103 protein-coding genes, 1 tRNA gene and 2 pseudogenes (1 of these 106 running past the window's edge) are annotated in these 81,827 nt (G+C 68.2%); 41 read left to right on the forward strand and 65 right to left on the reverse strand.

Going from position 1 to position 81,827, the window contains the following annotated elements:
• Together glmS and glmU are read right to left on the reverse strand one after the other, a co-directional pair.
• Positions 1–1,428: the 5' portion of a glutamine--fructose-6-phosphate transaminase (isomerizing) gene (gene glmS / locus ABLE43_RS08285; protein WP_348978018.1), read on the reverse strand. The gene continues 396 nt to the left of window position 1, outside the view; 1,428 of the gene's 1,824 nt are visible here — the first part of the coding sequence; the start codon lies at positions 1,426–1,428; its stop codon lies beyond the left edge, outside the window.
• Positions 1,429–1,457: 29 nt separating this feature from the next.
• Positions 1,458–2,819 (reverse strand): bifunctional UDP-N-acetylglucosamine diphosphorylase/glucosamine-1-phosphate N-acetyltransferase GlmU, encoded by a 1,362-nt coding sequence (glmU, locus tag ABLE43_RS08290; protein WP_348978019.1) that lies wholly within the window; start codon positions 2,817–2,819, stop codon positions 1,458–1,460.
• Between the two features lie 62 nt (positions 2,820–2,881).
• Here glmU and ABLE43_RS08295 point away from each other — a divergent pair, with 62 nt between their 5' ends.
• The 4 genes from ABLE43_RS08295 (at position 2,882) to wecC (ending at position 6,987) form a co-directional block, all read left to right on the forward strand.
• Entirely contained in the window at positions 2,882–3,556 is a 675-nt protein-coding gene (locus tag ABLE43_RS08295; RefSeq protein WP_348978020.1) for an HAD-IA family hydrolase, read from the forward strand.
• A gap of 62 nt (positions 3,557–3,618) precedes the next feature.
• On the forward strand, positions 3,619–4,404 hold the full coding sequence (locus tag ABLE43_RS08300) for an SDR family NAD(P)-dependent oxidoreductase (RefSeq protein ID WP_348978021.1): 786 nt from the start codon (positions 3,619–3,621) through the stop codon (positions 4,402–4,404).
• 227 nt (positions 4,405–4,631) lie between these two features.
• Positions 4,632–5,756: a non-hydrolyzing UDP-N-acetylglucosamine 2-epimerase gene (gene wecB / locus ABLE43_RS08305; RefSeq protein WP_348978022.1), complete on the forward strand. Its 1,125-nt coding sequence runs from the start codon at positions 4,632–4,634 to the stop codon at positions 5,754–5,756.
• On the forward strand, positions 5,749–6,987 hold the full coding sequence (gene wecC / locus ABLE43_RS08310; RefSeq protein ID WP_348978023.1) for a UDP-N-acetyl-D-mannosamine dehydrogenase: 1,239 nt from the start codon (positions 5,749–5,751) through the stop codon (positions 6,985–6,987). The genes wecB and wecC overlap by 8 nt, the downstream gene beginning before the upstream one ends.
• Before the next feature lie 135 nt (positions 6,988–7,122).
• Here wecC and ABLE43_RS08315 read toward each other — a convergent pair whose 3' ends face one another.
• From ABLE43_RS08315 to ABLE43_RS08330, 4 genes are read right to left on the reverse strand one after another with little or no spacing between them, the layout of a single operon-like run.
• Entirely contained in the window at positions 7,123–8,127 is a 1,005-nt protein-coding gene (locus ABLE43_RS08315) for a nucleotidyltransferase domain-containing protein (protein WP_348978024.1), read from the reverse strand.
• Entirely contained in the window at positions 8,124–8,987 is an 864-nt protein-coding gene (locus ABLE43_RS08320; RefSeq protein ID WP_348978025.1) for an HprK-related kinase A, read from the reverse strand. The genes ABLE43_RS08315 and ABLE43_RS08320 overlap by 4 nt, the downstream gene beginning before the upstream one ends.
• Complete coding sequence (locus ABLE43_RS08325) at positions 8,984–9,250, reverse strand: HPr-rel-A system PqqD family peptide chaperone (RefSeq protein WP_348978026.1); 267 nt, start codon at positions 9,248–9,250, stop codon at positions 8,984–8,986. The genes ABLE43_RS08320 and ABLE43_RS08325 overlap by 4 nt, the downstream gene beginning before the upstream one ends.
• A 53-nt stretch (positions 9,251–9,303) precedes the next feature.
• A complete protein-coding gene (locus tag ABLE43_RS08330; RefSeq protein WP_348978027.1) occupies positions 9,304–9,726 on the reverse strand; it encodes a hypothetical protein in 423 nt (140 codons plus the stop codon).
• A gap of 125 nt (positions 9,727–9,851) precedes the next feature.
• Between ABLE43_RS08330 and ABLE43_RS08335 the strand changes: the two genes are divergently transcribed.
• From ABLE43_RS08335 to ABLE43_RS08375, 9 genes are all read left to right on the forward strand, one after another.
• Complete coding sequence (locus tag ABLE43_RS08335) at positions 9,852–11,054, forward strand: ATP-binding protein (protein WP_348978028.1); 1,203 nt, start codon at positions 9,852–9,854, stop codon at positions 11,052–11,054.
• Positions 11,055–11,118: 64 nt separating this feature from the next.
• Positions 11,119–12,150 (forward strand): substrate-binding domain-containing protein, encoded by a 1,032-nt coding sequence (locus tag ABLE43_RS08340; RefSeq protein ID WP_348978029.1) that lies wholly within the window; start codon positions 11,119–11,121, stop codon positions 12,148–12,150.
• On the forward strand, positions 12,150–13,532 hold the full coding sequence (gene pstC, locus ABLE43_RS08345) for a phosphate ABC transporter permease subunit PstC (protein WP_348978030.1): 1,383 nt from the start codon (positions 12,150–12,152) through the stop codon (positions 13,530–13,532). Before ABLE43_RS08340 ends, pstC begins: the two co-directional genes overlap by 1 nt.
• An 82-nt stretch (positions 13,533–13,614) precedes the next feature.
• Positions 13,615–14,826 (forward strand): phosphate ABC transporter permease PstA, encoded by a 1,212-nt coding sequence (gene pstA, locus ABLE43_RS08350; RefSeq protein ID WP_348978124.1) that lies wholly within the window; start codon positions 13,615–13,617, stop codon positions 14,824–14,826.
• Positions 14,826–15,608 (forward strand): phosphate ABC transporter ATP-binding protein PstB, encoded by a 783-nt coding sequence (gene pstB / locus ABLE43_RS08355; RefSeq protein WP_348978031.1) that lies wholly within the window; start codon positions 14,826–14,828, stop codon positions 15,606–15,608. The genes pstA and pstB overlap by 1 nt, the downstream gene beginning before the upstream one ends.
• Before the next feature lie 10 nt (positions 15,609–15,618).
• Positions 15,619–16,320, forward strand: coding sequence for a phosphate signaling complex protein PhoU (gene phoU / locus ABLE43_RS08360; RefSeq protein WP_348978032.1), 702 nt, complete (start codon positions 15,619–15,621; stop codon positions 16,318–16,320).
• A gap of 2 nt (positions 16,321–16,322) precedes the next feature.
• Positions 16,323–17,015 carry a phosphate regulon transcriptional regulator PhoB gene (gene phoB / locus ABLE43_RS08365; protein ID WP_348978033.1) on the forward strand — a complete coding sequence of 231 codons (693 nt, stop codon included), beginning with the start codon at positions 16,323–16,325 and terminating at the stop codon, positions 17,013–17,015.
• An 80-nt stretch (positions 17,016–17,095) separates the two neighbouring features.
• Positions 17,096–17,455 (forward strand): hypothetical protein, encoded by a 360-nt coding sequence (locus ABLE43_RS08370; protein WP_348978034.1) that lies wholly within the window; start codon positions 17,096–17,098, stop codon positions 17,453–17,455.
• 329 nt (positions 17,456–17,784) lie between these two features.
• Complete coding sequence (locus ABLE43_RS08375) at positions 17,785–18,810, forward strand: hypothetical protein (protein ID WP_348978035.1); 1,026 nt, start codon at positions 17,785–17,787, stop codon at positions 18,808–18,810.
• A 57-nt stretch (positions 18,811–18,867) separates the two neighbouring features.
• Here the strand turns inward: ABLE43_RS08375 and ABLE43_RS08380 are convergent, their stop codons facing one another.
• The gene (locus ABLE43_RS08380) at positions 18,868–19,209 is read right to left on the reverse strand and encodes a DUF2794 domain-containing protein (protein WP_348978036.1); all 342 of its coding nucleotides are present in this window, start codon (positions 19,207–19,209) and stop codon (positions 18,868–18,870) included.
• The gene (gene cysE / locus ABLE43_RS08385; protein ID WP_348978037.1) at positions 19,209–19,892 is read right to left on the reverse strand and encodes a serine O-acetyltransferase; all 684 of its coding nucleotides are present in this window, start codon (positions 19,890–19,892) and stop codon (positions 19,209–19,211) included. The genes ABLE43_RS08380 and cysE overlap by 1 nt, the downstream gene beginning before the upstream one ends.
• Before the next feature lie 153 nt (positions 19,893–20,045).
• On the opposite strand from cysE, the gene ABLE43_RS08390 reads away from it, so the two are divergent.
• On the forward strand, positions 20,046–20,807 hold the full coding sequence (locus ABLE43_RS08390) for a sulfite exporter TauE/SafE family protein (RefSeq protein WP_348978038.1): 762 nt from the start codon (positions 20,046–20,048) through the stop codon (positions 20,805–20,807).
• Positions 20,808–20,972: 165 nt separating this feature from the next.
• Here the strand turns inward: ABLE43_RS08390 and ahpD are convergent, their stop codons facing one another.
• Positions 20,973–21,494 carry an alkylhydroperoxidase, AhpD family gene (gene ahpD / locus ABLE43_RS08395; protein ID WP_348978039.1) on the reverse strand — a complete coding sequence of 174 codons (522 nt, stop codon included), beginning with the start codon at positions 21,492–21,494 and terminating at the stop codon, positions 20,973–20,975.
• 120 nt (positions 21,495–21,614) lie between these two features.
• Positions 21,615–22,157, reverse strand: a complete 543-nt coding sequence (locus tag ABLE43_RS08400; protein ID WP_348978040.1) for a peroxiredoxin — start codon at positions 22,155–22,157, stop codon at positions 21,615–21,617.
• Between the two features lie 128 nt (positions 22,158–22,285).
• Between ABLE43_RS08400 and ABLE43_RS08405 the strand changes: the two genes are divergently transcribed.
• Both ABLE43_RS08405 and ABLE43_RS08410 read left to right on the forward strand, forming a co-directional pair.
• Entirely contained in the window at positions 22,286–23,188 is a 903-nt protein-coding gene (locus ABLE43_RS08405) for a hydrogen peroxide-inducible genes activator (protein ID WP_348978041.1), read from the forward strand.
• A gap of 98 nt (positions 23,189–23,286) precedes the next feature.
• Positions 23,287–23,973: a fasciclin domain-containing protein gene (locus tag ABLE43_RS08410; protein ID WP_348978042.1), complete on the forward strand. Its 687-nt coding sequence runs from the start codon at positions 23,287–23,289 to the stop codon at positions 23,971–23,973.
• A 181-nt stretch (positions 23,974–24,154) separates the two neighbouring features.
• On the opposite strand, the gene ABLE43_RS08415 is transcribed toward ABLE43_RS08410, so the two are convergent.
• Genes ABLE43_RS08415 through pgsA form a run of 3 tightly spaced genes read right to left on the reverse strand, consistent with a single transcriptional unit; the run spans position 24,155 to position 25,412 of the window.
• Positions 24,155–24,592 carry a molybdenum cofactor biosynthesis protein MoaE gene (locus ABLE43_RS08415; protein ID WP_348978043.1) on the reverse strand — a complete coding sequence of 146 codons (438 nt, stop codon included), beginning with the start codon at positions 24,590–24,592 and terminating at the stop codon, positions 24,155–24,157.
• The gene (gene moaD, locus ABLE43_RS08420; protein ID WP_348978044.1) at positions 24,589–24,846 is read right to left on the reverse strand and encodes a molybdopterin converting factor subunit 1; all 258 of its coding nucleotides are present in this window, start codon (positions 24,844–24,846) and stop codon (positions 24,589–24,591) included. The genes ABLE43_RS08415 and moaD overlap by 4 nt, the downstream gene beginning before the upstream one ends.
• Positions 24,846–25,412 carry a CDP-diacylglycerol--glycerol-3-phosphate 3-phosphatidyltransferase gene (pgsA, locus tag ABLE43_RS08425; RefSeq protein ID WP_348978045.1) on the reverse strand — a complete coding sequence of 189 codons (567 nt, stop codon included), beginning with the start codon at positions 25,410–25,412 and terminating at the stop codon, positions 24,846–24,848. Before pgsA ends, moaD begins: the two co-directional genes overlap by 1 nt.
• Before the next feature lie 124 nt (positions 25,413–25,536).
• On the opposite strand from pgsA, the gene ABLE43_RS08430 reads away from it, so the two are divergent.
• On the forward strand, positions 25,537–26,841 hold the full coding sequence (locus ABLE43_RS08430) for an MFS transporter (protein ID WP_348978046.1): 1,305 nt from the start codon (positions 25,537–25,539) through the stop codon (positions 26,839–26,841).
• Between the two features lie 7 nt (positions 26,842–26,848).
• Here ABLE43_RS08430 and ABLE43_RS08435 read toward each other — a convergent pair whose 3' ends face one another.
• Complete coding sequence (locus ABLE43_RS08435; RefSeq protein WP_348978047.1) at positions 26,849–27,001, reverse strand: hypothetical protein; 153 nt, start codon at positions 26,999–27,001, stop codon at positions 26,849–26,851.
• 74 nt (positions 27,002–27,075) lie between these two features.
• Positions 27,076–27,795 (reverse strand): Crp/Fnr family transcriptional regulator, encoded by a 720-nt coding sequence (locus tag ABLE43_RS08440; RefSeq protein ID WP_348978048.1) that lies wholly within the window; start codon positions 27,793–27,795, stop codon positions 27,076–27,078.
• Positions 27,796–28,153: 358 nt separating this feature from the next.
• Here ABLE43_RS08440 and ABLE43_RS08445 point away from each other — a divergent pair, with 358 nt between their 5' ends.
• Positions 28,154–28,321 (forward strand): hypothetical protein, encoded by a 168-nt coding sequence (locus tag ABLE43_RS08445; protein ID WP_348978049.1) that lies wholly within the window; start codon positions 28,154–28,156, stop codon positions 28,319–28,321.
• A gap of 320 nt (positions 28,322–28,641) precedes the next feature.
• A complete protein-coding gene (locus ABLE43_RS08450; protein ID WP_348978050.1) occupies positions 28,642–29,391 on the forward strand; it encodes a hypothetical protein in 750 nt (249 codons plus the stop codon).
• 192 nt (positions 29,392–29,583) lie between these two features.
• Here ABLE43_RS08450 and ABLE43_RS08455 read toward each other — a convergent pair whose 3' ends face one another.
• From ABLE43_RS08455 to ABLE43_RS08640, 38 genes and pseudogenes are all read right to left on the reverse strand, one after another.
• Positions 29,584–30,837 carry a tyrosine-type recombinase/integrase gene (locus ABLE43_RS08455; protein WP_348978051.1) on the reverse strand — a complete coding sequence of 418 codons (1,254 nt, stop codon included), beginning with the start codon at positions 30,835–30,837 and terminating at the stop codon, positions 29,584–29,586.
• A gap of 239 nt (positions 30,838–31,076) precedes the next feature.
• Positions 31,077–31,430, reverse strand: a complete 354-nt coding sequence (locus ABLE43_RS08460) for a hypothetical protein (protein ID WP_348978052.1) — start codon at positions 31,428–31,430, stop codon at positions 31,077–31,079.
• 124 nt (positions 31,431–31,554) lie between these two features.
• Positions 31,555–32,022: pseudogene (locus tag ABLE43_RS23170) on the reverse strand (DNA cytosine methyltransferase); the annotation flags it as partial.
• Positions 32,023–32,152: 130 nt separating this feature from the next.
• Positions 32,153–32,947, reverse strand: a complete 795-nt coding sequence (locus ABLE43_RS08470; RefSeq protein ID WP_348978054.1) for a DNA adenine methylase — start codon at positions 32,945–32,947, stop codon at positions 32,153–32,155.
• Between the two features lie 332 nt (positions 32,948–33,279).
• Positions 33,280–33,594 (reverse strand): hypothetical protein, encoded by a 315-nt coding sequence (locus ABLE43_RS08475; protein WP_348978055.1) that lies wholly within the window; start codon positions 33,592–33,594, stop codon positions 33,280–33,282.
• A gap of 2 nt (positions 33,595–33,596) precedes the next feature.
• Positions 33,597–34,166 carry a lysozyme gene (locus ABLE43_RS08480; RefSeq protein WP_348978056.1) on the reverse strand — a complete coding sequence of 190 codons (570 nt, stop codon included), beginning with the start codon at positions 34,164–34,166 and terminating at the stop codon, positions 33,597–33,599.
• The gene (locus tag ABLE43_RS08485) at positions 34,156–34,407 is read right to left on the reverse strand and encodes a DUF7940 domain-containing protein (protein WP_348978057.1); all 252 of its coding nucleotides are present in this window, start codon (positions 34,405–34,407) and stop codon (positions 34,156–34,158) included. Before ABLE43_RS08485 ends, ABLE43_RS08480 begins: the two co-directional genes overlap by 11 nt.
• Before the next feature lie 42 nt (positions 34,408–34,449).
• Positions 34,450–34,650 (reverse strand): hypothetical protein, encoded by a 201-nt coding sequence (locus tag ABLE43_RS08490; protein ID WP_348978058.1) that lies wholly within the window; start codon positions 34,648–34,650, stop codon positions 34,450–34,452.
• A complete protein-coding gene (locus ABLE43_RS08495; protein WP_348978059.1) occupies positions 34,647–34,922 on the reverse strand; it encodes a hypothetical protein in 276 nt (91 codons plus the stop codon). The genes ABLE43_RS08490 and ABLE43_RS08495 overlap by 4 nt, the downstream gene beginning before the upstream one ends.
• Positions 34,919–36,247 carry a hypothetical protein gene (locus ABLE43_RS08500; RefSeq protein ID WP_348978060.1) on the reverse strand — a complete coding sequence of 443 codons (1,329 nt, stop codon included), beginning with the start codon at positions 36,245–36,247 and terminating at the stop codon, positions 34,919–34,921. The genes ABLE43_RS08495 and ABLE43_RS08500 overlap by 4 nt, the downstream gene beginning before the upstream one ends.
• The gene (locus ABLE43_RS08505) at positions 36,247–36,882 is read right to left on the reverse strand and encodes a hypothetical protein (RefSeq protein WP_348978061.1); all 636 of its coding nucleotides are present in this window, start codon (positions 36,880–36,882) and stop codon (positions 36,247–36,249) included. The genes ABLE43_RS08500 and ABLE43_RS08505 overlap by 1 nt, the downstream gene beginning before the upstream one ends.
• A gap of 19 nt (positions 36,883–36,901) precedes the next feature.
• Positions 36,902–39,889, reverse strand: coding sequence for a glycoside hydrolase family protein (locus tag ABLE43_RS08510; RefSeq protein WP_348978062.1), 2,988 nt, complete (start codon positions 39,887–39,889; stop codon positions 36,902–36,904).
• A gap of 27 nt (positions 39,890–39,916) precedes the next feature.
• Positions 39,917–41,620, reverse strand: coding sequence for a phage tail protein (locus ABLE43_RS08515; protein ID WP_348978063.1), 1,704 nt, complete (start codon positions 41,618–41,620; stop codon positions 39,917–39,919).
• Positions 41,617–42,069 (reverse strand): DUF6950 family protein, encoded by a 453-nt coding sequence (locus ABLE43_RS08520; RefSeq protein WP_348978064.1) that lies wholly within the window; start codon positions 42,067–42,069, stop codon positions 41,617–41,619. The genes ABLE43_RS08515 and ABLE43_RS08520 overlap by 4 nt, the downstream gene beginning before the upstream one ends.
• A complete protein-coding gene (locus ABLE43_RS08525) occupies positions 42,027–42,587 on the reverse strand; it encodes a hypothetical protein (protein ID WP_348978065.1) in 561 nt (186 codons plus the stop codon). The genes ABLE43_RS08520 and ABLE43_RS08525 overlap by 43 nt, the downstream gene beginning before the upstream one ends.
• Positions 42,587–43,180 carry a hypothetical protein gene (locus ABLE43_RS08530; protein WP_348978066.1) on the reverse strand — a complete coding sequence of 198 codons (594 nt, stop codon included), beginning with the start codon at positions 43,178–43,180 and terminating at the stop codon, positions 42,587–42,589. The genes ABLE43_RS08525 and ABLE43_RS08530 overlap by 1 nt, the downstream gene beginning before the upstream one ends.
• Entirely contained in the window at positions 43,177–46,635 is a 3,459-nt protein-coding gene (locus ABLE43_RS08535) for a phage tail tape measure protein (protein WP_348978067.1), read from the reverse strand. Before ABLE43_RS08535 ends, ABLE43_RS08530 begins: the two co-directional genes overlap by 4 nt.
• Before the next feature lie 22 nt (positions 46,636–46,657).
• Entirely contained in the window at positions 46,658–46,810 is a 153-nt protein-coding gene (locus ABLE43_RS08540) for a hypothetical protein (protein ID WP_348978068.1), read from the reverse strand.
• A 68-nt stretch (positions 46,811–46,878) separates the two neighbouring features.
• On the reverse strand, positions 46,879–47,310 hold the full coding sequence (locus tag ABLE43_RS08545; protein ID WP_348978069.1) for a hypothetical protein: 432 nt from the start codon (positions 47,308–47,310) through the stop codon (positions 46,879–46,881).
• Between the two features lie 2 nt (positions 47,311–47,312).
• Positions 47,313–47,741: a phage tail tube protein gene (locus ABLE43_RS08550; protein ID WP_348978070.1), complete on the reverse strand. Its 429-nt coding sequence runs from the start codon at positions 47,739–47,741 to the stop codon at positions 47,313–47,315.
• Positions 47,742–47,771: 30 nt separating this feature from the next.
• Positions 47,772–48,128, reverse strand: coding sequence for a hypothetical protein (locus ABLE43_RS08555; protein WP_348978071.1), 357 nt, complete (start codon positions 48,126–48,128; stop codon positions 47,772–47,774).
• Between the two features lie 28 nt (positions 48,129–48,156).
• Positions 48,157–48,579, reverse strand: coding sequence for a tail completion protein gp17 (gp17, locus tag ABLE43_RS08560; protein WP_348978072.1), 423 nt, complete (start codon positions 48,577–48,579; stop codon positions 48,157–48,159).
• Positions 48,560–48,967 (reverse strand): HK97-gp10 family putative phage morphogenesis protein, encoded by a 408-nt coding sequence (locus ABLE43_RS08565; RefSeq protein WP_348978073.1) that lies wholly within the window; start codon positions 48,965–48,967, stop codon positions 48,560–48,562. Before ABLE43_RS08565 ends, gp17 begins: the two co-directional genes overlap by 20 nt.
• Positions 48,968–48,969: 2 nt before the next feature.
• Positions 48,970–49,314, reverse strand: coding sequence for a phage head closure protein (locus ABLE43_RS08570; protein WP_348978074.1), 345 nt, complete (start codon positions 49,312–49,314; stop codon positions 48,970–48,972).
• Positions 49,311–49,838: a head-tail connector protein gene (locus ABLE43_RS08575; protein WP_348978075.1), complete on the reverse strand. Its 528-nt coding sequence runs from the start codon at positions 49,836–49,838 to the stop codon at positions 49,311–49,313. Before ABLE43_RS08575 ends, ABLE43_RS08570 begins: the two co-directional genes overlap by 4 nt.
• 3 nt (positions 49,839–49,841) lie before the next feature.
• Positions 49,842–50,024: a hypothetical protein gene (locus ABLE43_RS08580; RefSeq protein WP_348978076.1), complete on the reverse strand. Its 183-nt coding sequence runs from the start codon at positions 50,022–50,024 to the stop codon at positions 49,842–49,844.
• 82 nt (positions 50,025–50,106) lie between these two features.
• Entirely contained in the window at positions 50,107–51,387 is a 1,281-nt protein-coding gene (locus tag ABLE43_RS08585) for a phage major capsid protein (RefSeq protein ID WP_348978077.1), read from the reverse strand.
• An 87-nt stretch (positions 51,388–51,474) separates the two neighbouring features.
• A complete protein-coding gene (locus tag ABLE43_RS08590; RefSeq protein WP_348978078.1) occupies positions 51,475–52,092 on the reverse strand; it encodes an HK97 family phage prohead protease in 618 nt (205 codons plus the stop codon).
• Positions 52,064–53,359: a phage portal protein gene (locus ABLE43_RS08595; RefSeq protein WP_348978079.1), complete on the reverse strand. Its 1,296-nt coding sequence runs from the start codon at positions 53,357–53,359 to the stop codon at positions 52,064–52,066. The genes ABLE43_RS08590 and ABLE43_RS08595 overlap by 29 nt, the downstream gene beginning before the upstream one ends.
• Positions 53,356–55,128, reverse strand: a complete 1,773-nt coding sequence (locus ABLE43_RS08600; protein ID WP_348978080.1) for a terminase large subunit — start codon at positions 55,126–55,128, stop codon at positions 53,356–53,358. The genes ABLE43_RS08595 and ABLE43_RS08600 overlap by 4 nt, the downstream gene beginning before the upstream one ends.
• 4 nt (positions 55,129–55,132) lie before the next feature.
• A complete protein-coding gene (locus ABLE43_RS08605; protein ID WP_348978081.1) occupies positions 55,133–55,543 on the reverse strand; it encodes a P27 family phage terminase small subunit in 411 nt (136 codons plus the stop codon).
• Positions 55,544–55,734: 191 nt separating this feature from the next.
• Positions 55,735–56,013 carry an HNH endonuclease signature motif containing protein gene (locus ABLE43_RS08610; RefSeq protein ID WP_348978082.1) on the reverse strand — a complete coding sequence of 93 codons (279 nt, stop codon included), beginning with the start codon at positions 56,011–56,013 and terminating at the stop codon, positions 55,735–55,737.
• Positions 56,014–56,021: 8 nt separating this feature from the next.
• Positions 56,022–56,534, reverse strand: coding sequence for a host-nuclease inhibitor Gam family protein (locus ABLE43_RS08615; protein ID WP_348978083.1), 513 nt, complete (start codon positions 56,532–56,534; stop codon positions 56,022–56,024).
• Positions 56,531–56,764, reverse strand: coding sequence for a hypothetical protein (locus tag ABLE43_RS08620; protein ID WP_348978084.1), 234 nt, complete (start codon positions 56,762–56,764; stop codon positions 56,531–56,533). Before ABLE43_RS08620 ends, ABLE43_RS08615 begins: the two co-directional genes overlap by 4 nt.
• Entirely contained in the window at positions 56,764–57,027 is a 264-nt protein-coding gene (locus tag ABLE43_RS08625) for a hypothetical protein (protein ID WP_348978085.1), read from the reverse strand. Before ABLE43_RS08625 ends, ABLE43_RS08620 begins: the two co-directional genes overlap by 1 nt.
• 146 nt (positions 57,028–57,173) lie before the next feature.
• The gene (locus tag ABLE43_RS08630) at positions 57,174–57,809 is read right to left on the reverse strand and encodes a hypothetical protein (RefSeq protein ID WP_348978086.1); all 636 of its coding nucleotides are present in this window, start codon (positions 57,807–57,809) and stop codon (positions 57,174–57,176) included.
• The gene (locus tag ABLE43_RS08635; RefSeq protein ID WP_348978087.1) at positions 57,784–58,164 is read right to left on the reverse strand and encodes a LexA family protein; all 381 of its coding nucleotides are present in this window, start codon (positions 58,162–58,164) and stop codon (positions 57,784–57,786) included. The genes ABLE43_RS08630 and ABLE43_RS08635 overlap by 26 nt, the downstream gene beginning before the upstream one ends.
• 85 nt (positions 58,165–58,249) lie before the next feature.
• On the reverse strand, positions 58,250–58,642 hold the full coding sequence (locus tag ABLE43_RS08640) for a hypothetical protein (RefSeq protein WP_348978088.1): 393 nt from the start codon (positions 58,640–58,642) through the stop codon (positions 58,250–58,252).
• A gap of 61 nt (positions 58,643–58,703) precedes the next feature.
• On the opposite strand from ABLE43_RS08640, the gene ABLE43_RS08645 reads away from it, so the two are divergent.
• The 3 genes from ABLE43_RS08645 to ABLE43_RS08655 all read left to right on the forward strand — a co-directional run bounded on the left by ABLE43_RS08645 (position 58,704) and on the right by ABLE43_RS08655 (position 59,864).
• Entirely contained in the window at positions 58,704–59,006 is a 303-nt protein-coding gene (locus ABLE43_RS08645; protein WP_348978089.1) for a type II toxin-antitoxin system RelE/ParE family toxin, read from the forward strand.
• A gap of 33 nt (positions 59,007–59,039) precedes the next feature.
• Complete coding sequence (locus ABLE43_RS08650) at positions 59,040–59,345, forward strand: addiction module antidote protein (protein WP_348978090.1); 306 nt, start codon at positions 59,040–59,042, stop codon at positions 59,343–59,345.
• Positions 59,346–59,408: 63 nt separating this feature from the next.
• Positions 59,409–59,864, forward strand: coding sequence for a DUF2513 domain-containing protein (locus tag ABLE43_RS08655; RefSeq protein WP_348978091.1), 456 nt, complete (start codon positions 59,409–59,411; stop codon positions 59,862–59,864).
• Positions 59,865–59,963: 99 nt separating this feature from the next.
• Here the strand turns inward: ABLE43_RS08655 and ABLE43_RS08660 are convergent, their stop codons facing one another.
• The 3 genes from ABLE43_RS08660 to ABLE43_RS08670 are packed head-to-tail and all read right to left on the reverse strand — an operon-like array spanning position 59,964 to position 61,388.
• Positions 59,964–60,290, reverse strand: coding sequence for a thermonuclease family protein (locus tag ABLE43_RS08660; RefSeq protein WP_348978092.1), 327 nt, complete (start codon positions 60,288–60,290; stop codon positions 59,964–59,966).
• Positions 60,287–60,973 (reverse strand): hypothetical protein, encoded by a 687-nt coding sequence (locus tag ABLE43_RS08665; RefSeq protein WP_348978093.1) that lies wholly within the window; start codon positions 60,971–60,973, stop codon positions 60,287–60,289. Before ABLE43_RS08665 ends, ABLE43_RS08660 begins: the two co-directional genes overlap by 4 nt.
• A gap of 19 nt (positions 60,974–60,992) precedes the next feature.
• Positions 60,993–61,388 (reverse strand): helix-turn-helix domain-containing protein, encoded by a 396-nt coding sequence (locus tag ABLE43_RS08670; RefSeq protein ID WP_348978094.1) that lies wholly within the window; start codon positions 61,386–61,388, stop codon positions 60,993–60,995.
• A gap of 84 nt (positions 61,389–61,472) precedes the next feature.
• On the opposite strand from ABLE43_RS08670, the gene ABLE43_RS08675 reads away from it, so the two are divergent.
• From ABLE43_RS08675 to ABLE43_RS08740, 14 genes are all read left to right on the forward strand, one after another.
• Entirely contained in the window at positions 61,473–61,742 is a 270-nt protein-coding gene (locus ABLE43_RS08675; RefSeq protein ID WP_348978095.1) for a transcriptional regulator, read from the forward strand.
• A gap of 118 nt (positions 61,743–61,860) precedes the next feature.
• Complete coding sequence (locus ABLE43_RS08680) at positions 61,861–62,358, forward strand: hypothetical protein (protein WP_348978096.1); 498 nt, start codon at positions 61,861–61,863, stop codon at positions 62,356–62,358.
• 97 nt (positions 62,359–62,455) lie between these two features.
• On the forward strand, positions 62,456–62,836 hold the full coding sequence (locus ABLE43_RS08685; protein ID WP_348978097.1) for an XRE family transcriptional regulator: 381 nt from the start codon (positions 62,456–62,458) through the stop codon (positions 62,834–62,836).
• Positions 62,833–63,021, forward strand: coding sequence for a hypothetical protein (locus ABLE43_RS08690; protein ID WP_348978098.1), 189 nt, complete (start codon positions 62,833–62,835; stop codon positions 63,019–63,021). Before ABLE43_RS08685 ends, ABLE43_RS08690 begins: the two co-directional genes overlap by 4 nt.
• The gene (locus tag ABLE43_RS08695) at positions 63,021–63,233 is read left to right on the forward strand and encodes a hypothetical protein (protein ID WP_348978099.1); all 213 of its coding nucleotides are present in this window, start codon (positions 63,021–63,023) and stop codon (positions 63,231–63,233) included. Before ABLE43_RS08690 ends, ABLE43_RS08695 begins: the two co-directional genes overlap by 1 nt.
• Positions 63,230–63,700, forward strand: a complete 471-nt coding sequence (locus ABLE43_RS08700) for a hypothetical protein (protein WP_348978100.1) — start codon at positions 63,230–63,232, stop codon at positions 63,698–63,700. The genes ABLE43_RS08695 and ABLE43_RS08700 overlap by 4 nt, the downstream gene beginning before the upstream one ends.
• Positions 63,700–63,921: a hypothetical protein gene (locus tag ABLE43_RS08705; RefSeq protein ID WP_348978101.1), complete on the forward strand. Its 222-nt coding sequence runs from the start codon at positions 63,700–63,702 to the stop codon at positions 63,919–63,921. Before ABLE43_RS08700 ends, ABLE43_RS08705 begins: the two co-directional genes overlap by 1 nt.
• A gap of 97 nt (positions 63,922–64,018) precedes the next feature.
• A complete protein-coding gene (locus ABLE43_RS08710) occupies positions 64,019–64,174 on the forward strand; it encodes a hypothetical protein (RefSeq protein ID WP_348978102.1) in 156 nt (51 codons plus the stop codon).
• Complete coding sequence (locus tag ABLE43_RS08715) at positions 64,171–64,773, forward strand: hypothetical protein (protein ID WP_348978103.1); 603 nt, start codon at positions 64,171–64,173, stop codon at positions 64,771–64,773. The genes ABLE43_RS08710 and ABLE43_RS08715 overlap by 4 nt, the downstream gene beginning before the upstream one ends.
• The gene (locus tag ABLE43_RS08720) at positions 64,773–65,144 is read left to right on the forward strand and encodes a hypothetical protein (protein ID WP_348978104.1); all 372 of its coding nucleotides are present in this window, start codon (positions 64,773–64,775) and stop codon (positions 65,142–65,144) included. The genes ABLE43_RS08715 and ABLE43_RS08720 overlap by 1 nt, the downstream gene beginning before the upstream one ends.
• Positions 65,141–66,883, forward strand: coding sequence for a ParB/RepB/Spo0J family partition protein (locus tag ABLE43_RS08725; RefSeq protein WP_348978105.1), 1,743 nt, complete (start codon positions 65,141–65,143; stop codon positions 66,881–66,883). The genes ABLE43_RS08720 and ABLE43_RS08725 overlap by 4 nt, the downstream gene beginning before the upstream one ends.
• On the forward strand, positions 66,880–67,191 hold the full coding sequence (locus ABLE43_RS08730; RefSeq protein WP_348978106.1) for a hypothetical protein: 312 nt from the start codon (positions 66,880–66,882) through the stop codon (positions 67,189–67,191). The genes ABLE43_RS08725 and ABLE43_RS08730 overlap by 4 nt, the downstream gene beginning before the upstream one ends.
• Positions 67,188–67,664 carry a hypothetical protein gene (locus ABLE43_RS08735; protein WP_348978107.1) on the forward strand — a complete coding sequence of 159 codons (477 nt, stop codon included), beginning with the start codon at positions 67,188–67,190 and terminating at the stop codon, positions 67,662–67,664. The genes ABLE43_RS08730 and ABLE43_RS08735 overlap by 4 nt, the downstream gene beginning before the upstream one ends.
• 157 nt (positions 67,665–67,821) lie before the next feature.
• Complete coding sequence (locus ABLE43_RS08740; protein ID WP_348978108.1) at positions 67,822–69,156, forward strand: site-specific integrase; 1,335 nt, start codon at positions 67,822–67,824, stop codon at positions 69,154–69,156.
• A gap of 14 nt (positions 69,157–69,170) precedes the next feature.
• Here ABLE43_RS08740 and ABLE43_RS08745 read toward each other — a convergent pair.
• Both ABLE43_RS08745 and ABLE43_RS08750 read right to left on the reverse strand, forming a co-directional pair.
• A tRNA-Ala gene (locus ABLE43_RS08745) sits at positions 69,171–69,246 on the reverse strand.
• Between the two features lie 124 nt (positions 69,247–69,370).
• Entirely contained in the window at positions 69,371–69,694 is a 324-nt protein-coding gene (locus ABLE43_RS08750) for an FYDLN acid domain-containing protein (RefSeq protein ID WP_348978109.1), read from the reverse strand.
• A 103-nt stretch (positions 69,695–69,797) separates the two neighbouring features.
• On the opposite strand from ABLE43_RS08750, the gene aroA reads away from it, so the two are divergent.
• From aroA to ABLE43_RS08775, 5 genes are all read left to right on the forward strand, one after another.
• A complete protein-coding gene (aroA, locus tag ABLE43_RS08755) occupies positions 69,798–71,129 on the forward strand; it encodes a 3-phosphoshikimate 1-carboxyvinyltransferase (protein WP_348978110.1) in 1,332 nt (443 codons plus the stop codon).
• On the forward strand, positions 71,126–71,749 hold the full coding sequence (locus ABLE43_RS08760) for a (d)CMP kinase (RefSeq protein WP_348978111.1): 624 nt from the start codon (positions 71,126–71,128) through the stop codon (positions 71,747–71,749). Before aroA ends, ABLE43_RS08760 begins: the two co-directional genes overlap by 4 nt.
• A gap of 192 nt (positions 71,750–71,941) precedes the next feature.
• Positions 71,942–72,784 (forward strand): carboxylating nicotinate-nucleotide diphosphorylase, encoded by an 843-nt coding sequence (gene nadC, locus ABLE43_RS08765; protein ID WP_348978112.1) that lies wholly within the window; start codon positions 71,942–71,944, stop codon positions 72,782–72,784.
• Between the two features lie 34 nt (positions 72,785–72,818).
• Complete coding sequence (locus ABLE43_RS08770) at positions 72,819–73,250, forward strand: hypothetical protein (protein WP_348978113.1); 432 nt, start codon at positions 72,819–72,821, stop codon at positions 73,248–73,250.
• Positions 73,247–73,966: a ribonuclease T2 family protein gene (locus ABLE43_RS08775; RefSeq protein WP_348978114.1), complete on the forward strand. Its 720-nt coding sequence runs from the start codon at positions 73,247–73,249 to the stop codon at positions 73,964–73,966. Before ABLE43_RS08770 ends, ABLE43_RS08775 begins: the two co-directional genes overlap by 4 nt.
• Positions 73,967–73,969: 3 nt before the next feature.
• On the opposite strand, the gene ABLE43_RS08780 is transcribed toward ABLE43_RS08775, so the two are convergent.
• The 7 genes and pseudogenes from ABLE43_RS08780 to ABLE43_RS08810 form a co-directional block, all read right to left on the reverse strand.
• Positions 73,970–74,395: a DUF4112 domain-containing protein gene (locus tag ABLE43_RS08780; protein ID WP_348978115.1), complete on the reverse strand. Its 426-nt coding sequence runs from the start codon at positions 74,393–74,395 to the stop codon at positions 73,970–73,972.
• Positions 74,396–74,400: 5 nt separating this feature from the next.
• A complete protein-coding gene (locus tag ABLE43_RS08785) occupies positions 74,401–75,789 on the reverse strand; it encodes an ABC transporter substrate-binding protein (protein ID WP_348978116.1) in 1,389 nt (462 codons plus the stop codon).
• Positions 75,790–75,796: 7 nt separating this feature from the next.
• Positions 75,797–76,330 (reverse strand): hypothetical protein, encoded by a 534-nt coding sequence (locus ABLE43_RS08790; protein WP_348978117.1) that lies wholly within the window; start codon positions 76,328–76,330, stop codon positions 75,797–75,799.
• Between the two features lie 160 nt (positions 76,331–76,490).
• Complete coding sequence (locus ABLE43_RS08795; RefSeq protein WP_348978118.1) at positions 76,491–76,928, reverse strand: hypothetical protein; 438 nt, start codon at positions 76,926–76,928, stop codon at positions 76,491–76,493.
• Positions 76,928–78,622 (reverse strand): polymorphic toxin type 43 domain-containing protein, encoded by a 1,695-nt coding sequence (locus tag ABLE43_RS08800; RefSeq protein ID WP_348978119.1) that lies wholly within the window; start codon positions 78,620–78,622, stop codon positions 76,928–76,930. The genes ABLE43_RS08795 and ABLE43_RS08800 overlap by 1 nt, the downstream gene beginning before the upstream one ends.
• A 309-nt stretch (positions 78,623–78,931) precedes the next feature.
• Positions 78,932–79,742, reverse strand: a pseudogene (locus ABLE43_RS08805) (IS5 family transposase).
• Between the two features lie 934 nt (positions 79,743–80,676).
• The coding region (locus ABLE43_RS08810) for a hypothetical protein (protein ID WP_348978120.1) at positions 80,677–81,827 on the reverse strand (1,151 nt) is incomplete at its 5' end.

The raw sequence follows: 81,827 nt of genomic DNA on the forward strand, positions 1-81,827 counted from the left end.
CAGCGGATAATCGGTGCCGCGTCCGAGATACAGCACGTCGCGCGCGCCCGCGATCACGCCCGCCATCTCGGCGATCGATTCGTCATACGCCAGCGCGCCGTTGATCGCCGCCGGCGCCTCCGACAGATGCCGCACCAGCGCGCGCTCCTCGCTCTCCGACAGCCGCCCCTTGGCCTTCGCCAGATTGGCCGCGAGTGCCGCCAGCACCGCCAGCTGACAGGTGAACGCCTTGGTGGAGGCGACGCCGATCTCCGGCCCGGCATGGGTGGGCAGCAGCAGGTCGGCCTCCCGCGCCATCGTGCTGGTCGGCACGTTGACGACGGCGGCGATCACCTGCCCCTCGGCACGGGCATGGCGCAGGGCGGCGAGGGTATCGGCGGTTTCGCCCGACTGGCTGATGACGATCATCAGCCCGCCGTCCTCCATCACCGGCGCGCGGTAGCGGAATTCGGAAGCGACATCCAAGTCGACCGGCACCCGCGCGAACTGCTCGAACCAGTATTTGGCGACCATCCCGGCATAGAAGCTGGTGCCGCAGGCGACGATCGTCACCCGCTTGATTCCCGACAGGTCGAAATCGGGGATCGGCAGCGCGACCTTCCCGTCCAGCCGGTGGAGATAGGCGCGCAGCGTCTGCGCGACCACGATCGGCTGTTCGTAGATCTCCTTCTGCATGAAGTGGCGGTGGTTGCCCTTGTCGATCAGCGCGCCGGTGACGCCCGAGATCGTGACCGGGCGGTCGACCGGCGCGTTCGCCCGGTCGTACACCTGCGCGCCGTCGCGGGTGCAGACGACCCAGTCGCCTTCCTCCAGATAGGCGATGCGCTGCGTCAGCGGCGCCAGCGCCAGCGCGTCGGAGCCGAGATACACTTCGCCCTCGCCATAGCCGACGACCAGCGGCGAGCCGAGCCGCGCGCCGATCAGCAGGTCGGGGTGGCTGCGGAACAGGATCGCCAACGCGAACGCGCCGTGCAGCCGCGGCAGCACCGCCTTCACCGCATCGGCCGGAGCGAGCCCCGCCTCGACCTGTTCGCTCACCAGATGGGCGACGACCTCGGTATCCGTCTCGCTGGTGAACACGCGCCCGCGCGCCTGCAGTTCCTCGCGCAGCGGCTTGAAATTCTCGATGATGCCGTTGTGGACGACCGCGACTTCGTCGGTGGCATGCGGGTGGGCGTTGTTGGTGGTCGGCCCGCCATGCGTCGCCCAGCGGGTGTGGGCGATGCCGACGTCGCCGGGCAACGGATGCGCCGCCAGTTCGGTCGCGAGGTTGCGCAGCTTGCCCGACGCGCGCCGCCGCTCGATCGCATCGCCGTCGATGGTGGCGATCCCCGCCGAGTCATAGCCGCGATATTCGAGGCGCTTCAACCCGTCGAGCAGCCGGTCGGCGACGGCTTCGGTGCCGATGATCCCAACGATTCCACACATTGCCTATACTCTCCGGAGCGGGTGCTCGATTATGCCTGTTTCGCGGCCTTGGCGGCCTTGCGGCTGGCGCGGAAGCGGCCGGCCCAGCCTTCGCGGTCGGTGCGCTCGGCGCGGACCATCGCCAGCGCGTCGGCGGCCACGTCCTTCGTCACCACCGATCCGGCGGCGACGATCGCGCCCGCGCCGATGCGCACGGGGGCGACCAGCGCGCTGTTCGATCCGACGAACGCACCCTCGCCGATCTCGGTGCGGTATTTGAAGAAGCCGTCATAGTTGCAGGTGATCGTACCCGCGCCGATGTTGACCCCGGCGCCGACGGTCGCATCGCCCAGATAGGTCAGGTGATTGGCCTTCGCCCCCTTGCCCAGCACCGCGTTCTTCACCTCGACGAAATTGCCGACGCGGCTGTTCTCGCCCAGGACCGCGCCGGGGCGCAGGCGGGCATAAGGGCCGACATCGGCACCCGTAGCGACCGTCGCGCCCTCCAGATGGCTGAAAGCATGGATGGTCACGCCGTCCGCGATCGTGACGCCGGGGCCGAACACCACGTTCGGCTCGATCGTCACGTCGCGCCCGATCACCGTGTCATATGCGAACCAGACGGTATCGGGTGCGATCAGCGTCGCACCCTCCGCCATTGCGCGGGCACGACGCTTCGCCTGCCACGCACCCTCGACCGCCGCCAGTTCGGCGCGGCTGTTGATCCCCGCCACCTCGTCCGGCTCCGTCTCGATCACCACCGCGCGGCGACCGTCGGCGATCGCCAGCATGACGATATCGGGGAGGTAATATTCGCCCGCCGCATTGGCGTTGCCGACCCGTTCGAGCAGCGGCCACAGGTCCGCCGCGCGCACCGCCGTCACCCCGCTGTTGCACAGCGTCACCGCGCGTTCCGCTTCGGTCGCGTCCTTGTATTCGATCATCTTGGCGATGGTGCCGTCGTCCCCGGCGATGATCCGGCCATAGGCGGCGGCGTCGGCGGGGCGGAAGCCGAGCATCGCGACGGCGGGTGCGTCCGCCGCCTCCAGCCGTGCCGCCAGCCGCGCGACCGTCTCGGCGGACAGGAGCGGCGTGTCGCCGAAACACACGATCACCGTGCCGTCGAACCCGGCCAGCACATGCTTCGCCTGCAACGCGGCATGGGCGGTGCCCAGCCGTTCGTGCTGCCACGCGATCTCGACGCCGTGTCCGGCGACCGCCGCCTCCACTTGCTCGCCCCATGCGCCGACCACCACGACGCGGCGGTCGATCCCGGCCTGCGTCAGGCTGCCGAGCAGGTGCAGCAGCATCGGCCGCCCCGCGATCGGGTGCAGCACCTTGTGCCGGTCGGACTTCATGCGCGTGCCCTGCCCGGCGGCAAGGACGATCGCGGCGATCGCTTTGGCTTCCATGGGCAGCGCATCTGACACAGCGACCTTGCCAATTCCATATCGCGAACGGCAAAGCGGGCGACATGACGAAGATTTCATTCGCGATCGTCGGCTTCGACCTCGACGGGACGTTCGTCGACACGAGCGGCGACCTGACCGATTCGGTCAACCATGCGCTGGCCGATGCGGGCCGCGCGCCGCTGACGCGCGACGCGGTGATCCCGATGATCGGCGGCGGCGCGCGCCACATGCTGGCGCAGGGGATGGCGGCGACCGGCGGCTATGACGATGCGGCGCTCGATCGCGGCTATCGGCTGTTGCTGGAACATTACGAAGAAAACATCGCGGTCCATTCCCGGCCCTTTCCGGGCGCGATGGCCGCACTCGACGCGCTGGACGCACAGGGCGCGAAGGTCGCGATCGTCACCAACAAGCTGGAAAGGCTGGCGAAAAAGCTGCTCGGCGAACTCGGCATCGCCGACCGCTTCGGCTGCATCCTCGGCGGCGACACGCTGGGGCCGGGCATGGCCAAGCCCCATCGCGCGCCGATCGACGCGATGATCGAACGGCTGGGCGGCGGCCCCGCCGCCTTCGTCGGCGATTCGCATTTCGACATCGACGCGGCGCGGAACGCCGGCATCCCGGGAATCGCGGTATCGTTCGGCTTCCTGATGCAGCCGGTCGCGGACCTCGGCGCCGATGCAGTGATCGATCATTACGACGAACTGCTGCCGACGCTCGCGCGGCTGGGTCGCTGAGGGAACCGCCACGCCCCCTCGCACGCTCCTGCGGAGCGTATCGCAACCGAAGGACCTGACCCATGAACCGTCCCGCCGCCCTCGTCACCGGCGCTTCGTCCGGCATCGGCCTGAGCTTCGCGCAGCATCTGGCGCGCACCGGCCATGACCTGATCCTCGTCGCCCGGCGCGAGGACCGGCTGCGCTCGCTTGCCGACGAACTGACCGGCGAACACGGCATCGCGGTCGAGGTGCTGGTCGCCGACCTCGCCGACCCCGACGACCTCGATCTGGTCGAGGCCCGGTTGCAGCACGGCGAACCCGTCGACCTGTTCGTCAACAATGCGGGCTTCGCCGCCATGGGCAAGGTGGGCGAAGGCGACCGCGAGGACATGACCGACATGCTGCTGCTGAACGTCGTGGCGTTCAGCCGCCTTGCCGATGCGGCGATGGCGGGGATGAAGCGCCACGGGCGCGGCACGATCATCAACGTCGGGTCGGGCACGCTGTTCACCAAGCTGCCGGGCTATGCGGGCTATGGCGCGTCCAAGGCCTATGTCGCCTATTACACCCGCGTGATGCAGGTGGAGGCGAAGGACAGCGGCATCCGCGTGCAGTTGCTGATCCCCGGCGTCACCGCCACCGATTTCCACCATGTCGCGGGCAAGAGCATCGACGACTTCCCGCCCGAACGGGTGATGGAGGCGGACGATCTGGTCGTCGCGTCGCTGCGCGGCCTCGAACTGGGCGAGGCGGTGTGCATCCCCTCGCTGCCCGACGTCGCCGACTGGGCGGCGCTGGAAGCCGCCGAGGCGAAGATCGCGCCCAACGCCTCGCGCGACAGGGTGGCGGAGCGGTATCACGGCTGAGCAGGTGACGGGGTGCTTGCTGCCCCGCTTCGTCATTCCCGCGAAGGCGAGAATCCATAGGCGCCGACGATCCGGCCTATCGCAAGCGATAGCGTCTATGGATTCCCGCCTTCGCGGGAATGACGTCCGTGGCACCTGCCCATCCCGTCCCGACGCATTTTGCCGGTAGCAATTGTTAAGCCCCGCGCGGTAGGCAGGCGGCGTGACCGGACAGCCCGAGGAAGCCGATGCCTGAGCGCAGACACCGCATCGCGATCGTGTTCGGAACCCGGCCCGAAGCGATCAAGCTGTTCCCGCTGATCCACGCCCTGACCGATCATCCGCGGTTCGAGGCGCGGGTGATCGTCACCGCGCAGCACCGGGCGATGCTCGACCAGGTGCTCGACTTCGCCGGGGTCCGCCCCCATGTCGACCTGAACCTGATGACGCCCGGCCAGTCGCTCGACGGCCTGACCGCACGGCTGCTCGACGCCCTGGGGCCGGTGTTCGATGCCGAACAGCCCGACCGGGTGATCGTGCAGGGCGACACCACGACCGCGATGGTCGCCGCGCTCGCCGCCTATTATCGCAAGATACCGGTCGGCCATGTCGAGGCGGGCCTGCGCAGCCACGACATCTACCAGCCATGGCCCGAAGAGGTGAACCGCAAGATCGTGGGGTCGATCGCCGACCTGCATTTCGCGCCGACCCGCACCGCCGCCGACGCGCTGCTGGCGGAGAATGTGCCCGCGGACCGCGTGCATGTGACCGGCAACACCGTGATCGACGCGCTGCATCTGGCACGCGCGCGCCTCGCCGCCGATCCGGGGCGCACCGCCGCGCTCGACCCGCTGGCCGATCGGTTCGCGGGCAAGCGGGTGGTGCTGGTGACGACGCACCGGCGCGAGAATTTCGGCGGCGGCATGGCGGCGATCGCCCGCGCCATCGCCCGGATCGCCGCGCGCGACGATGTGGGCGTGATCTTCCCGGTCCATCCCAACCCGCAGGTCCGCTCCGTGATGGACGAACTGCTGGGCGGCAATCCGCGCGTCGCGATGATCGATCCGCAGGACTATCCCCATTTCGTCCGCCTGCTCGACCTGTGCCACCTCGTCCTGACCGATTCGGGCGGGGTGCAGGAGGAAGCGCCCGGCCTCGCCAAGCCGGTGCTGGTGATGCGCGAGACGACCGAGCGCCCCGAGGGCGTGATGGCGGGCACCGCCAAGCTGATCGGCGCGGACGAGGACCGCATCGTCGCCGAGGTCGCGATGCTGCTCGACGACGACGCCGCCTATGCCGCGATGGCACGCGCGCACAATCCCTTCGGCGACGGCCATGCCGCGGCCCGCATCGTGGAGATCCTCAATGGCTGACGTTCCTCGCTACGACGTATGCGTCGTGGGCCTCGGCTATATCGGCCTGCCGACCGCCGCCGTCGTCGCGCGGTCGGGCGCGCGGGTGCTGGGCGTCGATGTCAGCCGCCATGTCGTGGAGACGGTGGCGCGCGGCGCGATCCATATCGAGGAGGCCGATCTCGACACGCTGGTGCGCGACGTGGTGGCGCTGGGCCGCCTCGCCACCGCGACCGCGCCTGCCCCCGCCGACGTGTTCGTCATCGCGGTGCCGACCCCGTTCGGGCCGGGCCATGTGCCCAACCTGTCCTATGTGCTCGACGCCACGCGCGCCATCGCGCCGGTGCTGGTGCCGGGCGATACGGTGATCCTCGAATCGACCTCGCCGGTCGGCACGACGGAGCGCATCCGCGACCTGATCGCCGAACTGCGCCCCGACCTCGCGCTGCCGGGCGTTGCCGCGGCGCCCGACATCGCCGTCGCCTATTGCCCCGAACGGGTGCTGCCGGGGCGGATCATCCTCGAACTCGTGTCGAACGAGCGTTCGATCGGCGGGATCACCCCGGCCTGTGCCGAAGCTGCCTGCGTCTTCTATCGCCGCTTCGTCGAAGGGGCCTGCACCGTCACCACCGCGCGCACCGCCGAAATGGTCAAGCTGGTCGAGAATACCAGCCGCGACGTCGCGATCGCCTTCGCCAACGAACTGTCGATCGTGTGCGACCGGATGGGGCTGAACGTCTGGGACGTGATCGACCTCGCCAACCGCCATCCGCGCGTCAACATCCTGAAGCCCGGCCCCGGCGTCGGCGGGCATTGCATCGCGGTCGACCCGTGGTTCATCGTCGATGCCGCGCCCAGGGACACGCCGCTGATCCGCACCGCGCGCGAGGTGAACGACGGCAAGGTCGATCACGTCGTCGCCCGCGCCGCCGCGATGCTCGACGCCGCGCCGGGTGCCCGCGCCGCGCTGCTCGGCCTCGCGTTCAAGGCGGATATCGACGACCTGCGCGAAAGCCCGGCGGTGAAGGTCGCGGCGGCACTGATCGCGCGCTACGGCGACCGCATCGACCTGGTCGAGCCCTATGTCACCGCGCTGCCGACCGCGCTGGCGGGGGGGCGGCTGGTGCCGCTGGAGGCGGGGCTGGCCGACGATATCCTCGTCGTGCTGGTCGATCACAGCGCGTTCCGCAGCGTGCCGGTGTCGGCGCGCGCGGGCAAGCAGGTGTACGACACGCGGGGGATGTGGCGCTGAGCATCGCCCCTGCGGCGGCCCGTCCCGTCACCGTTCGTGTCGAGCGGAGTCGAGACACCGGGCACATCGCTCGCGGCACGTCCCTCGACGATGCTCGGGACGAACGGACGGGTTGACGCTCGGGCAAGGCGCGACTTACCCCCGCCGCCACTTCACCCACAGATGCCGGGCCAGCAACAGCGGCGGCATCCGCAGCCAGTGCGAGCGGACGTAGAAGGCGAACGCGGTGCCCCGGTGCCGCGACCGGCCCCAGCCGTCCCGCGCCAGCAACCGCCGCAGGAACCACCGGTCGCCCGCCCGCAGCGCGAACCCCGCGACCGGCGTGGCATAGACCGCCTTCGCCAGCCGCAACGCGCGCGCCACCACCTGCGCCAGTTCGTGCCGCGCCGCCCGCCTCATCAGCCGATCGACGAAGGCGGCGTCGCGCTCGGCGAACTCGCGGACCAGCCGGTCGATGTCCCACAGGTTGCGCAGGCCGCCCGCCAGATCGCCGTCGGCCAGCAGGTGCGCGGCGGCATGGACCACCATGTCCTCCGGGCACAGTACGAACAGCCCGTTCTCCAGCGGCACCGCTTCCGCGACCAGCGCGGCGGCATCGGGCGTCGGTCGGGCGGTCGGCGGCAGGATGGTGTGATGCACGTCGATCATCCGGTCGCTGTCGATCCGCACCATCGGCGGCAGTTCGTGCATCCAGCGGCGGTAATAGGCGTCGTCATACGGGTCGGGCTTGACCCATTCCCAGCCGCCGTCGAGCAGCGCCGCCTCCGCCGCATCCAGCGACGCGCGCGACACTAGGATGTCGAGGTCGCCGATCGACCGCCCCCGCCCCGCGTCCAGCCCGGCGGCGACATAGGCGCTGCCCTTCAGCAGCACGACCGGCACGCCCAGCGGCGCGAGCACCCGCCGCGCCACCTCCGCCTCCCACAGCGCCGCCGTCCGCTCCGCCGCGCTCGACACGGCGGCATCGGCAAGGACGCGCGCCACCGCGGCGGGGATCGCCAGCCCCCGCAGCTGCACGGCAAGGCTGCCGATCAACCGCTCCGCCCGCGCCGCCGCGATCACGCCGTTCCAGCCGTCGCCGTCGAGCCGGTCGGCGCTCGCCGGATCGGCCAGCAGCATCGCCAGCAGCCGCGCGCTCATGCGAGGTCGTCCCACAGCGCCTCGACCAGCGCGATCGCGCTGTCGGTATCGGGATAGTCGATCGCCCGCACCGGCACGCGCTGCGCGAGCGCGGTCAGCGCATCGAACCCCGCCTCGCCGAGCATGCCATAGTTGGTCGACGCCTGGGTCAGGCGCACGAACGTCTCGGCCGGGGCGAGCGCGCGCACCTCGACCGCCGGGCCGAAGGTCGGGAACAGCAGCAGCGCGGGCACGGCGGGCACGTCCATCGCCGCGATCGCCCGCGCATCGGGGACGAGATGGCGGATATCCCCCTTGGGCGTCCCCGCCAGCAACGGCCCGAACCGCCCCTGCGGCGCGGCGCGTTCGATCACGCCGATGCTCCGGTTCTTCAGGCTGACGAGCCGGGGAAAGCCGAACGCCCGTCCGCTCGCCGGATCGATCAGCACGAACTCGTCGCCCAGCAGCCGCCAGCCGCGCGTCATCAGCAACGCGGCGAGCGTCGACTTGCCCGCCCCCGACACCCCGGTCATCAGCAGCGTCCGCCCGTCGCGCTCGACCGCCGAGGCATGGAGCAGCAGGTGCCGCCGGTGCCCCAGCGCGACCTGCAGGTTCATCGCCATCTCGGCGGCGAGCAGCCCCTGCGCCAGCGGCAGCGGCGCGGCATCGGGCAGCATGAAGTCGCCGCCGATCATGACCGCGGGCCGGACGAATCGCCGCCACGGTCGCGCCGCGAACAGGCGGACGGTGAAGTCGGCGATCCCGTCCGCCGGTGCGGGATAGTCGCGGTACAGGTCGCGCAGCTGCTCGACCGGCTGTCGCCAGTCGCTGCCGATGCGGAAGCCGACCGGCCCGATGCGGAGCTGCGCGACGTGCCTCACCGCCGTTCGACCAGCCCGATCGCGGCCAGCTCCTCCAGCCGCGCCGCCACCGCCGCCGCGTCGGCATCGGGCAGGTCGTAGCGCAGCTGCAACGCCGCCAGCAGTTCGGCGGCGCTCAGCACCTGTTCGCCCAGCGTATCGAGCATCTCCGGCACCGGCGGGGCCACCACATGGGTCTGGCCGGAGGCGCGGTGGTAGACCATGGCCAGGTCGTCGAACGCCACGACGCGCAGCCCCCCCGCACCGGGCGCACGATATCGCACGGGCACGTCGCCGCCGCTAGCGCCCGGCGCGATCGGACGAATGCGCCGCCATGCTAGCCGCGCGGCATCTGGAGCGAGGCGAAACAGGTATAGCCGCTGGTGCCCGGTTGCAGGCGACGGATATAGTTCAGATACGCGCGCGTCTGCTCGCGATCCGCGCCGGGCAGGTTGTTGCCGCTCTTCGACGCATCGCGCACTTCCTCGGCGGTGAAGGGCCGCCGGGCGCCCGGCACCGAATTGCCCGTGCCGCGATCGACGACCTTGCCGCCCGGCGTGATGTTCCGGCCCGCATTGGGCGGATCGGGCACCGGAATCTGGCAGTTCATGATCGACGTCTGGGTCTGCGCCAGTGCCGGGCGGATCGACACGACCGCAGAGGCACCCGCCGCCCCGATCAGCAGCGTGCGGCGGGCAAGCGTCGCGGGCGTCGCGTCCCCGGCGGGCGCGCTCGGGGGATCGATCGGATCGTCGGCCATGCCGCCATTTTCCCCGACATCGCCCCGCCATGCAATCGCAAAGACACGCACCGCCCGTACCGGCGTGAACCGTCCCGGCCTGCAAAGGCTGGCGCAGGCCGGGACATGCGCCTAATCGGGGCGGCATGGAAGGTTTCAGCCCCCGCCTGCCGCTGGGCATCGCGATCGTCGTGGTCGTGGCACTTGCGGCGATCCTGCTCGGCGCCGGGGTCAATGCCGGTGCGGTGATGCTGGTCGGCGGGATCGTCGCGGTGTTCGTCGCCGGGCAGCATGGCGATGCGCAGGCCGCGCCCGAATCGCCCGATCCCGCCCGTGCCCATGTCGCCGCCGCGACCCAGGCGGCGATCGATGCGATCGACGAGCCGGTGCTGATCGTCGCGGGCGGCGGCGTGTTGTCCGCCAATCCCGCCGCGCGGTCGCTGCTCGGCCAGCATATCGTCGGCGGCGACGTGCGCCTCGCCATCCGCCATCCGGCCGCCGCCGAACGGCTGCTCGGCAATCGCGACGACGGCGATCCGGTCAGCCTCGTCGGTCTCGGCGCGCGGGACCAGAGCTGGGAGATGCGGGTGCGCCCGTTGCGCGACGGCCACCGCCTCGTCCATCTGGTCGATCGCACCGGCAACCGCGCGACCGAGCGGATGCGCGTCGATTTCGTCGCCAACGCATCCCACGAACTGCGCACCCCGCTGGCCTCGCTGCTCGGCTTCATCGAGACGCTGCGCGACGAGGCGGGCGAGGATGCCGCCGTGCGCGAACGCTTCCTCAAGGTGATGAACGACGAGGCGCGCCGGATGCAGCGGCTGATCGACGATCTCATCTCCTTGAGCCGGATCGAGGCCGAGAAATACCGCCCGCCCGACCAGGCGGTCGACCTGTCGGCGATGATCGCGCGGGTATGCGAGGAACTGAGCGCGGGCAACCCCACGCGCGGGCGCGACCTGACGCGCGACGTGGCGGACGGCGTGCAGGTGATCGGCGACCGCGCGCAGCTGTCGCAGCTGCTGCACAACATCGTCGGCAACGCGATGAAGTACGGCCGCGCCAACACGCCGGTCGAACTGCGCCTGCACCCCAACGGCACCATGGCCGAACTGGTGGTGCGCGACCATGGCGAAGGCGTGGCGATCGAGCATCTGCCGCGCCTGACCGAGCGCTTCTACCGCGTCGATTCGGGGCGCAGCCGGGCGCTGGGCGGCACCGGCCTCGGCCTTGCCATCGTCAAGCATATCGTCGAGCGGCACCGGGGACGGCTCGACATCGGCAGCGTGGTGGGCGACGGTACGACGGTCACGATCCTGTTGCCGCTGGCCCCTGTCATCAAGCCGTAACGCAATAGTAACACAGGGCAATCGAGTGCAGCAGTCGCGCAATGCCCCAGCTAGTCGAGGTCGAATGTATCGCCGGATCGCATCCGTCCTTGCCCTAGGGCTCGGCCTCGCCGCCTGCGAGCCGCAGACCTCGCGCGACCATATCAAGATCGTCGGTTCCTCGACCGTCTATCCCTTCACCACCGCGGTCGCCGAAGGGCTGGTCAACGCCAACCCCAATCTGCGCGCGCCGGTGATCGAATCGACCGGCACCGGCGCGGGCGCCAGCCTGTTCTGCGCAGGGGTCGGCCCGCAGCACCCCGACATCCTCAACGCCTCGCGCCGGCTCAAGAAGTCCGAGTACGAAACCTGCCTGAAGAACGGCGTGAAGGACATCATGGAGGTCCAGGTCGGCGTGGACGGTGTCGCACTGGCCGAATCGAACGCAGGGCCGAAGCTACAGCTGAGCAAGCGCGACATCTATATGGCGCTCTCCGCCAATCCGCTGGGCAAGCCCAACATCGCCCGGCTGTGGAGCGACGTGAACCCCGCGCTGCCGCGCATCCCGATCCAGGTGTTCGGCCCGCCCGCGACCAGCGGCACCCGCGACGCGCTGGTCGAGCTGGTGATGGTCCCCGCGTGCGAGGCCGCGCTGCCGCAGGTGAAGGAACTGAAGGAGCGCGACAAGGATCGCTATGCCGATATCTGCACCCGCATCCGCGACGATGCGGCCTATGTCGACAAGGGCGAGAACGACAATCTGATCGTGCAGAACCTGTCGACCAATCCCAATGCGGTCGGCATCTTCGGCTATTCCTATCTGGAGGAGAACAAGGCGCGGCTGCACGGCGTGCCGATCGACGGCATCGCGCCCGGCTACGACAGCATCGCCGACGGGCGCTATCCGGGGGCGAGGCCGCTGTTCATCTATGTGAAGAAGGCGCATATCAAGCCGGTGCCCGGCATGACCGACTTCCTCGCCGCCTACGCCCGGTCGTGGGAACCGAACGGGCCGCTGACCCGCCGGGGCATGATCGCCGCCCCCGCCGCCGTCCGCGCCGAATCCGCGGCGGAAATCCGCGACCGGAAATCGCTCGATCCGGCGGGGCTGCACTGATGCACGGCTTCGCCCTGATCCTGCTGGTGCTCGGGTTCGGCGGTATCGGCTGGATGGTCGCGCGCGCCCGCGCCGCGCGCTTCGCCAAACCGGCCACCGCGGCGCAGCGGCCCAATTCGCTGCCCGGCCAGCACGGCTGGCACATGGCGATCTGGATCGCCGCCCCGGCGCTGCTGTTCCTTGCCGCGTGGAGCGTGACCGCGCCGACGCTGGTGCGCGAAAGCGTGCTGGCGACCCCCGCCGCCGCCGGACTCCCCGGCCCCGGCTTCGAGCGCGCGGCGATCCTTGCCGAGGCGCGCGCACTGGCCAGCGGCGATGCATACGGCGCGTTCAACCCGCAGGCGGAGGTGCTCGCCCCCGCCTATGCCGCCGCGCAGCGCCGCTACGACTGGATCGGCACCGTGCTCGCCGTGCTGCTGGCGTTCGCGGGCGGGGCGTTCGCCTTCACCCGCATCCGCCCCGATTTCCGCGCGCGCACCCGCGTCGAACGCGCGGTGATGCTGGCGCTGCTGGTCGCCTCGCTCATCGCGATCCTGACCACGCTCGGCATCTTCCTGTCGCTGGTCGTCGAAAGCGTGCGCTTCTTCCGCATCGTGCCCGTTACCGATTTCCTGCTCGGCACCCACTGGAGCCCGCAGGTCATCCGCGCGTCCGATCCGGGCGCGACGCTGGGCGCGGTGCCGCTGTTCTGGGGCACCTTCTTCATCGGCGCGGTGATCGCGATGATCGTCGCCATCCCCTTCGGACTGATGAGCGCGATCTATCTGACGCAGTACGCCCGGCCCGGCGTGCGCAAGTGGATGAAGCCGATCCTCGAAATCCTCGCGGGCGTGCCGACCGTGGTCTACGGCTATTTCGCCGCGCTGACCGTCGGGCCGGCGATCCGCGACCTCGCGGTGATGCTCGGCATGCCCTTCGCCTCTTCGGAAAGCGCGCTGGCGGCGGGGCTGGTGATGGGCGTCATGATCATCCCCTTCGTCTCGTCGATGGCGGACGATTCGATCGCCGCCGTGCCGCAATCGATGCGCGACGGCAGCCTCGCGATGGGCGCCACCACCAGCGAGACGATCGCCAAGGTGCTGCTGCCCGCCGCGCTGCCCGGCGTGGTCGCGGGCGTGCTGCTGGCCGTCTCCCGCGCGATCGGCGAGACGATGATCGTCGTCATGGCCGCATCGGGCGCCGCATCGATCACGCTCAACCCGTTCGAGAGCACGACCACCGTCACCAAGCAGATCGTCGACCTGCTGACCGGCGAGGCCGAGTTCGACAGCCCCAAGACGCTGGCCGCCTTCGCGCTCGGCCTCACGCTGTTCGCGATCACCTTCCTCCTCAACGTCGTCGCGCTGCGCGTCGTCAAGCGGTATCGGGAAGCCTATGAATAGTCCCAGCCTCGTCGCCGGATCGCCTGCCGTCGAGCGCGCCGCGACCCCCGAGCGCGTGCCGACCGACTGGAAGACGCAGGCGATGCAGAAGCGCATCCGCCGCCGCTATGCCGCCGAGCGCCGCTTCCGCTTCTTCGGGCTTGCCGCCGTCGTGCTGTCGGGCGGGTTCCTCGCCTTCCTGCTCGTCACGATGCTGCTGAGCGGCGTCGGCGGGTTCCAGCGCACGCTGGTGAACCTGCCGATCGATTTCCCCGCATCGGGGATCGAGGTCGATCGCGCGCAGCTGCAGGGCCGCGGCGCGGACCTCGCGCTGGCGGGGGCGGGCGTGGAGAATGCCGTCGACGGCGCAGCGGCGGCGGCGTTCGGCGAGGAGAACCGCGTCATCTCCGACAGCGCGTGGCTGACCGTCCGCGACGCGATCAAGGCCGATCCCTCGATCCTGTCGCGCAAGGCGACGATCCCCGTCCCCGCCGCCTCCGATATCGAGGAAGCGGCCAAGGGCGACGGCACGGCGCAGGCGGAGGCGATGGTCGCCCGCCTCACCAAGGCGAACGCGATCTCGACCGGGTTCAACACCGACTTCTTCCGCTCCGCCGATTCGACCGATCCGACCGCGGTCGGCATCTGGGGGGCGCTCAAGGGATCGCTGATGACGATGCTCGTCACGCTGCTGATCGCCTTCCCGGTCGGCACCCTCTCGGCGCTGTACCTCGAGGAATACGCCCCCCGGAACCGCTGGACCGACCTGATCGAGGTGTCGATCAACAACCTGGCGGCGGTGCCCTCGATCATCTTCGGGCTGCTGGGTCTGGCGGTGTTCCTCGGCACGTTGAACCTGCCGCGCTCGGCGCCGATCGTCGGCGGCCTCACGCTGGCCCTGATGATCATGCCGGTCATCGTCATCGCCGGACGCAACGCGATCAAGGCGGTGCCGCCCTCGATCCGCGACGCCGCACTCGGCATCGGCGCGTCCAAGGTGCAGGTGGTGTTCCACCATGTCCTGCCCCTCGCCCTGCCCGGCATCCTGACCGGCACGATCATCGGCATGGCCCGCGCGCTGGGCGAAACCGCGCCGCTGCTGATGATCGGCATGCGTGCCTTCATCTCGCAGGCGCCGCAGGGGTTCGGCGATCCCGCCACCGTGCTGCCGGTGCAGATCTTCCTGTGGTCCGATCAGGTCAGCCGCGGCTTCATCGAGAAGACCAGCGCCGCGATCCTCGTGCTGCTGGCGTTCCTCCTCGCGATGAACGCGCTCGCCATCTATCTCCGCAATCGCTTCGAGACCCGCTGGTAATGACCCAAGCCCAAGCAAGTCCGCCCGTCCCGAAGCTGTCGGCGCGCGGCGTCAACGTCTTCTACGGCCAGAAACAGGCGATCAAGGACGTGTCGATCGACATCGCCATGGAACATGTCACCGCCTTCATCGGCCCGTCGGGCTGCGGCAAGTCGACCTTCCTGCGCACGATGAACCGGATGAACGACACCGTCGCCTCGGCGAGGGTGACGGGCGACATCCGGCTGGACGGCGAGGATATCTATTCCCCCGCCATGGACGTGGTGCAGCTGCGCGCCCGCGTCGGCATGGTGTTCCAGAAGCCGAACCCCTTCCCCAAGTCGATCTACGAGAATGTCGCCTACGGCCCGCGCATCCACGGCCTCGCGACCTCGAAGGGCGAAATGGACGGCATCGTCGAACGCTCGCTGACCCGCGCCGGGCTGTGGAACGAGGTCAAGGACCGCCTCACCGACAGCGGCACCGCGCTGTCGGGCGGGCAGCAGCAGCGGCTGTGCATCGCCCGCGCGATCGCGGTCGATCCGGAAGTGATCCTGATGGACGAGCCGTGCAGCGCGCTCGACCCGATCGCCACCGCGAAGATCGAGGAGCTGATCCACGAACTGCGCGGGCGCTATGCCATCGCCATCGTCACCCACAACATGCAGCAGGCCGCGCGCGTGTCGCAACGCACCGCCTTCTTCCACCTCGGCACGCTGGTGGAATATGGCCGTACTTCGGACATCTTTACCAACCCCCGCCAGGAGCGCACAAAAGACTATATCACCGGGCGGTATGGCTGAGGGAAACGACATGGCGACGGGACACGAACATACCGTCAAGGCATTCGACCGCGACATCGGCCACCTGCGTGCGCTGATCTCGCAGATGGGCGGCCTTGCCGAACAGGCGATCAGCGACGCGATGCTGGCGCTCAGCCGCAACGATCCGGCGCTGGCCAAGGAGGTCCGCGCCAAGGACAAGGCGATCGACGCGATCGAGGCGGAGGTCGAGAAGCTGGCCGTGCGCGTCATCGCGCTGCGCGCCCCGATGGCCGACGACCTGCGCGAGGTGGTGGCGGCGCTGAAGATCGCGGCGGTGATCGAACGCATCGGCGACTATGCCAAGAACATCGCCAAGCGCGTCGGCCCGATCCACGGCGAGACGCACGATCCGCGCATCGAACCGCTCAGCATCCTGCCCGCGATGGCGCAGCTGGCGTCGGACATGGTGCACGACGTGCTGAACGCCTTTTCGGCGCGCGACGCGCAGGCGGCGATCGAGATCTGCCAGCGCGACAATGCGCTGGACGATTATTACAACAGCATCTTCCGGGTGCTGGTGACGTACATGGTCGAGAACCCGAAGACGATCAGCCAGGTCGCGCACCTGCTGTTCGTCGCCAAGAACCTGGAACGTATCGGCGACCATGCGACCAACGTCGCCGAAATGGTCTATTTCGCCGCCACCGGACAGACGCTGGCGGAGCGGGAAACCTCGGAATTCGCAGGATAATCATGAGCAAGGCACGGATGTTGCTGCTGGAAGACGATGCGGCGCTGGCCGAACTCATCGCCTTCCATTTCCAGCGCGAGGATTTCGAGGTCGTCCGCACCCACGAGGGCGAGGAAGCGCTGCTGCTCGCACGCGAGGCGACGCCCGACATCGTGCTGCTCGACTGGATGGTGGAGGGGCTGTCGGGGATCGAGGTCTGCCGCCAGCTGCGCCGCCAGGCCGCCACGCAGAACGTGCCGATCATCATGCTGACCGCGCGCGGCGAGGAGGAGGATCGGGTGCGCGGGCTGGAAACCGGCGCGGACGATTATGTCACCAAGCCCTTTTCGCCGCGCGAGCTGGTGGCGCGGGTGAACGCGGTGCTGCGCCGGGTGCGTCCGGCGCTGGCGGGCGAATCGCTCAGCTATGCCGATATCGAGATGGACACGGTCGGCCACCGCGTGCGGCGCGGCGGCGAAGTCGTGCCGCTCGGACCGACGGAATTCCGCCTTCTCAAGCACTTCCTCGAACATCCCGGCTGGGTATTCTCGCGCGAACGGCTGCTCGATGCGGTGTGGGGGCATGATTCCGACATCGAATCGCGTACCGTCGACGTGCATATCCGCCGCCTGCGCAAGGCGATCAACGTCGGCGACCGGCCCGACATCATCCGTACCGTCCGTTCGGCGGGCTATGCGCTGGACGCGGCGGGCTGACATCTTGGCGAGGAAACCTTTTCGACTTGGCTCGTTTGGTCCGCAGCCACAACGAAGCTAGTCGCGAAGGAGTTTTTCCGATGAAGACGATCGCTTTCATGGGCGCGCTGCTGCTGGGCAGCGCCGCCGTCGCCCAGACCACGCCGCCGACGACCACGCCGGACACGTCGACGATGCAGCCGGGCACCACGACCGCGCCGACGCCGCCCGCCGACACCATGACCCCGCCGCCCGCACCGGCCACGCCGACCACCGACGGCATGGCTCCGCCGCCCCCGCCGCCGCCCCCGGCACCCATGGCAGGCCAGCCGTCGGGCATGCAGCAGGGCAACATCCAGTTCGCCCCGCCGATGGCCACCCCGGCGCCCGCGCCCAGGGACAGCTATCCGGTGTGTTCGCGCACCGTGAAGGACAGCTGCCGCAACCCCGGCGGCAAGTAAGCACCGACCCGGCCGCAACGCCGGACCCGCAGCGCCCCGCCGGAAACGGCGGGGCGTTTCGCGTTGCGGCCCCCGCACCGCCGTTCCGTTCGTCCCGAGCGAAGTCGAGGGACGCGCACAGGCCGGATCGACCTTCCCTGCGCCCCTCCCTCGACGAATGCCTCTGCCACAGTCCTTTGCCGTACCCCCGCGCAGGCGGGGGTACGGCAGGATCAAGCGCCGACCCTGGATTTTCGCAGAGGAATCTTGGGAGGGAGGGACACAACGCATAGCGTATTGCATCATCAATACACCAGTGTCATACTCCACCAACACAGGGAGGTATCGGCATGTACAGCGAAAGCGATCTGAACGGCGCGGTGGAGGCGGGCGTATTGCCGCGCGCCGCCGCCGAGGCATTGCGCAGCCATGTGGCGGCACAGCGGCGCGCACCGGTGGTGGACGAGGAACATTTCCGCCTGCTGACCGGGTTCAACGACATCTTCGTCTCGGTGGCGCTGGCGCTGCTGCTGGTATCGCTGGCGTGGATCGGCGAATCGATCCTCACGCCGCTCGGCGGGCTGGGCGTCGCGGGGGCGGCGTGGTTCCTTGCCGAATATTTCACCGCGCGGCGGCGGATGGCGCTGCCCAGCATCCTGCTGCTGCTGGCCTTCGTCGGCGGGGTCGCGGCGACGCTGTTCGGCGTAGTGGTGGAGATCGATCCGCAGAACGTGCCGGACCGGGTGACGGCGGCGATCTTCGCCGGGATCGCGCTGGTCGCGGCGGGCGCGGCCTATGTCCACTGGCGGCGCTTCATGGTGCCGATCACGGTCGCGGCGGGGGCGGCGGCGCTGGTCGGCACCGTCGCGGCGCTGGCGGTCGCGGCGTTCCCGCAGTTGCAGGATCATTTCTATCCGATCACCCTGCTCGGCGGGATCGGCGTGTTCGTCGCGGCGATGCGCTGGGACATGAGCGACCGCGAACGCCGCACCCGGCGCAGCGACGTCGCCTTCTGGCTCCACCTCGTCGCCGCCCCGCTGATCGCGCACTCGCTGTTCCAGCTGCTCGGCGTGTTCGGGCCGACCGTGACGCTGCCGATGGCGGTGGTGGTGATCGCGCTGTACGTCGGCTTCGGCGTCGTGGCGCTGGCGGTGGATCGCCGCGCGCTGCTCGTCTCCAGCCTCGCCTATGTCCTCTACGCGCTCTACGCGCTGTTCCGGCAGGCAGGCGCCGTCGAGCTGTCGGCGGCATTCACCGCCTTCGTCATCGGCTCGGCGCTGCTGACGCTCTCGGTATTCTGGCAGCCGATGCGGCGCACGGTCGTCGGGCTGCTGGGCACCCTCGGCGACCGCCTGCCGCCGGTGGCGCTGGCCTGAGTTTCTTGCTTCGGGCAACCTCGGCCCCGGGCGACCGGGGCCATTTTTTTGCGTCCGCTATTCCTCGACCAGCTTCATCAGCCGCCGCTCGACCGGGGCCAGCACCGGCCCCAGTTCATGGCCGCGCTTCACCACCGCGCCCGCCTCCCCCACCAGCGCCCACATCCCCTGCCGGTTGCGCAGCGAAGGGCGCTTCTCGATGCGGAACTCGGGGCGTTCGGTCGCGCGGCGGAACGCGCTGAACACCGCCGCGTCCTTGCCCAGGTCGATCGCATAGTCGCGCCAGTGCCCCGCGGCGACCATCCGGCCATAGAGGTCGAGGATACGGGCCAGCTCGGCGCGCTCGAAGCCCACCTGCCCCGGCTGGCGCGATGTCGGGAATGGGGTGACGGTGCCCATCAGGCGCGGTCGCGGCGGTCCTGCTGCTCGGCGAGGAGCGAATCGAGCCGCTTGCGCAGCGTCTCCAGTTCGCAGCGCATCAGTTCCAGCCGCTGGGTCTGCGGATCGAACATCTCGCGGCACGGCGTGCCATAGGGGACGAACGGCGTCTCGCCCGCCTGCCCCCCCTCGACCACGGTCGGGCGCGCCGGGATGCCGACGACGGTGGCGCCCTCCGGCACGTCCTTCGTCACCACCGCATTGGCGCCGACCCGCGCGCGCGGCCCGATGGTGATCGGCCCCAGCACCTGCGCGCCCGACCCGATGATCGCGCCGTCGCGGATCGTCGGATGGCGCTTGCCCGCGACGCCGTTGTCGGGGCTGGTCCCGCCCAGCGTGACATTCTGGTAGATGGTGACGTTGTCGCCGATCTCCGCCGTCTCGCCGATCACGACGAAGCCGTGATCGATGAAGAAGTGCCGCCCGATCGTGGCGCCGGGGTGGATGTCGATCGCGGTCAGGAAGCGCGACCAGTGGTTCACCGCCCGCGCGGCGAAATACCAGCGGCGCCTGAACAGCCGGTGCGCGATCTTGTGATACACCAGCGCCCAGACGCCGGGATAGGTGAGGATCTCGACGCGCGAACGCGGCGCGGGATCGCGCGCCTTGATCGAATCGAGATAGCGCAACAGCCGCGCCGACATCGGCATTCCCCTTACCACTTGAGGCTCATGTAGGGCGGCCCTACCCTGTCGCCAAGCCGTGCTGTAGGCGTAACAAACCCTAGCTATCTTGTCGGGATTGGCTTTTCCCGCCATCACGGCGCACGACGATGCGCTGACTATTAAGGAATCCGGATGCTCGAAAATCTCGACTGGGCCCGGCTGGCGGAATTCATCGCCGCCGGTTTCGCCGCCCAGCTCGTCGACGGGGCGCTCGGCATGGCGTTCGGCGTGATCTCCTCGACGCTGCTGGTCAGCGTGATCGGCCTGCCGCCCGCGACCGCATCGGCCAGCGTTCATCTGGTGGAATGTTTCACGACCGGCGTGTCGGGGATCAGCCACGCGCTGCACAAGAACGTGAACTGGAAGCTGTTCTGGCGGCTGGTGCTGCCCGGCGTCGCGGGCGGCGTGACCGGGGCCTATATCCTTTCGACGCTCGATGCGTCGGTGACGCGGCCGTTCGTGATGACCTATCTGGCGCTGATCGGCGTCTATCTGCTGTGGCGCGGCCTGCGCCATCCGCCCGAACCCCGCGAGCCGAAGGTGATCGCCCCGCTCGGGCTGATCGGCGGCTTCCTCGACGCGGCGGGCGGCGGCGGCTGGGGGCCGGTGGTGACGTCGAACCTGCTGGTGCAGGGATCGGCCCCGCGCACCACCATCGGCACGGTCAACACCGTCGAATTCTTCCTGACGCTGTCGGTATCGCTGACCTTCCTGCTCAACCTCGGCCTCAGCGCCTTCACCACGGCGGTCAGCGGGCTGCTGATCGGCGGCATCATCGCCGCACCGTTCGGGGCGATCATCGCCAAGCGGGTGCCCGCGCGCGCGCTGCTGATCCTGGTGGGCATCGTGCTGACGATCACCAGCGCGTACAGCGTGTACAAGGCGCTGGCGTAAGCAAGGATCGGTTTCACGCGAAGGCGCGGAGACGCGAAGGGGAAGCGATCGCGCAGCGATCATCCGTCCCGATCGCTGCGGCAGGAGCGAAACTCCCGCCGACGCGGGAGGATCGTGCGCCACACCCCCTCCGCGTCTCCGCGCCTCCGCGTGAACCTATCTCGCTTAAGCGACCGCGGCGTGGACCTTGGCCACCGCCTGCAACACCGCGCCGATGCGCACCGCGCCCTGGATCACCTCGGCCTTCACACCGTGCTTCTTGAGCACGTCCTCATGCGCGTCGATGCACATGCCGCAGCCGTTGATCGCCGACACCGCGAGGCTGAACAGCTCGAAATCGACCTTCTCGATCCCCGGCGCGGCGATGACGTTCATGCGCAGCTTCGCGGGCAGGTTGCCATATTCCTTGTTCTTCGCGAGGTGGACGAAGCGGTAGTAGACGTTGTTCATCGCCATCACCGCCGCCGCCGCGCGCGCCGCATTGGCCGCTTCGGGCGACAGCTTGTCCGCGACCTCGGCCTCGGCGGCATCGACCAGCGGCTTGTGCCCGGTGGCGTGCGCGCAGGCGAGCATCGTGCCGAACTTCTTCTGCGGATCGAGCACCGTCTCGTTCAGCAGCGAGCCGACGTTCAGGCGGATGTCCTTGGCGAAATCGGGCAGCGCCGATGCGAATTCCTTGAGCGACATGGGGTTAGTCTCCGTCAGATGCACGACACCCCAGCCGACCGGGGCAGGTAACGCCGCCGGTCCGCGCTGGGGTGGCATGGGGGAGCGGCGCGAGCCTCGGCCCGCACCGCCGATCAGGGGTTAGGCCGCGACCTGGAGGACGTCGTCGCCCTTGTTCCAGTTGCACGGGCACAGCTCGTCGGTCTGCAGCGCGTCGAGCACGCGCAGCGTCTCCGCCGGGTTGCGACCGACGTTGAGGCCGTTGACCTGCACCGCCTGGATCACATTGTCCGGGTCGATGATGAAGGTCGCGCGGAACGCGACATGCTCGTTCTTGTCGAGGATGCCGAGCTTGCCGGCCAGCACCGCGCCGTTGTCCGCGATCCACGGGAAGTCGGCGGCGGCCAGATCCGGGTCCGACTTGCGCCATGCCAGATGGACGTGCGCGGTGTCGGTCGACGCGCCGATCAGCACGGCGTCGCGATCGGCGAAGTCGTCCTTCAGCTCGCTGTAGCCTACGATCTCGGTCGGGCAGACGAAGGTGAAGTCCTTCGGCCAGTAGAACAGCACCTTCCACTTGCCGGGGAAGGCGTCGTGCGAGAGGGTTTCACCGGCAGGCAGCGCAGCGGTGCCCTGCTGGACGGGAACGGTGAATTCGGGGAGCTTGTCGCCGACGGTCAGCATGGAAATGCCCTTTCGTTATGGTGCGTTGCCGCACCGTGAATTGCTGCACCGCGATATAGGGTGCGGTCCGTACCGATCCAATCGAATTTGCCCTTGGGAATGATCGACCCAGCCGATAAGTAGGCGCCATGTCGGTTTATCTGCCCACGCTGAAGCAACTCCAGTATCTGGTGGCGCTGCGCGATGCGGGCCATTTCGGGCGCGCGGCGGAGGCGTCGTTCGTGACGCAATCCACGCTGTCGGCGGGCATCCGCGAGCTGGAGACGCTGATCGGCATGACGCTGGTCGAACGCACCCGCCGCGTGGTGCGCTTCACGCCGCTGGGCGAGGCGATCGTCGACAAGGCGCGCCGGGTGCTGCGCGAGGCGGAGGAGCTGACCGACATGGCGCGCGCCGCCGGGCGGCCGCTGTCGGGCGAGATGCGGATGAGCGTGATCCCGACGATCGCGCCGTTCCTGCTCCCCCGGCTGCTGCCGCGCCTGCGCCGCGACTATCCCGAACTGCGGCTCTATCTGCGCGAGGAGCCGAGTGCGGCGGCGTGCGAGGGGCTGCACCATGGCCGCACCGATTGCGTGCTGCTCGCCCTCCCCTATGCCTGCGGCGAGGTGGAGGTGGCGCCGCTGTTCGACGACCGGCTGCTGCTGGCGCTGCCCAAGGGCGAGGAAGGGGCGAGCGGCGACGCGCTGGTCGCGGGCGACATCGATCCCGAACGCCTGCTGCTGCTGGAAGACGGGCACTGCCTGAAGGACCATGCGCTGCGCGCCTGCGAGCACCCCGAATCGCGCGGACAGGCGATGATGATGGGCACGTCGCTGCACACCATCGTCCAGATGATCGACAATGGTCTCGGCACCACGATGCTGCCGCAGATGGCGATCGATGCGGGCATCCTCGAGAACACCGGCGTCACCGCGCGGCCGATCGAATCGCAGAATGCGTCGCGCCGGATCGCGCTGGTCTGGCGGCGCGCATCGCCGCGCGAACGCGACTTCCGGCTGCTGGCGGAGGTGCTGGCGGCGCAGCGCGGCTGATCCGGATCAAGGGAACCGAACTCCCGAGCGAACCGTATTGGACCCCGTCGGTGCCGCAGGCATCGCAACCCATCCAATCGCAACCACGGGAGATTCCCATGATTCGCGCAACCCTCTCCACCGCCGCGCTCGCCCTGTCGCTGGCCGGCGTCGCGCAGGCGCAGACCACCACCGCCCCGGCACCGGGCGGCACCACCGCCACCACCGGCGTGCGCACCGGCACCACCGCGACCGTGCAGACCCCGGTCGGCACGGTACAGACCGGCGCGCAGGCCGACACCAACGTCGCCGCCGCCGCCCCGGTGACGGTCGGCGGTGCGCCGATGCTGCCGACCGCGACCATCGTCGCCAACGCATCGAAGGCGAGCAACCTGACCACGCTGGTCAAGGCGGTGCAGGCGGCGGGGCTGACCGGTACGCTGTCGGGTCCGGGTCCGTTCACCGTGTTCGCGCCGACCGACGAGGCGTTCGGCCGCCTCGCCCCCGGCACGCTCGACACGCTGCTCAAGCCCGAGCAGAAGGCGTCGCTGACCAAGGTGCTGACCTATCACGTCGTGGCGGGCAAGCTCGACGCCGCCGCGCTGAAGTCGCAGATCGAGGCGGGCGGCGGCACCGCCACGCTGACCACCGTCGAGGGTCAGCCGATCAAGGCGACGCTGGAAAACGGCGCGCTGGTGCTGACCGATGTCGGCGGGGCGAAGAGCTATGTCACGCAATATGACGTGCCGCAGTCGAACGGCGTGGTGCATGTCGTGAACGGCGTGCTGGTGCCCAAGCTGGGGTGAGACGTTGGGCGGGGGTGGCTTTATCCACCTCCCAACCCCCATGATCTCCGTTCGGTTCGAGCAGCTTCGAGCGCAGCCGAGAAGCGCCCGTCGAGAACGCCCCGCCCAGCGGCACGCCGTGCTCGATACGCGCTCTCGACTGTGCTCGATCGCTACCCGAACCGAACGGTCTTGCTACCGGTCAACCCCACCGCGCCGCCGCCGCATCGTCGCTGGCACGCGCCTCGACCCAGCGCGCATCCTCGCCCCGCCGCTCGCGCTTCCAGAACGGCGCACCGGTCTTCAGCCGGTCGATCAGGAAGGCGCAGGCCTCCAGTGCCGCGCCGCGATGGCGGGCCGTCGTCGCCACGAACACCACCCGGTCGCCCGGCACCATCGGCCCCACCCGGTGCACGATCGTCGCCGCCGCCAGCGACCAGCGCTCCCGTGCCTCCTCGCACAATGCCTCCAGCGCGCGTTCGGTGGCGCCCGGATAATGTTCCAGCGCCAGTTCGGTCACGCCGTCGTCGCCGCGCACCAGCCCGGTGAAGGTCGCCACCGCTCCCGCATCGACGATCTCGGCGGCGGCATGCTCGAAGCCGATGTCGATCGGCGTGTCCTGCACGACGACGCGGATCATCCGCCCGTCACCGGGGGAAAGATCGCCACCTCGCGCGCTTGCCCGACCGGCGCGTCGAGGCCGACGAACGCCTGGTCCACCGCCGCGCGCAGCCGGGCGCGATCCGCCAGCGCATCGGCATGCGCCGGGCTGCGCGTCGCCAGATGGTCGATCAGCCCGGCGACGGTCGCGACGCCTTCCGGCAGGTCGATCGTCTCCGCACCGACCCCGATACGCTCGCGCACCCATGCGAAATACAGGATGTCGAGCCGCATCACGTATCCATGTGCTTCAGGCCGATCCGCAGATAGTCCCAGCCGGTGATCGCGGTCAGCGCCGCCGCCCCCCACAGGCACACCAGCCCCACGACATGGACGAAGCCATAGGCGGGCACCGCCCCGGCAAGGATCAGCGCCCCGAACGCGACCAGTTGCAGCGTCGTCTTCCACTTGGCCAGCTTCGACACCGGCAGCGACACCTGGATGCCCGCAAGGAATTCCCGCAACCCCGACACCGCGATCTCGCGCAGCAGGATGACCAGCGCGGCGATCAGGTGGATGCCGGTGATGATCGCCATGTCGTGCCGCGTGCCCACCAGCATCAGGATGACCGCCGCCACCATGATCTTGTCCGCGATCGGATCGAGGAACACGCCCAGCTTCGATACGGTGCCCTGCGCCCGCGCCAGATAGCCGTCGAAATAGTCGGTGATCCCCATCAGGCAGTAGAGCGCGAAGGCGATGGCATAGCCCGCCTCCCACGTCGGCCACCACAGCAGCGCGACCAGCAGCGGGACCGCGAAGATGCGGGATAGCGTCAGGATGTTGGGAAGCGTCAGCACCCGTCAGCGCTTAGCACCGCGCGGGGGCCGCGCGAAAGCGGCAATCGGCGATTGAGCGGCCCCATACGCTCGGCTACACCCGCGCCTCCGCCCTTCCGTGGCAACAAGACAGGTCGCCTTCCGAATGCATAACGCGCTGGGGTTGCTCAGGCAGCGCCGTTTCCTGCCGCTGTTCGCCACCCAGTTCCTGGGCGCGTTCAATGACAATCTCTACAAGCACGCGATGGTGCTGTTCGCGACCTATCAACTGTTCGGCGATCCGGCGAGCGAGCAGAATTTCAACGCACTGGCCACCGGCCTCGCCATCCTGCCGTTCGTGCTGCTCTCCGCGCTGTCGGGGCAGCTCGCCGACAATCACGACAAGGCGAAGATCATCCGCATCGTGAAGACGGTCGAGATCGGCATCATGCTGTACGGCGCGGCGGGGATGCTGGTCGCGCGCTACGGCTATCCCACGCTCGGCATGGTGATGATGCTCAGCGCGGTCGTGCTGCTGGGCGTCCATTCGACCTTCTTCGGGCCGATCAAATACGCGATCCTGCCGCAGCATCTGAAGGAGGATCAGGTATTGGGCGGTACCGGCCTCGTCGAGGCGGCGACCTATCTGTCGGTGCTGACCGGCACGATCGTCGCGGGCTGGGTCAGCGTCGAATGGGCGGCGGGGCTGGTCGTCGTCGTCGCGATCGTCGGCTGGTTCACCGGGCGGCTGGTGCCGCCCGCCCCGCGCAGCGGCCCCGAACTGACGATCAACTACAATCCCCTCACCGCGTCATGGCACCTGATCGCGGCGACGATGCACATCCGCCGCCTGTTCCTCGCGATCGTCGCGATCAGCTTCTTCTGGACGATCGGGTCGGTGCTGATCGTGATCTTCCCGGTGCTGGTCAAGAACGTGCTGACCGCCGACAAGCAGGTCGCCTCGCTCACCATCGCCATCTTCTCGATCGGGGTGGCGATCGGATCGGTCATCATCAACGCGATGCTGAAGGGCACGATCTCGGCACGCTATTCGCCCGCGTCGGTGATCGCGATGGCGGTGTGCGTCGTCGCCTTCGCGCTGCAGGCGCGCGGCTGGACCCCGGCCCCGGGCGGCACCCTGTACGGGGTGGGCGATTTCGTGACCCATCCGCAATCGCTGTTCGTGCTGGCGACGCTGGCGGCGATCGCGATCTTCGGCGGCATGTTCGTCGTGCCGCTCTACGCCTTCCTGACGACGACCGTGACCAAGGACCAGACCGCGCGGACCGTGGCCGCCAACAATGTCGTCAACTGCGCATCGATGACGCTGGGCGCGGTCGGCGTGATCCTGCTGACCTGGGCGGGGCTCGGCCCCGTCCAGCTGCTCTTCATGGTGGCGGGGATGTGCCTGATCTCGGCATGGCTCGCATGGCGGCTGCACCGCGCGTGCGAGGATTGTCACCCCGCCTGAACCGCCCTCAGAGCAGGAAGGTGTAGAAGCACAGGAAGAAGGCGGTGAAGCTGACCGCGAACAGCTTCAGGTCGCTTTCGTCGCGGGGGCGTTCCGGCGCGGCGGCGACCGGCGACAGGCGGCGGCGGAACGGGTGGCTGCGGGTGCGGGCGGTCGGCATGGCACGACGTTAACGCATCATTTACCAATCGGTCCCATGCCGGACCGACCCGTCCGTCCCGTATCGGGACGGCGTCAGGGCAGCACCGCCCGGTCGAGGTGGAGATAGGCGGGCGCGAACTGCGCCACCTCGCACAGCCCGTCGAGGTCGAGGATGGTCAGCGTCCGCCCCGCCCATTCGATCAGCCGGTCGCGCCGCAATTCCTGCACCATGCGGTTGACGTGCACCGGCGTCAGTCCGGTCGCCTCGCCGACATCGGCCTGGGTCAGCGGAAATTCGCAGCTCTGCCCCGTGCAGCGCCCGACCAGCCGCAACCGGAAATGCACCTCGCAGAACAGTTGCGCGATGCGTTCGCGCGCCGAGCGCAGCCCGAGGCTGGCGATCCATTCGCGGTGGGTACCCGCCGCGACATGGTCGTTCCACCACACCGCATGGGCGATCGATTCGTGGCGGGCGATCAGCTCGCCGAACGCATCGGGCGTGACCTCGGCGATGGTCATCTGGGTGATCGCGCCGATCGAATGGTCCATCCGCGCCAGCACCTGGATATTGGCGTCGCACACGTCGCCCGGCAGCATCAGCGACAGCATCTGCCGCCGCCCGTCGGGCATCTGGCGATAGCGACAGCCCCAGCCGTCGAGCACGAAATTGACGAAGCGCGGCGGCGTACCTTCGGACACCATGTCGCGGCGCGCGGCGACGATCCGCTGCCGCTGGTCGAGCAGCCGGTCGATTCGCCCGCGATCGGCATCGTTCAGTCCGGAATACGCGAGCAGTCGCGTGCGACGCTCCACAGCCTTGGCCCCTGTCATAGGGCAGTGCAGCTAGCGCTTGTTACGCGGGCGCACGATATACTGGTTTAATCGGCGACATTTCATCGCATTACAGTCTGATCCGCGCACGCGGATGCGGTACCGGCCCGCTCCCCCGCCCGGCCACCCACGGCGTATCCTGAATGGGTGACCGGGCGGGGGAGCGGGCCGGTACCGCCATGATCCAGCGTTGCTGAATCACACTCCAATACCCCCCGGCGCGGACTTCCCCCGCCCGTTTCAATCGATTTTTTGCATCTGCTAACCGGTTGGCGCGATGCAGCATGATCCTTTACAACGGTCCGGCACGTACCGTCGGGGGATGGAAATGATCTGCATCTTGATAGGGCACAAGCGGGATCGCCACCAGGTCTGGTATGACGGGGTCAGCTTTCGCGCTCCGTGCCGCCGCTGCGGCATCGATCTGGCGCGCGACCATCGGCGCGGGTGGGTCGTGTTCGACCCGAAGACCGATCCGCACGTCGCGCATCGCACGACGAAGCCCTGAATACGAAAAACCCCGCATCGCTGCGGGGTCGTCGGGGAAATGGTGGAGCCGAGGGGGATCGAACCCCTGACCTCTGCAATGCCATCGCACAAGCTAGGCCATTTCCCAGCAGCTTAGCGGCCCCGGTCGGCATCCGCAGGTCAGCGTAACCCCGCAGAAATCCGTCCGACTTTTCCGGCGACACCGGAGAAGCACCGGAGGCGTACGGCCACCACCAAGCGCTGCTGAATAGCGCATCCATTTGCATGCTTAGCGCACGTCAGACCCCGGTTCTGGCGGCGCTTTCGTGCGCCCATCGACCCGCCGTCTCGGGGTCCGCCATGAAGAAGTCCAATACCTCCCTGCCCCGCACGCCCGGTGGGAAGGCACTGCATGCCCGTCGCCTGCGCCAGCGCACCCATCAGCCAGTGCGTCGCGGCAGCTTCCACCATGACGCGGTGATAGAAGGTCGATGGGCATCCTCGAACCGCTTTCCCCGATCCGAGAATAATGCGCGGATGCGCGCGGCCGAGGCGTATGAGCATTTCAGCAAGCCCGCCGGCCGAAGGAACGGCAAGCTCGGGCATATCGCGCTGGAGGTGTATCGCTTCATGCTGCGTCTGCGCGGCAAGGCTGATGGACGGCTCGACCCATCCTATAGCTGGATCGCGGCGCAGATTCGACGCTCGCGCAGCGCGGTGGCGAAGGCCATCGCGCGGCTGAAGGCGGAGGGCTTCCTCGACTGGACGCGACGGACGCGCCCCGTCGTCGACCCTGAGCCGGGCGGACAGTATGTCGAGCAGATCGCGAACGCCTATTACCTAAAGCTTCCGGCGATCGCCGCCAGCCTCGTCGCGCGGGTCACGCGCGCGGCGACCGAGGCGACCCAGCGTGCGCTGACGCTCGCCGAGCGTGCATCACGCGCCGATCGCGCAGCACGCACCTCCCCCACCGCGCTGGCGGCCGCCTCGGCCCCGAAGGAGCAGCTGACACTTCGGGAGGCGATCCTGTCGCTGGGACGCACCGTCGACCGCTGCGAAGCCGAGGCAGAGAGGGCAAGTCCTCCGAAGGGACGGAAAGGGGCCCTATAGCAATATCATAAGGCATCGCTCTCGCGATACGTAACCAGAGGCCACACCACCCAGCCTAGACGGGCCGCCATGTGCTTGGTCCCCGATGCCGCACCCGCCCGGCCATCATCACTCGTGCGCCCAGCACAACCGGCACCGCATTCAGGCTCGGCGACGGGGACGAGCACGATCCGTGCCGAAAAAGCCGCCCTGTCACCCCCGCGGAGCGGTCAGCGCATCGGGCATCAGCAGGTCCGCCCAAGTCTGCATGAGGCGGCGGCGCGCGGCGATCTGGCGCGACCGATTATAGGCACCCTCCACCTTGATATTGACCTCGACCTCCTTGCGCGGCGCATGGCCGAGAGCGCGGTCGATCGTCACCCGCTCGCCCGGGTGCCGCTCATTGAGGATGGTCGAAAAGGTCGCGCGCCACCCATGCGGCACATGCCGCCCGGCATAGCCCGCCTGCCGGTACAGCGCGCCGATCGCGCTCTCGGCGATCGGCGCGCCATGGACGCCGCGGCCGAACACCAGCTCGACGCCGCTGTCGGCGCGCGCGCGGATCGCGCGCAGGATCTCGACCGCCTGACGCGACAGCGGCACGAAATGGTCATTGCGCGGGTCAGCCTTCTTCGCCTTCGCGAGCTTCATCCGCGCGGCCGGCACCCGCCACAGTGGCACGGCCGGGCCGATCGCGTCCCCGGTCCAGTCGACGCCCTCGACCTCGTCCCACCGCATGCCGCGCAGCGTGCCCTGGCGGACGCCGGTCAGCGCGAGGAAGCGCGACGCCAGCTCGACGATCGCCGGCCCGCCGATCGCCGCCGACGCAGCGAGGAGCGCGCGCGCGTCGTCGAGCGTGACCAGGGCGAGCTGCTCGCCCGCGATCGGCGCGGCCGCCAGCGCGTGGCGGACCTGCGCGGAGGGATCGGCGGCGCACAGGTCCATGGCGATGCCGAAGGCGAAGACCTTGCCGATGCGCTGGCGGACGCGCCGGGCCGTCTCGATCGCGCCGCGCGCCTCGACGGCGCGCAGCACGTCCCGCACGTCGGTCGCGGTGATGTCGTCCAGCTCGATAGCGCCGATCGCCGGGAAGACGTCGCGCTCGAGGCTGCCGATCACGTCGGCCGCGTGAATTTCGGTCCAGCTCGCGCGCCAGTGCGCGTGCCAGGCGCGGGCGACGCCGGCGAAGGTCCGGTCGATTGACGAACGCGCTGCGCGCTCCTGCCGAGGATCGCGCCCGGCGCGCAGCGCCTCCCGGGCGGTGTCGGCCGCCGCGCGCGCGCCGGCAAGATCCATGTCGGGATATTGGCCGAGCGTTAGCAGCAGCTCGCGACCGTCGAGGCGGAAGCGCCAGCGCCAGGACCGCAGGTTCGACGGCGCGACATAGAGGTGCAGCCCTTGCCCGTCCGAGAGCTTGTAGGCGTGCGGCTTTGTCCGTGCGGTGCGCACGGCGGCGGCGGTCAGCATGGGCATGCTCCGATCAAAAGGCGGTCAAGAAAGGAAGGCGCTGACATCACGCGACTTTCCGGCGCGGCAGACGCGCAGCGCGGTCAGCGATCAAATAGGGGGCTGCGCATTCATCCTCGAAAGCACGAAGAGCGAGCCCGCGCGGCGGAGACACCCTCCGCCTGCGCTGCACCGAAACCCCCGGAAATCCGCCGGTTTGGGGCTGACCCCAAACCGGCGATACCCGCACGATACCCGTATTATTCGGGCGTCGGCTCGCCTTCAGGCGTCCAGTCGGTGAGCAGTCTTGAGAACTGCCCACGCGCGTGATGCAGCCAGCGAACATACCCCGTTACCGGCTGCGCGGGATCGCTCCACCCGATCGGCCAGCCCATTGTCATCTCGTAGAAGCGCGGGTTGGACCTCAGGGTGGTGATGTAGGAGCCGGTCCCATGCTTGAAGCTCACCCGGACCGGGTGCGAAGATGGGCAGCTCGCCATCGACGCATTCCACCCCGTCGCCTTCAGCGTTAGCCAGAGCGCGGTCCAGCTCCGCGCCGTCTCGCCCAGGCCGAACTGCCCGCCGCTCTCGTGACTGACATCCAGCGGGGCCACCGGCCGGATCGCCCCCGCCTCCAAGATCAGGTCCGGAAAATACCCCCCGTCCGAAGCGGTCGGCGTGGGCCAGGATGAAGAGCCTGCGGCGCCGGTGCGAAGCGCCAGCCTCTCGCGCAGTGAACAGGCCCGCCTTTGTCGTGTAGCCCAGGCCGCGAAGATCGCCGGCGACGTCGGCGTATCCCATGGACAGGTGCCCTTCGACGTTTTCGCAGAAGACCCATTCCGGTCCGACTTCCCCGACGATCCGGGCGACCTCGGGCCAAAGGTGACGCGGATCTGCGTCTCCGGTTCGGCGACCGGCATAGCTGAAGGGCTGGCATGGATAACCGGCAGTGACGATATGAATTCGGCCGCGGAACGGGCGGCCGTCGAAGGATCGGAGATCGTCCCAGACAGGTGCCGGAGCCAGGGCCTGGTCTGCCATCCTCGCCACGAGAGTGGCCGCTGCGTGACTTTCCCGCTCGACGAAAGCCACAGTGCGGTATCGGGGCTCGGCGACGTGCAGGCCGAGATCGAGGCCGGCGTATCCGGCGCAGAGGGAGATGCCACGGAAGTCGTCGTATTCGGGTGCGAAGGTACGAAGGTCCACAATGTCCGCTCCAAAGGATCGCTGCCGCGATCATCGGGTGCGCTCGGCTACGCGCGCGGAGGAACCGCCATCGGCGATCGGCGGTATCCGGGGCTGCAAACCCCGGAATGGGGTGTCGCTCTGGCCCGCGTCAGCGCGGGCGGTTGCGGATGATCAGCTCGGTGACGCGCTGGCCGCCGGTGGCGTGGCCGCCAACGGTCCATGTCGTGCCGACCTCCTCGATCTCGAAATCGGCGAAGGTCTGGCGGATGAAGGGCGTGTTGTTGATCGACATGACGAACTGTCCGGCGATGCCGGCGAGCAGCGCCGCCAGCTCGACATACCGCTCGCGTCCGAACGGCAGGCCGTACCCGCTCGTTTCGTCATATGGCGGGTCGAGGTAGAACAGCGTGTGGGCGGAATCGTAGCGGCCGATCAGCTCGGCGAAATCGAGCTTCTCGATCGTCACCGGCGCGAGACGCTTGCTGAGCAGTCGCAGTTCGGCGCGGAGCCGCGCATGGTCGAACCGGCTCGACTGGTCCCGGCGAAGTCCGAAGGTGCGTCCGTCCACCTTCCCGCCGAAAGTGAGGCGCTGCAGATACAGGAATCGAACCGCTCGCTCGATATCGGTCAGCGCCGACGGGTCGAGCGCCTTCTGGCGGTAGAATTCCTCCCGACCGGCGGGCAGGAATCGCATCTCGTCGACGAACGCCGCGTAATGCCGTCGGACGATGCGAAACAGATTGGCGACATCGCCCGACCAGTCGTTGATCACCTCGACCTGCGCCGGTCGGCTACGGCGCAGAAAGATGCCGCCCATGCCCACGAAGGGCTCGACATAGGCGCGGTGGGGAATGGTATCGACCAAGGCGCAAAGGCGCTTGGCGAGGTTGCGCTTGCCGCCGAGATACGGTGCGGGCGGGCGAGCGGTAGGCAGGGTGGTCACAGTCAGCGTCTTCCTCTTGGGATGAGGAAGCACGGGCTACGCGCGCTTCAGCGACCGCCGTCGACAACGGCGGGGTCCGCGCCGATCGGCGCGAATGGGGGGAGCTTGTGGGGTGGCTCGGGGAATACGCTGGCGGTCGCCTCATCCCCGCCCGGCGGACCGGGCGGTTAGCCGCGCAGCTCAGGCGTCTGCGCCCTGCGTATTCCCCGAGGGGTCTTGTATTTCGCAGGCCACCCGGCGAACCGGTCGGCCTGAGTCCGCGCGCGCGGGCCAATCCATGCGGCTACGCTGGGGTCGGCAGGGCGATCGATGCCAGATCGGCCCGCGCGCGTCTATCGCCGCGATGCCTTTTCGATCACCGCGACGGTGCGGTCCGCGCGATCGAGCGCGGCGGCGCGATCGGCTGCGTCGGCCGCAAGGCGGGCAACGGCGAGCAGTTGCTCGACCGCGCCGATCGCGCGCTCGATCCGCTCGGCCCGGGCGGCGGGCAGCAGCGGCAGGACCATCGCGCGGATGGTCCGGAGCCGCTCGAGCCGCGTCTCGATGCCGGCGATCGCCGCACTGGCGGACGCCGGCCGGGCGGCGGTGCCGGCGCAGCCGGTGGTCGCCAGCGCCAAGGCGACGGCGATCGGTGCGAAGGGTCGCACCCTCACAGGCCGCGCAGGCAGATTGCCCGCTCCCGCTGGCGGCGGAGCGTCAGGCCGCGCACGACCTTTCCGCCGGCGCGGTTCCACAGCAGGATCGCGTCGCAGCCCTGTCGCCATCGTCCGGCGCGGAAATGGCGCGCCATGCTGCTGCCGCAGACGCCCCCCACGCCGACATTGTACGCCAGGCTCACCGCCGCCCACCGCTGATAGTCGCGACCGGGCGCCGCCAGCTGCGGAATGCAAGCCATCACCGGCTCGGCATGCGCGACCAGCTGCCGCTCGAGCCGCGCTTGGCACCCGGCGCGCGTCTCGACCTGCCCGGCCTTCACGTCCTGCGTATCGCCGTCGCAGATCGTCCAGATCCCGACGATGTCGCGATAGGCGGTACGATGCTCCGGGCCGCTGACATGGGTCGCGACGACGTCGCCCGACGCCGTCACCTCCGCGCGGACCACGCGACCGCTCTCCTCGGCCGGGACCGAGACGAAGAGCCCGGCGGCGGCGATCACGCCGAGGAGCGCGACCAGCGGCCCCTTGCGGGACTTCGGCGCGGATTGCGTATTACTCGCCATCGCCCACCTCGCGCTGCTGCTGGATGACGCGCGCGACGCCGGCGGCGGCGAAGAGGAGCATGGGTACGACTGCGACCAAACGCTCGGGCAGCGACGCCACCAGCTCGGCCGGCAGCGCCTGCCACACGGCGAGGACGGCGTCGGGGGATGCGAGGGCGATGGCACAGAGCAGCGAGCCGAGCGCCGAAAGGCGCACGGACCACCAGCGCCACGCCTGACGCCATTCAGGAATAAGCTTCATCGGTATCTCCGGTGGAGGTGGCGGCGTCCGGCCGCCGGCGGTCTATGCCCGGGTGACGATCGCGCGCGGCGGCGCGCCGAGGAGCGCCGGGTCGAGCTGCTGGAGTGGCGTCGACGCGAGCAGCGCCGCGGCGGCGGCGATGTCGGGGCGAAGCGGGCGAAGGGTCAGCAGCAGGCGGTGCAGCGGCGGTACCGCCGACACCGCGCTGCCGGCGAGGATCATGGTGGCCGGATCGATCATCATCGCCCCCCGCCCCGGCCGACCTGCGCCAGTGCCTCGATACGCGCGACCCGCTCGGCGGTCTGTGCCGCCACGACGCGGTCAGCTTCCCGCCGCTCGCGATCGGCGCGACCGTCTGCCTCGAGCTGCACCACGCGGCGCAGCGTATCCTCGGCCAGGGCCTCCGTTTTGCCGCCGTCCTTCACCGCACCGCCGACGACGGCGATCGGCCCGACGATCGAGCAGGCGAGCATCAGCGCCTCCTTCCATCCGAAGCGGGGCGCGTCCGCGCTCATACCGACACCGCGGCGAGCATTGCCCGCACCTGGTCGTCGGTGGCCGGCCCGCGACGATAGCCGAGGAACTCGATCGCGCCATTTGCAGGCGCTCCCGCGACGCTCGGAAAGCTGCCGATGCTGTATCGCGTCGGCACGGGCATCGCCATCACCGCCGTTTCCGCGCCGATCCCGACCACGCCGCTGCTGTTGCGCCCGGCCAGGGAAAAGCGCCCGGCTCGCCGCCTCACCGCGATCGCGTAGCGCCCCGGACCAGCCTGCCCGACATTGCCGCCCGGCAACCCGAGGGTCGTACCGCCCACAACGACCGTCGCGCTGAGCGAGCCCGTCCCGTCGCTGTTGCGACCGACGCTGATGCGGTTGTTGCCCGCATCGTCGACCAGATTGACCGGACGCTCGAGCGCACCCACCGTGGTCTGCGCGACCGCCGAGACGACCAGCACCGAATCCTCGTCGGCAGGAAGGGGCTGCGTCATCCGCATGTCGTCGGCTGCCAGCGTCACCGGGCCGGTCGACGTCGGCACATACGGGCCGATGATCGGAGACTTGACCAGCGAGGGTGCCCACAGGCGCAAGGTGAAATCGACGGTATTGCCGTCCGGAATGATGACCGACAGGAAGATCTGCGCGGTGGCGCTGTTCGCGGGCAATGCGGGCGACAGGACGACGTAGCGCTGCGTCGGCCGGATGACACCGTCGACCATCACCGACGCGCTGTACGTCCCGTAGATGATGCTGGCGTCGGAGTTGCGCGCGCTGAGCGTGAAGCTGATGCGCGCGGCGGCAGTCGCACCGGTCACCTGCGCCGTGACCGCACCGGACCAGAACTCGCCCGGCGCGGCAACCGGATAGTCGGCCGGAACTGCGCCGCTGAACACCGGATACATCGCGACCTGTCCGGCAGCGGTACCAGAGAAGCGAAGGTCGACATAGTCGAGCCCGTCGGCGGTCTGCCCGCGCCCGAGGATCTGCCGGGTGATGCCGCCTTGTCCCCCGTTGCCGAACGTGCCCATCTTGGTCGGCGAGACGTTGAGCGCCGCACCCGCGAACACGCTGTTATGCACGGTGTTCGTATAGGCCGGGCGGGCGATGAACCCCGTGCCCGGGATGATCGCAGGCTGACCTGCCGCGATCATCTGCAGGCCAGCGCCGACGTCCTCCCACTTCGCCGCCGCCCGGGTGAAGGCATAGGACGGCAGCGCAGCCACGTCGCGCGTCACCAGTCCGCCGGAGCGGTACCAGCTATCACGGAAGCCGAGCGCCAGATCCCACCCGGCATAGGGCAAGGCGCTGCCGAACAGCGCCGATCGCATGGCAGCGTGCATCAGCTCCGCGCCCCCTCGATCATCAGCGCGAACGTCTCGCCCGCGACGGGCGTGTACGCGCCGCGCGCCTCGATCAGCGCCCACAGCGACCGTTCCTTGCCCGCGACCGCGCCCGTCTCGCAGGTGATGCCGCCGCCGCCGTTGACCAGACCCGCGCCGATCGCGCCGATCGCGGCCGCGCGGTCCATCAGAATGTCGGCCGAGCCGACATAGCCGGTGATATCCGCCAGCGAGAGGACGCCCGCGCCATTGTCGAAGGGCGCATTATCACCCGCCGTCAACACCGGCACGCGGCGGAACAGGTGGACGCGGAAGCTGGCCCCGGCCAGCGCCGGGCTGCTCTTGCGCAGCCGGACGCGCTCGATGCGGATCGCCTCGACGGCGGCGCGGGTGACGCTTGCCAGCTCGATCGGCACGACGGCGCCGGCGACCACGGAATTGGCGACGAGATCGCCGGCGGCATAGGCAGTCGTGTCCGCCGGTCGCGTGATCGATGCGGTCACGACGGTTAGCCCGCCCGGCATGTACGCCGGTAGCGGCGTGTCGGGCGAGACGCCGGTGGCTTCGCCCTCGAAGGGGCCGAACGCCATCGATGCCGCCGGCACGAAGCCGGCGGGCGCGAGAGTCTTGGGCATGTCAGATCCTCCGGTTGGCTTACCAGGTGGCGAGCGGAGTGCGCCGCCACATGTTGAAGTCGTGGCAGGTGTAGAAATAGGCGCCGTCCCAGGCGACTTGCCCGGGCACGCCCTCCGCCGTGGCGCTGGCCGGGACCGCGACGCGCCCGACGAGCTGGACGCCATCGGTGTCGGTGGCGGGATCGGCCCCTTGCTTGGTGTAGAGGCGGCTGTTCACCGCCCACAGGCGGAGCTGGCCACCCAGCACCAGCGGCTGCGCGCGGCTCGGCGCGATGAAGGTCCGGCCCGTCGAATCGATGGCGATCGGCGTCCGCGGCAGGTCGAGCGTCCCGTCGGCCTTGTCGAAGAACGCCTGTAGCGTGATGCTGCCATCGGCACCGACCGACATCTGGCCCCGGAGCTTTCCCCCGATCGTGTACGACGTCATCGCCCGTTCGCCCGCGGCGGCGCGGACCTCGAACGTCTTGCCGATCACGCTGTCGGTGCCCTCGACGGTGCGACCGCGCAGCGCCTTGGTGGTGACCAGATCCTGCGTCACCCGATAGGTGCGGTCGGTATCCCGCTGGTTGCCGATCTGCGCGACCACGACGTCGGCGCCATTGTCCTTCACCACGTCGCCGAGGATGCCCTGCGCAGAGCAGAATTCCACCCGGTGGATCAGCGTGCTGTCGCCGTTGACGACGATGCCATGCCGGATGCCGCGCGCCGTGCCGGTCCGCGTCTCGACGATCGTTTCGTGGTGGATATACAGCGGCTTCAGCCCGCTCGCGAAGACGACGACGGCCGAGGCGCGGAAGTTGGCGGCGGCGAAGTCCGCGTCGCTGACCGGGGCGGCGCAGTCGATGTACCGGTTGCCGGTGATCTCGCCCGACACCTTCGCCAGGCGCAGCCCGCCGCCGCGGCCGCCGCGCACGACATTGCCGCGCACCTGCACGTCCTCGATCGTGCTGACGCTGATCGGATAGGTGCCCAGGTCCGATTCAATGTCGTTGCCCTCGATCCGGACGCCGCGCAGGCCCTTCAGGTCCGTGCCGAGCGCACCGACGTAGATGACGTCGCCCGGGTTGATCAGCGGCGCGTTCGGCAGATCCTCATAGGTCACCCGGAAGCGGTTGCGGCACACCGACACCGTGGAGGTGTTGAAGATGTGGACGAGGCCCTCGTACACCGTGTTGTCGTCGAAGCTGATCCCGTCCAGCGCGCCGTTGAAGGTCTGGCCCGGATATTCCCCGTCGAAGGTGTAGGACTTGATCTGCACCAGCGCGCGGCGGCGCTTGCGCCGCGCAGCCTGCGCCTCGGCGCTGTCGGACGCGACCTGCGGCGTCATCTCCGGCGGCCATAGACCGTCGCGGAAATCGAACACGTTGTGGTGCACCCGCACGTTGCGCATCTCCGCCGTGCGGAAGAGCGTCTCCGTCGAGATCGCGCCGACCCAAAAGCCATTGCCATGGAAATAGCAGTGGTCGACCTCGAGATCGCGCGCGCTGAAGGCGGCGACGCCGATGCCGAACAGGTCGTAGAACTCGCACCTGGTGACGCGCACCCTACAGCTGCTGAACGCCGGCGTGTTCATCCCATCGACCGGCGTCGAGAGGTGGACGCCGTCGCCGAAGAAGCCGGTGAAGACGCAGTCGCTGACCAGGACGTCGTCGGCGCTCCACAGCGACAGCGCATGCTGGTGCTGCCAGACCTTTTCGTCGCTGGTGTTCGCCGCATAGATCGGCTGCACCTGTGCGGCCATATTGCCGTCGAAGGTCAGCCCGCTCACCAGCAGATTGCGGATGCGCGGCGAACCGTCCCAGAACGACTGCACGAACATCGAGCCCGGCAGCGTGCGGCCGCCCGAAAGCTTCAGCGTCGCACCATCGCCGATAATTGCGCGGATGCCGGGATGGAGGCGGATCAGGCCGCGCTGAAACGGCTTGCCGTCGAACAGCCCGAGGATCTCCATGTCCCCGCCCAGCACATAGGTGCCGGTGCCCGGAAAATGGATCGTACCGGCGCCCGACAGCGCCGCCATCCGGATCGCCAGCTTGATCGCCGCGGTATTGGCGATCGCGCTCGATTCCAGCCCGTCGCCGCGCGCGCCATAGTCGGTGACGCTGAAGGTGCGGCCGACGTCGGCGCGCTGGCTGAGCAGCGCCATGCCGATCCCGCCCGCGAGATAGGTCTGCTCGACCGCTTGACCGTTCACCTTCTGGTACAGCCGCGAGTAGATCGCGGCATTCTCGCCGCGCACCGAGAAGAAGCCATCGGCCGCCGTCGCGGCGAGGCCGGCGGCGATCGTGCGATAGAGCAGCCCGCCAACGACGCCTGCGGCGATACCCGCCGCGACCGACGACGATCCGGCCTGCAGCTCCGCCTCGCGCGACCAGGACCGCGCCGATCGGCCCGACGGCAGCACGTCCGCCTCCGCCCAGCCCCGCGCGTCCGTCGCTGCGACGGTGGCACGGTCGGCTTCACCCTGCGCCGACAGGATCGCCGCGCCGATCTGGTCGGCGCCGTCGATCTGCAGTTCGACGACCTGGTCGGCGCCGATCGTCACCGTCGCCCCCGCGATCGGCATATCCAGCGCCGGCGCTGCCCCGCGCCAGCTCACAGGCCGCGCCGCCGGTGCGCTGTCGCTGCCGTAGGCGTGCGCCGGCACCGTGATCGAGCCGACAAGCCGCGTCCGCCCGCCGATCAGCAGCGCATACTCAAACGCGGCCGGATCGCCCGCCTCCCCCATGTAGGGCAGGGCCTGGCGCGACGACTTGTTCAGTCGGACGCGCAGGTCCGACACCGGAATGCCGCCCTCGATCGCGACGGCGGCGACCCGCAACCCCTCGGCATTGCCGTTGGTGACCTTGGCCAGATCGATCAGCGCCGGTCCGGACGCATCGCCGTGCATCCGAATCTGCATGGCGAGCGCGATGTCGGTCAGGTCGACGCCACGGACGCGCAGCACCAGCTCGCACACGTCGTCGTTGCGCCACACCGTCAGGGGCAGCGTTGCGGTCGTGGCCATAAGCAATTCCTCGGGTATCGGGCCGCGCTACGCGGCAGCTTCTTCCAGATCGCGCAGCCGCCGGTCGTAGGCGGTGAGCGTCTCGGCCGCGGTGTCGAGGCGCGTGGCTTGCTCGTTCAGCATCTGCTGCTGCTGCTCGATCACCTCGGCCTGCTGCGCGACCGTTTCGGACAGGATCGCCACCGGCTGCGGTACCGCCGCGTCATAGGCAGCGGTCCCGCCAAGCGCCGGCGTCGGCGGCGCGGTACCGATCTGCCCGAGCGCGAAAGCATGCTTCGCAGCCGTCTCGCCCATCAGCACGAACTCGACCGACATCGTCGCCGGGTCGAGCGTCCGTCGCAGGATCACGCAGGGCTGCGCGGGCAGTCCGTCCTCGGGTAGATCGACGATGACCAGATCGCCCGGACCATAGCGGCGCAGGCGGGGCTTGCAGGTGAGGACGATCTCGCCCAACTCGCGCGCGTCGAGCAGCTCGTACGCCGCGAGCTGCGCCGCCTGGTCCTTGTCCTGGACCAGATTGTACTGCCGCTCCTCGCCCTTCTCCTCCCCGTCTTCGTCGAGATATGTCGCGATCTGGACCGGAGCCGACGGCACATATTCCCACTTATGCGCGGCCGAGCGGTACTTCGGCGTCAGCGTGTTGATCCGCTGTTCCCACCCCTGCATGGCCCCGACCTCGACCTCGTCGGTCGCCAGATCGTCCTCGGTGATGGTGTCGAGCGCGACGCGCGGCGCGCTGAGCTTCAGCGCCAGGCGTCCGCCGACCCAGCACCGCTCCGCTCCGCCGGCAGCCAAAATGTTGTTCAGGTTCTCGTTGCGGCTGCCGGGTTCGGTGATGACGCCGTCGACGTGCCAGCCATTCGCGTCGCACACGTTCGCCAGCGCGACGAAATCGGCGACCCGGATGCCGTCGATAGGAATGCCGATGCCGAAGGTCTTGAGGTACGGCGCGTCGGCATCGTCCTCGTCGCGTTCCCAGGTGCCGAGCGCGTATCGCAGGCCGTGCAGGCCGGGGCAGCGCGTCCATTCCCACGTTGCCTTCGCGGCCGAAAACGCCTGAAGGTCGTTTGGATCGGCCCAGCGGTGCGGTCCGCTGCCACCGGGATAGGTCGAATCCTTGCGCGGGTCGTACGCCTTGACGCCCCGCCATACCGCGCCGGTCGCCGGCACGCCGGCGGTGAAGATCTTGCCGTCCTCGTCGAAGCGGAGACACCACGAGATCGCGGCATAGCTCGAGAGCTTGTAATCCGCGCCCCACCCGGGCGCGGTCGTCCAGTGGACCGACAGCGCGGCACCCTCGGGCGTCTCGCCGAGCTGGTGATAGCTGTAGAGGTGGTTGGCAGCGTATCCGGTGGCAGCGTTGCCTGCCATCGGCAGCTCGACATAGTCGAGGTAGCGCGCGACCAGCCCTTCGACCGGCCCCGCCCCCGAATAGACGTCGACCATCAGCAAGTAAGGGTTCTCGACCTTGGCGACCTTACCGCCATAGCCGGTCCAGTGCCGGCGGTTGCCACCGTAGTAGGTCTCGCCGATCAGATACGGGCGGGGCTGGTTCGCGCCGATCGTCGTCTTGTTGACCGACCCGCTCGCCACCGCCGTCGGCTTGCGCGCGGTCAGCGCAGCCCCGACGTTCGCCGCGATCGCCACGGCTGCCGCGATGGGCTGGATCGGCGACGGTACCAACGCCACGATCCCCGCGACGGTACCGACGACCTTCAGCACGCCGCTCACAGCCGCCAGGCCCCCATGAAGCTATAGGCATCGATGTTGACGACGCCGCGGTCGAGCTGGTCGGCATGATAGCCGGCCATGAGCCGCCCGGCGGACACGACGATCGCGTCGAATTCCCCATCGCCCTGCATAAGCGCAAGATCCCCGACCCACATCGACGCCGGCGCGATGCGCGGCAGCAGCGAATCGAGCAGGCTCGCGAGATCCTTGTGCCCTGTCTCCAGCAGCGCGCGCCGCGCACCGATTGCCGATCGGAAGCGCGGGATCGGCGGCGGGCGGTGACCAAGCGCGCGCATCTGCGCCCGCGCGAGGTGGATGCAGGTGCCGGCCTTCGCCCATCCGAACGGGCGCATGCGGAATCGGTCGATCGTCGCCTGCGTCGCTACCGCGCGGGCGTGGAGGTTCATCATGCCGCCTGCACCCCGCGCGGCGGCGAGGCGACGCCCCACGCCACCTCGACCTCCATGCCCAAGGCGTTGTCGTGCCCCCGCTCGCCTGGGAACACCCGCTGATGCGATGCGGTCGAAAGCGCGTTGCCGTCGTTCCGGACCAGCATCCGCTGCGACCGGCTGACGCACACCATCTCGAGCGATCGCGGCATGCCCTTCTGCCGACGCAGCACCGTGCGATCGCTCTGCCAGTCGATCATGGTGTCGGGCGTGCCGATCGGCTGCCCCGTCGCCTCGTCGATTTCGGCGATCCACATCTGCACCCGCGATCCCTGATACCCAGGGCGCGACAGGTCGACCGCAGCGGCCAGATCGGGAGGCAGGAAGGTCAGCTTGCCCGCCGGCAGCTCATCGCCGGTGCCTTCGGCGAACGCCTCAAGCACGCCGATCGTCCCGAAGGTCGGGTCGGCCGACAGGTACACCTCGTCGCCCCAGCGGACGAAGCCGCCATCGCACAACAGGATGTCGCCGCTTGGCAGCGAGATCTTCACGAGGCCGGCGAGGCTGATCGTCTGCATCACGCAGCCTCCTCGATCACGAACGACAGGGCGGTGTTCCCGTCGATCGCGAGCTGCCACGATTGCTCGTCGCCTTCGATCAGCCCCTCGATCATCGGCCGCGCCAGATGGACCCGGCAGCCATCGGCATAGGGGCGGCGCAGCAGCGTATCAGCGACAGAGAGGGTCGCCTTGCCGTCGGCATCTGCCACAGCCTCGGCGCCGACATTGTGCAGGTAATGCTGGCCGCCGGTGTCCTCGATCGACAGCCAGAAGCCTTCCCGCACCACACCACCGCGCGGCAGGCCGCGGACCTTCAGCGTGTCCCCGCCCTGCCCAGCCCCGTCGACCACCACGCCCCAGCCACAGCGGCCCTGGTCGACGCCGAGCAGCGGATAGGGCATGCGCAGGCCCTGCCGCTTCGCCCGGATCAGCCGCGACACGAACACCCGCGCGCGGTCCGCCTCGTCGAGCGGCGGATACGACACCGAGATCCGGTAGTGGTTGCCCTGCCGATTGACGCGCAGCGCGCTGGCCCCGCGCAGCACGCCGCCCCGATCGACGATCGCCGGCGTCGCATCGTTTGGCGACGGATATGGCGGAAGTTCGATCACCGGACCGTCTGCCGTGCAGCCATCGCCTGCCGCCCGTTGTTCTCGCGGACCGTTCGGGTGGTGACGGCTCCGCTGATGCCGGCGACGCTCGCCTCGAACAGCTCGCCCTTGCCGACCCGCAGATAGACCACTGCGGGACCGCCACCCGGCCCAGCGTCGCTGCCATGGCGGATGTCGACCATTTCGCCCCGGGTGGCGCGGAAGGCCACGATGTTCGCATCGATGCCGGAGCGCCCCCCGACACGGAAGCTGCCGCCGGTCTTGAAGCCCGGCAGCATCGGCCCTGCAATACCGGTACCGCCGGTGGAGGGGGTGCGCTTGAAGAGCCCCTGCAGGGTGCTGCCCAGCGAGCCGAGGAAGTCCCCGCCGCCACCGCCGCCACCCTTGGTCAGCTTGCCCAGCAGATCCGCGAACACGTCAGCCAGACTGTTCAGCGCATCCTCCATGCCCTTGGCGACGCGGTCCTTCCACCAGGTCGAAATGAAGCCCTTCAGGTCGCCATCGAGCGCCGCGCGTACGCCATCCTTGAACGCGGTGCGGAACTCGCCGGTCTGGCGCGCGCGGTCCATCTCGGTCCATTCCGCAGTGGCCTTCTCGACGCCCTGCCCCGGCTCGAGCCGGTCGCGCGCCTCGATCTCCCGCGCCCGCTTGCGAATGTCGATTTCGCGCTGAAGCTGACGGATGCGCGCCTCGCTGTCGCCGCGCTGCCGGGCAAGCTCCAGCTCCCGGTCCTGTGCCTCGTCAGCAAGCAGGCGAGCGCGCACCGCGGCGCGCGCTTCGTCGATCTCCAGCTGCTGCCGCTGCGCCCGGGCCGTCGCCTCCGCAAGGGTCAGGCCCTCGCGCTGGAACGCACGGATACGATCCGCAATCTCGGCCTGTCGTTCCAGCGTCTCGATCAGCGAGCGGTTGTCGCTGAGCTTGGCGATGTCGAGGCGATGCCCCGCCTCGTCCCGCTCCAGCTCCTTCGCCTGACCGATGGCCCAGGCGGCATCCAGCGCGGCCATGTCGCGCGTCGCGGCCGCGGTCGCAGCGGCGAGCGACAGGCCGGTGCGCTTGTACGCATCGATCTGCTGCTCGAGATCTAGCTTGCGCTTGAGCGCCTCCTCGGCATCGCGATCGCCGCGGAGCCGTGCGGCCTCGATCTCCGCCTGCGTCGCCAGGCGCGCGCGATCGGCGGCATCCTCGGCGGGATCGCGCTCCTTCTTCGCGCGCTCCTTCTTCTCCTTTTTCTTTTTGCCCTCCTCGGGCGGCAACGTGCGCGGCGGCACCGGTGGCGGTGCCTTTGGTGCGTCCGGCTTGGGATTGCTGACCGGTGCCGGCGCAGGGGCGAGCACCTTGTCGAGGCCGATCCGCGCCGCCATCCACTCGTACCAGCCCACAACCTCCTTGACCGCGCCCTTGACCCAATCGATTACGGTGCTGAAGCGGTCGACCAGCCATTGCCGCACGCCGTTGTAGACCGCCTGCGCGGCGGTCACGGCACCGGGGAACACGCTCGCGATATAGGCGATCATCGACCGGACGGTTTCGCTGACCCATTGCGCGATACCGCTCAGGCCATCGCCCAGCCACTGCTTGGCAGCGGCATGCACCGCGCGCAGACTGTCGCCGATCTCCGGCACGATGGCGGCGATCACGTCGATGATCGCATCGGACACGGATTCGACGATCCCGGCCGCAGCTTCCCACGCGCCGCTGAAATCCCCCTCCAGCAGCGCGCTGATGACGTCGACCACGCCGCTGACCACGTCGACCAGCCCGCCGATCGCCGCGACGATCGCGGCCAAGGCGCGCTCGATGATTTCGCCGGCGACAAGGATGCCGGCGGTCAGGCCATTGCCGATGAAGTCCTTCAGCGCCGAGAGCATGTCGATCAGGCTGCTGATCGATCCACCGACCGCGCCGCCCGACAGCTTGGCGAAAATGGCCTGTACCTTGTCCATGATCGCGGCGAGCGGTGGCCCGAGCGTCGCGCTGATCTCCGTCCACACCGCCCGCAGGCCGGCGATGATGTTGTCCTTGAACAGCAGCAACAGCGAAATGACCGCGCCGACCGGCCCGGTCAGCGCCAGCAGCCGCTGCCCCAACATCATCAGCGCACCGCGCAGGCCGGCCTGCCCGATCAGCGACAGGATGGCGCTCACCGGCGAGATCAGCAGGCGCAGCACCTGCCCGATCATGCCGAATTTCGCAGCGGCGAAATTGGCGATGATCGCGGCGCCGACGTGCGTCACCGCCCAGATCAGGGGGCCGAGGGCCGCGCCCAGCGCGCCGATCGCGAGCATGCCCTGCCGCACACCTAGCGGCAGGCCGGCGATCGCCTTCAGAAAATCGGCGAAACCGTTCTTGATGCGCGCAATCACGTCGACGAGGCCGGTGTCGATCCCGAACGCGATCTTCAGCTCGAGCCATGCGTTCGCGATGTTCTTGCCCGCCTGCTCCGTGCCCTCCATCGCCTTCGCGACCTTGGCGTTCACGTCGCCGTTGGCGACCGCGGCGCGGTACTTCTCGAATCCTTCCCGACCCTGCTGCATCAGGCCGATCGCCGTGCGCGCCGCGTCCGCGCCGAAGATGGTGTTGAGCGCGTCGGTGCGATCCTTGTCGGACAGGCCGGCCAGCTGCTGGCGCAGCATCTCCGCCTGGTCCCCCATCGGCTTCATCCGGTCCTGCGCGTCGAAGAACGACAGCCCGAGCCGCTTCATCGCGGCCTCGGCTTCCTTGCTCTTCGGCACCAGGCTCTGGATGTAGGTCTTGAAGCTCGTGCCGGCGTCGGCACCGGACGCGAATTGCGTCGCCGTCGCGGCGAGCGACGTGCTGAAATCGAGGAAGTCGACGCCCGCCGCCGCGGCAATCGCACCGCCCTGGCCGATGCCCAGGCGCAAGTCGTCGAATTCCATCTTCGTGGCATCAAGGACGCCGATGACGTTGGTCATGACGTCGGGGAGATCGTCAGCCTTCTTCTCGAACTGGCCCATGATGTCGGTGACCAGCCCGGCGGCATTGCCGGCATCCGTCATGCCTGCGGCCGACAGCTTCAGCGTGCTGTCGAGCGCCCCGCCAAGAATATCCTCGGCCGACACGCCGGCACGCGCGAGGGCATCGACCGCGCCCGCCGCCTCGGTCGCATTCTTGCCGACCGCCGGGCCGAGCTTGCGCGCTGCGTCGCTCAGCGCGTCAAGCTGCTCGGCTGGAGCGTCGGGTAACGCAGCGGCGACCTTGTTCATCGCCGCCTCGTAGGCACCCGCCCCATCGTCGATCGCCGCGATCATGCCGGCGAAGGGCAGCGTGATGCCGATCGTCGCCGCAGTACCGACCGCCTTCAGCTGCGCCTCGACGTCGCGGAAGCGTTCGACCAGTCGGCCCAAGACCCCCTCGACGCCGCGCGCGGTCGCATCGAACTCCGCGCTGTCCGCGCCGAAGACGACGCGAGCAGCACCCACCACAGCAGATGACATGCCGCACCTCCTTCGGTCTGGATCAGCGGGCGCTGGCGACCCATGCGGTCGCCGCACCCAGCATCGACTGCCACGTCATCGTCCGCTTGGTGCGGGGTTTCTCGCTGAGCAGCTCGGCGAGCTTCGGCAGTTTCTTGGACCGGCCGCACGCTGCCGATGTCCATGCCGACTGCATCGCCAGATCATGGCGGGCGGCAGCCGCTTTCGCCTCGCCCTCGAATACCCGGGCGATCTCGCGCGGTGTCAGCCGCCAGTATTGCTCCGTGCACCGACCCGTCGAGCACCAGTCGACGTGGAGATCGCACCAGTCCCACGGCCGGCTCTCGCCGGCTTCGGAGGGTTCTCGGTGCCACCCGGCTTGGCCCCCGGGAACGCGGCGCTGATCGCGCGCATGATCAGCTCGAGCGAATCCTGAAGACCGCCGATTGCCTCCATGATGCGCCCGGCCTCGTGGTCGGTCATGTCGGGATGGCAGTCGGTCAGGCCGATGCGGAACAGCGTGCGGATGGTCCGGAGCGAGGGGCTCGAGCCAAGCACCGTCTCGAGCTTGGTGATGTCGGGCAGATCGAACGCCTCCTCCACCTCGCACAGGGCGTTGGTGGAGAAGGCAAAGGTGAAGCGCTCGTCGCCGATCTCGAAACCGAGATGACCGCGCTGCTGGTTCGGTGCGGCCATGATCAGACCGCCGGCGTCAGCGTCGGCTTGCCGCTGACCTTGAAGGTCGCGGTGCCCGTCATCTTGTCCTCCATCGGGACGGCGCCGCCATGCGCGGTGGCGAAGCCGCGGAAGTCGAGCTTCGCTCCGTTCGGGAAGGTGACGCGCCACGCCTCGACGACGCGGGTGCCGAGGTGGGTACGGATGACGGCATCGTCGGCGACGCCGGGGATCAGGTTATAGACGATCCCGACCTCACCGGCATCTGCCAAGCCCGGCTTGAACTCGCGATAGCCGTCCGGGCTCGTCATGTGGGTGAGATCGACGCTGTCGCGCGACAGCTCGGGCAGCGTCAGCTCGGTCACCTCGGCGAAGGGGGTATAGACGCTTCCGACCACCTTGCCGAAGGTGGTCAGGAAGCCGATGTCCGTTGCAGCGGCGGTTGCAGCCATGGTGGGTGTCTCCTTGTCCGGCCGGGCCGGTTACTTGCTCAGGTCGACGGGGCCGCCGTCGGACGGATCGGGGGTGTCGGCGGTGTCGTCACCGGACGGCTCGACGGGATCGGCTGCCTTCGTGCTATCGGCGACGGGTGCCGGATCGGTCGGCGCCACGGGGATCAGCGCGAGGAGCGCGACGCTGGCCAGCAGCGCCGCTTCGCGCTCGGCCAGCGCCAGACGTTCCAGCGTTGCGCGGTCGACGCCGATCGGCTGACCGAAGCCGGTATCGAGCAGGTAGAGGGCGCGCCCGGCGCTGACGGTCAGGATCGTGCCGGCGGGGGTGTCGGCGGCGTCGGGATCGTCGGGGTTGGCGGCAAGCGCCTCCCGATCCACGAAACGCATCGTGGTACGAACATCCATAGGGGGTCTCCTAGAGGGCGGTGTAGGTCAGCATCAGGTCGATGCTGTCGCGGTGGATCGGATCGGTCCGGGTGGAGTCGGTGCCGCTGCGTCGCACGACGACGAAGCCGCGCAGCCGGATGCCGGCGACGTCTCGACGCAGGCCGACCAGCAGCCCGCCGCGCCCGGCCAGCAGGTCGCCGATGTCGCGCGCTTCCTTGAAGGTGCGGCCCCACGCATCGAGCTGGATGCGTGCGCGCGACCATCCGCTCGGCCCAGCCAAATTCATGACCGGCGCGTCGCTGATCCGCTGAAGCGTCAGCCCCGGAAGCGGGTCGCCCTGCGGCCGCAGCCCCCAATCGACCCGCCGGCCGACCAGCGCCGCCAGCGGCGCGGTCGACAGCAGCAGCGCGCGCAGCGCCTCCTCCACCCGGTCAGCCCTTCTTGCCTGCATCGAGAATGGCCTCGATGCCGCGCTGCCCGATCCGTTTCATGGTCGACTGCACCTGTGAATCGAACGCCGGGCGGATGAAGGGATCTGCGGTCTGATGGACGTTACCGAACTCCTCCTGGATCGCCTGCGGCAGCGGACCAGGACCAGCAAAGACCTCGACCGGCGCGATGGGGACGTTCGCTGCCGCCTGTGCGGGCGAGAGCTTGGTGCTGACAGTGACGCTGTCTGCCATCTCACCACTGCGCCGCGCCGCGCCGCCGCGCATCTCGTCGGCCATCGGCTGAAGCTCTTCGGCCATGATCGGCACCAGCGTCTTGCGGGTCAGCGCCTGGCCCATCGCCTTGATCTTCCGCGCGATCGCGTCGGTTCCCTCGATCCGGACCTTCATCCTCATGCCGACAGATCCTTTTGCGCCGTGGCGGTGATCTCGATCGCAGGCGTCCGGTCCCGCGTTTCTTTCGTGCCGACGATCGCGTAGCGGACGCCGCGGCAGTCCAGCATATCCTTGGCCGTTACGGCGCGGGTCAGCGTGTCGGCCCGCACGACGAAGCGGGTCGTCAGCGTTTGGCCCTGCTGTGCTGCCTCGATGCGTTCGCCGTCGCTTATGTCGGCCTTCCTCGCCCAGCGCCGGCCGATCGGAAGCATCCCCCCCGGTACCGAAGACAGACCATCGTCGATCGAGCCCGCGCGAAGGACGGTTACGCGGTGCGTCAGCGTCGACGTCGCGATCGTCATGGATTGATCCGATGGTCGACGAGCAAGTGGCCGACATCGGCGGCGACATCATCCAGCTTCGCCCGGCACATCAGCAGCAACGCCCAGCGCAGCACCTTATCGATCGTCTCGGCCCCGACATCGAGGCGCACGGCGATGACGGCACAATCGAGTCGCACCAGCGGCAGCAGCCGGCCCGGCGCGGCACGCACGCCCTGCTCCAGCTCCGCGCCGAAAAGCTCGAGCGCATCCGCCGGAAGATCCTGCCACACGCCCGCGCGATCCTGGTACCGCGCCGACACGATCGCGCGCACCGGCCCGACCAGCAGGTGGCGGAAGTCAGCCCAAGTGTCGCCCAGCACCTCGACCGTCTGCCGGCCGAGCCGGTAGCCGGTCCGCCGCTCGATCTCGCCCGCGCTGGCGTCGAGGTAGCCCGCAATCTCCACGTCGGACGCCGCGTCATCGATACGCAGGAAGTCGCGCAGCTCCTCGATCGGGACCAGCACGTCCCCGGCAACGGCGATGAGACGCGGTGCGCCAAGCATGGGCTACGCCTTCACCGGTTCGGCCGGGGCGTGCGTCGGGGTATCGCCCGCCGCCGCCTCGGCATCCAGCTCGGCAAAGCCGGCGTCGATCAGGCGCTGCCCCGCGACGTCGTCGATGGGCACGCTGTCGCCGGGCGACAGCGAGAAGTCGGGGCCGGACAGCCCCGTGGTCATCTTGATCTGCATGGCGGTCCTTTCGCTTGCCGGACCGGCGGCACCGCCGGTCGGGAAAACGGCGGGCGGGACTGGTGCCCCGCCCGCCGGACCGTCACGCCATCTTCAGATGCTTGACGGCCGCGTCGTCCATCAGCTCGCCGTCGTAGCGGATGAGTCCGGCCAGACCGATCTTCGGCCAGAACTTTTCGCGCACGGTGCCGACCAGCGGGGCACCGACCTTGCGGACCCAATAGCGACCGAGATCGCCGAAGATGATCGGCTTCTGGCCGGTGGTCATCGCGGGCATGTCGTCGTTGATGTGGTACGGCTTGTCGAGCAGCAGCGCCGGCTGCGCCGCGCGGATGTCGCCCATCTGCCACAGGAAATTGCCCTGGCCGTTCTTCAGCTTGCGCAGCGCAAGCAGCGTGGTGTCGGCGAACATCCACGCGCACTTCGGCGAGCGGCGGTATGCCGCGTTGACCGAATGCTGGTGATTCATCAGCTCGTCAGCGGCGATCGCGGCCGCCGCGGCGGCGGTGGTGCCGAGTGCCGAGGCGGTGACGATGCCGTTCGGCTGATTCACGTTGGTGCCGATCGTCAGACGGCGGTTCGCTTTGCGACCGAGCCGCTCGCCGATCGCCTCGGCAATGAACGCCTCGAGATCGAAGGCCGAATCCTGCATCAGCACATAGCTCAGCTTGATCCAGCTGGTCACGTCCATGAAGGCGTCGAGCCGCTTCTGCCCGAACGTCAGGTCATCCGCGTTGTCATCGGCGACGTCGTCGTTCTCGGCCATATCCTTGGCCGATCCGTTCGTGTCGTCATTGGTCGGGATGTCGAATTCGTTGCCCGACCCGGTCGTGATCGTCCGCACGATGTCGCCGTCGTACATCGGCCCCCAATCCCGCATCGTGCGGACGATCTCGCCCGCCAGCTCGCGCGGGACGGTATAGCCGCCCGAGACTGCCGTACCGGCGAGCTGCGTGCGCTGCTCGACGAAGCCGGCGCGCAGCAGCGCGCGCTGCTCGGGCTGCAGCTCGCCCGCGTCGCACCCGGTGCGCATCCAGTCGCAGAAGGCCGAGCGATATTCGGCCTGGCGCTGCTCCGTCGTAGCGGTGCCGCGGCCACCTTCCGGCCCCTCGCCGTCGAGATCACCGCCGCGTGGGCGCAGCCGCTCGGCGCGCTCTTCCTGCTGCGCCTCCTGCGCCTTCATGCGCTCCTCGCGCTTGATCTTGGCATCGAGCTTGTCGAGATCCGCCATGATCCGGTCGTGGCGCGTCTCCAGCTCGGCGGTCCGCGCATCGTCGGTGTTCGTCTCGATCTCATTCAGCGCGCTGCGCGCCTCGGTGACGAGCTGGCCGCGCTGGTCGTGATATTCGGTAAGGGTCGGCATGGGGATGGTCTCCAGACACAAAAAAACCCGCCGGGAGGCGGGTGACGGGGGCGCAAAGCCCGGTGCCGGCTTGCGCCGGGAGGTGGATCAGAGGCCGCGTTCGGCCTGTGCCTGCCGGGCGCGACGGGTGACGGTCGCGGTCGATTTCGGCGGCATCGATCGCCGTTCGTTACGTGCGGCATCCAGTGACCGCATGCCGACCTCGGTGTCGGGATATTGCGGCAGCGGGGTATAGGTGATCTCGTAGAGATCACATTCGAGGATGGTCCGCTTGGGCGGCTCGACCAAGTCGTTCCACTCCTCGCGCGTGGCGACGAAGCCGAAGCTCATGCCTGCGATGTCACCGCGATCGATCTGCACCGCCAGATCGCGGCCGTCGGTGGTGTCGGGCAACAGATTCTCGAACGCCAGCCCCTTCGCATCCTCGCGCAGCGACAGCGTGCCGGCGCGCAGCCGCCCCAGCACGCGACCGGTATCGTGGGTATGCACCGCGATGACGTCGCGCTTGGTCAGCGAGGCGGTGAAGGCACCGGGCGCGATCACCTCGGTCCAATATCCACCGACCGACGTCTCGACGCCGAAGACAGCGGCATAGCCAGTCGCGGTCCGGCCCGTCTCACCCTCGGCGGCCGCCCGCATCTCCAGCGGTACGGTGATCGCGCGGATCTCGCGCCCGTCAGGCCGCGACGGTGTCGGCTTCGGCATCCGGCTTCTCCTCGTTCTCGTCGAGCGGTGGCCCGCCGTTGTGGCCGATCGGTGCGGCCGGCGTCGTGCCCAGCACCACCGTCGCACCCTGCATGTAGAGCTTCGCACCCGCCCCCGACGGATCGGGCGGCCGGTCCTCCAGCGCGCGCGCCTCGTCGGGGGTGAGCTGGCCGGTCTGGATTGCCCGCGCCAGCGCCTCGGTCCGCGCCTTGAAGTCGCCGCGCTGGAGCCCGTCGAGGATGTGCTGCACATACCGCGACCGGCGGCGCTGGCCGAACAGCTTCAGGTTGCACTCGTCCTCCAGCGCCTTCGCCCAATGCGCGATCAGGTGCTTTACGAGCTGGATGTCCTGCTGCTCGGTATTGCTGAACGTGCCCTTTGACAGATCCTGCAAAAACACCGGCGGCAGGCCATAGAGCCGCGCGATCTCCTGCATCTGGAACAGGCGCGCCTCGGTCATCTGCCCCTTGGAGGGGTCGATCGCGAGCGGCTTCAGCGAATAGCCGGGCGGAATGCCGAAGAACGGCGCGGCGGCGGCGCGGGCGGCGTCGATCGCGCGCTTGATGTCCGCCATCGCGCGCTTGAAGCCATCGGCGCCGGAGGGCATCGGCCCCTCCAGCGCCAGCGGCGGCGTGCCGCCACTGGCGAAGAACCCCGCCGCGAAGCGGTTCATCGCGATCATCAGCCCGATCGCGTCACGCCCCTTCGTGATCGGCGAATAGACGTTGAGCTGGTCGGGCTTCAGCATGAAGGGGACGTCGATCACGTCCGCCGCCGGGTACTCGTTGCCCTCGCAGGTGTAGATCTTGCGACCCTTGCGCCGCCGCACCGTCGTCGCCCGCGGGTTCATCGGCCACAGCGCCACGACCTTGGACCCGGCGCGCTCGATCCAGAACAGCCCGCGCCCGACGGTGAACACCTGCTGCCAGAAATACTGACGCGCCGCGAAGCTCGACCACTCGGCGTTGGGGGCCTCGTTCAGCAACATCTGCATGTCGCCGTCGCTGCGCTGCGGCTTGCCGTCGACCTTGGTAAAGGCATGGAACGGCAGCGCCGCCATCGTGCGCGACAGGAAGCTGACGGCGTCGAACACCGCCGGCACTTCCAGCGCGCTCTCGATCGTCACGACCGGCATCGTCACCGGCCCGGCCGCGCCCTGCCCGCCGAACAGCTCCATGACCTCCTCGGGGCTGGCGGTCGACAAGTCGATCGTGCCGCGCTCCAGCGATCGCGTCTCGGCCGCGCGGCCGAACGGCCACCACCTCATGCCGTCGCCATGCTGAATTCGGGGTCGTCATAGGGCGAAGTGGTCATCTCTTCCTCCTCGCCGGACAGCGCCACGCCGATCGCCATGATGAGCGCGACCGGGCTGTCGATCTTGGCCTCCGCGCGCAGCTTGCGCGGATAGACGTTGTCCTTCGCGTCAGCCTGCGCCACGACATTGTTCATTTGCCATTCCATGACCTTGCAGCCGGAATGGGCAATCAGACCTGCGCGGGTGAAGGCGTCGAGCGACTTCATCGGCTCGGACAGATTGACGGTCGACATCCGATACTCGAGCATCGGCGCGCCCTTCTTGACCATCCTGTTGACCAGCATGGTCGCCTGCGCCGGGTCGTAGGGGATCGCGTAAACGTCGAAGCGATCACGCGCCTCGTCGAGCGCGATCTCGATCTCCTCGAAGTCGACCACGTCGCCCTCGCTGACGTCGAGGAGCCCGTCCGCATCCCAGCCCTGGTAGGCGCTCACATCCTCGACGGTCTTGGTCGGCAGGAAGTAGCGGCCGATCCGGATGTACGGATCGTCGCGCGTCGCCTTGTGGCCGAGCGGCGGGAACAGCAGCTCCATGGCGGCGATGTCGATCTTCGACGCAAGGTCGAGCGCGACGATGCAGCGCCGCCCGATCAGCCGCTCCAGCTCGGCCGCGTCGGCATAGCGCATCGGGATGTCGGGATCGGCGCAGGTGCGCCACTTCTCGATGTCGAAATACGCCGCCTTCGCGGCCACCCACATGTTGAGGTGCTTGGTCTTGAAGATGCCCCGTTTCCGGGGGGTCGAGATCGCATCGCGCTGCCGCGCGAGCAGATATTCCAGACTGACCGAGATCCCGATGTTGGGATTGGCCTTGCGAAGCGCCGCCTCAGTCCGCCAGTCGTCGTCCTCGTCGAGCGTGTATTCGGCGAAGAAACAGTCGTCGTCGATCGGCGGCCCGCCGTTGTGCCCGATCCCGGCCAGGCGCTCGCGCTGCTCGAGGATCATGGCATAGCATGGACCGGCAAGATTCTCGCCGGCGGTGGTGATCAGGAACTGGAGCGGCTGCGTCCTCGCGCCCATGCCGGTGAGCATGGTGTCGACCTGACCGTCGTCGCTATGCTCGTGATACTCGTCGTGGATCGAGCAGCTCGGCGACTGGCCGTCGCCCGGATCGCCGACGATCGTCTCGAATTTCGACCCGTCGTCCGGCCGCAACAGCGTCTTCGCCAGGAGCTGGATGCGGAAGCGATCGCGCAGCGGCTTGGTGCGGTCGACGATCAGCCGGGCGGGCCGGAAGACCTCGCCCGCCTGCTTCTCGTTGGTCGCACCCGAATAGACCTCGGCGCCGAACTCGCCGTCCGCGCAGAACATGTAGAGCCCGACGCCGGCGGCGATCGCCGATTTGCCGTTCTTGCGCGGCACGATCAGCATCCAGCGCCGGAAGCGCCGCGTGTCCTTCTGCGGCCCGTCCGCGTGCAGCCACCCGAAGACGACGCAGATGTTCCAGATCTGCCACGGCTCGAGCGTCAGCCGCTTCTTCTGCCGCGCCCATTCCCCCTTCGTGTGCGGCAGCTTCTCGATGAACCGGCACGGTCGCGCCGCGCGATCGTCGTCGAACCGGTAGGGGAACAGCCCCAGCCCGGCGGTCGTCAGCTCGTCGAGGAACCGCTTGCATTGCAGGCGGATCGACTTGCCCGCCGCGATCCGTCCCGCGACGACGTCGGCAGCGTACTGCTTGGCGATCGCGGGATAGTCCCGCACCGCCCCCGGCGCGCGTGCCACGCGCTCAGAAGTCGTCCCAGTCGCCCGGTCCGTCCCCCTTCCCGCTCGCGATCCTGAGCGCGGCGACGGGGTTGAGCATCAGCTCGCCGAGCAGCGACTGCGCCTGGCGCATGGCATCCGACAGCATCGCGACCTCGGGGCGCGCCCGGATCATGACGCTGCCGGTCGTGGTCGTCGCCTCATAGGTGTCGCCGCACGTCTCGAGCACCGCCTGCCACCGCTGTACCTGCTCAAGACGGATAGCGAGGAGCGCGACCTGCTGCACATACCGCGCATCCGCCCGACGCTCTGCCTCGAGCTGCGCGACGATCTGGCCGAACAGCAGCTGCGCCAGATCTGACAGGTGGATCGGCGGCAGCATAGGCACCGCGGCGCCGGGCGTCGCGGGCACCTGCTCCCGTTCTGCCGCCGTCATCGCCAGCGCCGGCGATTTCCTTTTAGGCCCCGATCCGGGCCGCGCACCACCGCTGCCCATAGGAACCTCGCATCAATCGGGGGAACAAAAAGGGTTTTGAATACCCCTATTCAAAAGTTTCTTTGACCGCCGGTGTCCGGGGTCGGCGGTTCGGAGGGATTGACCCACCCCCCCGGCCCTAGGGCGGCGGATCAGCGCTTCTCCCGCGCCGATTTCTCGAAATGGCAGGGCTTGCACAGCCCTTGGAAGTTGGACCGCTCGTTCGATCCGCCCGCGCTCAGCGGCTTGATATGATCGACTTCCTCGGTCGCCCGCGTTCGACCCGCTGCCAGGCAGAGCCGGCACATCGGCTCTTCCATCCGCACCTGCTGGCGCAGCTTCACGCCAGCGCGACCGCGGATACGCTTGTGGCGATAGCTGCCGACGTGCTGCTTCGCGCCCGGACGGACGCCGAAGCGAGGCGGCTGCATAGGCATGGTCAGGCCGCGCTGGCGACCGTGCCAGCCTGCTTGACGCGATCGAGGACGAAGGCGACCTCGCCGGCAAGCCTGGTCAGCCCTGCTGCCAGCAGCTTCGCCTGGTGAGGCCCGTCGATCGCCGCCAGTACCGACGCGCGGTCGATCGCGGTGGTGGTGCGCAGGTAGGGCTTGGCCCACCGCTGCGCCTTCAGCGTCTCGGTCACCACGGCCTCGTCACCCGCAATCGACAGCTTGGCCCGGCCAGCCCGCGTGCCGATGACACAGCCACCCAGCTCGATCGACTTGCGCTTGCCCTTGGTCAGCTCAGCCGCAGCCGTCGCCCACCACGGCTCGATCGCCGCGCGGATCTCGTCCATCTCCTTGACGATCGGCGCGCCCAAGCGATCGGCGATGGAATTGGTGTCGGCGATCGCCGCGTTGCGGTTCGCCTCGATCGTCTCCAGCTCGCCAGCCAGCGCGCTATAGCGCTCGAGCAGCAGGGTCGCCTTGTCGAGCGTGCGGGGCGGCCTCATGCTGGCACCTGCGGCAACGTCGCCACCGGCAGCGCACTCATCAGCGCGCGCAGCAGGCCGACCGGCACGGCCACCAACGGCGATGCCGGATCGCTCTCGGACACCACGGTGGGCAGGGCGTGCAGCAGATCACGGAAGATTTCCCGCTGTAGGCGGAACGGCACGCCGACCAGGGCGGCGTCAGGATGATCTGCCACGACCTTCTCGATCGCCTCGCGCGGGATTGCCATTACCAAGCTGCCTTCGTGCCGTCGCGGCTCACATAGAGCGGCGGATTGGTGGGATTGGTCCGTGTCCCTCGAAAGACGGCGACGAGCGCGGCGGCGATCGCCTGCGCTCCCTCTTCCATCTCGTCGAAGTCGCGGGCGCTGTGACCGCCAAGCCGCGCCCTCTGGGTCAGCGCGTCGAAATCAGCAGTGATGCTTTCGAGCTGATCGGCCAGGGTCGGGCGCGGCGAGGCGGCGCGATGCTGGCGGGTAAGATCGTGACCCATGGGCAGCCTCCCCGGATACAGCGACGCCCGACGCTCCAAGGGGGGAGAAGCATCGGGCGTCGGGCGCAGCTATCGCGGGGTCGGATCTGGCCGAATCGTGACCGTTTGCGCAGGTGCCCTTTTGGGAAGTGCCCGAAAAGGAACCCCTAGACCCGCCGCCACCCGTCGAGCGCCCGCACCAGGATCGCACGGGTCCGGCGATTGGATTTGCGCCAGCGCCGCGCCGCCGTGGTCAGCGCCATGTCGTCGACGATGATCGCCAGCAGCATCGCCCCGTCGGCGCCGACGGCCGCGCGCCACCGGCTGTATGCCTGCTCGCGCAGCACGGCGCGGATATGCACCGCTGCAGCAGCATCCGGCCCGCCGCCCGTGCCGCGCGGCTCGAGCTTCGCCGTCCGTACCGCAACGTCGGCCGCGATCGCGGCGTGTGCCGTCGCGATCTCCTCGGCCGCGGCGAGCTGGTGCACGTCGAGTGCGCCGGTCGCGACCAGGCGCGCTAGGCAACCCTCACGACGGCGCATCGCGGCGGCATGCGCATGCGTCGCCGGCGTGCCATCCGCCTTGTGCGACCATTCCTCGCGCAGCTGCACCGCCTCCTCCACACCGGGGGCGAGACGCACGATCGGCGCGACCTTGCCCTTGCGCACGCGATTGCGGCTCGGTTTCGGACGGGGGCGGCCGAGCACCAGGTGCTCGACGCGCTGCCGCTCATATTCGTCGTACACGACAAGTGCCGCGCGGGTGCCGCGCGACGGTTCAGGTGAATGGCTGGCTACGGTCATCGTCAGGGATGTGCTCGATGATCGCCACGAGTGACAGATTCCCTTGTGGTAACGGCAGCGTATTCGCAGGGCAGAGAAAATCCTCGTTCGCAACGACGCCCATCGCCCGCATCCGCTCGAGCAGATGCTTTTCGAGCAGCCCTGGCACCGAAATGCCGCGCTGCGATCCAGGCAGCCGTTCGATCATCTTGTCGAGCGCCAGGCGTTTCACCAGTGCCTTCGCGCGAGTATCGCTGACGTCGAGATGCTGCGCAATTTCACGCATCACCGGACTGCGGCCGTGGCGCACGATATAGTCGGAAATGTACGCGAGCGCCTGCGCCTTGCGCGATACGCCCGCGATCGGCGCGGCCATGTGCATCCTTCGCGAACCCCTTGACGAATATAGGCGACGTGGCCGGAAATTGCACGATCCGTCGTGTGTACGGCTCCGCCCGCCGTCACAATCGCTTCTGCTCGGCCGGCGGTACTGCGTCGCGATCGGCGCGCTCGACCCGCGCGATCGCGTCCGACAGCTCGATCGATGACGGCAACCCGAAGGCATGTAGAATGCCGTGCCAGCTCCCCAGCATCTGGTTGCGACGCATCACCTTGGCAGTCAGGTCCGATTCGACCTTCTCCCGCGGCTCGGTCGCCGCCGTCCAGTAATCCACATACGGCTTGGCCGGTCCACCCGACAGGACGTGCAAAAGCGCTAGGATCGCCCGCAGCTCGGTCGTCCGCGCATACGGCTCCGGCCGCGCCTCGACATACAGGCGGTGCAGCGAGGCAAGCGCGATGATAATGGCACGGCTCTCCGACATACGGAACATAAAACGAACAAAATCCAACATTTCAAGCGCGGCGGTGTATTTTACAGTTTACAACCGTCCTTGCGTAAACTATAAGATACACATGTTCACGACGCTCCAGACCACCCGCTTCGAAGCATGGCACACCGGCCTGAAGGACCGCCGCGCGGCGGGCATCGTCACCGCCCGGATCGCTCGGATCGAAGCCGGTAACTTCGGGGACGCCAAGTCGGTCGGCGACAAGGTCAGCGAGCTGCGGATCGCCTTCGGTCCCGGATACCGCCTCTACTTCACGATCAAGGGCGGCGAGCTGGTGATCCTGCTGGTGGGTGGCGACAAGGGCTCGCAGGCGCGGGACATAGACGCGGCGAAGGAAATGGCCGCAGAAATCCACGCCGGTCCCTGACCGGCGCGGCACAGGAACGAAAGGAACGAACCGATGGCTATCGAACTCAAGCCCTTCGACACCGCCGCCCATCTGGCGGGCGACGACGACGCGCAGATCGAGCTGCTCACCGACGCGCTGGAGAGCGGCGATCGCGCCTATATCGGCCATGCCTTCGGCGTGGTCGCCCGCGCGCGGGGCGGCATCGCCAAGCTCGCGGCCGACACCGGCATGCAGCGCATGGCGCTCCACAAGGCGCTCAGCACCGACGGCAACCCGACGCTCGGCACGCTGCTCAAGGTGCTCGCCGCCTTCGGCTTCACCGCCAGCGTGTCCAAGCGCCAGCCGGAAGCCGCCTGAGTCTATTCAACCGCCCTCGCCACTCCGGCTGCGACGGCTACGGTCGCGGGGTGAGGCTCGGTGGTGGGCGCGTTGCGCTCGCACACCGATCTGCTCTGTCCAGAAGGGAATATGATGAAACGCGATATGGACCTAATTCGTGACCTCTTGTTGCTAATCGAAGGCGGCAAGAAGGTGTTCGAACTCCTCGATGCCGAGAATGCTGCGGCACTCGGTGTCGACCCAACAACGGACATGACCGCCGAGGAAGTCGCCAAATACGAGTATCATCTGGAGTTGCTTCAGGAGGCAGGGTTCGTCGAACTCACGCAACGGTCGGGCGGCAACTGGTACGTGAAGCGGATGACCTATGCCGGTCACGACTTCTTGGACAGCGTCCGTGATCCGGAGATCTGGCGGAACACCAAGAAGAACGCGGCGCTGGCGGGAGGTTTCAGCGTCGACCTGCTGAAAGCCTTAGCCAAGGGATTGCTGAAAAAGAAGATTGAACAGCATACCGGCGTCGAGATGGAATTCTGAGTTTTGGGGGCGGAGGCCCCCTCCGTCGTCATCGTCCGAGACTGGCGGATATGCGCCAGTTTCGCGTCGCTTTCTTCCGACGATACCCGCGCGATACCCTTACTCCCAGCGCGCCACCCGCGCCGCTGCGCCCACCCGTACCTGGTGCTGTGACAGGTCGACCCCTGCTACGCGCACCCGGGCCAGCGTGCGGCCGTAGCGATCGCGGCCGCGGCGCTCGATCGTTGCCGGCCCCCGCGCGAGGGCCGCCGCCAGCGCCGCGCGCGAGGCCACCGGATCGCCCTCGACGCACTGGCGGCCGCGCCGGCAGTGCCCAGGCAACTCGGGCGCATCGATGCCGAGCAGGCGAATGCGCTCCCGCCCACAGCGTAGCGTGTCGCCATCGATCGCGACGAGCGTACAGGCGAGGGCGACGAAGGCGATCACGTCGCGGCCTTGAAAACCGACGTATCCACGCCGGCCTTAGCTGCCGCCTCGACAAAGGTGCCGGCACAAGCCAAGCCACCACCGCCAGCGCGCTTCATGGCCTCCGTGACCTCGGCCACTGCGGACGGCCGCATGTTGCCGTCCGCGACCGCGGCAGTCTTCTCATAGGCGATCTGGCGTGCGATCAGCGCGGAACCGCAGGTGTCGATCCCCTTCTCGAACGCATCCTCGATGTCGCCGGTACTGCTGGGTGGCGGCTTGAGATCGTCGACACGCCGATAGCCGTTCCTGCATGCCGTCGCGCCCTTGGTAGCGGCATCGTAGAGCGCATAGGTGTTCCCGGCCTTCGCCGCATCACCGATGACCGTACCCCATTCCTCACACGCCTCGCTGGCAGCGACGATTTCGCCCCACAAAGCCTTCGTCTCGTTCGTCAGCGCCGCCTTGGCGGTCGCGGTCGCCCGCGCCTTGTCCGCCGTCGACTTTCTCTCCGCCGCCTCCTCCTCGGCCTTCCGCGCCGCGATCTGCTCTGGTGTCGGCTTCGGGACGATCACCAGCAGAAGCACGAACAGTCCGATCAGGGCGGCGGCGATCCACCTTTTGCGAACCTGCCGCCGCTTTGGCGGTCGGACAGGTCGGGGTGGGTCGATCCGGTTCGTTTCGTCAGTCCAGAAATCGTTCACATCGCCCCCCGGTGTGTGCCTACGCCGCTGTCGGTTCCCCACGATACGCAGGCTTCGGCGAATTGATCGTCGGCGTATTCATCCCGGTTACCAGCGTCCGGGCAATCTGCATGAGCGAGTTCCGACTCGCGGCATCCAAGGCGTCGAACAGCTCAAGCCATTCGGTCTGCTCGGGCGTCAGTTCGGGATGATCGGCATAGTCGGCATCAGGGTCGTCTGTCATGCCGGTCAGATACTCCGGCGATGTCCGAACGGCACGAGCGAGGCCGAATATATGCCGGGTCTGCGCGTGCTTCCCGCGCACTAGACGGTTGATGCTCGGTGGCTGCAGTCCGATCGACCGCGCTACCTGAGCCTGGGTAAGCCCCAGCTCATCAATTCTCGCAGCGAGGCGCTCCGGAATGATCGCGATCATCCACGCTTAGCTATACGTTTGCGTATTGCGGACCAGACGGCGTTTGCGTACATCCCTGCTGTACGCAAACGTATAGGCTGATTCATGTCGATGGGGCGAAGGAGGTACGAGTCTGGTGCGGCCGCATTCGCCGCGGCCGTCGACATGGTCGGCAGCCAGGCCGCGATGGCTCGGCTGCTGGGTGTGAGCCAGCCAACGATCCACCGTTGGGTGAAGGGTAAACTTGCTGCGCCTGCGGATTATGTGCCCACGCTATGCGAGGCCACCGACATCTCGAAGTACGAGTTTCGGCCTGATCTGTTCGACGATCTCGCCAAACAGGGCGTAGATCCTGCCACCGGCGGTCGCGCATGACGTCCCCCTTTCCCCCTTTCGGCCAGCGTATCGGCCGGAACCCGCGCCTGCCTCGGTCTGGAAGCCACCGGGCGCGGTGCCTTTGCGCCTCCCTAAGCGCCGTCGGTGCCGGTCGTCTGTGGCGATCGGCACCGGCTTTCGGTGCAGTGGCATGACGAAGGCGCGAGCGCCCTTGTCGATTGAGCAGGCGGTCACCGACCTGATCGTGACGATCGGCATGGACGCGGCCGTCGCCGCGACCGCCCGCGCGAAGAGCTACCTGAGCGACGTCTCCGACCCCGACAAACGCCTGCTGCTGACCTGCCGCGATGCCGTCGCGCTGGATGCCGCGCACGACCGGCTCATCGGTGGCCGCCCCATCCACGACATGATGGCGCTGATGCTCGATGGCCAGGGCGACAGTCCGTCGTGTGAGACGCAGCTGTTCGACGCGACGATCGAAGCCATCCGCGAATCGAGCGAGGCACACGCCGCGCTACTCGAGGCCAGCAAGCCGGGTGCATCGATCGCGAAGAAGCGCGCGGCGATGCGCGAGCTGACGCAGGCATTCAGCGCCAAGCGGCGCATCGCCCCGATCCTCCGCCGCATGCTGAAGCAGCCGTCGCAGCCCCCATGATCTGACGATCCCTGCTCTTCCCGACTGCCGCCCCCTACCCGGTTCGCGACCACCCCGGTTCGCGGAGCGGTTTTCTGCTGCCCGAGGACTTCGCCCCGTGATCCTGACGCCCGGTGCCTATCTGAAGCTCCGCCGCACCGCCGCCGGCCTCGCCGTTGAGGACGTGGCGCAGGCGATCGCGACCGTCCCCGGCATCCCCGAGGGCGAGCGCGTCGCATGGCTGCGGCTGATCGAGGCCGACGAGGTGCCGATGCTCTGGTCGACGATCGTCGCCCTGCACCGCGTCTTCGCCTTCGACTTGGCGATCCTCGAGCACTTCTCGCTTCCCGCGCAGGGCTATGCCGTCGCCCCGCCGACCCTGTGCGTCGTCTGTGCGGAGGGGCACCCGGCGTGCCTCGCGCTCGGCGCTGCGATGGCACCGGGTCCGATCACGCTGTGCCTCGAATGTGCGTCGGCAGCGAAGGCCGATGGCGCATGAGCCGCCCGCTGTCCCCCCGCACCGTCCGCCGCCTCGCACGCGCCGTCGCGGCGTGCGTGGGCGGGGCCATCGGCGGCGTCCTTTTCGGCCATCCCGAACTGGCGGCAATCACCGTCGGCATCGCGGTGGCGATCGTCCTGTCTGCCTTCCTCCACCTCCACCGCGCACCGAAGGGAAAACGCTGATGAACCACCATCACCGTCCGACCACAATTCATCCCGCATGGTGCGAATGCACCGAATGCGCTCCGCCCGTCCCTAGCGTGGCCGAGCCGACGCTGCTCGCGACGATCGCCGAAATGATTGCCTGCGTGGCCTTCGGCATCCTGAACGCCTGGATTGTCGCGCAGCTGATCGACGGGCCCGGCATTCACGTCATGATCGGGCTGCCGGCATGAGCGCGGGCAATCTCGCGCGCGCCCTTGGTGCCACCAGTCTCGCCCTACGGTCGTACCAGTACGGCAATGCCGCGCCGGATCTCGCCGCGTCGATCGCCGACGCAGCCGACCACGCGCTGACTGCCGCTGGCTACGGCGACATCCACGCCTTGATCGAACGCGGCGATCTCGCAGCCCCACGCCAGCATGGCCTGTCCGTCGAGATCGAGGACGGTCGACTCGTCATCGCGATCGGCATCGATGCGCTGATGACCGCGATCGATGGTGGGCCGCATGCGCCCGAGGATCTGGATTATCGCATCCTCACCCGCGACGGCTTTGCCGCCGACATCGTACAGGCACTCGAAGCAGAGGACGACGAAGGCACCACGCTTGTGCACGTCATGTTCGACAGCGCAACCGAAAGGGCGCTCGACGAAGGGTCGCTTAGCGTTGAGTTCGACGAGCCTGAACGGGTCGCGGACTGATGCGCACGGTCATCATCTGCGATCGTGCCGATCGGGCAGCGCGTATCCGCGCAGTGCCGCTCGAGCAGATCGCGGTACTGGCGAAAGCCGTCGCCGAAAGTGCGCCGGTGATGAAAATCTTCGCGGCGCCGGAATGGGATTGCCTGAACGACGACGGCCAAGTGTGGGTGGCCGCGGTCGTACGCGAGACGATCGCCTGCGCGGTGGAGCAGGTGTTGTGAGCCCGCCGCCCGATATTCCGATCGCCGAGCGGCGGCTGTTCGTCGCCATGGTGACGGTGCTGATCGCGTCGATCGCGATCATATGGCTGCTCATCGCATGAGCGCGCAGGAGCAGCGCGCCCGGCTCGTGCGGGAGGCTCTCGTCGTGCTAGCGACCGAGACAGAGGATCTGCACGAAGCGGCAGCGCTGACCTACCTCGCGACCAAGTCGCCGTCCGCAACCCTCGCCCGGCTCGCGAGGATGCTGGCATGAGCGGCCTCGGTCCCGACGACGCGCCTGCGCACGATCCCGCCTATGTCGCGGCGGTCATGCGCGCCGTGCGGCTTGCCGCGAAGTGCTTCGAAATCGCGCGGTCGACCAAGTTCCCGGGAGAGCGCGAGGCCGCAATATCGCGCGGCATTGCGATCGCTGAGAAAGCCGGGCTCAACCTGGACCTATTCAACATCCCCGGCCGCTCGGAAGCCGACCAGCTGCGCCATGCCGTCGAGGAGGCAGCGGATACGCTCGGCCGCTGGATCGATCGGCTGCGCGCGGGCGACCACGAGACGGTGTACGACGCGAAGCGCCGCGCCTTCGACCAAGCCGCGACGGAGGCAGCAGAGCGTGATCGGCGGGCGGGACGGCGCGCTGGTCCGGCGCTCGACCCCGACGAACTCCGGAGGGCAGAGCTGCGCGATCGGTGGCCGTCGGTCGGTGCCGCGCTCAACGCGCTTCGTGCCCGTCGCCACCGGGCAGAGGATGGGCACGACCCGCTCCGGCCGGGCGTCCCCGTCTGGTATGTGTCCGGGTGGGGCGACACGTCCTTCGACGAATGGCAGCTGCGCGAACACGCCGATCGGCTGTGCAGCTGATGCGCCCGACCTACCTATCGCGCGATGTTCGCGCTGGCTGCTTCGTCTGCCATGGCACCGACGCGCACTGGATCGGCCCGAATGCACAGGGCGTCGCCGCGCGCCATTACGACGCGACGAAGCACGCGACCTGGTGCGATGTCTATATGGGCATCCGCTATGGCGAGCAGGCCGCCGACCCCCGCCAAACCGACATCGAGGACGCGATCGCGTCCAGCTCGGGGGGCGAGCCGGAAGCCGCCCCCCTCACCGATCCCGCACCGGCCAAACCACTAGCCAGCCGGACCAACCTCACGGCCGATCCTATCGGGACGCCCCGCTCCATGCAGCGAGGCGGGCGCGGCCGCAAGCCGGAGATCCACGCACCATGACCGCATCGACCACCGTCGCGCGCTCGCCGCACCCGCGCCTGTCCGTCCCGCCGCCCGCCGTGCCGAAGGCAAGGGTCGTCCCGTCCGCGCCGCAGCTCTTCCCTCTCGGTCGACTGGTACGCGCAGCCGAGAACGTCCGCCGCATCCAGCCAGACGAGGACGTGCAGCAGCTCGCCGACGACATCCTCGAGCATGGCCTGCTGTCGTCGCTGATCGGGTACCTCGGCGGACCAGGCGCGGACGCGACGGTGCATATCGTCGGCGGCGGGCGGCGGCTGAACGCCCTCGACGCCCTCAATTTCGACGGCCATCTCACCCGCGACTTCCCGGTGCCGGTGCTGATCCGCGACAAGGCGCTCGCGGTCGAGCTGTCGCTTGCGGAGAATCTCCAGCAGCGGTCGATGTCGCCCGTCGACGAATTCTTCGCGTTCCGCGCGCTGGTCGACACCGGCCACCACTCCCCCGCCGATCTGGCCAAGCGGTTCGGCTTCAGCGAGCGCGTGGTGAAACAGCGGCTGCGCCTCGCCGAACTAGAGCCGGAGATCCTCGATGCGCTCGCCGAGCGCCGGATCACACTCGATTCGGCGATGGCCTATGCCGGCACGCAGGATCGCGCCTTGCAGAAATCCGTGTTCGACGCGGAAGCCAAGCGGTCGCGCGATGCCCATGCGGCAAGCAACGTCCGCCACGCCCTTGCGAGCAAGGGCATGCGCACCAGCCATCCGCTCTACCGCTTCGTCGGCGCCGAAGCCTATGAGCGCCGCGGCGGCCGGTACGAGGACGATCTCTTCCGCGACGACGCCGGCGGCGATACGCGGGTGCTGGGCGACCCGGTCCTCGTCCAGACGATCGCGGCCGAGCACATCGATTTCCAGATGCAGTGGCGACTGGTCGAGCTGCGCGATCGTCCCGACCTGTCGCCTACGATCGAGGGCTTCGTGGTGGTGCCCGGGCTGAAGCTGCACAGCTGGGGGCATAGCGGCCCGATCGCCGCGCCCGCCGGTACCGTCCAGGTCACGCGCGAGGATCACGCGCCGATGTGGCGGACGATCCGCAACAACGGCATCGCGGCGCATATCCTCGTCGGGATCAATGACGCGGGCGAGCTGATCGCATGGCCGCAGACCGTCTTTGTCGAGAAGGGTCAGGTCCGCGCGATCGACCGGCCGCCCGCCCGCTCGCGCGACCATGCCACGATCACGCCCGAACAACAGGCGGAGTTGGAACGGGTGCGCGGCGAGCTGCGGCACGCGCGCCAGCTCGCCCTGCACGCGCTCGGCGGCACGCCGCTGTTCGCCGGCACGCCGCTGGCGGGTCGAGGCTGGTGGGCGGACCGCTCCGCCTATACCGCCATCCTCGACGGCATGCCCGGCGTGCGTGTCTGCGTCGATATCTTCATCAGCGACGAGGAAGTCGCGGCGCACCGCAAGGCCGGCGATGCCCGGTACCGCAAGGAAGTCGCCGCCCGCGAAGCGCGCGCGGCCGAGATCCGGTCGCGGAAGGCCGACGCCGATCGCCGCCTCGCCGAGCTGCGCGCGATGACGCCCCCGGCGATCGTCGCGGTCGACGGCGTGGCGTGGGAGCGGCTCGACGACGGCAGCTATCGCGGCACCACCGGCGATAGCCCGGACGTCGCCGACTGGAGCGAGCTGCTCGACTGCGTCGGCGCGGCCGAGATCGACGCGACATGGCCGACGCGGGAGGCATGGGCCGAAGCGCAGAAGGGAGCGGCGCTATGAAGGACCGTGTCGGATTCGTGGCCGATATGTCCCGCCACCTCGGCGACGAGATCGATAGGATCATCCAGCGCCAGGCAGGTCTTATCCGAGTGGTGGGCGGCACCAGCGCTGACATGAGCGCGATCGTGATGATGCTTGCGACGCGCCTCGCCGCGCAGGGGATAGGCACGGGCTTGCTCCAGGCAATGCCCGATAAGCGCGACGTGCTGTTCGAGCAGCTGCTGGGCCATCTGCTCGAAGATTTGAGAGCGAAGCGTTCCCGCATCATGGAGTCAGTAATCGCTACGCAAGAAGCGGCGCGGTCATGACCCGATTCGCAGCAACGACCGACGTCAGCGCCAGCGCGTCGCGCGTGGAGATCGAGCGTACCCTCGTCCGCTACGGTGCCGATCAATTCCTCTACGGGTGGGGCGAGGAAGCCGCGACCGTCGGCTTCCGCATGCGGGACCGGCAGATCCGTTTCATCATCGCGATGCCGCGCCGCGACGATCGCCGTTTCACCCACCACAGCCGCGGCGCGCGCACGCCCGAGGCGGCGCAAAAGGAATGGGACCAGGCGGTGCGTCAGCGATGGCGTGCGCTCGCCTTGGTCGTGAAGGCAAAGCTGGAAGCCGTAGAGAGCGGCATCGGCACCTTCGACGACGAATTCCTCGCCTACATCATGCTGCCCAACGGCCAGTCGGCCGGCGAATGGATGCGGCCGCAGGTCCAGGAAGCCTACCGCATCGGCACCATGCCCGAGATGCTGCCGATGCTCCCCGCACCGGAGAAGCGACCATGACTATCAACATCGTCCGCCTCGATCGACGCCTCGCCGCCGCGTCGGACAAAGGCACTGGCGTCATGCTCACAGCGGCCGATCTCGATCTGCTCGGCGCGATCGGCTTTTTCGACCTAACAGCGGCTGCATCCGCCAAATATCGCAAGGATCAATCGCAATGTCGGGACGCACGCCGCCGCTCTATCGACGGGGGAAATACTGGCTTGGCTGGGACGAACGCGCCGACGGCACCCGCCGCAGTCCCTTCCTCACCATCTTCTGGTACGACCCCACCGCCGGACGTGTCCGCAGCGCATCAACGCGCACGGCGGAAGAGGACGCAGCGATCCTAGCCCTCGATCGCCGTTACCTTGCCGATGCGTCCGAAGCGCCGTCGTTCTGCCATACCTGCGGTCAGCCGATCGCGAAGGCGGAAGGCTATCTGCTCACCGATGCGATCGCCGACTATCGCCTCGAATGGGGCGACGCGCGCGCGTCGGCCGAGGCGATCGAAATGCGCCTGAACCACATGGTGGCGTTTCTCGAGTCGCAGGACGCCGCGAGCGGAAAATTCGGGCTATCGACGACGTGCGCTGTTGCCTGCACGTCCGCCTTCATCGGCGCATTCCGCGAATGGTCTGCCAAGCAGCCTGTCGTATGGCGGAACGGCGAGGGCGCGATCACCAAGTCGCGGCCCCGTTCGCCAGCGTCGACCGAGGCGGTCGTGGGGCAGACCGCCGCCGCGCTGAATCATGCGGCGAACGCCGATCCGCCCCGGTCCGACAAGCGGCCGACCTATCGCCCACTGCCGGCGCAGCAAGTGCAGCGGAAGCGCCGCAGCCGGATCGGCGTGCCCGAGCTGGCGAAAATGATGGCCTACGCCGCCGCCGAGGAGCATCGCGCGTCGCTGCATGCCTTTCTGGTCGGCTCGATCTGCACGATCGCGCGACCGGGGGCGGTGGTCGACATCTGCGTCGCTCCCGATCGTCACCAGTGGGCACCGGGCGCCGACACGCTCGACCTCAATCCGCAAGGCCGCGTCCAGAACAAAAAGGTCCGGCCGCTGCTGCCGGTCCTGCCGCTGCTCGCCGAATGGCTGCAGGCCGAATGGGTCCGCTACGATGCGCTGCCGAAGGAAGAGCGCGTCGGCCGCGGCTACCTCGTGAACTACTTCGGCCGACCGATTCGCAATGTCGCGCGCGCCTGGGACACGATGCTCGCCGAGCTGGGGTTGCCCACGGGCCGCGAATGGCAATCGTACATCCTGCGACACAGCCTTGCGACGATCGTGCGCAAGCGCGGCGCGAAGGCGTGGGATCTACAGGGCTATATGGGCCACCTGCTGCCCAGCCAGACCGAAATCTACGCCGAGGGCGACTTCGCCTCGGTGCAGGTCGCTCTTCAGAGCGTGATCGATGAAATCCAGCTGCTGGCCCCGGGCTCTTTGCACCGGACTGTCACCGGAGCACCCGCTAAGCCGCAGCGAAAGGGGAGCACGAGAATGTCAGGATAACCGCCAGAAACGAATGGTGGAGCCGAGGGGGATCGAACCCCTGACCTCTGCAATGCCATTGCAGCGCTCTCCCAGCTGAGCTACGGCCCCATGTTTCCGACACGAACCACGCTGGAATGCGGTTCGGTGCGCCCCCTTGTCAGGGGAGGAGCGCCCTCTATGCCGGGGCGCTCCGCTTGGCAAGCGGGTTTTCACCCGCCTGCCCGAAAAAAACTCAGCGCTCGGCCTCGTTGTCTTCATCGGAGGTATCGACGCCCAGATCGTCGTCGCCGCCCAGATCGACGTCGTCGTCGGCCGACGGCTCGTCGTCGCCCTCGATGTCCAGATCGTCGCCGAGATCGGCGTCCTTGGCGCCTTCCTTCTCGGAACCGGTCTTGACCTGCTCGAACGGCAGCGGCTGCTTCGACTTCAGGATCGGTTCGGGCGTCCAGTGCACGCCGCAGTTGATGCAGGTGACGGGTTCGTCGTTGCCGAGATCATAGAAGCGCGTCGCGCATTTCGGGCAGGTACGCTTCGTACCCCATTCCGGCTTCACCATGTGTAGCCCCAAACCTTTCGGTGCAGTGGAAAATCGGGGCGGACAGCCCCGTACAGGGGCCGCGCCTTGCCATAGCGGGCACGCGCTGTCAAAGCCGCGCCCCATGCACGCCCATCCGCCCCAGCCACTTTCCGTCGCCGCCAGCGGTCCGCTGACCGGTACCGCGCCCGTTCCGGGCGACAAGTCGATCAGCCACCGCTCGCTGATGCTCTCCGCGCTGGCGGTCGGCACCAGCCGCGTGACCGGGTTGCTGGAGGGCGAGGACGTGCTCGCCACCGCCGCGGCGATGCGGGCGATGGGCGCGTCGATCGTGCGTGGGCACGACGGGGTCTGGACGATCGACGGCGTGGGCGTCGGGGGGCTGCTGCAACCCTCGGGCGCGCTCGACATGGGCAATTCGGGCACCTCGACCCGGCTGCTGATGGGGCTGGTCGCGTCCCATGCGATCACCGCCACCTTCACCGGCGACGTCTCGCTCAGCAAGCGGCCGATGGGTCGCGTCATCGACCCGCTGTCGATGATGGGCGCGGAGATCACCGCCGGCCCCGGCGGGCGGCTGCCGCTGATGCTGCGCGGGATCGTACCCGCCGTGCCGATCGAATACACGCTGCCGGTCGCGTCGGCGCAGGTGAAGTCGGCGATCCTGCTGGCGGGCCTCAACACGCCGGGCATCACCCGCGTGATCGAACCGGTGCCGACCCGCGACCATAGCGAGCGGATGCTGACCGGCTTCGGCGCGAAACTGACCGTCGAGCAGACCGCAGCGGGCCGCGTCATCGAACTGCACGGCGAAGCGGAGCTGAAGCCGCAGACGATCGTGGTGCCGGGCGATCCCTCTTCCGCCGCCTTTCCGGTGGTCGCCGCGCTGCTGGTGCCCGGCAGCGCCGTGACGATCACCAACGTCGGCCTCAACCCCACCCGGGCCGCGCTGTTCGACGTGCTGCGTGCGATGGGCGGCGACATCGCCTTCGCCAACCCCCGCGAAGTCGGGGGCGAGCCGGTCGCCGATCTGGTCGTGCGCGCCTCGACGCTCACGGGAATCGAGGTCGATCCGGCGGTCGCCCCGGCGATGATCGACGAATTCCCGATCCTGTTCGTCGCCGCCGCGCTGGCCAGGGGCCGCACGGTGACGCGCGGGCTGGAGGAACTGCGCGTCAAGGAAAGCGACCGCATCACGACCATGGCCGAGGGGCTGCGCGCGATCGGCGCGACCGTCGAGGAAACCGCGGACGGCCTGATCATCGACGGCACCGGCGGCGACCCGCTGCCCGGCGGCGGCACCATCGCCGCGAAGCTCGACCACCGTATCGCGATGAGCTTCGTCGTGGCGGGACTCGTGTCGCGCGAACCGGTGACGATCGACGACATGGCCCCGGTCGCGACCAGCTTCCCCACCTTCACCACGCTGCTGCGTGGCCTCGGGGCGACGCTGTGATCATCGCGGTCGACGGCCCCGCCGCATCGGGCAAGGGCACCATCGCGCGGGCGCTGGCGCGGCACTACGGCCTGCCGCACCTCGACACCGGCCTCCTCTACCGCGCGGTCGCCGCGACGGTGCTGCGCGAGGGGATGGACCCGACGCGCGAGGCGGACGGGGTGGCGGCATGCGACTTTCCCGACGCGCTGCTGGACGATCCATGGCTGCGCACCGACGATGCGGGCAAGGCGGCGTCGATCGTGTCGGCGCACCCGCTGGTGCGCGCCGCGCTGCTCCACCGCCAGCGCCGCTTCGCGCAGCAGCCGGGCGGCGCGGTGCTCGACGGGCGTGACATCGGCACGGTCATCGCCCCCGATGCCGATGCCAAGCTGTTCGTGAAGGCGACCCCCTCGATCCGCGCCAAGCGCCGCCATGCCGAGCTGCTCAAGACCGACCCGACCGTCCTCTACGACCGGGTGCTGGCCGACATCCGCACGCGCGACGAACGCGATTCGGGCCGCAGCGCCGCGCCGCTGGTGATGGCCGCCGACGCCGCGCCGCTCGACACCAGCTTCCTGTCAATCGACGCCGCGATCGACCGCGCGATCGCCATCGTCGAGGGGCAACGGCGGGGGTAGGCGCAGGTTTCCTACACACGATTCGCCCGCTACCCTTCCCATCCGGGCACGGTGCGACGTGCCCTGCAGGCAGCGCCGCACGACAGTGCCGTTAGTGTAAAGTTTGTAAACTTTGCCCCGGCGGACGCGGCTGTTCCGCCCGCTGCGCCCCGCCTATAGCGTCTGGCGCCCTCTTTTTTCGGACCCTGCCCCATGATCCCCGGTTTCGACCTCGCCGCCTTCGTCGCCGCCACCCTTGCCGAGGACATGGGGGACGCGGGCGACATCACCGCCGCCGCCGTCATCCCGGCGGACGCGGTGTTCACCGGGGTGATGGACAGCCGCGACGCGATCACCGTCGCCGGGCTGGAGATCGCCGCCGCCTTCTTCCGCCGCCTCGACCCCGATGTGGCGATCGAGGCGCTGGTGGCGGACGGCGATGCGGTCCCGGCGGGCACCGCGCTCCTGCGGCTGCGCGGCAATGCCCGCGCGCTGCTGACCGCCGAGCGCTCGGCGCTGAACACGGTCCAGCACCTCTCCGGCATCGCCACGCTGACCGCGCACTATGTCGCGGCGATCGCAGGCACCGGCGCGACCCTGCTCGACACGCGCAAGACCATTCCGGGCCTGCGCCTGCTCGAGAAATACGCCACGCGGATGGGCGGCGCGACCAACCACCGCATGGGGCTGTGGGATGCGGCGATGATCAAGGACAATCACGTCGCCGTCGCCGGTTCGGTCGAGGCCGCCGCCACCCGCGCCCGCGATGCCGGGATCGACCGCATCATCGTCGAGGTCGATTCGCCCGACCAGATCGAACCGGCGCTGCGCGGCGGGGCGACCCACCTGCTGCTCGACAACATGGACCCCGCGACGCTGGCCCGGGCGGTGGCGATCGTCGCGGGCCGCGTGCCGACCGAGGCATCGGGCGGGGTCCGGCTCGACACGATCCGCGCCATCGCCGACAGCGGCGTGGATTACGTCAGCGTCGGGCGGCTGACCCAATCCGCCCCGGCCGCCGATATCGGGCTCGATTTCGCGCTCGATGCGGCATAAGCGTGGGCGACCGACTGCCAAGGGGAACAGCAGCATGCGTCCGCCGTCGATCGTCCGCTTCGATCGTTTCTACCTGCTCGCGATTGCCGTCGGCCTGATCGGCACGATCCTCGACTGGCCCAATCTGATCGCGATGATCGACAATGATCCGTCGTTCGCGCCGGTCCGCGCGATCGGCGGCACGCTCGCCGCCGCCTTCACCGGGATCGGCATCCTGATCTCGCTGACGCTGTGGTATTTCGTCGCCCGGCGCGGCAGCGTGGTGGCCAAGTGGATCGTGACGGTCTTTACCGCACTGTCGCTCGGCAGCCTGCTGCTCGGCATCTCGTCCGGCGCGGTGTCCGGCGACGTGGCCGGGGTGCTGCGGATGGTGGGCGTCGTCCTGCAACTGATCGCGACGATCGCCCTGTTCCGCCGTGACGCCCGGCCATGGTTCACCCACGACGCGCCGGGGGATTTCGCATGAAGCGCTTCGCCCTCGCCCTCGCCGTCCTGCTCGCGCCCGCGCTCGCCCATGCCCAGACGCTCCAGTGCAGCGCCCCGGCGCAGGTGGAGACGCCCCGCCCCGACCTGCCCAGCCCGCAGCAGCCGCGCCGCGTGCTGCCGATCGGCAGCTATACGCTGGCGATCACCTGGAGCCCCGAATATTGCCGCACCCGCCGCGACAGCGCGCGCGATGCGTTCCAGTGCGGCGGGGCCAACCGCTTCGGCTTCACCCTGCACGGGCTGTGGCCCGACGGCACGGGCAAGACGTGGCCGCAATATTGCGCCACCGCGCCGATCCTGTCGCCGCAGGTCATCCGCCGCAACCTGTGCGTCACCCCCTCGGCGCAACTGCTCCAGCATGAATATGCCAAGCACGGCACCTGCATGGGGGTGCCGCCCGCCGCCTATTTCGACGAATCGCGTGCGCTGTTCGAGCGGCTGCGCTTTCCCGACATGATGGCGCTGTCGCGGCGACCGGGCCTGACCGCCGGGCAGCTCGCCGCCGCGATCGCGCGCGTCAATCCGGGGATGACGCCCGACATGATGCGGATCACCACCAACCGGCGCGGCTGGCTGGACGAGGCGTGGCTGTGCCTCGACACGCGGCGGCGCTATGCCCGCTGCCCCGCGCATCAGGGCGGCGTGTCGCCGAACACCCCGATCAAAATCTGGCGCGGCGGGCGCAGCGCGGGGTGAAGCCTATCCCTCGACCGTCGCGCTCGCGGGGTGATGTCGGTCGAGGTGCCTGCGGATGATCGCGAGGTTGCGGCTGTTCGAGCGGAAGAAGAAGTCGGGCACCGCGCCGACCACCGGAATCGCGCCCAGCGCCCAGTCGAACCCGACATTGCCCGCCATCCGCGCCATCTGCCACCGCGACATGCCGAGGTTGCGCGCCTCCCACAGCATATAGCTACCGATTCCCGCGCCGATGAAGCTGCCGACGACGGGGATGAAGTTCAGCAGGAAGTCGAGCCCCACCGGCCGGTTGATGCCGGGGATGGTCATCGATCGTTCCATCAGCCGCTCGATCGCCACCACCCGGCGGCGCACGGCGGCGGGATCGCGGTCGAGATGCCCGGCGATCTGGTCGAAGAATTCGGGCGAGATACGGGTCGGCTTGGCCATGCCGCTTATGTGGTGGGGCTGCGCAGATGGTTCAACGGATGCACCGCGCGCGCGTTCGTCTGGAACGCATCGAGCCGCCGCGCCACCAGCGACCAGCGCCATGGCCGCGCCAGCGTGACGAAGGCGACATCCGCCGCCAGCGCCGCATCCGCCGCCGCCAGCCGCTGCGCGCGCGTGGTCAGGTCGGTCGCGTCGCGGGCGGCGGCGATCAGCGTCAGCGCCTCCATCGAACACGGGCGGCAGGCATTGGCGAGATACCAGCGCGCGCTGTCATAAGGGGCCACCGCGTCGATCAGCCGCAGGTCGGCGGGCGCATCCGCCGCCACCCGCCGTGCGGCGATGCCGATCCGCGCCAGCGCCGCCGCGCTCCGCCCCCATAGCCGCGTCGCCCCCGGCCCCTGCGGCAGCGCGATGCGCAGGCTGACCGGGCTGCCATGGGCCGCGACCTGCGCCCGCGCGGTCTGCCAGCGCTGCGCGGGCGTCAGGTTGCGCCATGGCGGCAGCGCCGGGTCCGCCGCCGAATCGAGCCGTTCGGGCAGTACGCTCGCCGCCGCCGCCCAGCCGGGATCGACCGCCGCCGGAATGTCCGCCGATTGCAACGCCATCGCCACCGCCGCCCGGCCGAGCGGCTGCGCCAGCAACCCCTCGCGCGCGGCAAAGGCGAAGCCGAACAGCCCGCGCGCCGGATCGATCCGGATCGCGGCGGGCGGCGGCGCGGCTGCCCGCACCACCGGCCAGTCGGCAAGGCCGCCGCCCAGCACCGCGTCCGCCCGCCCCTCGGCGAACCGCGCGACGGCGAGTGCGCCGCGCTGCCCGCGCAGACGGACCTCGTCGGCGGCGACCGGCGCGGGATCGTCGGGATCGGTCGGCACGCGCAGCCAGACGCCGGGCCGCGCCAGCCGCCGCATCGGCCCGCTGCCGTGTGGCCCGCGGATGATCGCCAGTTCGGGTTGCGCCAGCAGGGTCAGCAGTTCGGTGTTGGGCCGCTTCAGCCGCACCTCGATCACCTGCGGCGTCATCGCGACGATCTCGTCGATCGATCGCAGGAACGGGGTCAGCCGGTGCCCTGCATCGGGCCGCACCGCCCGGGTGAGCGCGCGCACCACCTGTGCTGCGGTGACGGGCGTGCCGTCGCTCCACGTCGCGTCGCCCAAGCGGAAGATATAGCCGCGCCCGCCGTCGATCATGTTCCACCGCGCGGCCAGCCCCGGCTCGACCTGCCCCGCGGCATCGAAGCGCACCAGCCCCTGCGCCAGCGCGCTGCGCAGGGCGGCCCGATCACCGTCGTCGCGCGGGCCTTCGCGAATGACGTCGACCTCGACCGGACGGTCGCTGCCGCCGCGATCGCAACCGGCGAGCGTCAGGACGATGAGCGGAATAAGGACGCGGCGCATGCGCGGGTCATGCCACGGATGCGGGGGACGGGGCCAGCGCAAGGTCGTGGGTTGTCGCCGCATCGGCGCTGCACGTCGCGCCGAGCGGAATGGTGAGGTGCTGACCCGTGAACCGCGCCGCGGTCAGCCCGTTCGCCTGCCCGAGGCGGTACCACAGGTTCGCATCGCCCCACAGCAACCGCGCCACGTCCGCCAGCGTCTCCCCGCCCCGCGCCGCATAGCTGCCGCCCGACGAACCCTGGTTGTAGGCGTTGATCACGTCCGGCGACTGGCCCGCCTGCCGGTAGTCGCTCGGGCCATAGTCGCCGTCGCGAAACGGACCGATCGAGCCGTTGCGTTGCAGCCGGTTCAGCGACTCGTCGTAGCTCACCGCGCTCGTACCGTCGTTGCCGACCTGCAACTGCTGCTCGCCGTCGAAACGGTAGGTCACCTCGTGCGGCATCGTGCTGCCCGACGTCACCGCCTCCTTGCGCTCCACTACCTGACCGGCGAGGTCGGTCCGGTACGTCACCGTCCGCGGGCGGCCGTCGCTGATCGTCACCGACTCCAGCACGCCCGTCGTGTCGTAGCCATGGCTCGTCGAGCGCCCGCCCAGATTAGTGACGCAAACTCAAAACTCTACAACGTTAACTGCGTATAGATCTCTTAAATTATAAGATTTATGCAGCAAGCTATCGAGCCATCCAATGTCACAAGACATTTTAGTAACATTGTTTCAAAAATACCTCAATTTCATTTAAATACCTTCTAGATAACTGTCTGCTTTTTTGGCTAGCCCATTTCGATTCTCTCACTTCTACAAGAAGGTCCTCAAGGAGAATTTTTTCACTTGACGGCAAAAATGGAATCCAATTCATTGCACGATCCGTCCACTGAGCCGACTTGGCCTTAATCGCTGAACCAACCAGTTTCCAATATGAGAACGGCGTTACAGGATTTCCATTTATGGACAAACGATCAATAGCCAACTTTGCATCCGGAAATTTTCGCTCCAACAACAACCAAGCCCGAAAAAAGTCGGTCATATCCTCAAGAGAAAACACCTCCTCTTCTGACTGTATTATCCAAAATCCGGCATCAGATATATTGATATATATTCTACTGCCAATCTCTATGCCGTTTAAACGATTTCTATCCACTACATGCCCTCATGATGGATATGATCGAAACCTCGTTTCTGCATCATTTGGCTAAACTGCTGTCGGACATTCGGCGTCCAATTCCGCCAGAAATGTCCACTCGCTTCGTTCGTGAGCATTGTTCCATTGGGGGTTCTGCTGAACATGCCGCCCACCACACGGCTTGTATCTGCATCGATCGATCCCGCTAGTGGTGAGTGAGTCCATTTTCCGTTCCCGACAATGAGCGTAGAGGTTTCTGGATCAAAAATGTACTCGACGTGACCGCGCTTGAGAAAGAAATTTTCGAGGCCTTTTGTTGAGACGGTTTCGGAATTAACCCCAAAGGTTCCGGGTATTGGGCCGCTCCCTTTCCAAGTCGGCACTGCCCTCTCAGCCGCAACAGGAACGTTGGACACGCCGATCCGGCCGATCAACGGTTGGGCGATCCGTCCAGCAACCCGAAACATGCCGTACCCCAGCACACCATAGCCGAAGTCCTCGGCCACGCTGCCCGCGCTGACCTGCCCTGTCTGGCCATAGCGCAACGCGCCTTCGGCACCGACCGCCGAAAGGCCGCTGGACACCAGGCCGCCGATCAATCCGGTTCCCGCAACCGCCGTACCGATCAGCAGACCGGCCGCACCCAGCGGTCCGGCGAGCGTGATTCCCGCCAGTTCCCTGTCGATCCGGGCGTCGATGCGCGCCTCGATCCCTTGATAATATTCGTACCAGCGATCGTAGTTCGCCATCGCCGATGCATGGGCATAGGGATTGTACCGCCCCGGAACGCGATCATATTCTTCCTGATACTGCGCCTTTGCCTGCGCGACGTTTCGGGAAGAGGCATATGCCTGCTCATAGGTCTCAACCGCAGGCCGAGGATCTCTCCGCCCGGTAACGACGAACTCGCCTTCAAACGTGGTCGTACCCGCGCTTGCATCGCCCGGTGTCGCGCTGCTCGCTGCCATGTTTTCGGCATGCGCTTCGGCGATCAGCGCATTGCGATAGCGCTCGCGATTGACGAACGCCTGAAAGCCGTCCTTGAAGAGCCTGATGTCGGGTGCGGTATATTCCAGGCTTCCGATACTCGCGGGAGCGGAACTATTCTGCTGCTGTCGGGAGGCGGCGGCTACATGTCGCACCACCGCCGCCCCCACGACCCGCCCGATGGTCGTCCCGATCACATCGGGTAGCACCGCCAGCACATTGTCGCCGAAGCTCGTCCCCGTCGCGATCGAGCGGGTCGCCGCCCCCGCGATCGCCGAGGCCGCACCCGCCTTGACCTGCCGCCACGTGCCGGTCTTGCCGTCGCTCACCACGTCGCCGACCCCGCCCGCGACGCCCGCCACCGCCAGCCCCACGAAGTCGAAGCGCTGCTGCAATCCCAGCGCCAGCGACGTGCCCTGCGTCAGCACATTGCCCAGCACCCCGCGACCGATCCACGCCAGCACCCCGCTCGACGAACCCAGCAGCCCCGCGCCGCCGACCCCGCCGCCGATCGCCGCCAGCGCCACCCCCTTCCAGCTGAACCGGTCCTGCAGCCCCGTCGCCACCGCAAGCCCCTGCCCCACGATCGAGCCCGCCGCACCCGCCAGCGCACCGCACTTGTTGCGTCGCCCGCGCGGGGCCGCACTCGTCGGGTTCAGCGCCTCGCTGGCACTCACCTCTCCGATCGCCAGCGCAGGGTCGTAGGGCGTGAAGCTCGTCGCCACCTGACGAACCCTGGTTATAGGCGTTGATCACGTCCGACGACTGGCCCGTCTGAACATGGTCGATCTGGTAATAGGTGCCGTCGCGCACGTCGACGATAGGACCAAGCCGCGGTACCAAAGCGATGCTATCGGCGTGAGGCTTGCCGCCCCGTCACAATTACGCCGAAAACGACGGCACTATTTGCGACATTTACTCTATGGAGATTCCGCCGTCGGTTTTCGACCGCACAAGCACGCGATACTCAAGCGTACTGTCAACTGCGGTGACAAGGTAGACACGCTCATCCTTTCCAAGCTCGCTAGAGGCTGTTATGAACCTGGTGCGAGCGTGGCAGCCTGTTTCATCATGAGGCAGGCGAAGGCGACGACGTGAAGTCCAGCGAGTGTTTCGGCGTAGCGCTCATAGTCTTTGACGAGGCGTCGGAAGCGGGTCGCCCATGCGAAGGATCGCTCGACGACCCAGCGTCGCGGCAGGAGGACGAAGCCGCGTTTGGCCTCGGGCAGTTTGATGACTTCCAGCGCGATGCCGTGAGTGGCTGCGGCCGTCGCGGCACGTTCGCCCGTATACCCCTGATCGACATAGGCGATCTCGACGGCATTGCTCGTGACGGCCTGCACCGTGCGTGCAAGGCGTTCCACTTCGCCGCGATCCTCGGCACTGGCCGGTGTTACATGCAAGGCGAGCAGATGCCCCAGCGTATCGACGGCCATATGGATCTTCGAGCCCCTCTTGCGCTTGGCCCCCGTCATACCCCGCGCGCTCGCCGCTTTCGGGCGTGGAGCGCAGCGTGCGACTGTCGATGATTGCCGCGGTCGGTTCAGCTTTGCGACCCGCCGCCAGTCGCCGCACTGCCCGCAGGTCGTCTACCAACGCCTCAAAGCACCCCGCCGCCAGCCAGCGTTGCGTCTGCTGGTACACCGCCGCCCACGGTGGCAGATCGTTCGGCATCCACCGCCACGGTGCACCCGTCTTGACGATGTAGCGCAGACCGTTGAACACCTCGCGCAGGTCGTGCTCCCGCTGCCCCGCGTCCTCGCGTTGCAACAGCAGATACGGCGCAACCAGCGACCACTCCTCATCGCTGACGTCAGACGGATACGGCTTGCGGCAAATGCTCATCCAATAACGGATGAATCAGACACGATCCCAAGTCCATAACAGACTCTAGGAGCATCTGGTAATGCCTCAAGAGAGATATGCTCTCCCTCAATTGTAAATATTTGAAAATATAAACCATGCATCCTATAGATTTTACTATCTCACCAACAGTCAACAACCGCAATTCATTAGGAGAGATTACTATTGCAAAGGTGCGTTCTTGCATCACAAATTTGAATATACCAAAGATCACTTTAGGATTTATACTATATTATTCACAAAAATGTACATCTAGGCGATCGACCAATACTTTAATACGTTCGCCCTCGAGATAAGTAATTTCCGAAAAATCATCGTCTTCTGCGAACTCGATCCCGCATGATATGAGTTTTCCCAAATATAACTTACCCATTATAGAATATCGGAAACCGGAGATCAAATCAATTTTATCCGACATATCTTTATCGACTTGCTCAAAAATTAGACCGTCGAACGTTCTAATATGAAACTCGACTGGATAAATCTCTCCTATACGAACTGGGTAAGGACAAACCGACGCGAAGCAGGCTACGACATTACCAAGAACATTGAGAACAACCATTTCCTCAAAATGGTTATCTAATCCAATTACAGTAGCGTTATATTTCATCGGACTGGCCTAATCACCTTATCATTAGCGTTGCCGTTCAGCATTTTCCAAAAGCTATTCCCACTCTCAACGTGGATCGTGGTGATAGCGCTATCGACGTTTGTTCCAACGAAACCGAATTTTGCTCTGCCGCTCCTCGCGTTGCCCATGAATTGCACGTAGCCTGTGCGGACTTCGCCCTTGTACGTGTATTGCACCTTTTGACCATACTGCATGATGTCCCGACCCACTTGGAGATAATCACCAGCGTTATCGACACCAAACTCGGCTCCATGTTTTTCAAAATGTGAGGCCAATCGTGCGTCGTCAACGAAGTTCGGAGCCCCTCTTGCAGCAAACACCCGAGCCCCGAAGCGCTGAGGCATCAGCGCGCCAGTCCCCAGTCCCCCCGATAGCCGATGACAGCGTATGGGACGTAAGTCCGCGGATGCTGCCGTCCATGAACATCTGTTCGAGTGGACTGAGCGCCCCGCGCACGACCGACATCGGATCGTCGATCGCGCGCCCGATCCCCTGTGTTATCCCAGCGATCCGCGCTGTCGCCCGGTCGCCGCCACTAGCGATGTCGCTGACGGCAACGGTCGCACCAACGACCCCCGCGCCGACATCGTAGATGCCGCCCCCGATGTCGGATGCGACCAGCCGAGCGCCATGCATCAAGGAATTCACCGCCTGCCAGCGTTGCAAGGCAAGATAATCTTCCTCCGACCCGTAATTCACCCATACCGCATCGCTATTGGGTCTGCCGGCATAGAGACCGAACATCTTGTGACCCTGCGGGTCCAGCACCGGCCTTCCGTTACTGTCCGTCAGAACATAGGGTTCCTGATGGCGTACATATTGGGTAGCTGCGGTGACGGCCTGGCCTGCGTGTGGCCCACCCTGGAATACTGGCACCTCCTCGACGGTGATGGTGCCGCGTCCAGCAGGCTTTTTCGCGGAAGCGACGCTCGAGGCCGCTGCGGTGACAGTCGCGCTTGACGCCGCGGCGCCGCCAGTCACCAAGTCATCCGTGAGCAGCGCAGCAACATCGATGTCCAGTCGCGGATCGGCCACCGTAGCTCCCGCCTGCGATGGCGTCTTTGCAGCCGCGCGCGTTGCAACCATATTGCCCACGACCCGCCCGATGGTCGACCCGATCACATCGGGTAGCACCGCCAGCACATTGTCGCCGAAGCTCGTCCCCGTCGCGATCGAGCGCGTCGCAGCCGCTGCGATCGCCGAGGCCGCGCCCGCCTTGATCTGCCGCCATGTGCCGGTCTTGCCGTCGCTCACCACGTCGCCGACCCCGCCCGCGACGCCCGCCACCGCCAGCCCCACGAAGTCGAAGCGCCGCTGCAACCCCAGCGCCAGCGACGTGCCCTGCGTCAGCACATTGCCCAGCACCCCGCGACCGATCCCCGCCAGCACCCCGCTCGACGAACCCAGCAGCCCCGCGCCGCCGACCCCGCCGCCGA

The organism is Sphingomonas silueang, assembly GCF_040049155.1.
In the GTDB taxonomy this organism is placed as follows: domain Bacteria; phylum Pseudomonadota; class Alphaproteobacteria; order Sphingomonadales; family Sphingomonadaceae; genus Sphingomonas; species Sphingomonas silueang.

Excerpts from the sequence above, each read along its gene's own strand:
- ABLE43_RS08340 (WP_348978029.1), top strand. The coding sequence starts at position 11,119 with ATGTATCGCCGGATCGCATCCGTCCTTGCCCTAGGGCTCGGCCTCGCC.
- ABLE43_RS08540 (WP_348978068.1), bottom strand. The coding sequence starts at position 46,810 with ATGCAGTCGGCATGGACATCGGCAGCGTGCGGCCGGTCCAAGAAACTG.
- ABLE43_RS08295 (WP_348978020.1), top strand. The coding sequence starts at position 2,882 with ATGACGAAGATTTCATTCGCGATCGTCGGCTTCGACCTCGACGGGACG.
- ABLE43_RS08400 (WP_348978040.1), bottom strand. The coding sequence starts at position 22,157 with ATGCTGACCGTCGGCGACAAGCTCCCCGAATTCACCGTTCCCGTCCAG.
- ABLE43_RS08675 (WP_348978095.1), top strand. The coding sequence starts at position 61,473 with ATGTCGATGGGGCGAAGGAGGTACGAGTCTGGTGCGGCCGCATTCGCC.
- ABLE43_RS08590 (WP_348978078.1), bottom strand. The coding sequence starts at position 52,092 with ATGCCGAAGCCGACACCGTCGCGGCCTGACGGGCGCGAGATCCGCGCG.
- ABLE43_RS08455 (WP_348978051.1), bottom strand. The coding sequence starts at position 30,837 with ATGCTGACCGCCGCCGCCGTGCGCACCGCACGGACAAAGCCGCACGCC.
- ABLE43_RS08565 (WP_348978073.1), bottom strand. The coding sequence starts at position 48,967 with ATGAAGGTCCGGATCGAGGGAACCGACGCGATCGCGCGGAAGATCAAG.
- ABLE43_RS08700 (WP_348978100.1), top strand. The coding sequence starts at position 63,230 with ATGAGCGCGGGCAATCTCGCGCGCGCCCTTGGTGCCACCAGTCTCGCC.
- ABLE43_RS08410 (WP_348978042.1), top strand. The coding sequence starts at position 23,287 with ATGATTCGCGCAACCCTCTCCACCGCCGCGCTCGCCCTGTCGCTGGCC.
- ABLE43_RS08635 (WP_348978087.1), bottom strand. The coding sequence starts at position 58,164 with ATGGCCGCGCCGATCGCGGGCGTATCGCGCAAGGCGCAGGCGCTCGCG.
- ABLE43_RS08625 (WP_348978085.1), bottom strand. The coding sequence starts at position 57,027 with ATGGGTCACGATCTTACCCGCCAGCATCGCGCCGCCTCGCCGCGCCCG.
- ABLE43_RS08775 (WP_348978114.1), top strand. The coding sequence starts at position 73,247 with ATGAAGCGCTTCGCCCTCGCCCTCGCCGTCCTGCTCGCGCCCGCGCTC.
- ABLE43_RS08630 (WP_348978086.1), bottom strand. The coding sequence starts at position 57,809 with ATGACCGTAGCCAGCCATTCACCTGAACCGTCGCGCGGCACCCGCGCG.
- ABLE43_RS08375 (WP_348978035.1), top strand. The coding sequence starts at position 17,785 with ATGTACAGCGAAAGCGATCTGAACGGCGCGGTGGAGGCGGGCGTATTG.
- ABLE43_RS08390 (WP_348978038.1), top strand. The coding sequence starts at position 20,046 with ATGCTCGAAAATCTCGACTGGGCCCGGCTGGCGGAATTCATCGCCGCC.
- ABLE43_RS08415 (WP_348978043.1), bottom strand. The coding sequence starts at position 24,592 with ATGATCCGCGTCGTCGTGCAGGACACGCCGATCGACATCGGCTTCGAG.
- ABLE43_RS08735 (WP_348978107.1), top strand. The coding sequence starts at position 67,188 with ATGACCCGATTCGCAGCAACGACCGACGTCAGCGCCAGCGCGTCGCGC.
- ABLE43_RS08695 (WP_348978099.1), top strand. The coding sequence starts at position 63,021 with ATGAACCACCATCACCGTCCGACCACAATTCATCCCGCATGGTGCGAA.
- nadC (WP_348978112.1), top strand. The coding sequence starts at position 71,942 with ATGATCCCCGGTTTCGACCTCGCCGCCTTCGTCGCCGCCACCCTTGCC.
- ABLE43_RS08535 (WP_348978067.1), bottom strand. The coding sequence starts at position 46,635 with ATGTCATCTGCTGTGGTGGGTGCTGCTCGCGTCGTCTTCGGCGCGGAC.
- wecB (WP_348978022.1), top strand. The coding sequence starts at position 4,632 with ATGCCTGAGCGCAGACACCGCATCGCGATCGTGTTCGGAACCCGGCCC.
- ahpD (WP_348978039.1), bottom strand. The coding sequence starts at position 21,494 with ATGTCGCTCAAGGAATTCGCATCGGCGCTGCCCGATTTCGCCAAGGAC.
- ABLE43_RS08430 (WP_348978046.1), top strand. The coding sequence starts at position 25,537 with ATGCATAACGCGCTGGGGTTGCTCAGGCAGCGCCGTTTCCTGCCGCTG.
- ABLE43_RS08690 (WP_348978098.1), top strand. The coding sequence starts at position 62,833 with ATGAGCCGCCCGCTGTCCCCCCGCACCGTCCGCCGCCTCGCACGCGCC.
- ABLE43_RS08720 (WP_348978104.1), top strand. The coding sequence starts at position 64,773 with ATGCGCCCGACCTACCTATCGCGCGATGTTCGCGCTGGCTGCTTCGTC.
- ABLE43_RS08705 (WP_348978101.1), top strand. The coding sequence starts at position 63,700 with ATGCGCACGGTCATCATCTGCGATCGTGCCGATCGGGCAGCGCGTATC.
- phoU (WP_348978032.1), top strand. The coding sequence starts at position 15,619 with ATGGCGACGGGACACGAACATACCGTCAAGGCATTCGACCGCGACATC.
- ABLE43_RS08770 (WP_348978113.1), top strand. The coding sequence starts at position 72,819 with ATGCGTCCGCCGTCGATCGTCCGCTTCGATCGTTTCTACCTGCTCGCG.
- ABLE43_RS08480 (WP_348978056.1), bottom strand. The coding sequence starts at position 34,166 with ATGGCGAGTAATACGCAATCCGCGCCGAAGTCCCGCAAGGGGCCGCTG.
- moaD (WP_348978044.1), bottom strand. The coding sequence starts at position 24,846 with ATGCGGCTCGACATCCTGTATTTCGCATGGGTGCGCGAGCGTATCGGG.
- gp17 (WP_348978072.1), bottom strand. The coding sequence starts at position 48,579 with ATGCAGGCAAGAAGGGCTGACCGGGTGGAGGAGGCGCTGCGCGCGCTG.
- ABLE43_RS08370 (WP_348978034.1), top strand. The coding sequence starts at position 17,096 with ATGAAGACGATCGCTTTCATGGGCGCGCTGCTGCTGGGCAGCGCCGCC.
- pstB (WP_348978031.1), top strand. The coding sequence starts at position 14,826 with ATGACCCAAGCCCAAGCAAGTCCGCCCGTCCCGAAGCTGTCGGCGCGC.
- aroA (WP_348978110.1), top strand. The coding sequence starts at position 69,798 with ATGCACGCCCATCCGCCCCAGCCACTTTCCGTCGCCGCCAGCGGTCCG.
- ABLE43_RS08490 (WP_348978058.1), bottom strand. The coding sequence starts at position 34,650 with ATGATGATCGATCCGGCCACCATGATCCTCGCCGGCAGCGCGGTGTCG.
- ABLE43_RS08620 (WP_348978084.1), bottom strand. The coding sequence starts at position 56,764 with ATGGCAATCCCGCGCGAGGCGATCGAGAAGGTCGTGGCAGATCATCCT.
- ABLE43_RS08300 (WP_348978021.1), top strand. The coding sequence starts at position 3,619 with ATGAACCGTCCCGCCGCCCTCGTCACCGGCGCTTCGTCCGGCATCGGC.
- ABLE43_RS08580 (WP_348978076.1), bottom strand. The coding sequence starts at position 50,024 with ATGCAGATCAAGATGACCACGGGGCTGTCCGGCCCCGACTTCTCGCTG.
- ABLE43_RS08670 (WP_348978094.1), bottom strand. The coding sequence starts at position 61,388 with ATGATCGCGATCATTCCGGAGCGCCTCGCTGCGAGAATTGATGAGCTG.
- ABLE43_RS08405 (WP_348978041.1), top strand. The coding sequence starts at position 22,286 with ATGTCGGTTTATCTGCCCACGCTGAAGCAACTCCAGTATCTGGTGGCG.
- ABLE43_RS08495 (WP_348978059.1), bottom strand. The coding sequence starts at position 34,922 with ATGAGCGCGGACGCGCCCCGCTTCGGATGGAAGGAGGCGCTGATGCTC.
- ABLE43_RS08315 (WP_348978024.1), bottom strand. The coding sequence starts at position 8,127 with ATGAGCGCGCGGCTGCTGGCGATGCTGCTGGCCGATCCGGCGAGCGCC.
- phoB (WP_348978033.1), top strand. The coding sequence starts at position 16,323 with ATGAGCAAGGCACGGATGTTGCTGCTGGAAGACGATGCGGCGCTGGCC.
- pstC (WP_348978030.1), top strand. The coding sequence starts at position 12,150 with ATGCACGGCTTCGCCCTGATCCTGCTGGTGCTCGGGTTCGGCGGTATC.
- ABLE43_RS08595 (WP_348978079.1), bottom strand. The coding sequence starts at position 53,359 with ATGAGGTGGTGGCCGTTCGGCCGCGCGGCCGAGACGCGATCGCTGGAG.
- ABLE43_RS08605 (WP_348978081.1), bottom strand. The coding sequence starts at position 55,543 with ATGACGGCGGCAGAACGGGAGCAGGTGCCCGCGACGCCCGGCGCCGCG.
- ABLE43_RS08640 (WP_348978088.1), bottom strand. The coding sequence starts at position 58,642 with ATGTTGGATTTTGTTCGTTTTATGTTCCGTATGTCGGAGAGCCGTGCC.
- ABLE43_RS08330 (WP_348978027.1), bottom strand. The coding sequence starts at position 9,726 with ATGGCCGACGATCCGATCGATCCCCCGAGCGCGCCCGCCGGGGACGCG.
- ABLE43_RS08645 (WP_348978089.1), top strand. The coding sequence starts at position 58,704 with ATGTTCACGACGCTCCAGACCACCCGCTTCGAAGCATGGCACACCGGC.
- ABLE43_RS08725 (WP_348978105.1), top strand. The coding sequence starts at position 65,141 with ATGACCGCATCGACCACCGTCGCGCGCTCGCCGCACCCGCGCCTGTCC.
- ABLE43_RS08505 (WP_348978061.1), bottom strand. The coding sequence starts at position 36,882 with ATGCCCAAGACTCTCGCGCCCGCCGGCTTCGTGCCGGCGGCATCGATG.
- ABLE43_RS08730 (WP_348978106.1), top strand. The coding sequence starts at position 66,880 with ATGAAGGACCGTGTCGGATTCGTGGCCGATATGTCCCGCCACCTCGGC.
- ABLE43_RS08715 (WP_348978103.1), top strand. The coding sequence starts at position 64,171 with ATGAGCGGCCTCGGTCCCGACGACGCGCCTGCGCACGATCCCGCCTAT.
- ABLE43_RS08525 (WP_348978065.1), bottom strand. The coding sequence starts at position 42,587 with ATGCAGACGATCAGCCTCGCCGGCCTCGTGAAGATCTCGCTGCCAAGC.
- ABLE43_RS08380 (WP_348978036.1), bottom strand. The coding sequence starts at position 19,209 with ATGGGCACCGTCACCCCATTCCCGACATCGCGCCAGCCGGGGCAGGTG.
- ABLE43_RS08610 (WP_348978082.1), bottom strand. The coding sequence starts at position 56,013 with ATGCAGCCGCCTCGCTTCGGCGTCCGTCCGGGCGCGAAGCAGCACGTC.
- ABLE43_RS08575 (WP_348978075.1), bottom strand. The coding sequence starts at position 49,838 with ATGCTTGGCGCACCGCGTCTCATCGCCGTTGCCGGGGACGTGCTGGTC.
- ABLE43_RS08570 (WP_348978074.1), bottom strand. The coding sequence starts at position 49,314 with ATGACGATCGCGACGTCGACGCTGACGCACCGCGTAACCGTCCTTCGC.
- ABLE43_RS08785 (WP_348978116.1), bottom strand. The coding sequence starts at position 75,789 with ATGCGCCGCGTCCTTATTCCGCTCATCGTCCTGACGCTCGCCGGTTGC.
- ABLE43_RS08335 (WP_348978028.1), top strand. The coding sequence starts at position 9,852 with ATGGAAGGTTTCAGCCCCCGCCTGCCGCTGGGCATCGCGATCGTCGTG.
- ABLE43_RS08555 (WP_348978071.1), bottom strand. The coding sequence starts at position 48,128 with ATGCGTTTCGTGGATCGGGAGGCGCTTGCCGCCAACCCCGACGATCCC.
- ABLE43_RS08500 (WP_348978060.1), bottom strand. The coding sequence starts at position 36,247 with ATGCACGCTGCCATGCGATCGGCGCTGTTCGGCAGCGCCTTGCCCTAT.
- ABLE43_RS08740 (WP_348978108.1), top strand. The coding sequence starts at position 67,822 with ATGTCGGGACGCACGCCGCCGCTCTATCGACGGGGGAAATACTGGCTT.
- glmU (WP_348978019.1), bottom strand. The coding sequence starts at position 2,819 with ATGGAAGCCAAAGCGATCGCCGCGATCGTCCTTGCCGCCGGGCAGGGC.
- ABLE43_RS08450 (WP_348978050.1), top strand. The coding sequence starts at position 28,642 with ATGAAGAAGTCCAATACCTCCCTGCCCCGCACGCCCGGTGGGAAGGCA.
- pstA (WP_348978124.1), top strand. The coding sequence starts at position 13,615 with ATGCAGAAGCGCATCCGCCGCCGCTATGCCGCCGAGCGCCGCTTCCGC.
- ABLE43_RS08510 (WP_348978062.1), bottom strand. The coding sequence starts at position 39,889 with ATGGCCACGACCGCAACGCTGCCCCTGACGGTGTGGCGCAACGACGAC.
- ABLE43_RS08780 (WP_348978115.1), bottom strand. The coding sequence starts at position 74,395 with ATGGCCAAGCCGACCCGTATCTCGCCCGAATTCTTCGACCAGATCGCC.
- ABLE43_RS08750 (WP_348978109.1), bottom strand. The coding sequence starts at position 69,694 with ATGGTGAAGCCGGAATGGGGTACGAAGCGTACCTGCCCGAAATGCGCG.
- wecC (WP_348978023.1), top strand. The coding sequence starts at position 5,749 with ATGGCTGACGTTCCTCGCTACGACGTATGCGTCGTGGGCCTCGGCTAT.
- ABLE43_RS08435 (WP_348978047.1), bottom strand. The coding sequence starts at position 27,001 with ATGCCGACCGCCCGCACCCGCAGCCACCCGTTCCGCCGCCGCCTGTCG.
- ABLE43_RS08585 (WP_348978077.1), bottom strand. The coding sequence starts at position 51,387 with ATGCCGACCCTTACCGAATATCACGACCAGCGCGGCCAGCTCGTCACC.
- ABLE43_RS08545 (WP_348978069.1), bottom strand. The coding sequence starts at position 47,310 with ATGGCCGCACCGAACCAGCAGCGCGGTCATCTCGGTTTCGAGATCGGC.
- ABLE43_RS08650 (WP_348978090.1), top strand. The coding sequence starts at position 59,040 with ATGGCTATCGAACTCAAGCCCTTCGACACCGCCGCCCATCTGGCGGGC.
- ABLE43_RS08710 (WP_348978102.1), top strand. The coding sequence starts at position 64,019 with ATGAGCGCGCAGGAGCAGCGCGCCCGGCTCGTGCGGGAGGCTCTCGTC.
- ABLE43_RS08550 (WP_348978070.1), bottom strand. The coding sequence starts at position 47,741 with ATGGCTGCAACCGCCGCTGCAACGGACATCGGCTTCCTGACCACCTTC.
- ABLE43_RS08615 (WP_348978083.1), bottom strand. The coding sequence starts at position 56,534 with ATGAGGCCGCCCCGCACGCTCGACAAGGCGACCCTGCTGCTCGAGCGC.
- ABLE43_RS08485 (WP_348978057.1), bottom strand. The coding sequence starts at position 34,407 with ATGAAGCTTATTCCTGAATGGCGTCAGGCGTGGCGCTGGTGGTCCGTG.
- cysE (WP_348978037.1), bottom strand. The coding sequence starts at position 19,892 with ATGTCGGCGCGGCTGTTGCGCTATCTCGATTCGATCAAGGCGCGCGAT.